Genomic DNA, 111067 nt, shown 5'->3' on the forward strand with positions numbered 1-111067 from the left:
CGCCATGGCGTGTCCTTGTTTGTATTTGTCTTCTTGGTATTTCGGTATTCGGTTCCCGATTGCCCCGTCCTGGCTGGGCCGAGGAGCGCAGAGGCAAGCGGATCAGGGCTCGCGATTGTCTGAGCGAAGCGCAGCGTAGCGAGTTCGAGCGAGACCCCGCTTGACTCGAGCACCGCAGGTTGCCCGCAGCGAAGCGGAGGGACCCAGACTGCGGGTCGCCTTTCTTTTGGGTACTTTTGGTGTTTGCGTAACTTCGCTGCGCGAAGTGAGCAAACCCCGCGCGCGTAGCGCGCCTTTGGCGAACAAAGAAAACCCGCTTTGCGGGTTTCGATAAAAGTGCCTCGCCCGCCGGGGCGAGACCCGGCCAGCTGAACTAAGAAGAGGTAGGAGGAGGAAGAGCGCGCAAGGCCGGAGCAAGACCCGGCCAAATCAAACCGGCCAAACCACCCCTTTGTCATTGAGGATGGCGTCCAGCGGGATATCGTGCGGCTCCGGCTCCATGTCCGGCAGCCAGCCCTGCGCATAGCCCAGCCCCACGGTAAAGGGGCGCGGCTGCAGGGTGGCCAGGGTGCGGTCGTAAAAACCGCCGCCATAACCCAGCCGGTAGCCGCCGGGCCCGTAGCCCACGCAGGGCACGAACAGCAGGGTGGGAATAATCACCTCTGTATCTTTTGGTTTCGGGATGCCGTAGGCGTCTTCTTCCATCGGGCAGCCGGGGTACCAGGCGTGGAAAGTCAGGGTTTTGTGCAGCTTGTTGACCACCGGCAGGCCTATCTTGCGCGGCGACCGGGCCGCAATGCTTTCGGTGGCGAGCTGGGCGGTTTCCACTTCGGCGAGTGCCGGGTTTGACGAAGAATCCTGACTCAGGATTGCGTCTTCCTGCCAGCGGTACAGCGCGGGCAGCGGGTCAAACTCGCCTTTGATGGGCCAATAGGCCCCAATCACCTCATGGGTGGAACCGACCAGCCAGATGCGCATCACACGCTGCAGCAGGTCGGCACGCTCCAGGCGGTCCGGCATGTTCAAACGGGCTTCAACCAGCGCTTTGCGAGTGCTTAATTTGTCCATAATGTCCCAGATGCTATACAAATTTCTTACCAGTCCCCTGCGCACAGCGGCCCTGGCGCCGGTTTTAGGCGCGATGGCCTGCTTCGCGCTGCTTGCCCCGGCCGCGGCCCAGGCGCCCGCCAGCGCGGCCGACAACGTGATCATCGAGATGAACAAGGCCTTCAAGCGCGGCGACAGGGCCCGGCTGGCGCAGCTGCTGCCGCAGGCCAGGGGCCACGCGCTGGAGCCCTGGGCCGCCTACTGGGATCTCAAGCTGCGCCTGGGCGAAGCCGGCGCGCAGGAGGTGCAGGACTTTTTGAGCCGCTACGCCGGCACCTACCAGGAAGACCGGCTGCGCAACGACTGGCTGCTGCTGCTGGGCCAGCGCCGTGACTGGGCCGGCTTTGCCGCCGAGTATCCCAACTACCGCATGAACGACGACAAGGAAGTGCGCTGCTATGCGCTGCTGGTCGAGCACCTGAAGAACCCGGCGCCCGATGCGCGCCTGGCCGAGGAGGTCAAAAAGAACTGGTACGCGCAGCGCGAGGCCGACGACGGCTGCAACTCGGCCGCCGAGCGTCTGGTGGGCACCAAAAACCTCACGCCGCAGGACGCCTGGGTCAAGGCCCGGCTGGCCACCGAGGCGAATCGCCCGCGCTCGGCATTGGCCGCCGTGCAGATCGTCGCCCCCGACGCCGCGGGCATGGTCAACGACCTCAACGCCAGCCCCATCAAGTTCCTGGCCGGCAAACACATCGCGCTGAGCAAGGCGCGGCGCGAGATCATCACGCTGGCGCTGATCAAGATGGCGATCAGCGACATCGAGGGCGCGGCCTTCCAGCTTGAAAACAAATGGGGCATGCAGCTCAACACCGAAGAGCGCAACTGGGTCTGGGGCGTGATAGGCCGGCAGACCGCCACGCGGCTGGGCGCGGCCCCGGCCGGCGACGCGCTGGAGTATTTCGCGAAAGTCACCAAGGACAGCGACCTCAGCGACGACATGCTCGGCTGGAAAGTGCGGGCCGCGCTGCGCGCCGGCAACCAGCCCAACTGGCCGCTGGTGCTGGCGGCCGTCAACGCCATGAGCGAGGACGCGCGCAAGGACCCGACATGGAGTTACTGGAAGGCGCGCGCGCTGCTGGCCACCGCGCCGCCCGACGCGCCGCCCAAGCCCGCCGTCGTGGCCACCACGCCCGGCGTGGTCCAGACCATTCCCACCGGCATCACGATTTCGCCGCAGCGCGCCGAAGCCCTGGCCTTGCTGCAGTCCTTCGCGTCGGTGCGCGGTTTTTACGAGCAGCTCGCGCTCGAGGAGCTCGGCCAGAAAATCACCGTGCCGGCCAAACCCGCGCCACTGACGCCCGAGGAAAAAGAAGCCGCGCGGACCAACCCGGGCCTGAACCGGGCCGCCTACGCCATCGCCATAGGCCTGCGCCCCGAAGGCGCGCGCGAGTGGAACTACAGCACCAACCTGCACCAGCGCGGCGGCATGGCCGACCGCGAGCTGCTGGCGGCCGCCCAGTTCGCCTGCGACCGCCAGATCTGGGACCGCTGCATCAACACCAGCGACCGCACCAAGGGCGAAATCGATTTTGAGCAGCGTTATCCCATGCCTTTTCGCGAAACCGTGACCAAGCGCGCCCAGTCCATCAACCTGGACCCGGCCTATGTCTACGGCCTGATCCGCCAGGAAAGCCGTTTCATCATGGACGCGCGCTCCGGCGTGGGTGCCTCGGGCCTGATGCAGGTCATGCCCGCCACGGCGCGCTGGACCGCCAAAAAGATAGGCCTGGAAGGCTTCTCGCAGGACCAGCTCAACGACCGCGACACCAATATCGCGATCGGCACGGCCTACCTCAAGTTCGCGCTGGACGACTTCAACGGCTCCATGCCCATGGCCGCGGCCGCCTACAACGCCGGCCCCGGCCGGCCGCGCACCTGGCGCAACGGCCCGGTGCTGGACGCCGCGATCTGGGCCGAGAGCATTCCCTTCAGCGAGACGCGCGACTACGTGAAAAAAGTGCTGTCCAACACCACCAACTACGCGGCCCTCCTGACCGGGCGGCCGCAATCGCTGAAAGCCAGGCTGAGCACCGTGGGGCCGCGCGATGCGGCGCAACCCGAGCCTTACAAGGACTTGCCTTAGACCTCAGGCGGGGTAGACCGCGCCCAGCACCCTCAGGCCGCGCGCGCCCGTCACGCTGGGCAGGTTGCCCGGTTTGCCCAGCACCAGTTGCCGCGCCAGCCAGGCGAAAGCCGCGGCCTCCACCTGCAACGGCGGCAAGCCGTGCTGGTCGGAGGTGCTGACGCGCAGCGCCGGCAAACCGGCCTGCAGGCGCGCCAGCAGGTGGGTGTTGAAGGCGCCGCCGCCGCACACGATTAACGATTCGCTGCCCTGCCCATAGGCGCTCACGCCCAGGATGCAGGCCCTGGCGGTGAACTCGGTCAGGGTGTTCTGGATGTCCTGGGGCCGCTCGCCGGCAAAAGGCTGGAGTTTGCCGGCCAGCCAGGCTTCGCTGAACAGGTCGCGGCCCGTGCTTTTGGGAATCGGCTGCGAGAAATAAGGTTCATCGAGCAGGCTGTCCAGCAACGCGGGCAGCAGCGTGCCGCCGGCCGCCCAGGCGCCGCCGGCGTCGTACGCCTGGCCGGTATGCCGGCGGCACCAGGCATCCATCAGCGCATTGCCGGGCCCGCAGTCGAAACCCAGCACCGGCGAGGCGCCCGCCTTGGGCAGCACGCTGAGGTTGGAAATGCCGCCCAGGTTGAGCACACAGACCGTGGCATCCTCGCGGCCGAAGACACCCTGGTGAAAAGCCGGCACCAGCGGCGCGCCCTGCCCGCCCGCGGCCACGTCGCGGCTGCGAAAATCGGCCGCCACGCGGATGCCCGTGAGTTCGGCCAGCAAGGCCGGATTGTTGAGTTGCAGCGTGTAGCCCGCGCCCGCGGGTTCGCTTGATGTTCTTTGCGGCTGGTGCCGTACGGTCTGGCCGTGCGCGCCTATGGCCTGGATGTCCAGCGGCGAGATGTCTTGCGCCGCGGCCTGGGCCAGCAGCGCGGCCACGACCCTGGCATACACCGCGGCAATCTGGTTGCCGGCCAAGGCGGCGCGGTGCAGTTCGTTGTGAGACGGCGCGTTCAGCGCCAGCAGTTCGGCGTGGAAGGCCGCGCTGAAAGCTTCGGTCGCGGCGGCAAGGACCTTCGGCTTATCGCCCTCAAACGCCACCAGAACGCCGTCGGCACCGTCGAGCGAGGTGCCTGACATCAGGCCTATGTAGTAATCCAGCATGCGGCTATTCTGCCGCAAGCCGGTTATTCAGCGCGCGTTTGGGTGATGCTGGCTGCCGCGAGGAGCTGAGTCCTCACGCCCACCGCAAGCTGCTTGAACAGCGGCATGGAAGCCGCGGCGACCGGGATGGCCTCGCTTTGTTTGGCGATCATCATCGGGTCCTGGTGCACGCCGTTGACGCGGAATTCGAAATGCAGGTGCGGGCCGGTGGCCCAGCCGGTGCTGCCGACCAGGCCTATGGTCTGGCCCTGGCTCACGTTCTGGCCTTTTTGCACCATGAGCTTGCTCAGGTGGGCATAGACGGTTTCATGGCCGTTGCGGTGCCGGATGAAGACCACGTTGCCGTAGCCGTTCTGCACGCCCGAGAACTCGACCACGCCGTCGCCCACGGTACGCGCGGGCGTGCCGGTGGGTGACGCGAAGTCGGTGCCCAGGTGGGCGCGCCACTTTTGCAGGATGGGGTGAAAGCGCATCGAAAAGCCGCTGCTGATGCGCGAGAACTCGACCGGCGAGCTCAGGTAGGCGCGGCGCAGGCTCTGGCCGTCAAGCGTGTAATAGCCGCCTTTCTGGGCGGCGCCGTTGGCGTCCAGGCCCGGGGGCTGGAACCACATGGCCTGGTAGGGCTTGCCGGCATTGACGAATTCGGCCGACAGCACGCGGCCGGTGCGCAGCGGCTCGCCGTCGGCTTCCAGGGATTCATAGACCACGTTGAAGCGGTCGCCCTTGCGCAGGGCGCGGCGGAAATCGATGTCGCTGGAGAAAATTTCGGCGATCTGCACGGCCACGCCATCGGGGATGCGGGCATCGTCGGTGGCGGCGAACAGCGAGGTCTGGATGCTGCCGCTGGACAGGCGCGCGGTGGCGACGTACGGCGCGGTTTCAACGCGGGAAGTAAAGCCGGTGGCGCCCCGCTCGATGACCAGGCGCTTGAAGGTCGTTTCGTCGTCGGTAGGCCAGCGCATGCTGAGCTTGAGCAACTGCTGGCTGTCGCTGGCTTCGGCCGTCACGTTCTTGCCGGCGCGGCCCGACAGCAGCAGGCGCGCATTGGCGTCGCTGCGCAGGAAGGCGGCGGCCGCGCTGTCGTCGATGTTCAGGCGTTTGAGCAAGGAGTCGGCGGTGTCGCTGCTGCGCGTGCTTTCAGTGCGGAACAGCTTGAAGCGGAAATCGGTCAGGGAATCGGTCTGGGCCTGCGTGGGCAGGGACTCCACCGCTTCGAGCACCTGGCGCACCGGCAGGTCGGCGGCATCGGGCGCCATGGGCGCCACACCGAAGGCCGTGACACCGGTACCCAGCAGCAGGACTGCGAGGCTGGCGGCAACACGTTTGGGGTGGCGGCGAAGGCTGTGGGCGACGGGAAGCAGTATCTGGGAAGGGATTGGCAGTTTCAAGACAAAATTCCCAACAAAAATGCATCGGACGCTGCGAAGCGCCGGACTGCTGTATAAAACATGGAGAGCTTTGATGGCCAGCCCTGGATAAAGGGGTGGGGCCTGAGCCATCCAGACGATGTGGTTCCTGATCAGCAATTTGCAGGCCAACTAAAATGGCGCGCTGGATGCAGGAGAGCCGCCAGTATATCTGTCGGACAATCCCCCGACATGTGAAAAACCCTTATGAATCAAGCGCTTGTTACAAAATACCCCATCACCGACCGTGTAAAGATGGGCCTCGCGACCACCCTGAGAGGCTGCGAAGAACTGATCCCGGAAAACGATTGGATACAAAAACTGGCCAAATCCGAGGCCACCGGGGTTCCGCTGCGCATCAAGCTGGGCCTGGATCCGACCGCGCCTGACATTCATGTCGGCCACACCGTGGTGCTGAACAAAATGCGTCAGCTCCAGGATTTGGGCCATACAGTCATTTTTCTTATAGGCGATTTCACCAGCCTGATCGGCGACCCTTCGGGCCGCAACAGCACGCGCCCGCCGCTCACGCCCGAGCAGATCAAGGCCAATGCCGAGACTTACTACCGCCAGGCCAGCCTGGTGCTGGACCCGGCCAAAACCGAAATCCGCTACAACAGCGAATGGAGCGAGCCGCTGGGCGCCACCGGCATGATCCAGCTGGCCTCGCGCTACACCGTGGCCCGCATGATGGAGCGCAACGACTTCCACGACCGCTTCAAGGCCGGCACGCCCATCAGCGTGCACGAGTTTTTGTACCCGCTGATGCAGGGCTACGACTCGGTGGCGCTCAAGAGCGACCTCGAGCTCGGCGGCACCGACCAGAAGTTCAACCTCCTGATGGGCCGCCACCTGCAGCAGGAATATGGCCAGGAGCCGCAGTGCATCCTGACCATGCCGCTGCTCGAGGGCCTGGACGGCATTGAAAAAATGTCCAAGAGCAAGAACAACTACATCGGCATCAGCGAGGACGCCAACACCATGTTCGCCAAGGTGCTGTCAATCTCCGACGTGCTGATGTGGAAGTGGTACACGCTGCTGTCCTTCAGGAGCGAAGCCGACATCGCGGCCCTGAAGGCCGAAGTGGAAGGCGGGCGCAACCCCAAGGACGCCAAGGTGGCGCTGGCCAAGGAAATCACCGCGCGCTTTCACTCAGCCGCCGCGGCCGACGCCGCCGAGCAGGACTTCATCAACCGCAGCAAGGGCGGCGTGCCCGACGAGATTCCCGAGGTGTCGCTGACCGGCGCGCCGATGGGCATAGGCGCGCTGCTCAAGGCTGCCGGCCTGGCACCTTCGGGCAGCGAAGCCACGCGCCTGATCGACGGCGGCGGCGTGCGCGTGGACTCCAGCGTGGTCAGCGACAAGGCGCTCAAGCTGGCGGCCGGCACCTATGTGCTGCAGGTCGGCAAGCGCAAGTTCGCGCGCGTGACGCTGGGTTAAGCCGCGCTCCTGATTTCTTAACGAACCTCGATGGTGACGCGCCGGTTGCGCGGCTCGTCGACCTCATCGGCCGTCGGCACGGCAAGCTCGCGCTCGCCCCGGCCCGCGGCCTCGATGCGCGCGGCGGGGAACTGGCGTTCGGCCAGCATCTGGCGCACCTGCTGCGCGCGCTGGGCCGAGAGGGCGTCGTTGCTGGCGCCCGAGCCCACGGTGTCAGTGTGGCCGGTGATCACCATGTCGCCGCCGCTGCGGGCCAGCGCCGCGGCCAGCACCTGCTCCAGCACCGCTTGCGATTCGGCCGTGAGCACCGTGCCGCCGGCATCGAAATACAGCGTGTAGCGCTGCGGCTTGGGCGGCGCCATCTCGAACAACGAGCGGTGCTCGGCCTGCACCTTGGCCGGGTCGGCCTGGTCCAGCCGCGGCGCACCGGCGGCACCCGATGCCGCGGTGGCGCGCTGGTAGGGCTGGGACACGGTGGTCTCGGCGACGGCACCGGCCCTGGCGCGCACCACCACGGCGGACGGTGCACCGCCTTCCTGCGGCAGCAGCACCACACGGGTACTGGGGACCGAACAGGCCGCCAGCAGCCAGGCCAGCGTGACGGGGATCAAAAGGCATGGACGGCAGCTCATGGCTGCTCGTCCGCCTGCACGATGAAGTCCGTCCCGCGCACGCCGACAAAAGCAAATTGCGTTTCGATGCGCACCGCTTCCGGGTGCGACTTGCCGAGCAGGCCGGTGATCATGCGCAGCGAGCCCTTGAGCAGCGAGGCCAGCAAATTGCCTTCATGGGTGGTGGCGTCAAAGCTGAAGGCCTTGAGCTCCATTTGTGAGGACGGCCCGAGCACCAGCGTGCTGCCGTCGCGCAGCACCAGGCTGGCGGCGGAGTCGGGGCCTGTCGTGATGCGCCCGCCGGGCAGCAGCGCATCGCCGGCCTGCGCCGCTCGCGTCGCGGCGCCTGGTGCTTCCTGCAACTGAACGCCGCCTTTGAGGGTCTTGAGGAAGCCGGCTTGCCGGGTGGCGGCTTCAACAGGGGCGGCCGGCGCGGCCGCAATGCCTGGGGCTTCGGGGACGGGAGGTGGGGTGTTGGTCGACGGGGCCTGCGCATGCGCGCCGGCCGCAGCCAGCGCCAGCGCGGTGGCTGCGATCAGATGCGGATAGGACATTGTTGTTTTTACTCCGGCGGCTATTGTCGCATCGGCGACCGGAGCTTGCAGCGCGCAGGCGGTGCAGCCCGCCGCGCGGGTTCAGGGTGCCGGCGAGGCCAGCGGCTTGCCTTTTTCGACAACGTAAACGCCGACCAGTTTGATGGGCGCATTGGTGGTGTTGTGGGCATCGTGCACCACGCCGGCCGGAATGACGAAGGACTCGCCCGCCTTGACCTGGCGCGGCGGCTGGCCGTCGATCAGCAAGGTGGCCTCGCCTTCGAGCACATAGCTGATTTCATCGCCGGGATGGGTGTGGCGGCCGGCCTTGGCGCCGGGCGCCACGTCGACGCGGGCCACCACGGCCTCGCGCCCGGGCACGGACACGTCCGCCTTGCCGACAAGCGTGCGCGTCAGGCCCGAGGCCTGCGCGAACAGGGCGCCGGCCGACACGGCCAGCACGGTGCCCAGCACCAGGGCGACTTTGCGTTTCTGGAGTTTCATGGGTGTTTCCTCAGGAGCGGTTGATTGTGTTTGTGATCACGCGCAGCGATTGCGGCGCGCACCCATGCTAGCGGCCGCGCCGGGCGCCGGCCTTGGGAACAACCCTTGGCGCCATCACCGTCGTACACAATAGCGCCATGAACGCAACCACCTTCCAGGCCCTGACGCCGCAGCGCATGCTGCTGGCCTCGGTGGCCGTCGCGGTGCTCACCATCGCGCTGAAGACCACGGCCTGGTACATCACCGGCTCGGTGGGGCTGCTGTCGGATGCGATGGAGTCTTTCGTCAACCTGGCCAGCGCGCTGTTCGGCCTGGCCATGGTCACCATCGCGCAGCGGCCCGCCGACGACGACCACCCCTACGGCCACCACAAGGCCGAGTATTTTTCCTCCGGCTTTGAAGGCGCGCTGATCATAGGCGCGGCGGCGGCCATCATCTGGGCCGCGGCCCATCGCATCCTGAACCCGCAGCCGCTCGAAAAAATGGGCTGGGGCCTGGCGCTGGCGGTGGGCAGCTCGGCCCTCAACGGCCTGCTGGCCTGGGTCATGTTCCGCGTGGCCAGCGCGCACCGCTCGATCGCGCTGGAGGCCGACGCCAAACACCTGGTGACCGACGTCTGGACCTCGGCGGGCGTGGTGGTCGGCATAGGCGCGGTGATCGCGACGGGCTGGCTCTGGCTGGACGCCGTGGTGGCCATAGGGGTAGCCCTCAACATCCTGTGGGAAGGCTGCCAGCTGGTGTGGCGCTCCTCGCAAGGCCTGATGGACGAGGCCGTGGAGCCTGAGGTGATGGCCGAGATCCAGAAAGTGCTGCAAGACTTCGGCCATCCCACCATCCGCTTTGACCACCTCAGCACGCGCCGCGCCGGCCAGCGGCGCTTTGTCGACCTGCACATGCACATGCCGGCCAGCTGGTCGCTGGGGCGGGCCGCGGCGGTGCGCGCCAGCGTCGAGCAGGCCCTGATGAGCGCCGTGCCCGGCCTGCGCGCCACCATCCAGCTGCTGCCCAGCGATGTGGAAGCCCACTTTGACGACGAGGCCGACCTCATCTGAAGGCCGACCTCTTTTTTCGATACTCCCCCGATAATTTCCCAGCCCTTTTTCGCCCAGGAGCTTCCATGAAACGCATCTTGCTTCCCGTCCAGGCCCTTGCCTGCGCGCTGTTGGCCTTCACGGCGCATGCGGCGGACATCGCGGTCCTCAGCGCCGGCGCCATCGAGCCGGGCCTGAAGGCCGCGGCCGCCGCGTTTGAAAAACAGACCGGCCACGGCGTGAAAATCAGCTTCAACACCGCGCCCGAGCTGAAAAAGCGCATGGAGTCCAACCCGGCTTTCGACGTGGTGATCGCGCCGCCCGCCGTGATCGGCGAATTCGCGTCGGCCAGCAAGCTGGCCGAAACACGCGCCAACGTCGGCCGTGTCGGCATGGGCGTGGCCGTGCGTGAAGGCGCGGCCGCGCCTGACATCAGCAGCGCCGAGGCGCTCAAGCGCTCGGTGCTGGCCGCCGACTCGCTGGTGTTCAACCGCGCCTCCACCGGCCTGTACCTTGAAGGCCTGCTCAAGAAGATGGACGTCTATGCGCAGGTAGAGGGCAAAACCACGCGCTACCCCGACGGCGCCGCCGTGATGGAACACGTCATCAAGGGCAAGGGCCAGGAAATCGGCTTCGGCGCGATCACCGAAATCCTGCTCTACCGGGGCAAGGGCCTGAAATTCGTCGGTCCGGTGCCGGCCGAGGTGCAGAACTACACCGCTTACACCGCCGCGCCGCTGGCCTCCGGCAAGCAGCAGGAACTGGCCCAGCAGTTCGTGAGTTTTCTCGCGGGGCCGGTGGGCAAGCCGCTGTTCGTCGCCGCCGGCGTGGCCGACTGATGAAGGCGCTGCTGCAGCGTGTGGCCGAGGCCCGCGTGGTGATCGAGGGCGAGACCGCCGGGCAGATCGGGCCCGGGCTGCTGGTGCTGGTGTGCGCCGAGCGCGGCGATAGCGAAGCGCAGGCCGACAAGCTGCTGGCCAAGATACTCAAGCTGCGCATCTTTTCCGACGAGGCGGGCAAGATGAACCTGTCGGTGCAGGACGTCCAGGGCGGCCTGCTCGTCGTCAGCCAGTTCACGCTGGCCGCCGATACCTCGGGCGGCAACCGGCCCAGCTTCACCGGCGCGGCGGCGCCCGACGAAGGCCGCCGGCTCTACGACTATTTTGTGGCCCAGGCTCGAGCACTGCATCCGCAGGTGCAAACCGGGCGGTTTGCCGCCGACATGAAGGTGCATCTGGTCAATGACGGGCCGGTGACCATCCCGCTGCGGATTGACCCGGCAAGCTGATGAGCGCGGCTGAGGTATAAACCGGCAGGTGAGTCGGCGGCGGGCAATGTATCGCTGTCGGCTCGGCATTGCACACTCTTTAGGCTACCCATGATCCGTTTTGTCGTCGCCACGCGCTCCAGTTTTGACAATTTCTTCACCGAAACCGCGCTGGGCCGCTCACTGGCCCTCTATTACCCGCTGGGCGGCATCCAGGTGCGGGTGTTTGAAAGCAATACCGCCGGCCTGCCCTCCGTCTACAACCAGGCCATCGAGGAAGCGCGCACGCAGCCGGCCTTGCTGGTTTTTTGCCATGACGACTTGCACCTCTGCGACTTTTTCTGGGCCGACCGTTTGCGGGAAGGCATCCAGAAATACAACATCGTCGGCCTGGCCGGCAATTTGCGCCGCGTGCCGCGCCAGCCGGCTTGGGCCTTTATTGATGAAAACCTCACCTGGGATGCTCGCGAAAACCTGAGCGGTGTGGTGGGCCACGGTGATGGCTTCCCCTCCTCCAACCTCAGCGTCTTTGGCCCGTCAGGTGTGCCGGTCAAGCTGCTGGATGGTTTGTGGCTGGCCTGCGAGAGCCAGCTGCTGATCGACAAAGGCCTGCGCTTTGACGAGCGTTTCAACTTCCATTTTTACGACCTCGATTTTTGCCGTGAGGCCGAAAAGCTGGGGCTCAGCATGGGCACCTGGCCGATTTCCGTGGTGCACCAGAGCAGCGGCGTCTTCGGCACACCGTCCTGGCGCGCCGGCTACGCGGCCTACCTGGACAAGTGGAAGTCCTGAGGGGGCCCGGACATTCAGCGGTAGGGGTTTTTAAAACCCAGGCCCGCCAGGATGCGGATTTCCTCCGCCTCCATGGCTTCGGCGTCCTGCTCGCCGGTTTCATGGTCCCAGCCCTGGGCATGCAAGGTGCCATGCACCAGCATATGGGCGTAGTGGGCCTGCAGCGTCTTTTTGTTGTCTTTCGCTTCCTGGGCCACCACGGGCGCGCACAGCACCAGGTCGGCAGTGACCACAGGCTCCTGCGTGTAGTCGAAGGTCAGCACATTGGTGGCATAGTCGCGCCGGCGGTAGTCGCGGTTCAGCGCCCGGCCTTCCTCGGCATCGACGATGCGCACGGTGATCTCGCCGTCATGCGCGAGCGCGTGGCGTATCCAGCGGGCCACGCTGTGGCGCGGCAGGGCCGCGCGGTGGCGCGCGGCGTTCTGAAGGTCGCCAAACTGCAGCGACAGGCTGAGTTGCTTAAGAGCCATTGCGGCTCCTTGCGCTGGCGCGGCGGGCCGGCGCGGCGGCCGGTTCGGCGGCCTCCTCAACCGGTGCAACCAGGCTGGGGGATTTGTCATACGCGTCAACGATGCGCGCCACCAACGGGTGGCGTACCACGTCGGAACTGGTCAAGCGGGTAATGGCAATGCCCTTGATGCGCTTGAGCACGCGCTCGGCGTCCACCAGGCCGCTGAGCTGCGTGCGCGGCAAGTCCACCTGGCTCACGTCGCCCGTCACCACCGCCTTGCTGCCGAAGCCTATGCGTGTGAGGAACATCTTCATCTGCTCGGGCGTGGTGTTTTGCGCCTCGTCGAGAATGACAAAGGCGTGGTTCAGCGTGCGGCCGCGCATGAAGGCCAGCGGCGCGATCTCGATCTGCTGGCGCTCAAAAGCCTTTTGCACGCGCTCAAAACCCATCAGCTCGTGCAGCGCGTCGTACAGCGGGCGCAGGTAAGGGTCCACCTTCTGGCTCAGGTCGCCCGGCAAGAACCCCAGTCGCTCGCCGGCTTCAACCGCGGGACGCGTCAGCACGATGCGCTGCACGGTGCTGCGCTCCAGCGCATCGACCGCACAGGCCACGGCCAGGTAGGTCTTGCCGGTGCCGGCCGGTCCTATGCCGAAGGTGATGTCGTGCGTGGCGATGTTTTCCAGATAGGTGCCCTGGTTGTTGGTGCGGGCGCGCAGGTCGGCGCGCCGGGTCGACAGCGTGATGCCGCCGTCGGGCGCGGTGCTCAGGGCCGTGTCGCCCGCCAGCATCAGCTGCACGGTTTCGGGTTCTATGGGCCGCTGGGCGATTTCGTACAGGGCCTGCAGCACTTCCAGGGCCAAGGTCGCCTTGACCTTGGTGCCGTCGATCTTGAACTGCTCAAAGCGGTGCGCGATCGTGACGTCCAGCGCCGCCTCTATGGTGCGGATATGGCTGTCCATGGGCCCGCACAAATGGCCCATGCGGGTGTTGTTGGGCGGCGTGAAGGTGTGGCGAAGGATCAAGGGCGGGCTTTCCGGGAGGGTTGCACCTGGCCTGGCCGGCTGGATACAGGCAGATGGGTGATTGTCTCTCCAATATCAAGGCCGCGGGGCCCGCCGGGTTTGCCCCCCGGACGGGCGGCGCGGGGCTGCCTTTACGGCACCCACCAATAGCGCAGCGCGTGGAAGTAGATGGGCGCCGCGAACACCACCGAATCCAGCCTGTCCAGCATGCCGCCATGGCCTTCGATCATGGTGCCCCAGTCTTTCACGCCGCGGTCGCGTTTGATGGCCGACATCACCAGGCCGCCGAAAAATCCCATCATGCAGATGGTGAGCGCCATCAGCGCCGCCTGCCCGGGGTTAAAAGGCGTCGTCCAGTAAAGCGCCGCCCCCAGGGCGGTGGCGCTGGCAACACCTCCGACCAGGCCCTCCCAGGTTTTTGACGGCGACAGCTCGGGCGCCACCTTGCGCTTGCCGAAAAGTTTGCCCCAGACGTACTGCAGCACGTCGCTGCCCTGGACCACGATCACCAGAAAGGCGATCAGGAGCAGGTTGCGCCCTTCAAACCCCGGGATTTGCAGCGTGAGCAGCGCCGGCACATGGCTGATGCAGAACACGCAGACCATCAGGCCCCACTGCACTTTCGAGGTGCGTTCCAGAAAACGCTTGGTGTCGCCACCCACCGCGGCAAGAATGGGCAGCACCAGGAAGGCATAGACCGGGATGAAGATGGAGTACAGCCCGTACCAGTCGATCCAGATCAGGAAGTACTGCACGGGCAGCGCGATGAAGAACGCGACCGCGATCGCATGGTGGTCGCCGCGCCGCGTGTAGGCCAGGCTCATGAATTCGCGCAGCGCGTAGAAGGAGATCAGGTAGAACAGCACGATCACGCCGTTCCTGCCGCAGGCGAAAGACAGGCCGATGACACCTATCATCACCCACCAGGCGTTCACGCGCGAGTTGAGGTTGTCGATCACCGGGTGCGGCTGGCCGCGCGCGACGCGCCACTTGAGCAGCGCGCCTATGCCGGAAGCCAGCAGCAGCACGCCGAAGACACCGCCGAAAAGCATCAGCGTGGTTTGGGTAGAGGGGGAGATGTTCATGGCGCCGCGTCCTCCGCCCGGTCGTATTCCGGCCGCAGGTCCAGCATGGCCTTGCGCGCACGCGCGATAAAGGTATTTTTATCCTCACCCTCGGCGAGCGCTATGGGCGCGCCGTAGCGCACGGTGCAAGCCAGCGGAATGGGCACCAGGGTGCCCTTGGGCAGCACGCGCTTCAAGTTTTCTATCCAGACCGGCACCAGCCGCACCTGCGGGCAGGCGCGCGTCAGGTGGTAGAGCCCGCTTTTGAGCGGCAGCAGCACATCGTCACCGGTGTTGCGCGTGCCTTCGGGAAACATGATCAGCGAGTCCCCGGCGAGCAGCGCTTCGGTCATCTGCCCGACGGGGTCGGAGCCGGGCTGGCCGGCGGCGCCATCGCGCCGGATCATCAGCGCGTTGAACACGTCATTGCCGATAAAGCGCCGCAGCGACGAGGCCTCCCAGTAATCCTGGCCCGCCACCGGCCGCGTGATGGCGCGCAGGTCCGCCGGAAGCGTGGCCCACAGCAGCACGAAGTCGCCATGGCTGGTGTGGTTGGCAAAATAAAGCGTCTGTTCAGCCTTGGGCGTCGTGCCGCTCCAGATGCCGCGCACGCCGGTCAGCAGCCGGGCCGCCAGCACAATCAGCCAGGCGGATGCGGCCGCCGCCAGGCCCAGGCCGCTTTGAGGGGATCTACTCATGAAAACAAGTCCTTTCAAAGGAGATGCGCGTTCAGCGCAGGTCCTGCGTCAGCAACGCCAGCAGGAACAGGCCGCTCTGGCAGGCCACGGCGATGCCGTGGCTTCGCAGCAGCCGGCGCGCGCCCGCCACACGGCTCTCCAGCGCACGCGGCTGGCCGGTGGCCGGGCGCAAGCCCAGCCGTTGCAGCGCGCCGTCCAGATCGCCCAGCGAGGCAACGGCGCCGCCGGCCAGGTCTTTGAACAAACCCGCGTCGAAATGCAGGCGGAAAGCGAAATAACGTTCCAGCACGCCGGCCATGGCCACAGCGCCAAAGGCCAGCGCGGACAGCATGGGCAGGGAGCGCCCGGTGAGGGCCAGAACGGCGATCGCCACCACGCTCAGGGCCAGCCCCCATGCGGCCGGCACGCGGGCGGCCTGCAGCAGCCTGGCCGTGGCGGCGCAAAGGGCGCGGTCGATATCGTTCATGGCGCCCTCCGGCGGGTGGCGTGGTCGAGTGCCTGCTGCCATGCCGCGCCCAGCACGATTTGCGGCCGCGCCTGGCGCACCAGGCCTTCGGCCTGGACCAGGCTTGCGGCCGTGCCGTGCAGGCGCAGCCAGGTGATGACCGCGGCGGCGCTGCGCGAGAACCCGAGCGCGCAGCACACCCACACCGCCTTGCCGGTGCGGCGCTGGCCGTCTATCACGCCGGCCGCGCGTCGCAGGGCCGGCGGCGCCGGCACAGCCAGGTCCAGCAAGGGCACGCAGCGCGCGCCCTCCACGGGCGGCAGCTGCAATTCGGCGCTGAGGCTGACCAGCCGGGGCCGCCCCGCGGCCTCCCATTCGGCGAGGGTCGGAATGCGCCCCAAGCGCAAGCCCGGCGCGACCTCGACCGATGCCGGCAGCCGGCGCGTCCACAGCCGCGCATTGACCGCGGCGCCCAGCCGGTAGGGCGCCAGCAGCCAGCGCGCGGCCCAGCGCATGCGCCCGCGCCTGTCCATCTGGAAGCCGCGTGCGCCCAGGCCCGCATAGTTCAATGCCACCAGCGCCAGCGACGCGGCAGGCCAGGTGAGCCAAAGGCCCATGCCGCCAAGGGCAAGCGCCGCAGCCAGGAAAGCCAGCGCCCCCACGGCGTAAAGCCCCGCCAGCTTCCAGCGCCGCCCCTCGCGTGCCAGGCGCCAGCCCTGCGGCACCGACGCCACCCGTTCAAGCGGCCACAGCCACACGCAGACCAGCCCGAGCAGCGCGCCGGTCGGAATGTCGATGAAATGGTGCTGCCAGGTCGTGAGCACCGACGCGCAGATCGCAAAGGCCCACAGGTGCAGCACGGCGCGCGCCCAGGCAGCAGTTATCAGGCGGCGGTACCAGTCCCACAGGATGACGGCCAGCGCAATGTGCAGCGAAGGGGCCTGGTTAAAAGGCTGGTCGAAACTGCGCAGCGCATTGAACAGAAAGGCCGGCGCGCCGCTGACCTCCGGCTGGCCGAAGCTGAAACGCAGCGGCCACAACACAAAACAGGCCACCGCCAGGCAGGTCGCGGTCAGCAGCCGCGCGCCGTGCCGGTCCAGGGTGTGGCGATCGCGCGCCAGGAACGGCGACAGCGCGTAAAAGACGTTGATCGTCCAGTAGGGAAAAATGGTCCACGGCCAGAACGGCAGCGAGCGCTCCCAGTCGAAGGCCAGCGTCGGCACCACCGCGCGGGAGGCGGCCCACCAGTTGGCAAAACCGTAGGCGGCGTAAAACAGCGGCCCCAGCAGCGCCAGCCACGCGGCCGCGCGCTTCCAGGGCCGTCGCGCGAACCAGCTTGTCATGCGCCGCGACGTACCGCGAGGGAAACTGTGAAGATGCCCCATTCGTCGATGCGCTGGGCGATCTTGCGAAAACCCGCCTCTTCCACCAGCTGGTCCATCTCGGCCTGGGTGCGGCGGCGCATGACCCAGGCTTCGCCCTGGCGGTGGCTGGTGAGCGCGCGCGCGATCATTTCCAGCTGCGGATGCCAGGGCTGGCCCGTGTAGACCAGGTAACCCCCCTCTTGCACCGCGTCGCCGACACCGGCGAGCGAGCGGCGCACCATGGCGTTGTCGGGAAAGAGCTCATAAAGCCCGGAAACCACCGCCAGCGTCGGCCGCGGCACGACGCCCGCCAGGCTGTCGCGGTCGAAGGCGTCGGCCTGCACGAACTGCGCGACGCCGGCAAGTCCTTTTTCCGCGATCAGGGCGCGGCCGTCGCGCACGTTGATGTCGCTGTAATCGCGCAGCAGGATGGAAGCCGGCTTTACCGGGCTGGACAACACGGCATCCAGCACATAACGGCCGTGGCCTGCGGCGATGTCCATCAGCCGCACCTCGCGGTGCTGCGCGGCCAGGCGCTCCATGGCCTCGCGCAGCAACTCCTCGACATGAATCTTGCGCTGGCGGATGCCGCGCCAGCCTATTGAATTGAGGTAGGTCTTGTCGATGTTGCGGCCCAGCGGGCCCGCGCCTTCGGGCTGGTTGCGGTAGACATAGTCCAGCGTGCTGCCGGAATCAAAACCCGTGTCATGGCCCAGCTTGACGCCGCGCGAAAGCAGGCCGCCCAGACGCAGGCCGGCGCGGGTCAGTGCCCAGTAAGCGCCGCGCGGCGACAAGGGTGAGAGCGGCTCTGCCAGCGCGCGCGATTCGTCGGCCGTTTCACCGCGCAGGTGGGCTTCGCGCAGGTCGACAGCCGGTGTGGGGGCGCCAAAGCGCTCCAGGATGAAGCTGCGTATGCCCAGCACCGCCGGTGCGCGGTCCTTTTCGCCGAGCGTGTCGTGAAAAAACCCGGGCAACTCGGTCCTGGTCTTCACAGCGCTGCCCAGGCGCTCGAAGAAGCGGTGCTGGGGCTTGTGGTGCACGACCCAGTCGGCGCCGGAGATCAGCAGCTGCACCGGCTGCGTGATGGCGTTGGCGTCCGCCACGATGCGGTCCGAGGTGGCGTACAGGTCCAGCAGGATGTTGACCGCGATGGGGCGCGAAATCAGGGGGTCGCTTTCGTAGCTCGCGATGCGCGCGGGATCGTGCGTGAGGAACTTCGCCTTGACGTAGCTGTTGACAAAAAACAGGCCGCGCAGCTTGTGCATCAATGCCAGCCCGGCGCGCGCGAAAGGCACGTAGAGCTTGACCTTGAAAGCCGGCGAAGCCAGCGTCAGGCCGCGAACCTTGGGCGCGTAATCGTGCGCCCAGGTCGCGATCAGCACCGCCCCCACGCTTTGGGCGATGACGTGGATATCGCGCTCCGGCACGCCGTGCGCCTCGCCGATGTGGTCGATAAAGGTCTGCACGTCGCGCACCGAGGTCGCGAAGCTGGGGCTGTAGCCGCGCTGGCCCGGTGAGCGGCCGTGGCCGCGCGCGTCCCAGGCGAAAAAGTCGAAATCGGGAAGCTGGAGTTCATCCACCAGGTGCGCCATGCGCGCGCCGTGCTCGTGGCCGCGGTGGAACAGCACGACGGCGCCACGCCTCGGGCCCTGCGTGGCGGGCCAGTGCCGGTAAAACAGGGATTGCCCGTCGTGCGTGCTGAAGTGGCGTTCGTCGGGGGTGCGGGAAGTGCTCATTCAGTCCTTGGAGGTGTTGTGGGTGTGAATTGCAGGCGCCTTGGCCTCGGCCACGGCCAGGCGCGTCCGGTTGACGATGGTCCATGCGATGAGCGCGGCAAGCAGCGGCATCAGCCAGGCGGCCCATGCGGGCAAGGGCCAGCCCGCCGCGACATACAGCGCCAGCGCGCCGAAGACAAAAGCCCGGTCGCTTTTGCCAAGGGGACCGTCATAGCGGCGCGATGCGCCTATGGTGGGCCCGAGCGCACCCGCAAATTCGCTGAGGCCGGCCAGCACGATCACCGCGCCAAGCCAGAAAGGACTGAAGGGCGCCACCAGAGCAAAAGGCAGGTACAGCGCGGCATCCGACACAACGTCGGTCAATTCGTTGAGAAAAGCGCCCAGGGGGCTTTGCTGGCCGTGCTCGCGCGCCAGCATGCCGTCAATGGCATTGAAGCCCATGCGCACAAGCATCCACACGGCAATCAGGGCGAAAGCGGCTGCTGAAGGCTGCGCGAAGAACAGCCACAGGCCCAGGGCCATTGAGATCACGCAAGCGGCCAGCGTGACCTGGTTCGCCGTCACGCCCAAGGCGTGCAGCCGGCCCACCAGCGGCCTGAGCAGGGCCTGGAAACGCGGCTTCAATCGATAGATCGACATTTCTTTTGACTCCCCCTCTTTCGTCGGATTCTATAGAGGGCCGCGTTTTCACGGGAATCCTGAAATTCCGGCCCGATCCTGGGCCCTCTGCCCTCGCCTGCTCGCTGGTGAAGCGCCGCCTGGTACGGCGCCGGGCACGACTGATAAGATTTGCCCATGATTGGAAGACTCTCAGGCCAGCTGGCCGAAAAAAATCCCCCGGAAATCCTGGTGGACTGCAACGGCGTCGGCTATGAGGTGCTGGTGCCCATGAGCACCTTCTACAACCTGCCCGGCCTGGGCGAAAAAGTCAGCCTGCTGACGCACTTCGTGGTGCGCGAAGACGCGCAAATCCTCTACGGTTTCGGCAGCGCCACCGAGCGCGCGGCCTTTCGCCAGCTCATCAAGATTTCCGGCGTGGGCCCGCGCACCGCACTCAGCGTGCTCAGCGGCATGAGCGTCGAGGAACTCTCGCAGGCGGTGACCCAGCAGGAGGCCGGCCGCATCATCAAGGTGCCCGGCATCGGCAAAAAAACCGCCGAACGCCTGCTGCTCGAATTGAAAGGCAAGCTGGGCGCCGACATCGGCGTGCAGGTCAGCGTCGCCAACGACGCCCAGTCCGACATCCTGCAGGCCCTGGTGGCGCTGGGCTACAGCGACCGTGACGCGGCGCTGGCGCTCAAAGCCCTGCCTAAGGACATAGGCGTAAGCGACGGCATCAAGCTGGCGCTGAAGGCATTGGCGAAATGATGCGGTTCTTGTCGACTCTTGGTTCGACGTTGCTGGCAGCGAATTTGTTTTTATCGTCGACCGGGGTTTTTGCTCAATCGCCCGATGGCATCCTTCTTCGTGAAATTGCCCCCTGTCAGGTGCTTCTTGGTGGATACACCTCACCGCCTGAGGCAGAGCATGAACAACCTTGCAGACAGCCTGCAATCAACCAGTTGTTGATTCGAAGGTTTGGCGATCAAACCTATGGCGTATCTCTGGAATACACGGACTATTCGCGGTCTTGGGCGCGACTTCTGGAATGTGGCTTTACCGGCATGGGTGTTCGAAAAGGTTCGGCAATCGTTGTATCCCCGGTGGAAGGGGAAAGCGCAAAAGCGCCGCCGGGCAAGGCATGTCAAATATTGGTAAAGACAATGCCCCCACTTGACGCCAAAAATGAAGCCTATACGCTGGAAATTGGTCCTGATTGCAGTACTGTTTGCAGTCACCCCGAGGATATCAATTCAGTTTCGATAGAGTCGCGCAAAGGAAAACCGTTCTCGCCATCCTTCGATTGTCGAAAAACATCTACGCTCGTTGAAAAATCCATATGCCTGGATTGGAACTTGTCGGAGCTTGATTTCAAGGTGGCTGAACTTTGGTACGAGAAATATGGGGCGGGAGAAGACATTCCAGGCGAGGCCAGGTCGACCCATGCTAAATGGCTGTTGAGCAGAAACCAATGCCGGTCCGACGTCTCCTGCATTCGAGAGAAGTATCAGCAAAGAGTTAAAGCGTTATGCAATGCGTTAAGTCGAAAAATTGACAAGAGCGGCTCTTGCCCAATTTAAAACCATGAGCATTCAAACTGACGACTTCTCCCCCGGCGACTTCCCGCCCGCCAAGCGCGTGATGTCCGCCGCGCCGGCCTCGCCCGGCGAGGAGGCCATTGAACGCGCCCTGCGCCCCAAGCTGTTTGACGAGTACGTGGGCCAGACCAAGGTGCGCGACCAGCTCGAAATCTTCATAGGCGCGGCCAAGAAGCGCCAGGAGGCGCTGGACCACGTATTGCTGTTCGGCCCGCCCGGCCTGGGCAAGACCACGCTGTCCCACATCATCGCGCACGAGCTCGGCGTGAACCTGCGGCAGACCTCGGGCCCGGTGCTTGAAAAACCCAAGGACCTCGCGGCGCTGCTGACCAACCTCGAAAAAAACGACGTCCTGTTCATCGACGAAATCCACCGCCTGAGCCCGGTGGTGGAGGAAATCCTCTATCCCGCGCTCGAGGACTACCAGATCGACATCATGATCGGCGAAGGCCCGGCGGCGCGCAGCATCAAGCTGGACCTGCAGCCCTTCACCCTGGTGGGCGCCACCACGCGCGCCGGCATGCTGACCAACCCGCTGCGCGACCGCTTCGGCATCGTCGCGCGGCTGGAGTTTTACACGCCCGACGAACTGGCCCGCATCGTGCGGCGCAGCGCCAAGCTGCTCAACGCCCCCATCGACGAGGACGGCGGCTTTGAGATCGCCCGCCGCTCGCGCGGCACGCCGCGTATCGCCAACCGCCTGCTGCGCCGCGTGCGCGACTATGCCGACGTCAAGGGCAGCGGCCACATATCGCTGGACATCGCCAACAAGGCGCTGGCCATGCTGGACGTGGACCCGCAGGGTTTTGACGTGATGGACAGAAAACTGCTCGAAGCCGTGATCCACCGCTTCGACGGCGGGCCTGTGGGCCTGGACAACATCGCCGCCAGCATAGGCGAGGAGCGCGACACGATTGAAGACGTGATCGAGCCCTATTTGATCCAGCAGGGCTATCTGCAGCGCACACCGCGCGGGCGCATCGCCACGCTGGCCGCCTACCGCCACCTGGGCGTGGCGCCACCGGCCAGCGGCAACGACATGTTTAACGCCTGAACATGGGGCGGTGGGTGGCCTTGTCGGCGGCGGCGGACCCCAAGGCGGCCTGGACGAAGGCCAGCGTCCAGCAGCGCTTCTTCAATTCAACGGGGCTGGGCGTGACAGTGGCCGTCCTGCTGGCCTATGCCTTGAGCGGCGTGCTGTTCGGCTACCTGCCGGTGTTTGTGCTGGAGGGCTTCGCCATGCTGCGGGGAGCGGCCGCATGGCTGGGCGCGGTCGGGACCACTCTCCTGGCACTGGGATGGGCTACGCACCTGGTGCAGCGCCACTGGTCGAGCGCCTCGGCGGCCGCCTGCAAGACATTTCGCCATGTCTGCTACGTTGCCGTGGCCACCTGCTTGTGCCTCATTGTCCTGGCGGAGGTGTCCGGCGGCGCCCTCGCCAGGCTGCGATGGAGCGGGCTGGCGCCCACGTCCGAATGGCTGTTCGCGCCCCTGCCCTGGATATGGCAACAACTGCTGCCGCTGGGATCGCCCAAGGTGACGGGAAAGCTTTTTTTCGCGGGTGGCGTAAGTCTTGCGCTGGTATTTTTCTTCCTCAAAATCGAGTGGCGAAGGGCCTTTATATTTTTCCTTGGCGTGGTCGCCTGCATTGCGGGGTTTTACTTTCTGGGCGATGCCGCGCTTGACTACAGCGCGGCACGTGGCCTGCCCGGCGCGTCACCGGACTATGCCAAAGAGCTGAAAACCAATCCGGGCCACTACAACGCCTGGAATTTTTTGTCCTGGCTGGGGGCGCTTGCCTGCCTGGCCTATGGAGTACTCATGGTGTCTACATCCCTGGTCATCCACGAACATGACACTGAAGCAATGGCCGCGAGATCATGACGCAACGGTTTAACTTCAGGCTTTTTTCTGCATTTGCGGGCCGGATGTCTGCCGTCCTCCTGGGCCTGGCCTGCATGCTGGCGGCTTGCGCGGCCACCGGCAACCCGCCCACGCCGCGCACGCCCAACCTGGCCGTGCCGCTGGCGGCCAGTTCCAGCCTGCCGGAATTCCCCGAGCTGTTCAAGCAAATGAGCAAGCTCTACGCCGACCACCCGCAGGCACCGAAGATGCAGGACGGCGACGGCATGGGGCAGAAGATTTCCATCGCGCGCGTGCGCAAGCCCGGCGCGCTGGACGCGCTGCAGGCGTATCGCGCGCAGGGTATTCATGGCCGTGTCGTGGTGATTGCGCTGCTGGATGCCGAGGGCAAGCTGCTCGATGCGCGCGTGCTGTCGTCCACGCATGCCGAGCTCAATGAGGCGGTGCTGCAGTCGGCGCGCGAGGCCGAGTACCGCGGCGGGCGCATCAACGGCGCGGCTGCACCCATGTATGCCGTTTACGGCGTGAACTTCTAGCGCCCGGCGGGCGGCTCAGGTCAGCGCGCCGCGCGCGTCGACCCGGAAGATGCGCTGCACGGTGCCGCTGCGCAGGCCGCCCGTCACGCCAATCATGAAGTCGTGCAGGTTCACGGTCGGGTCGCAGTGCCCCGGGATCAGCCACAGCATTCGGCCCAGGCCGGGCAGGCGCTTGCTCTCGCCGGCGGGCCGCAGGATGCCGTGCTCGTCGCCGCCGTTGAAAAACTCAAGCTCGCTTTCGGTGTCGAAGGCATGCACCAGCGGCAGGCCGGAATCGATCGCGTGACTTTTGTGGCCGGCGTCGCACACCGCGTGGCCGCCGTGCGTGCTGATGACCTGGGTCTTGATGAAAAGCGCGTGCTCGAACTGCGGCTGGGCCGGGTCTCGCTCGTTTTTTGCGTAATCGGCATCCATGAACATGAAGGAGCCGGCCTGCAGCTCGCCATAGACGCCGCTGGCCGCTTCCAGCATCAGGCTGCCGGTGCCGGCGCCGGTCACCAGGTCCACCGTGATGCCCTGGGCCTCGACCAGTTTGCGCGTGAGCACCACGGCCTCGACGGCCTTGGCGATGGCGTCGCGCCTTTCATGGGCGCTGCGCATGTGCTGGGCCTTGCCATGGTAGGCCTGCAGGCCGGCAAAACGCAGGGCCGGGTGCTTGCGGATTTCCAGCACCAGCGTGACGGCGGCGGCGCCGGGCTCGACACCGCAGCGGCCCTGGCCGACGTCGATTTCGACAAACACGTCGATCACGGTGGCCACGCCGGTGGCGCTGCGCGCCTCGGTCATGGCCTGCGCCAGCCGGATCACGCCCTCGGTGCTGTCGACCGCGATGGCCAGGTGGCCTCCCTGGGCCGCGAGTTTTTGCGCGAGCGCGGCCACGCGCGCCAGCTTGGCCGGGGCGATGACTTCATTGCTGATGTAGATGTCGGTGACGCCGCCGGCCGCCATGATTTCGGCCTCGGAGGTCTTCTGCACGCAGACGCCGACCGCGCCGGCGCGCACCTGCATCTTGGCCAGCGAGGCGCTTTTGTGCAGCTTGGCATGCGGGCGCCAGCGGACGTTGTGTTTTTTCGCGAATTCGGCCATGCGCGCGAGATTGCGTTTCATCGCGTCCATGTCGATGACCAGGGCGGGAGTGTCGATATCGTTGACCGGCTTGCCTATCAGTTCGGCCAGGCGGGAAGGCATGGTACTCATGAGGTGCGTCTTATCTCTTCTGGTATTTGTGATGGCGCGCCCAGCGGGTCTGGCGAGCCGCCGGAAATTGCGCTGTCGTCCAGTGTGCCATCGTCCAGGTGCTGGGTGTCGGCCCAGCCGACGAGCGTAAAGCCTTCGGGCGTCCAAAGGAGGCGGTTGATGGCCGCATTGCCGAGTTCCCAGGTGCGCGGCGCCTGGATGTCCAGCCGCGTCGCGGCGCGGTAGAGCACGTCCATCACGCCGCCGTGGCCGACCAGCGCGATCAGCTCGCCCGGATGCGCGGCCGCAAGGCGTTCGGCCGTGGCGACCACGCGGCTGCGCAGGGCGATCAGCGATTCACCGCCGGCCGGCGCGAATTCGGGATCGCGCTTGCGCCAGCGCATGGACTGGTCGGGCAGCAAGGCCTCGATCTCCGCGAAAGTCTTGCCTTCGAAATCGCCAAAGCCGCGCTCGCGCAGGCCTTCCTCGCGTGTCACTTCCATGCCCTGGACGCGGGCCAGGTACTGCGCGGTTTCCCATGCGCGGGTCAGGTCGCTCGCGTAGATGGCGCTGATGGGCTCGTCGGCCAGCGCCCGCGCCATGCGCTCGGCCTGCCTGCGGCCGGTTTCATTGAGCGGGATGTCCAGGTGGCCCTGGATGCGGGTATCGACGTTCCAGGTGGTCTCGCCATGGCGAATGGCAATGATGCGCGTTGGTTCCATACTCACCTGGGTATTTCCACGTTGATGCGGCGTGTGCCGGCGGGCGGTTGCGGGAAACCGCGCAGGGCCGAGTCCAGCATGGCGGGCAGCACGGCCAGCGTGTCGCCCCAGACGCCGTCGTGCAGGGCACGTGTTTCAAAGCTGACCTGGTTGGTGCGCAAATCGCGCATCACGATGCTCAGCTCGCGCTTGAAATAAGGCGGCTCGGCAATCCCGCCGCCAATCGGAAACGACAGGCCGACCGAAGCGCCGCGGCTGCCGCCACCCACAAACACGCCGCTTCCGAAGCCAAAGCCGCCGTAGGGGCTGTAGCCATAAGGCCCACGGTCGACGATCTGGGTGTTGGCCGTGATCTGCACGCTGTAGCGCGCGGCGGGCGGGTTGAGCTCCATCCCCACCTTGGCCAGCGCGGTGCGCGCCAGGCCTTCCACATGGTCCTGCTGGCTGCCCGCGGCCTGCTGCGAGGGCAGGCGTTCAAAACGATAAGGCGTGGCCGGCGCGGGGGGCGGGCCGTTCCAGTTGTAGAAGGCGGTGACGTCGCTGTCGACCACGCGCACGGTGGAGCAGCCCGCCATCAGCATGGCCATGGCGGCGACGGAAAGAATCACTGCGAATGCGCGTTTCATAAGCTCCCCGGAGTCAGCTGTTGAAGAAAGGCTTCCTCAGCGCGAAGTGATGCCCACGACGGATAGCCCCGGCAGCGCCGGCTCGCGGAACTCCTCGGGGTCGAAGGCCTTGTCGCCGTCGGCATCGGCCACGCCGGTGGCCTTGATGGCCTTGAAGTCGTGGCGTTTGTTGTCCATCAGGTGCGAGGGCACGATGTTCTGCAGCGAGGCGAACATGTTCTCGAGCCGGCCGGGGAATTTTTTCTCCCATTCGCGCAGCATGTTGCCGACCTGCTTGCGCTGCAGGTTTTCCTGGCTGCCGCACAGCGTGCACGGGATGATCGGAAATTCGCGCACCTGGGCCCAGCGCGTGAGGTCTTTTTCAGTGACGTAGGCCATGGGGCGTATCACCACGTTCTTGCCGTCGTCGCTGACCAGCTTGGGCGGCATGCCCTTGAGCTTGGCCGCGAAGAACATGTTGAGGAAAAAAGTCTGCAGCATGTCGTCGCGGTGGTGGCCCAGCGCGACCTTGGTGCAACCGAGCTCGCCGGCCACGCGGTACAGGATGCCGCGGCGCAGGCGCGAGCACAGCGAACACAGCGTCTTGCCTTCGGGGATCACGCGCTTGACGATGCTGTAGGTGTCCTGGTTTTCGATGTGGAAGGGCACACCCAGCTTGCTCAGATACTCGGGCAGCACATGCTCGGGGAAACCGGGCTGCTTCTGGTCGAGGTTGACGGCCACCAGCTCGAAGTTGATGGGCGCGCGCTTTTGCAGCTTGAGCAGGATGTCGAGCATGGCATAGCTGTCCTTGCCGCCCGAGACGCAGACCATGACCTTGTCGCCCTCTTCAATCATGTTGAAGTCGACAATCGCGCGGCCGACTTCGCGGCACAGGCGTTTTTCGAGCTTGTGGTCTTCCCGCTCTATCTTCATGCTGTTTTGCACGCGCGTCGAGCTTTCCTGCTGCTCGTACTGCGCCACGGCTTCTTCCCAGACTGCGCTCATATCATTCGCTCCCATAGCTTCACCACTGCCCCGTCTCGATGCGAATGGCCACTTCGCAGTCGTCAAAAATTTCAAGTTTCGCGATCTTCACGCGCACGCCCAGCACGCCGGGCAGCTGCATCAACCGGTGCGCCAGCTTGCCGATCAGGCTTTCCAGCAGGTTCATGTGCTCGGCCGTGCATTCGCTGATGATGATCTGGCGCACCTTGCGGTAGTCCAGCACATGGTGGATGTCGTCGTCGTGCGGCAGCAGCGGCTGCGTGCCCAGGTTCAGCTCGGCATCGACCTGGATGGGCTGCGGCGCGGTTTTTTCATGGTCCAGAATGCCCAGGTTGGCGTCAAAACGCAAGCCGCTGAGGTTCAGGGTCTGGGTTCCGCGGGTGTTGTACATGGCGCCAGTCTGTGGTGTGTGGGTGGGGGCAAGAGGCGGTTGCGGCTTACATCAGCGAAAAATCGCGCTCGAACTTCATCAGGTGCTGGCCGCCGTCCACCAGCAGCGTGGTGCCGGTGATGGAGCGGTTTTCCAGCGCAAATTTGACCGTGGCCGCGACGTCGGCGGGCGTGGAGGAACGGCCCAGCGGCGACAGCTTGTGCCGGGCCTGGAACTGCTCGTCGCTCAGCAAATGGCTGGTCAGTGTCAGGCCTGGCGCCACGCCGATAACGCGCACCCGGGGCGCGAGCGCCAGCGCCAGCATGGTGCCGGCCGCTTCGAGCGCGGCTTTGGAGAGGGTGTAGCTGAAAAAATCGGGGTTCTGGTTCCACAGCTTCTGGTCCAGCAGGTTGACCACGGTGCCTTGGGCGCCCTGCTCACCTTCCGCGCCCTCGCCACGCGCCACGATGTGGGCGTGCAGCGCCTGCGCCAGCAGCACGGCGGCGCCGGTGTTGCTGTGCAGGTGCTTGTCCAGGGCCGCAAAACCGAAGCTGGCGGCGCTGTCCTCCTCAAAGGTGGAGGCGTTGTTGACCACCGCATCGACCCGGCCCATGCGCGCCACCACAGCCGGCAGCAGGCCGCGCACCGCGGCCTCGTCGCCCAGCTCGGCCTGGAAAGCCGCCGAGACGCCCGCCAGCCTGGCGCAGTCGGCAACGGTTGCCATGGCCTCGGCTTCGGAGGCGCGGTAATGCACCGCCACCTGCCAGCCGCCGGCCGCCAGCGCCAGCGCGATCTCGCGCCCCAGCCGCCGCGAGGCGCCGGTCACGAGGACCACGGGTGGGGAGGACGGAGTTGGGTTCATGGGCGGGCGTTGAGGCTCAAAAAGGGGGCAAAAAAGGTGGCGGGGCGCGGGCTGAAGAGGCCGTGGGGATCGCCGACAATGGCGGGTGGTGACCCCATGACCCCGACGACCGATACCCCCATTTTAACGACCGGCCTTGCTGCCCACATTGCCAAGGCCATTGAGGCCGCTGGCGGCTGGCTGGGTTTTGACGAATTCATGGCCCTGGCCCTCTACACCCCAGGCCTGGGTTATTACGCCAACGATTCACGCAAATTCGGCCTGATGCCGGGCGCCGGCAGCGATTTTGTCACCGCGCCCGAGCTCTCGCCGCGTTTTGGCCAGGCCCTGGCGCGCCAGGCGGCCCAGGCGCTTGAGGCCACCGGCACGGCCGAGGTCTGGGAATTCGGCGCGGGCTCGGGGGCGCTGGCGCAGCAGGTGCTGCAGGCGCTGGGGCCCAAGCTGGAGCGCTACACCATCGTAGATCTTTCGGGCAGCCTGCAGGCGCGCCAGCGCGAACGGCTGGCCGCCTATGGCGACAAGGTGCAGTGGGCGGCGGAACTGCCGCCCAGGATGCGCGGCGTGGTGCTGGGCAACGAGGTGCTGGACGCCATGCCGGTCAAGCTGCTGGCGCGCCTGCAGGGTGTCTGGCATGAACGCGGTGTGGTGCTGCACGGGGGCGGCTTTGCCTATGCCGACCAGCGCACGGACTTGCGGCCGCCTTTCGACGTGGAAGGTGCGCATGACTACCTCACCGAGATCCATCCCCAGGCAGAGGGTTTTGTCGCCACCCTGGCCGATCGGCTGGAGGCCGGCGCAGTTTTCCTGCTCGACTACGGCTTTCCGGAGCACGAGTACTACCATCCGCAGCGCAGCATGGGCACGGTGATGTGCCATCGCGGCCACCTGGCGGACGCCGATGCGCTGGCCGATGTGGGCGGCAAGGACATCACAGCGCATGTCAACTTCACCGGCATCGCGCTGGCCGGCCAGGAGGCCGGGCTGCAAGTGCTGGGCTACACCAGCCAGGGGCGCTTTTTGCTGAACTGCGGCCTGGTCGACGGCATGGAGGGCGCGCCGCTGGAGCAGCGCGCCATGGTGCAAAAACTGGTCGCCGAGCACGAGATGGGCGAGTTGTTCAAGGTGATCGCCTTTGGGGCCAAAGGCCGTCCGGTCTGGGAGCCTATGGGCTTTGCCGCCGGCGACCGCATGCATACGCTCTAAACTGGCCACCATGATCCGCTGGTTTATCGTCATCTTCCTGGCCCTGATGCTGATCAGCTGGTTCAGTCCGCTGCTGCAGAAGCTGGGTTTCGGCAAGCTGCCCGGGGATTTGCGTTTTCGCCTGTTCGGGCGCGAATGGTTCATCCCGCTGACCACCACCATCCTGCTGAGTTTTATCGCCAGCCTGCTTGCCAAAATTCTTTAAGGAAAACATCTCGCCATGAAAGCCTGCGTCGACCTGGGAGGTACCAAGATCGCGGTCAGCCTGATAGAAGCCGGGCAGGAGCTCAGCCTGGCCCAGGCCTCCCGGGTCCTGCAGTCCCGCCGCGTGGAGCCCACCGAAAAATCCGGCCCGACGGACGCCGTGGCACGCCAGGTGCTGCGCATGCTGGGCCAGGCCTGCGAGGCCGCCGGCATCGCCGAGCAGGACATCACGGCCGTCGGCGTGTCGTCCTGCGGCCCTTTTGTGATGGCGGGCGGCATGCTGGAGATCTCCAATCCCAATATCTGCGGCGGCATGGCCGGCCCGGCGCGCGGCCTGCCCAACGACTGGGTCAGCGTGCCGCTGGAAGCCCCGTTGCGGGCCCGTTTTGGCGAAAAGCTCCAACTGGAGAACGACGGTGTGGGCGCCCTGCAGGCCGAGCGCCGCTGGGGCGCGCTACAGGGTTACAGCCACTGCGCCTACGTGACCTGGAGCACCGGCATAGGCTTCGGCCTCTGCGTGGACGGCCGCATCCTGCGCGGCAAACACGGCAACGCCGGCCACGCGGGCCACACCTTTGTCAGCGACCACAGCGACGCGCTGTGCGGCTGCGGCAACAGGGGTGACCTCGAAGGCGTGATCGCCGGCAACGCGATCGCAAGGCGCTTCGCCGGCGCGGGCTATCCCGGCGCCTCCGCGCTTTTTAGCGCCGCACAGTCCGGCGACGCGGCCGCCCAGGCCATCGTCGACGAACTGTGCCGCGTCATGGGACGCGGCCTCTACAACATGGTCGCCACCCTGGACCTGGAACGCATCAGCCTGGGCGGCGGCGTATTCTGGAACCACCGCGAGTACCTGCTGCCCCGCCTGAGCGCAGAGATCCACGGCAAGCTGCCCGCGTTGACGGATGCGTTTGAGCTGGTGGAGGCGGGTTTGGGGGAGAGGGTTGGGGATTTTGGGGCTTTGGCGTTAGTTAGTTGAGTTGGCCGGGTCTTGCTCCGGCCTTGCGCGCTCTTCCTCCTCACCCTCCTCCTTCCTCTTCTTGGTTCAGCTGGCCGGGTCTCGCCCCGGCGGGCGAGGCACTTTTCTTTGCTTCGCCAAAGAAAAGTACCCAAAAGAAAGGCGACCCGCAGTCTGGGTCCCTCCGCTTCGCTACGGGCAACCTGCGGTGCTCGACCCAGCCAGGACGGGGCAATCGGGATCGGGAACCGAATACCGAAATACCAAGAAGACAAATACAAACAAGGACACGCCATGGCGTGTCCTTGTTGTTTTCGGTATTGGTATTTTTTCTCCCACCCCTTGTGGATGCGCCGAGGAGCGCAGGGCCAGACGGATCAGGGCAAAAACTTGTTTGAGCGAAGCGAGTTGTTTTTGACCCCGTCTGGACCGAGCACCGCAGGTTGCCCCGGAGCGAAGCGCAGGGGACGCAGGAACCAGGGTCGCCTTTTCTTTGCTTACTTTCTTTTGGCGAAGCAAAAGAAAGTGAGTTGCCGCCGGGCAACCCCGGCCAGCCGCCCTCAGCAAGAGAACCGAGGAGATAAGAATGCAGAGAGGCGCGCCCGCCGAAGCAAGACCCGGCAGAAAGCTACCCCTGACCCGAAGCCTCGGAAGCTTCAGCCTTCTTCACCACCCTCACCTCCGGCGAGAGCTGCCAGAAGATTCCCGCCGAGGCCAGCGTGATCAGCCCCATCGCGGCAAAGGTCGCCTGGAAGGCGTGCAGGGTTTGCTGCGCTTCGCCGGTGCCGAAAAAGCCCGTGAAAGCGGCCAGCACCGCGCCGGCGGCGGCCACGCCCATGCTCATGGCCAGCATCTGCACCATGGACAGCAGGCTGTTGCCGCTGCTGGCCATGGTGGTGTCGAGGTCGCGCAGGGTCACGGTGTTCATCGCGGTGAACTGCATGGAGTTGACCGCGCCGAAGCAGGCCAGCTGCATGATGTGCAGCCACAGCGGCTGGGCCGGCGTGACGAGCGCGAAACTCGCCATGGTGAAACCCACCAGCGCGGTGTTGGTCACCAGTACCCGGCGGTAGCCGTAGCGCGTGATCAGCGGCGTGGTGACGCGCTTGACCAGCATGCTGGCCACGGCGACGGGCACCATCATCATGCCGGCCTGCAGCGGCGAATAGTCGAGGCTGACCTGCAGCAGCAGCGGCACCAAAAAGGGCATGCATGAGCTGCCCAGGCGCGAGAACAGATTGCCCAGCAGGCCTATGCTGAGCGTGGGGACGGAAAACAGCTTGGGCGAAAACAGCGGGTCGGGGCGCCTGGCGGCGTGCAGCCAGTAGGCGGTGAGGCTGGCCAGGCCGAACACCAGCAGCACCAGCACACCGGCCTGCTTCAGACCCAGGCCCGACAGCCCGTCGACCGCGAGCGAGACGGCCACCATGCCGAAGGCCAGGAACAGATAACCCGGCAGGTCAAAGCGCGGCACCTGCGGCCGCGGGTTGTCCTGCATATAGAACACCGTCGCCACCGCGCCCAGCAGCCCCACCGGAATATTGATCAGGAACACCCAGTGCCAAGTGGCCACCTCGACCAGCCAGCCGCCCAGGGTGGGGCCTATCAGCGGGCCGACCAGGCCGGGTATCGCGATAAAGCTCATGGCCTGCAAAAAACGCTCGCGCGGAAAAGCGCGCAGCACGGCCAGCCGGCCCACCGGCAGCAGCAGCGCCCCGCCCATGCCCTGCACCACACGCGCCGCCACCAGCTGCACCAGGTTGCCTGACATTGCGCAGGCAATGGAGCCGATGACGAACAAGGAAATCGCGCCTACGTACACACGCCGCGTGCCGAAGCGGTCGGCGATCCAGCCCGAAGCGGGAATCAGCATGGCCATGGTGAGGGAATAAGCCACCACCACCGACTGCATGCGCAAGGGGCTTTCGCCAAAGCCGCGGGCCATGGCCGGCAGGGTGGTGTTGACGATGGTGGCGTCCAGCGTCTGCATGAAGAAGCCTATGGCCACCAGCCAGAGCAGCACACGCAATGATTTTTCTTCTGCTTGCATGGATGAGAGAGGGGAAATAGCGGACTTGGTTCACCGCCTTGAACAGAGGAAGGAAATCGCCGGGCAGCAAAAAGCCGCCTCAAGGGCGGCTTTGAAAGCGGGAGCGTTGGGGAGCGCCTCAGGCCGAGAAGCTGGAGCCGCAGCCGCAGGTGCTGGTGGCGTTGGGGTTCTTGATGACGAACTGGGCGCCTTCAAGGTCGTCCTTGTAGTCGATCTCTGCGCCCACCAGGTACTGGTAGCTCATGGCGTCGATCAGCAGGGACACACCGTTCTTGGTCATGGTGGTGTCGTCTTCGTTGGTGATTTCATCGAAGGTGAAACCATACTGGAAGCCGGAGCAGCCGCCGCCCTGCACAAACACACGCAGCTTCAGGTCGGGATTGCCTTCCTCGGCGATCAGCTCGGCCACCTTGGACGCAGCGCTGTCGGTGAAGACAAAGGGCGCGGGCATGTCGGTCTGGATATTTTCGGCTACGGCACTCATGGGGAACTCCAATTGATCATCAAGGCGAACAGCGTCCGCGATTCAGGGCTCAGGCTCTGGCGGCGCTGATGGGCAAATAGTACAGCAATTCAATCAACCATAACGCCCATGCGTGTTAGGCCGCGTCGCCCTACTTGTGAGCGCTTACTCGCCAAATTGAGCCCGTTAGCTCAGATATTGTTGGCCGCCAGCTTGAGCGTGGGTTTTTCTTCCAGCTCGGGGTGCGTGGTGGGGCGCAACTGTCCAAAGATGACGGCGCCCTGGTGCATTTCAAGCGCCTTGTAGGAAACGTCGCCCTCTATCTTGGCCTTGGGCTGCAGCTCCAGCAGCTCGGAAGCATGCACCGGCCCCATGACACGGCCGTTGATGATGACATGGTCGGCGTGGATGTAGCCGGTCACGGTGGCGGATTCGCTGATCACCAGGATGCTGGAGCCGCCTTCGGCAGCACGGATGTCGCCTATGACCTCGCCGTCTATGCGCAGGCCGTCGGTGAATTTGAGGTTGCCTTCAATACAGCTGCCCTGGGCAATCAGGCTTTTGATGGGCGGCTGTTTCTTTTTTCCAAACATACAAGATTCCTGTGCTGGGTCGGTGTGGCGGTGGGCGGGATGGCGGGGGGAATTCAAAGCTTAAAAGTCTGGGCGGATCTGACCGTTGTTCCTTCAATGACCTTAGCTGTAACAGTTTGTACCACGGCTTGGGGGGGCAAGTCGAGGACACCTTCCACACGCCGGTACTGTTTGAACTGTAAAGTTTGCGGACCTCCGGGCAAAGTCATGCTCCAGGGCTTGCCGGCCTGGGTCCCATGAACGGTCAGGTCCAGTTTCCCGTTGAAATTCGGGGCGGCTTTTTCGGCCTGGATGACCAGCACCTGCCACCTGAGCTGGGTGTCGGACAGTTTTTCGGCCTGCAGGCTGCGAATGGTGGCGACTTCGGCGCTGCCGGCCGGCAGCAGTTTTTCGAAAAAGCCGAGGTCGTCGCGCAAGCCGCGGTTGTCGGCCTCCAGTTGCCGGATCTGGCTCATCATTTTTTCCTGGGCGGCTTTTTCGGCGGTCAGCAGACTGCCCGAGGTGTTGGCAATGGACTGGGCCTTGTCGCGGTCCGCGCGCAAGTTGGCCACTTCCTGCCGCAGCAGGACCAGTTCCTCCTTGCTGCCGCTGTCCGTGCCGGTGATGCCCTTGCCGAATTCAAAGGCCCACAGCGCGATGGCGCCCGAAAATCCCAGCATCAGGGCGCCGGCGATCCAGCGCAGAGGCCAGGGGAGCGAGCTGCGCACCGACATGCGCGGGGAACTGATGGTCAGGCGGCGGCGGAACAGGCGAAATTTCAAGGAAGGCCCTGCGGTTTTCGGTTCGGGAATGCATTGTGCACGCAGACGGGGCCCGCATCGAGTATTAACCCGGCAAACCGAGGTAAGGGTTTGCATCCGGGTGTTTTGCCCGTCCACACCCTTAACGGCAAGCAGGCAGCCGAAACAGCCGAAAAAACGCATCGGCCATGAAAAAAGCCGCCTGGCGCAAACCAGGCGGCTTTTTTGGGAGCGAAGCGGATTAGCGCTTGCTGAACTGCTTGCGACGGCGGGCAGAACGGAAACCGACTTTTTTACGTTCGACTTCACGTGCATCGCGCGTCACAAAGCCGGCCTGGCTCAGGGCCGGCTTCAGCGTTGCGTCGTAATCGATCAGCGCACGGGTGATACCGTGGCGCACCGCGCCGGCCTGACCGGACTCGCCGCCGCCGTGGACGTTGACCATGATGTCAAACGTCTCGACGTGGTTCGTCAGAAACAGGGGCTGGCGGCAGATCATGATCGAGGTTTCACGACCGAAGAACACCTGGATGTCACGGTCATTGATCGTGATCTTGCCGGTGCCTTTTTTGATAAACACACGGGCGACGCTGGATTTGCGACGGCCGGTGCCATTGTTCCATTCACCAATCATCAATTGCTCCTTAGATGTCCAGCACTTTGGGCTGTTGGGCGGTATGCGGGTGCTCTGCACCACCGTACACCTTGAGTTTCTTGATCATGGCGTAGCCGAGCGGGCCCTTGGGCAGCATGCCCTTGACGGCTTTTTCCAAAGCGCGGCCGGGGTGCTTGGCTTGCATGTCGCGGAAGTTGGTGGCAGTGATGCCGCCTGGATATCCGGAATGGCGATAGTAGATCTTGTCGGTCGACTTGGCGCCGGTGACGCGCAGCTGGGCTGCGTTGATGATGACGATGAAATCACCGGTATCGACGTGAGGCGTGTAAATGGCCTTGTGTTTGCCGCGCAAACGGAGAGCAACTTCGCTGGCTACTCGTCCGAGGACCTTGTCGGTCGCGTCAATCACAAACCACTCGTGCGTCACGTCAGCGGGTTTTGCGCTGAACGTTTTCATGAGTTTTCTTTCGAAAAAATGGTTTGTCGGGTTCTTTTCTGCGGTCGGTGTTCTTCTGATGAGAACCTCTTAGGCAGTGATATCTAGCTCCGCCGCGGAACCACTAGGCGCTGCAGAGCCCTCGATTATATGAAAAATCAAGGACTTGCGTCAATATTCGGCCGTTTTTGAGGCATTTCCCCCCGGCAAGAAGGTAGGATAGGCCATGTTTTCCTATCGCCACGCCTTTCACGCAGGCAACCACGCCGACGTGCTCAAGCACACCACGCTGATCGCGTTGATGAAGTACCTGACCCAGAAGGACACGGCGCTGACCGTGATCGACACCCACGCGGGCGCGGGCCTGTACCGGCTGGACGGCGATTACACCGAAACCAGCGGCGAAGCCCAGGAAGGCATTTTCCGCCTGCTGTCCGAGCCCAAAGCGGCTCCGGCCCCCGCCAAAAAGGCACCAGCCGCTCCTAAAACCGTAGCGCCAGCGGCCTTGACGCCCCTGCTGCAGGACTATATCGACCTGCTGCGCGGCCTGAACCCGCAGTTCGCCGAAAGCGGCGACATCGCCCACCTCAAGATTTACCCGGGCTCGCCGTTTATCGAGCAGCAATTCCTCAGCGGGCGCGACAAGCTCAAGCTGTTCGAGCTGCACCCCACTGATTTCAAGTCGCTTTCCGGCAACATCGAGCAGCTGGGCGTGGGCCGCCAGGTCGCCGTGGCCCGCGAGGACGGCTTTGAAGCCCTGAAAACCTTTTTGCCGCCGCCGGCCCGCCGCGCCATGGTGCTGTGCGACCCCAGCTACGAAATGAAAAGCGACTACGGGCGCGTGGCGGCCTGCATGGCCGATGCCCTCAAGCGTTTTGCCACCGGCACCTATGTGGTCTGGTACCCCATCATTCCGCGGCCCGAAGCGCACGATTTGCCGCGCAAACTCAAAACCCTGGCCGTCAAAAGCAGCCGCAGCTGGCTGAATGCCACTTTAACGGTTAAATCGAGCAAATTAACGACAGATACAAGCGGCGAGGTCGTTCGCCCCGGGCTTCCCGCGAGCGGCATGTTTGTCATCAACCCGCCGCACACGCTCAAGGCCGGGCTGCAGGCGGCCCTGCCGCAAATGGTCGCCTTGCTGGGCCAGGACCGCAACGCGGGCTTCACGCTCGAGCACGGCGGCTGAAGCATCGCGGGAAAGCAGTCTGCGCGCGCCGCCTAGCCGGTTTGCGCCGCGCGGCGCGCATGTTTTCCTGTCTTTACCGCCGCAATGAGTTGTGGCAAGGTTGCCCGTACCCCCTGCCCCGCATTCCACCCATCTCTTTTCCCACCGGCGCTTCACGATCTTCCATGCCCGCCCAGGCCCATCCAAGCTCTTCCGCCACCACGGCCGCACCTGGCCGCGGGCGAGGCGCGGCCCAAGAAGATACCGTGGAAGCCGAAATCGAGCGCCGGGTCGCGCTGCGTACACGCGAGCTGAGCGCCTCGCTGGCGCGCTACCAGACCATGGTCGACCTGGCGACCGAAAACATCTGCGTCGGCCAGGACGGCCTGCTGCGCTTCGCCAATCCGCCCTGCCTGGCCCTGCTGGGCACGCAGGCCGAAACCATGGCCGACCGGCCCATGATCGAGTTCATCCATCCGCAAGACCGCGACTTTGTTTCCGGCAAACACAAGCTGCGCGCCGCCGGCAATGTCGTTCCGGCCTTTGAGGCGCGATTCCGGCGCGACGACGGCACCGTCTCCTGGGTGGAAATCAATGGCGTGCTGGTGGACTGGGAAGGCGCGCCGGCGGATCTTTTTTTCCTGAAGGATGTCACCGAACGCAAGAGGCTGGAAGCCCTGACCCGCTCGGCCGCCGAGCGCTACCGCGCCGTGGTGGAAAACGTCAACGACACCATCCTGGTGGTGCAAAAAGGCATAGTCCGCTTCGCCAACGCCAGCGCGCAGGCGCTGTTCGGCGGCGTGCTCATAGGCCTGCCCTCCATGCACCTGATCCATCCCGACGACCGCCTGATGGTGCAGCAGCGGCGCGAGCTCATGCAGTCGGGCACCATGGTCAATGCCTACGAGGCCCGTTTCATCACGCCGCCGCGCGAGGCCATGGCGCCCGCGCTGCGCACCGGCTGGGCCAGCATCTACGGCACGCGCATCGAATGGGACGGCGAGCCGGCCCTGCTGGTGCTGATGTCCGACATCAGCGAACGCCGCCGCCTCGACGAGGAGCTCAAAAGCGCGCTGGTGCAGCGCGAGGCCATCCTGGAGACCACCGCCGTCGGCGTCACCTTCCTAAAGGAGCGGCGCCACCAGTGGCTCAACCGCACGCTGGCCGCCATGCTGGGCTACAGCCCGGCCGAGCTGCTGGGCCAGGAAACCCGCGTGCACTACCCGAGCGACGAGGACTTTGAACGCCTGGGCGCGCTGGCCTACACGCAGATCACGCAGACCGGCCTGTTCTCGGCCGAAGCGCGCATGCGCCGCAAGAACGGCGAACTGATCTGGGTGCAGCTGGACGGCTCGGCGCTGGACCGCAGCCGGCCCGAGGACGGCTCGGTCTGGACCTATGTGGACATCACGCGCCGCAAGGAGGCCGACGAGGAAACGCGGCGCGCGCTGGTGCGCGAGCGCGAGCTGGGCGAGCTCAAGACCCGCTTCGTCTCCATGGCCTCGCACGAGTTCCGCACGCCCCTGGCCACGATTCTTTCCTCGGCCGAACTGATTGAGCACTACGGCGAAAAAATCACGCACCGCGAGCGCCAGGACATCATGGCCGACCTGGTGGTCGCAGTGAAGCGCATGCAGGGCATGCTCGAGGACATGCTGACCGTCGGCCAGGCCGATGCCGGCAAGCTCAGGCTCAACCTGCGGCCGCTGGACATCGCGGCGCTGTGCCGCAAGCTGGTGACCGAGGTGCACACCAGCGACGCCGGCCAGCACGCCATCGAATTCGAGGCGCCGGTGGGCCACGACGCGTTTTCGCAGCTGGTCATGCTCGACGAGCGGCTGGTGCGCCACATCTGCACCAACCTGCTGACCAACGCCTGCAAGTATTCGGCCCCCGGCAGCGTGGTGGTGCTGACGCTGGACCGCCGGCAAGGCCAGGAGGGTGACGAGCTGATCCTGCAGGTCGGCGACGAGGGGATAGGCATACCGGCGTCGGACCTGCCGCGCCTGTTCGAAAGCTTCCACCGGGGCTCCAACGTGGGCAACCGGCAGGGCTCCGGCCTGGGCCTGGCCATCGTGAAACATGCGGTCGACCTGCACCACGGCAAAATCGAGGTGGCGAGTACGCCAGGCGCGGGCACCCGGTTCACGGTCAGCCTGCCCATCTCCTGAGGATAGACATGACCCTGATCCTGATCGTTGAAGACGACGACGCCATCCGCAGCAACATCGTGCGCCTGCTCAAGCTCGAGGGCTTTGAGACCGCCGCCGCGCCCGACGGCCTGCAAGGCCTGGCGCTGGCCCGCGCCAGCCGGCCCGACCTGATCATCTCCGACGTCGGCATGCCCGGCATGAACGGCTTCGAGCTGCTGGCCACCGTGCGCGCCGACCGTGAACTGGCCAACACCCCCTTCATGCTGCTCACCGCGCTCGACGACCGCGACAGCATGCGCCGCGGCATGACGGCCGGCGCCGACGACTACCTGTCCAAGCCCTTCAGCCGTGCCGAGCTGCTGGACGCGGTGAACGCCCAGCTCAAGAAAAAAGCGCGGGTGCGCGAGGCCATAGATTCCGAGGTGGCTGCCGGCGAACAGCGGCTGCGCGCGGCCTTTTCACACCGCATCAGCGGCGATCAGCCCGACTCCATCCCCATGGACATCCCTGCCACGGCGCAGACCGAGGAGCTCTCCAGCGCCACCGTGCTGGTCGCCAGCATACGCAACTTCACCTCCATCGCCGAAAAGCTCAGCGCCGCCGAAGTCTCGCAGCTGCTCACCGAATACTTCGAGCGCGCCTCCGAGCCCGTGCTCAAGAACAGCGGCCGCCACATCAAGTTCATAGGCGACGGCCTGATGGCCGTGTTTTCCGACACCATGACCGGCTCGCCGCTGCCGGCCCCGCGGCGCGCGATTTCCGCCGCCCTGGCCATGGCGCTGGCCACGCATGAATTCCGCGACTGGCTCGACGAACGCTTCAGCGCGCGCGCCCTGCCGCCCTTTGCCATGGGCGTGGGCATCCACAGCGGCGCCGTCACGCTGTGCCAGCTCGGCACGCAGCAGAACAAGGAAGTCACGCCCGTGGGCGAAACCGTGACCCTGGCCGCGCGCCTGGAAAGCGCGTCCGAGGAAATGGGCTGGACCGTGATGGCCAGCGAGGAGGCCCTGGCCCTGGCCGGCACCGGCATACAGACGGGAACCCACACCTCGCTGGTGGTGCCGGGCAAAAACCTGGCCATCGACGTGGCCGAGGTCACCGGCCTGGTCACCACCATGGAAGACAAGATCCACGGCATGGCCAGCCTGACCGAGCGAGCGCGTGAGATCAGCGACGCGGTGCGCGCCAACTCCGACATCACCGCGCGCGCCGTCAAGGGCGCGCTGGACTCCAAGCTCTCGGCACTCAAGGACTTGCGTTTCGACGCCGGCAGCGAGCCGGTGCGGCTCAAGGGCTACCGCATCACGCGCAAGATAGGCGCGGGCGGCATGACCGAGGTCTACCTGAGCGAGCGCGAATCCGACGGCCTGCCCATCGTGCTCAAGGTGCTGGATTCGCGCGGCAAGGAGGCTTCCGAGCACCTGGTGCGCTTCATCCAGGAATACGCCCTGCTCTGCAAGATAGACCATCCGCACGTCATCAAGATCTACGACCAGGGTTTTACCGACGAACACGCCTACATCGCGATGGAATACTTCGAGCGCGGCGACCTGCGCAGCCTGTTCGGCCCCAGCCTGACGCGGCCGCAGGCGCTGACGGTCGCGCGCGAGGTCGCCCAGGCCCTGTCGGCCATCCATGCGCACGGCATCGTGCACCGCGACATCAAGCCCGAAAACGTCATGCTGCGCGCCGACGGCAGCGTGGCCCTGGCCGATTTCGGCATCGCCAAGTCCATCATGCAGTCGCAAAACATGGGCCTGACGCAAACCCACCACGGCGATGTGGTGGGCACACCCTATTACATGAGCCCCGAGCAGGCCACCGGCCGCAAGGTGACGGCCAAGTCAGACCTCTACAGCCTGGGCGTGATGCTGTTCGAAATGCTGGCCCACCGCAGGCCCTACATCGCCGAGTCGCTCGAGTTGCTGCTGGCCAAACACCTGAACGCCGAAACGCCCCCGCTGCCGGCCGCCCATATCGACCTGCAAGGCGTCGTCAACAAGCTGATGGCCAAAGACCCCGAGCAGCGCTACGAATCGGCCGAAGCCTTCCTGCTGGAACTCGAAGCGGTAGCCCCTGCGCCCGAAATCAGCTTGTAAACACGGAGACCGAGGGGCTCTCTCTGCACCAGCAGGGGCCGCGGAACCGGCTTTGCCGGGCCGCAGGCGCAGCGGCCCCCTCGGGGGGCAGCGACCCACACGCAGTGGGGGGGCGTGGGGGCTAATATTTCAGCGCAGTGCTCTTGCCCCAGAACACACGATAGGCGAACACCGTGTAGCCAATGATCATCGGCAGCACCACCGCCGCCCCGGCCAGGATCACGCCCATGGCTTCGGGCGCGGCGGCCGCTTTCCAGATGTCCAGGCTGTCTATCACCAGCCACGGGAACAGGCTGTAGGCCAGGCCGTAAAAGGCCAGCAAAAACACGCCCACCGTGGCACCGAAAGGCACCCAGGCGCCGTACTCATTGCCCTGCGCCAGGCGCACCGGCAGGCGCTGCAGGCTGCGGTAGATCACGCCGAATAGCACCAGCGTGGCGGCGGGAATGGGCAGCAGCAGCACGATGTTGGGGAAAGAGAACCACTTGTTAAAAATGCTGTGGCTGACCAGCGGCGTGGCGATGGAGATCGCCGCCACCCCGGCCATGGTGAACCACAGGCTGGCACGCGCCCAGCGCACGGCCTGCAGCTGCAGCGCCCCTTCAGACTTGATAATGAGCCAGCCCGAACCCAGCAGGCAATAGGCCGCCACCAGTGCGGCGCCGATAACGGCGTTGAACACAATCGTCCACCAGGTGGTGGCGAAGCCGGTGATCAGCGAGCCCAGCATATAGCCCTGCGACCAGCTCGCCAGCAGCGAGCCGGTGTAGAACATGCGGTTCCACAGCGGCTTGTGGCTGGCGCGCGCCTTCACGCGGAAGTCAAAGGCCACGCCGCGCAGCGTGAGGCCTATCAGCATGAAGGCCACCGGCAGGTAGAGCGCACCCAGGATCACGCCGTGCGCCAGCGGGAACACCGTGAGCAGAATGCCCACACCCAGCACCAGCCAGGTTTCGTTGGCATCCCAGAAGGGGCCTATGCTGGCGATCATGGTGTCCTTGTCGTCGTCGCTGGCGCGGTGCATCAGCACGCCCACGCCCAGGTCGTAACCGTCCAGGATCACATAGGCCAGCATCGCCAGCCCCATCACCACCAGGAAGACGATGGGCATCCAGCCGGCGGCTTGTGTCAGGTCGGGGGCCAGGTCAAGCATGGGGAGCTCCTTCCTTTTCGGGATAGTTCACGACATTGAGGTCCTTCTCGGTTTCGCCGGCGGTGTTGTCGTCGCCGAAAGGCTTGTCCGCATGCTTTTTGTGGCGCGCCAGGTAGAACACCACAGACACATAGGACGCCAGCAGCACCGCGTACAGCGCCAGGTACAGCGACAGCGTCAGCGCGATGCGCGGCGCCGGCACCTTGGAGGCCGCGTCGGCCGCCGTCAGCACGCCCGTCACCAGCCAGGGCTGGCGGCCGATTTCGGTCACATACCAGCCGGCGACCAGGGCAATCCAGCCCGCGAAGGTCATGGCCACCAGCACGCGCGCGTGCCAGACCGTCAGCGTGCGCGCCGGGTCTTTCTTCCAGGGTGCCAGCTGCAGCACGCTGGCCCAGCTGACCAGCAGCATCAGCACACCCACACCGACCATGATGCGGAAGGCCCAGAACACCGGCGCCACCGGCGGGTGTTTGCCCTCGAACTGGTCCAGGCCCTTGACCTCGCCGTCCAGCGAGTGCGTGAGGTAGAGCGAGGCCAGCTTGGGAATCGCGATCTCATAGCGATTTTCCCTGGCTTTTTCGTCCGGCAGCGCGAACAGGATCGCGGGCACGCCTTTTTCGGTTTTCCAGATGCCCTCCATCGCGGCCAGCTTGGCCGGCTGGTGCTCCAGGGTGTTCAGGCCGTGCTGGTCGCCCGCGACGATCTGCAGCGGGATCAGCATCGCGGCCATGTAGATGCCGGTCTTCAGCCCGGCCATCACCTCGGCACCGCGGTCCTCGCGCAGCCAGCGGTAGGCCGACACACCCGCAACCAAGAAGGCCACCGTGAGCCCCGAGGCCAGCAGCATGTGCACGAGGCGATAGGGGAAAGACGGGTTGAAGATGACTTGCAGCCAGCTCACGACATGCGCCTGGCCGTTGATCATTTCAAAGCCCGCGGGCGTCTGCATCCAGGAGTTGAGCGCCAGGATCCAGAAGGCCGACAGCGTGGTGCCGCCCGCCACCAGCAGGGTGGCCACGGTATGCATGGTTTCGCTGACGCGTTCACGCGCGAACAGCATCACGCCCAGCATGGTGGCCTCCAGGAAGAAGGCCGTCAGCACCTCGTAGGCCAGCAGCGGCCCGGCGATGTTGCCGACCTTCTGCATATAACCCGGCCAGTTGGTGCCGAACTGGAAGCTCATGGTGATGCCGCTGACCACGCCCAGGGCGAAGGTGAGCGCGAAGATCTTCACCCAGAACTGGTAGGCGTCCATCCAGAACTGGTCCTGGCTTTTGACGAAGCGCAGCTTGAAATACAGCAGTACCCAGCCCAGCGAGATGCTGATGGTCGGGAACAGGATGTGGAAAGTGATGTTGGCCGCGAACTGGATGCGGGCCAACAGGAATGCGTCAAGTCCGTCCATCGTCAACTCCTGGTGTCATCGGGAAGGTTGGCAGGCGCCGCCGCGGGTTCGGGCGCATCGGAAGGCGTGGCTGCCACTGTGGGGGATGCCGCCCGGCCTGTCAAACCTGCCTTCATGCTGCCGGCAACCTTGTTTTTCATCTCCAGCAGCTTCTGCACCTTGGCGCCCATCTTCATGAGGCTCACCAGCGTGGCCGAATCCATTTTCTGCACGTCGGCCAGCCAGCCCGTCATGAGCTCGATCAGGTCGTGCATCTGCTTCATGCGCGCCTGCGCGTGGATGTCGTCCGCGTGCGAAGGGTGCTCCATCAGCGCATCGCGCAACATGGACAGCGTCGGGTCTATCTCGCGCTTGCGGCGCTCCTCGGCCAGGGTACGGAAGATGGCCCAGACGTCTTCGGGCGCCTGGAAATACTCGCGCCTGTCGCCCGGCAGGTGCTGCAGGCGCACCAGGTTCCACGATTGCAACTCCTTGAGCCCCATGCTGACGTTGGAGCGCGAGAACGCCAGCGCCTCGCCGATTTCGTCGGCATTCAAGGCCCGAGGGGACACATAAAGCAGGGCATAAATCTGCCCCACGGTGCGATTGATGCCCCAGCGGCTGCCCATTTCACCGAAATGCAGGACAAAACGCTGGGTCAGGGGAGGAAGATTCATGGCGCCGGGCCTCTTTGACTTATTGAATTTTCAGGAATTACTGAAATTCTAATAAATTGAGGCAATTTCCGCCTATGGGTTTTATTGACCCTACGGGCCAGTGGGATGCGCCGGGCACAATGTGGACTGAAATCTTGCGGAGCGGGACCTGCGACGCACAGCCTCCCACAATGGTGGCTACACCTAACAGAGATCGGGGAAACATCTCATATGTACTGCCCAAACTGCGCCGCCCAGCTCACAGGCACCGACGACCTGGCCTGCTGGAACTGCGAGGCCACCTTCACCCATCCCGACGGCTGGAAGCCCACCGAAAAACCTGACGGAGAGTTCCGGCCGTTTGCGAAAACCAGGCAAAAGGAAGCCCCGGCGGAGGTGGTGCCACCCAAGGAGCCCTCGTCGCTGGGAGTCAAAATCCTGAAGGCCTGTGTCGCCATTCCCCTTTTTGTGGTCGGGGGAGCTTGCGTACTGCTGCTTCCCGTGACCGGGGGCTTTACCGCCCTTCCCGCCCTGCTGTTTCTGGGCATCGGCATTGGCGTGGTTGTTTCCAGCAACACGTCGGCAAAAATCATGTCTATCGGAATTGGTGGCGTGATGCTGTTCCTGGTTTTTCTCGTCCTGAAAGTCATCAGCGCCGCCGCCTTTTCCCGTTAAGCGGGCTATGCACCTTGCCGCAACGCCTGGCTAGCGCTGGGTGGTGGGAGGCCTGCGACGCGGCTTGCGCGCCGATTTTCGGGCCGGCGGCGGCGCCACGTCCACCTCGGGCGTGGACTCCGGCACCAGCAGCACCACTTCCTTGAAACCCATGCCCAGCATGCCCAGTTCTTCGGCCGCGGCGCGGCTCAGGTCGATGATGCGGTTGCCGGCGTAGGGGCCGCGGTCGGTGATGCGCACGTCCACGTCGCGGCCGTTGACCAGGCTGTGCACGCGCACCAGGGTGCCGAAGGGCAGCGTGCGGTGGGCGGCGGTGAACTCGCGCATGTCAAAACGCTCGCCGCTGGCGGTGCGCCTGCCGTTAAAGCGCGGGCCGTACCAGGAGGCGGTGCCGCGCTGGAACTCGCGCGGCACTTCGCCGCCCAGCAATTCGGGGCGGGGCCGCTCGGTCAGGGGGACAGGGGCCGACACTTCATCGACGGCCTGGCCGGGCGCGTCATGCTGCGGTGCCGGTGTGGGCCGGGATGTTGTCGTGCGGGGGCCGATGGGCGCGGTCGGCGCCGTCGTGCAGGCCGCCAGCCAGGCGATCAAGGCTGCCGCACCAGCGGCACGAAGACTGCGAACCACACCCTCGCGCATGGGTGGCCGGGCTCAGGCCCGCTGCAACCGCCCGATGATTTCGGTCGTCGCCGCGGCCTGGTTCATCGTGTAGAAGTGGATGCCGGGCACGCCCGCGGCGTAGAGCTGCTCGCACAGGCCGGTGACCACATCCAGGCCGAAGCTCTTGATGGAGGCGGTGTCGTCGCCAAAGCCCTGCAGGCGCAGGCGCACCCAGCGCGGAATCTCGGCGCCGCAGGCGTCGGAAAAGCGCATGAGCTGCGTGGAACTGATGATGGGCATGATGCCCGGCACGATGGGCAGGTCCACGCCCAGAGCCTGCGCATCGTCGACAAAGCGGAAATAAGCGTCGGCATTGAAAAAATACTGCGTGATCGCCGAATCGGCGCCAGCCTTGACCTTTTTGACAAAGGCCTGCAGGTCGGCGTCAGCCGACCGGGCCTGGGGGTGGACTTCGGGATAGGCCGCCACTTCGATGTGGAAAGCGTCGCCGGTTTCCTCGCGGATAAAGGCCACCAGGTCGCTCGCGTAATGGAACTCGCCGCCGGCGCCGTAGCCGCTGGGCAGGTCGCCGCGTAGCGCCACCAGGCGTTTGACGCCCATGGCCCGCAGCTCGGCCAGCTGTTTGCGCACCGTGGCCTTGGTCGCGCCCACGCAGGAGAAATGGCAGGCCGCGGCCACGCCTTCGTCCAGGATTTCCTTCACGGTGCCGAAGGTGCCCTCTTGCGTGGAGCCACCGGCGCCGAAGGTGACCGAGCAGAACTCGGGCTTGTGCGCATACAGCGCCTGGCGCGCCGCACGCAGCTTGGCCGCGCCTTCGGGCGTCTTGGGCGGGAAAAATTCAAAGCTCAAAGGCAGGTTCATCTCGGATCTCACTCGTCGTTATCGGTTTTTTTGTCACGCCGCTTGCCGCGCGCCGGCCCGGGCTGGCCGGCATGCGCGAGTTCGGAGTCTTCGTGCGGTGCGCGCGATGCACGCAGTTCAGCGCGCGGCACGCGCTTGGCGACCTTGCGCTGCGGCGCGGCCGGCAGCGGTTGGTCTTCGCCGGCCACGTCGCGGCCCTTGACGGCCTGGATAAAAAATTCGCGGTTGCCGTCGCCGCCTTCAATCGGCGAGTCCAGCCAGGCCTTGACCTCCAGCCCCAGGGCCGCGCAGGCATCGCGCAAACGCTTTTCCACAAACGCGAAGTGCGCGGGGTCGCGCACGATGCCACCCTTGCCAATCTGGCCGGGCTGCAGCTCGAACTGCGGCTTGACCAGCATCAGCAAATCGCCGCCGGGCTTGAGCAGGCGCACCACGGCGGGCAGCACCAGCGTGAGCGAGATAAAAGACAGGTCGCCGGTCAGGAAGTCGAAGTTGGCTTCCATCGCCGGGCCGGCCTCTTCATCGTCCTCGGCGTCGCCATCAAAGTCGTCCGCGAAATCCATGTCGCCGCTGTCGCCCGCATGGCCGGCCACCAGGTCGGCGGCCGTCATGGAGCGCGCATTGAGGCCTTCGATGCAGACCACACGCGGGTCGCCCCGCAGGCTGGCATGCAGCTGGCCGTGGCCCACGTCCACGCCCACCACCTGCGCGGCGCCGTGCTGCAGCAGGCAGTCGGTAAAACCGCCGGTGGACTGGCCTATGTCCAGGCAGCGCAGGCCGGCCACCTTCAGGCCCGTGGCCTTGAGCGCGCCTTCGAGCTTGAGCCCGCCGCGCGAGATGTACTTGGCTTCGGTAGTGTCCAGCAGCTGCAGCTCGGCGCCTTCAGGAATCTCGTCGCCGTTCTTGGCGACCTTTTTCCAGGGGGCGTCCGCTTCCGCGCGCCACTGCACGCCCGAGGCAATCAGGCGCTGGGCCTGGGAGCGGGTGGCGGCATGGCCGTGGTCAACGAGGAAGAGGTCAGCGCGCATGTGGTGGTTCTCGGTATTCCGTCGGCCTCAAGGGTGTAGCGAGCGGCCCGAGAGCAAGGCGCGGGTGTCAGGCAACCGGAATGCACTTGAGGTGCATGAGGATTGCCTGATCGGGACCCGCAACGCCGCTATCGGGTCGCGCAGTAGCCACGAAAAATCAATAGCGGTAGGTATTGGCTTTGTACGGGCCGGCCTTCGACACCCCGATGTAAGCAGCCTGCTCATCGCTCAACTCGGTCAGCACAGCACCGACCTTCTTGAGGTGCAGGCGAGCGACCTTTTCGTCGAGGTGCTTGGGCAGCACATAGACCTTGCCGACTTCGTAAGCGTCCTTCTTGGTGAAGAGCTCGATCTGGGCGATGGTCTGGTTGGCGAAGCTGGACGACATCACAAAGCTCGGGTGGCCGGTGCCGCAGCCCAGGTTCACGAGGCGGCCCTTGGCCAGCAGGATGATGCGCTTGCCGTCCGGGAAGATCACGTGGTCGACTTGCGGCTTGATCTCTTCCCAGCTGCATTGCTCGAGCGAGGCGACGTCGATTTCGTTGTCGAAGTGGCCGATGTTGCAGACAATGGCCTGGTCTTTCATCGCGGCCATGTGTGCGTAGGTGATGACGTTCTTGTTGCCGGTGGCGGACACAAAGATGTCGGCCTTGTCGGCGGCGTATTCCATGGTCACGACCTTGTAGCCTTCCATCGCGGCCTGCAGGGCGTTGATCGGGTCGATCTCGGTCACCCACACCTGGGCGCTCAGTGCGCGCAGGGCCTGGGCCGAGCCCTTGCCCACGTCGCCGTAGCCGGCCACCACGGCGACCTTGCCGGCCACCATCACGTCGGTGGCGCGCTTGATCGCGTCGACCAGGGATTCGCGGCAGCCGTAGAGGTTGTCGAACTTGGACTTGGTGACGGAATCGTTGACGTTGATGGCGCGCAGGGCCAGCGTGCCCTTGGCCGACATTTCATTGAGGCGCAGCACGCCGGTGGTGGTTTCCTCGGTCACGCCGATGATGTTCTTCAGGCGGCGGCTGTACCAGGTCGGGTCTTGCGCGAGCTTGGCCTTGATCGAGTTGAACAGGCAGGTTTCTTCTTCGCTGGTGGGCTTGGAGATCAGGCTGGCGTCTTTCTCGGCCTTGGTGCCCAGGTGCATCAGCAGCGTTGCGTCGCCGCCGTCGTCCAGGATCATGTTGGGGCCTTCTTCAGGCGTGCCCTTGGCGCCGTTGAATTCGAAGATGCGGTGGGTGTAGTCCCAGTAGTCGGCCAGGGTTTCGCCCTTGATGGCGAACACCGGCGTGCCGGCGGCGGCGATCGCGGCGGCGGCGTGGTCCTGCGTGGAAAAGATGTTGCACGAAGCCCAGCGCACGTCGGCGCCCAGGGCCTGCAGGGTCTCGATCAGCACGCCGGTCTGGATGGTCATGTGCAGCGAGCCGGTGATGCGCGCGCCCTTGAGCGGCTGCGCCTTCGCGAACTCTTCGCGGATGGCCATCAGGCCGGGCATCTCGGTCTGGGCGATGTTCAGTTCCTTACGGCCCCAGGCGGCAAGCGAAATGTCGGCAATGATGTGGTCGGTGGAAGGCTTCAAGACGGCGCTCATACGGTTCTCCAAAAATCAAACGTAACTGGGCAAAATCGCCACGGGCATGCGGCATTCAAGGAAGGGGGAATTCAGTCATTCACCCGGCTTGAGAGACAGCGCATGCGGGTGAGCGTGGTTGCAATGAAGTCCTGAGCCTGGTCCACGTGGTGTGGCTTGCAACGCTCCTCAGGAAGCCATGATTATACCGAACTCCCCCGTTCAGGCTCACTTCGTGTAGCCTGCTCCCCCCTCAAGGGGGCGGCGCCTGGGGCCGGCAAAGCCGAAAAATTGGCACACCCCTATCGGGCTCACTTCGTGTAGCCCTTTTCCCCTTGCAGGGGACGGTGCCTGCGGCCCGGCAAAGCCGGTTCCGCGGCACCCACTGATGACGTACATCCCCGTGAGAAAATTTCACCATGCAAGAACTCCCCCTTTGGCCCGCCGCGCAACGCCGGGCCGTCACCGGCCTCTTTACCGACATCGACGACACGCTGACCACCGAGGGGGAAATCACCACCGATGCGCTGCAGGCTTTGGGTGCCTTGAAGGCCGCAGGACTCAGGGTGGTGGCCATCACCGGCCGGCCCGTGGGCTGGAGTGAGCCTTTCGCGGCGCGTTGGCCCGTCGATGCCATCGTGGCCGAGAACGGCGCCGTGGCGCTGCTGCCGGATGCCACAAGCGCCGCGCCACGACCGCTGTCCAAGATCTACCAGCAAGATGCGGCGACGCGCAGCAGCAACTTCGCCCGCATGCAGTCCGTGCTGGCGCGGATAGAGCGCGAGCTGCCCGGCGTGACCCGCGCCACCGACTCACCGGGCCGCGAGACCGACATCGCCATAGACCACAGCGAGTTCACCCGGCTCACGGATGCGCAGATCGCCGCCGTCGTGGCGCTGATGAAAAGCGAGGGCATGCACGCCACCGTGAGCAGCATCCACATCAACGGCTGGTACGGCGAGCACAACAAGCTTGAGGGCGCGCGCTGGATAGTGCGCGAACGCTGGCAGCGCGACCTGGACGCCGAGATGGACCAATGGGCCTACATCGGCGATTCAACCAACGACCAGCTGATGTTCAAGACTTTTGCCAACAGCGTGGGCGTGGCGAATATTGCGCGCTTTGTGCCGCAGCTCGCACACCTGCCGCGTTATGTGACGCGTGGCGAGCGCGGCGCGGGCTTTACCGAAGTAGCCCGCGCCCTTCTGGGTTAGGGTTAAGCCGCGCGGCGCACCGAAGTCCACCGCAGCCAGGCGCCCAGCGCGGCCACCGCCAGCACCAGCGTGGCATAACCCTCCACCGTGGCCGGCAGGCCCAGCGGCGCGATCAGCCGGCCGGCCAGCATGGCCGGCACACTGAAAGCCAGGTAGCTCGTGGCATACAGCGCGGCGAACAGTTCGGCGCGCTGATGGGGCTGAGCCAGGGGGGCCAGGGTCTGCACCTGGGCCGAGAAAGCCGAGCCGCCGCCGAAACCGGCCAGCGCCGTGCCGGCAAAAAACAAGGCCACGGAATGGGCGGCCAACGAGACCGCCACCAGCCCCACGCCGGCCGCGAGCAAGCTCATGCCCAGGGCGCTCATGCGCACAGGTGAGAGGCTCCTGAGCAAGGTCGGCGAGGCGGCCCCCAGGCCGAAGAAGATGGAGATTGCCAGCCCATTCACGATGCCGTCGTGGATGCCGAAGATTTGCTGCAGCATGGAGGGCACCAGCGAAAGGTACAGGCCCGCCAGCGACCAGACCGCCAGCATGGTCGGCACACCGCGCACAAACTCGCCGCGCGCCTGCACCGGCACCGAAATGCGCGGCACCAGTGAGGCCAGCGCACCGGGCCGCGGCGTCACACTTTCAGGCAGGAACAGGGTGGCCAGCGCACCCGCCACGCAAATGGCGGCCAGCACGCCAAACACCAACGGCACCGGGTGCAACGCAAACTTGACCGCAACGCCCGTCAGCAGCGCGCCCACGGCCAGGCCCGCCAGCGGCGAAACGCTGCCTATCATTGCGCCCAGGCGTTTTTGCGCGGCCGGGGCCGCTTCCACCACCGCCGCCGTCAGCGCGCCGCTGACCATGCCGGTCGCGATGCCCTGAACAATGCGCGCGGCGATGATGCCGTTGATGCCCTCGGCCAGCAGAAAAGTCAGCATCGCACCGGCCTGCAGCAGCAAGGCGGTAAACACCACGGGCCGCCGGCCGATGTGGTCAGACAGCGAACCCGCTACCAGCAGCGAGGCCAGCAGCGCAATCGCGTAGATCGCAAACGCCACCGTCAGCAGCGCCGGCGAAAAGCCCCACTGCTGCTGGAACACCACAAACAGGGGCGAGGGCGCGCTGCCCGCCACAAAAAAAGCGAACAACAGGACGGCCAGCAGCGGGAAGGCGGCCGCGGGCGGCAATTGCCAGCGGGATGCCTTGGTCACGGAAGAAGCTTGCAAAGAGGGGGCGGCGGGTGTGCTCATGGGAAACGCTCGACTTTCTTAAAGCGAATTTATTTGCGTTTGTGAATTCTATACCGGTTTGAAAATTAACGCAAAGATCATTGCTTTTAGGCTAAAATCGGCCCTGATGAGCATTCCACAAACACCCCAGAACAAGCGCCCAGGCGGCCGCAGCGCCCAGGTGCAGGCCGTGGTGCGCAAGGCGCTCGAAGAACTGATTGCCCAGGAAGGCCGCGACAAGGTGACCGTGCCGGCCGTGGCCGAGCGCGCCGGCGTCAGCGCCTCCAGCATTTACCGGCGCTGGGGCGACGTGAACGGCCTGCTCGGCGAAACCGCGACCCAGCGGCTGGACCCGAACCGCCCCCTGCCCGAGACCGGCGACCTGAAGGCCGAACTCGCGGCCTGGGCCCGGGAGTTGATCACCCACCTCAACAAGCCCGGATGCACCTCCATGCTGAAGGCGGCGGCCGCGCTGGCCGGCCCGGAAGACACCAACTGCCTGAAAAACCGCCGCGCCGAAGCCACGCTGCTGGTGAGCCGGGCCCAGGCGCGCGGCGACGCCACACCCACGGTGCAGCAGGTGCTGGACCACATGATGGCCCCCATTGTTTACCGGCTGATTTTTGGCTCGGGCGTGGAAGCAGCTCTTGCCGACCAGTTGGCCGACGAGCTGTTCGTACTGGCCGGCATCGAGCCCGCTAGTTTGGTTTAGCCAAGCCGAGCTTGTCGATCAAGACTTTTTCGCGGACTACCGTGTCCTGCGCAAACTTCGTGTAGTCGGCCGAACTCAGGTAGTTGGGCAGCATGTCATAGCGGCCCAGCGCCGCCACGTAGCTGGGCTCTTCCATGGCCTTCTTGAAGGCATCGTGCAAACGCTTGACCACCTCGGGCGGCGTGCCCTTGGGCGCGCCTATGCCGAAGGGCGAGTTCTGCACGATGTCGTAGCCCAGCTCTTTCAGCGTGGGCGCGTTCGGGAATTTGTCGAGGCGCTTCTCGCCCCAGGTATTGAGCACACGCAGCTTGCCGGCCTCCACCTGCGGCGCAAAGCCGGTGCTGTCGGCGCCGGCCATCAGCTGGCCGCTGACAAGTGCCAGCATCAAATCGGCGCTGCCTTTGTAGGGCACGTGCTGCAGTTCAATGCCGGCTTTCTGCGCAACGAGTTCCGTCGTCAGGTGCGGGCTGGTCAGCGTGCCGGTGGAGCCGTAGGTCAGCTTGCCCGGGTTGGCCTTGGCATAGGCGACAAAGTCGGCCCAGGTCTTGAACGGGCTGTCGGCCGGCACCACGATGCCGAAGGCATAGCCGGTCACATTGATCACATAGCTGATGTCCTTGACCGGGTCCCAGTTGATCCTGGTCGTGTAGCCCAGGCGGAACACACCCAGCGGAATCTGCGCCAGCGTGTAGCCGTCGGCCGCCGCGCTTTGCATCTGCTGCGCCGGCAAGGTGCCGCCCGCGCCGGGCTTGTTCTCCACAATCACCGGCTGGCCCAGGATCTTGCCGGCGTTGTCGGCCAGTGAGCGCATGGTGATGTCCGTCGGCCCACCGGCCGGAAACGCGATCACCAGCTTGATCGGCTTGGCCGGAAAGGTCTGCGCCTGGGCCGGCATGGCGCCCGCGGCGATCAGGGCCAGGGCGGCGGCGGTGTGCAGAAAGGGGCGGCGTTGCATGGGGTGTCTCCTGGTCGGTTGGCGGGCAGCCCACATCATGCGTGCCGCCCGCCATCGCCGCATCAGGGCAACACCTGAAGGGCTGTCACCTTGGTTGCAGAACCCACAGCAAGCCAACAGGGGCCGCGGAACTGGCTTAGCCAGGCCGCAGGCGCCGCCCCCTCGAGGGGGGAACAGCTACACGCAGTGAGCCTGGACGGGGGGTGTTCAAGCTCGCGCCAGAACGCCTTCCAAGGCCTTCCCGGTATGCGTCCCCAGCTTGACCACCGCCTCGGGCGGCGCGGAGGCCACCACACGCCCGCCGGCGTTGCCGCCGTCCGGGCCCAGGTCAATCACCCAGTCGGCTTCGGCGATCACGTCCAGGTCGTGTTCAATGACCACCACGCTGTGGCCGGCGTTGACCAGGCGGTGCAGCACATGGATCAGCTTTTCGACGTCGGCCATGTGCAGGCCCACCGTGGGCTCGTCCAACACATAAAGCGTGTGCGGCGCCTTCTGGCCGCGGCGCGTGATGTCGTCGCGCACCTTGCTCAGCTCGGTCACCAGCTTGATGCGCTGCGCCTCGCCGCCCGACAGCGTGGGCGAAGGCTGGCCCAGCGTGAGGTAGCCCAGGCCCACGTCTTTCAAGAGCTGCAGCGGGTGGCTGATGTTGGGCATGGACGCGAAGAAGTCCACCGCCTCGTCCACTTCCATTTTCAGCACGTCGCCGATGTTCTTGCCGCGCCAGGTCACGGCCTGGGTCTCGGGATTGAAGCGCGCGCCATGGCAGGTTTCGCAGAGCACCTTCACGTCGGGCAGAAAGCTCATGCCTATGGTGCGCACGCCCGCGCCTTCGCAGGTCGGGCAGCGGCCTTCGCCGGTGTTGAAGGAAAAGCGCCCGGCGCCGTAACCGCGCGCGCGCGCTTCCAGCGTGTCGGCAAATAGCTTGCGAATCGTGTCCCAGAAGCCTATGTAGGTGGCCGGGCAGGAGCGCGGCGTCTTGCCGATAGGCGTCTGGTCGACTTCCAGCACGCGGTCCACCGCCGCATAACCTTCGATGCGCTCGCAGCCGGTCCAGTCCGGCGTCTTGCCCTTGTCGTCGGCGTCGCGGCCGGACTTGGTGGAACGCTGCGTCACGCCCGCATGCACATTGGTCAGCAGCACGTCGCGCGCCAGCGTCGACTTGCCGGAGCCCGACACGCCCGTCACCGCCACCAGGCGGTACAGCGGCACGGTGACCGACACGTCCTTGAGGTTGTGCAGGTCGGCATTGACCACCGTGAGCCAGGACGTGAAAGGCCCGGCGGCCACCGGCGCCGCGTTGTGCAGCGCACTGGCGCTGGCCGCGGCGGCTTTGAGCGCCGCGGCCTTGAGCAGGGCCGCCTTCTGTTTGCTCACGGGCTTGGCGTCGGCAACCACGGTGGTCTCCTTCACCGCGGCCGCCGGCGCCGCGCCCTTGCGCGTTTCGCGCCGCGCATGCAGCGGATGTATCAGCGGGTTGGCCAGGTAGCGGCCGGTCAGCGACTCGGGCACGGCCGACAGCTGCGCCGCCGTGCCCTGCGCCACCAGCGTGCCGCCGCGCTTGCCCGCGCCCGGGCCTATGTCGATGATGTTGTCGGCGCGGCGTATGGTGTCCTCGTCATGCTCGACCACCACCAGGGTATTGCCGCGGTCGCTGAGCTTGCCCAGGGCGCCCAGCAAAATCTGGTTGTCGCGCGGGTGCAGGCCAATCGTCGGTTCGTCCAGTACATAACAAACGCCCTGCAGGTTGGAGCCCAGCTGCGCCGCCAGGCGTATGCGCTGCGCCTCGCCGCCCGAGAGCGTGGGCGCGCCGCGGTCCAGCGTGAGGTAGCCCAGGCCCACATCCTCGAGAAATTCGAGCCGGCTTTTGATTTCAGGAATCAGGTCGCGCGCAATGCCGGCCTCGCGGCCCAGCAGTGTGAGCTTCTCAACCCAGCGCCGCACGTCGGTCACCGACAGCGCCGCGATGTCGGCAATGCCGACGCCGGCGAACTTCACCGCGCGGGCCGTGGCATTCAGGCGCGTGCCTTCGCAGGTCGGGCAGGCGGTGCCGGCCACGTCTTCCACCTCGGGCTCGGCAAAACTCTGCTCACGGCCCTTGTTGTCGTCATCCATCACCGAGTCGTCAAACACCTTGCGCTGTTCCTTGGTGAGCTTGACGCCCGTGCCCACGCAGTCGGGGCACCAGCCGTGCTTGCTGTTGTAGCTGAAGAGGCGCGGGTCGAGTTCGGCATACGAGGTCGCGCAAACCGGGCAGGCACGCTTGGTTGAAAACGCAATCAGCTTGCCGATGTTTTTCGCGCTGGCGCCGGCCATCATCGCCCCGCGCAGGCCGTCCAGCGGCGCCAGCACATGGACCACGCCCTTGCCGTGTTCCAGCGCGGTCGCCAGCGCGGCGCGCAGGGCGGCCTCGTTCTCGGGCGACACATGGATGTCGGCCACCGGCAGCTCCACCGTGTGCTCCTTGAAGCGGTCTATGCGCGGGAAACCCGTGGTCGGCAGGAACTCGCCGTCTATGCGCAAATGTGTGTAGCCGCGCGGCCGCGCCCAGTCGGCCAGCTCGGTGTAGACGCCCTTGCGCGCGATCACCAGCGGCGCCAGCAGGCCTATGTGCTGGCCGCGGTAGGTCTTGAGCAGCTGGGCCGCGATGCTTTCAGGGCTTTGCGGCATCACGGCCGCGCCTTCCTTGGTGCAATGCTGTATGCCCAGCTTCACATACAAGAGGCGCAGGAAATGCCAGACCTCGGTGGTGGTGCCCACGGTGGACTTGCGCCCGCCGCGCGACAGGCGCTGCTCGATGGCCACGGTGGGCGGGATGCCGTAGACCGCGTCCACCTCGGGCCGGCCCGCCGGCTGCACGATGCTGCGCGCATAGGCGTTGAGCGACTCCAGGTAGCGGCGCTGGCCTTCGTTGAACAGGATGTCAAAGGCCAGCGTGGACTTGCCCGAACCCGAGACACCGGTCACCACATTGAACTTGCCGCGCGGAATGTCGACAGACAAACTCTTGAGGTTGTTCTCCTTGGCGTTGACGATCTGGATCAGGTTCGAGAACGCCGGCCGCGTGGCCCACACCTTGGGCCGCGACTCTTCCACGCCGTGCACCTTGCCCATGGCCTGCTCGTACTCGCGCAGCGCCAGCGCCGTGTGGGATGTCGGGTGCTTGCGCACCTCCTCGGGCGTACCCTGGGCCACCAGCAGGCCGCCGCCCTCGCCGCCTTCGGGGCCCAGGTCTATCAGCCAGTCGGCCGAGCGGATCACGTCGAGGTTGTGCTCGATCACGATCAGCGAATGGCCGGCCTCCAGCAGCTTGCGCAGCGCGCGCATCAGCTTGGCGATGTCGTCGAAATGCAGGCCGGTGGTCGGTTCGTCGAACAAAAACAGCGTGCCGCGGCCGGGCTGCCTGAGCGCCAGCGCCTGCTTGCTCGCGCTTACCGTCTTGCTGGCATTGGCCAAAAAGCCCGCCAGCTTCAGGCGCTGCGCCTCACCGCCCGACAGCGTGGGCACGGGCTGGCCCAGCTTCACGTATTCCAGGCCCACGTCCACGATGGGCTGCAGCGAGCGCACCACCTCGCGGTCCTGCGCAAACAGGGCAATCGCCTCGCTGACCGTGAGGTCCAGCACGTCAGACACATTGAGCAGCCGCGGCTTGAGGTCGCCTACGGCCTTGCGTTCAATCGTCACCTCGAGGATCTCGGCGCGGTAGCGCTTGCCGTCGCAGTCGGGGCAGCGCAGGTAGACGTCACTCAGGAACTGCATCTCGACGTGCTCGAAACCCGAGCCGCCGCAGGTCGGGCAGCGCCCGTCGCCGTTGTTGAAGCTGAACTTGGTGGCGGTGTAGCTGCGCTGCTTGGCCAGCGGCGCCAGCGCGAACAGGTCGCGCACCGCGTCCCAGGCGCCCACATAGCTGGCCGGGTTGGAGCGCGCCGTCTTGCCTATGGGCGACTGGTCGACAAACACCACGTCGGTCAGGTGGTCGGCACCCATCAGGCGGTCGTGCAGGCCCGGCGTCTCGGTCGCCTTGCCGAACTGGCGCAGCAGCGCCGGCGCCAGGATGTCCTGCATCAGCGTGGACTTGCCGGAGCCGCTGACGCCGGTCACGCAGACCAGGCGCTGCAGCGGGAAATCCACCGTGAGGTTTTTCAGGTTGTGGTCGCGCGCGCCTTCGAGGATGAGGCGCGGCGTGTTCTCGGTCACCGCGCGCTTGAAGCCCATGCCCACCTGCTTGCGCGAGCCCAGGTAGGCGCCGGTCAGCGTGTCGGCATGTTTGAGGTCCTCGGGCGTGCCGTCGAACACGATCTGGCCGCCCTTCTCTCCCGGGCCCGGGCCCATGTCTATCATGCGGTCGGCCGCCAGCATCACGGCCGGGTCGTGCTCCACCACCACCAGGGTGTTGCCGGCATCGCGCAGCCTGTGCATGGCCTGGGTGATGCGGTTCATGTCGCGCGGGTGCAGGCCTATGGAGGGCTCGTCCAGCACAAACAGCGTGTTGACCAGCGAGGTGCCCAGCGCCGTCGTGAGGTTGATGCGCTGCACCTCGCCGCCCGAAAGCGTGCGGCTTTGCCGGTCCAGCGTGAGGTAGCCAATGCCCACGTCGCACAGGTATTTGACGCGCGTCTGGATTTCCTCGAACAGCGACTTGAGCGCCTGTATCTCCGCGTCGTCGCCCATCACGTTGAGCGAGAGGCCGCTGAAAAACTCGCGCAGCCTGTCTATGGGCAGGCGCATCAGGTCGTGCAGCGCCAGGCCCGGCAGGGCTTCGAGCTGCTCGCGGCTCCACTGCACGCCCACCGGCATGAAACGCTGCACCGGCGGCAGCACCGCGTCGGCGGCCTCCTTGGAGCCCAGGCGCCACAGCAGCGACTCGAGCTTGAGGCGCGCGCCGCCGCAGGTTTCGCAGGGCGTGTAGCTGCGGTACTTGGACAGCAGCACGCGGATGTGCATCTTGTAGGCCTTGCTTTCGAGGTACTCGAAGAAACGCTTGATGCCGTACCACTGCTTGTTCCAGTTGCCGTCCTTGTAGCCCGGCATGCCGTTGATGACCCAGCCCTGCTGCGCCGGCGTGAGCTTGTACCAGGGCGTGTCGCGCGGAATGCCGGCCGCTTCCGCGTGGCGCATCAAATCGTCCTGGGCTTCCTTCCAGGCCGGCGTCTGTATGGTCTTGATGGCACCGGCGCGCAGGGTCAGCTTGTCGTTGGGAATCACCAGGCCGTAGTCGACGCCGATCACGCGGCCGAAACCGCGGCAGGTCTCGCAGGCGCCCATGGCGGAGTTAAAGGAGAACAGCGAGGGCGTGGGGTTGGTGTAGCGCAGGTCGCTGTCGGGGCAATGCAGGCCCGTCGAAAAGCGCCACATCACGTCGGGTTGTCCATCCTCGGCGTGTTGCACGTACACGTTGAGCCTGCCGCCGCGCTTGAGCGCGGTTTCAATCGCATCCATCACACGGGACTTCTCCACCGCGTGGGTGCGAAAGCGGTCGGCCACCACGTCCAGCAGCTTGTGCGGGCCGGCCGGCGTGGCCACATCGCGCTGCGCATGCACGCGCGTGAAGCCGCTCACCGACAGCCACTGCTCGACCTGCTCGGCGCTGGTGTTGCCGGGCAGCTCGACCGGGAAGGTCAGCACCACACGCGGGTCGCTTTCTTTGGTGCGTGCCATCAGTTCGGCGTAAATCGATTCGGGCGTGTCGTGGCGCACGTTCTGCGCGGTCTGTTTGTCGAAGAGCTGCGCGGCGCGCGCGTAGAGCAGCTTCAGGTGGTCGTTGAGCTCCGTCATGGTGCCCACGGTGGAGCGCGAGCTGCGCACCGGGTTGGTCTGGTCGATGGCGATGGCAGGCGGCACGCCCTCGACCTTGTCGACGGCCGGCTTGTCCATGCGGTCCAGGAACTGGCGCGCGTAGGCCGAGAAAGTTTCCACATAGCGGCGCTGGCCTTCGGCGAACAGGGTGTCGAACACCAGCGAGGATTTTCCCGAGCCGCTGGGGCCGGTGACCACCGTCATTTCACCGGTGCGTATGTCAAGGTCGAGGTTTTTGAGGTTGTGCTGGCGCGCGCCGCGGATGCGGATGGTTCCCTGGGACATGAGTGCGGTCTTTCCTGAAGAGGTCAAACATTCTAGGCAAAGCCTCTGGCCGTGCGGAGTATGCGGATTAATGCCCCTTTTGTGCACTTTTGCCGCCGCCAATTAGGGCGCATTCTGGTTTTCCTGCTGACTGTTTTCGCGCTTTCGTGTTTAACTTTGCCGACCTGGGATCGATTTAAGGAGACATACCATGTCAACAACAAAACGTTGGTGCGCGGCCCTTGTGCTGGCCGCCCTGGCCCAGCTGGGCCAGGCACAGATACTTGTCGGGCAGACCGCGGGCTTCACCGGCCCTGTGGGCGCCGGCGTCAAGGAAACCACCGAAGGCGCCAAGCTCTACATCGATGCCGTCAACGCCAAGGGCGGCGTGAACGGGCAGAAGGTGGAACTGGTGTCGGTCGACGACAAGTTCGATCCCAAGCTTGCGGCGGAAAACGCCCGCAAGCTGGTGGAAGAGCAAAACGTGGTGGCCCTGTTCCTCACGCGCGGCACGCCGCACACCGAGGCCATCATCCCCCTGCTCGACAAACACGGCGTGCCGCTGGTGGGCCCGTCCACCGGGGCCATGGTGCTGCACCAGCCTGTCAGGAAACATGTGTTCAATGTGCGCGCCACCTACCAGCGCGAAGCCGAAAAAGCCGTCACCCACCTCGCCTCCATGGGCATCACCCGGGTCGGCATCGTCTATGCCGACGACAGCTTCGGCGCCGACGGCGTCATGGGCGCGCAAAAAGGCCTGGCCACGGCCAAGCTGCAGCCGGCCATCCTTGAAAAATTCGACCGCAGCAAGCCCGACTTCGGGCCCATCGCGCCCAAGGTCTACCAGTCGAATGCGCAGGCCGTCATCATGGTCGCCTCGGGCCAGGCCGTGGTCGACGGCGTCAAGGCCTTCCGCGCGGCCGGCTCCACGGCGCAGCTCGTCACGCTGTCGAACAACGCCTCGGGCGGTTTTGTGAAAAGCCTGGGCGACAACGCCCGCGGCGTGATCGTGACCCAGGTCTTTCCGTATGAACGCTCCATCGCCTATCCCATGGTCAAGGAAGCCCAGGAGCTGGCCAAGGCCAAGGGCCAGGCCGACGTGAGCCCCGCCATGCTCGAAGGTTTTGCCGCGGCCAAGGTGCTGGTCGAAGGCCTGCGCCGCGCCGGCGCCAAGCCCACGCGCGAAAAACTGCAGGCGGCGCTGGAAGGCCTGCGCAAGTACGACATTGGCGGGCTGGAAGTGAGCTACAGCCCCGAAGACCACACCGGCCTGGACTTCGCCGACCTGTCCATCATTGGCACGGACGGCAAATTTAAAAGGTAGCCCCCTTAAAAGGTAGCCCCCCTGCCGACGCTCACTTCGTGTAGCGTCACCTCCCCCCGTGGGGGACAGGCGCCTTGCGCCCGGCAGAGCCGGTTCGCGGCCCCCGCTTGCGAAGTCGCAGACGCGCGGTGTCAGGTCGTCAGATTTGCTCAGAAGTAGAGGGCGTTCTCGAGTTCCTTGAACTTCTCGGGGCCCACGGCTTCCTTGATCTTGGGCGCGAGTTCCTTGAGCTTGTCGATGTCGGTCGCGGCTTCCACCGCGAGGTTGAGCCGGAAACCGCGCAAGCCCAGGCCGGCCGTGAGCCGCGTGGCGATCGGGTAGGCCCTGGAATAGTGTTCCTGCGCGCTCAGCGTGGGTGAGCCGTCGGCGTTGTGCGCGGACACGGCGGGCGCCGGGGCGGCGGGTGGGGCCGGCGGCTGCACCGCGGCGGGCGCCAGCAGGCCCAGCGACAGCAGGTGGGAAATATCTTCAGCCGTGACGCCCAGGCCCGCGGTGGCCTTGACCACCTCTTCCATGCTGCGCTTGCCGTCAAACATGATGAACGCCGAGCGTTGCCTCGGTGTCATCGGGATGGAACGGTCTTGCAATGCGGATTGGCCCAATTCCGTCTTGGTGTAAATCATCAGCGGGTCTCCAGTAAGTACGCCAGGGGGAACGCAGACTGCTGTGCGTAATGCAGAGACATTTGTGACACTTTTTTGTTGCCCCTGATTCAATTTACCCCATTTTTAGCACCAATGCACCTTTTTGGGCACGGGTCGCGGCCATGTCCTGCAACTGAAAACGCCTCTTGCGGCAATACCTCACGCCACGGCACGGGTAGCGGCGGCGGCCGGCGCTGCCGGCGCGGGCAAGGCGCCATGCTTTTCACCGCTGAGGTCGATGTCGCCGCCCTTGTTCAAGAGGAACAGGGCCAGGCCTGCGATCACGATAAATCCGAGCACGAGTTTCCACATTTTTCTCTTCTCCAAAAAAACAAAAACAAAAAAAGGCCAAAAAAAAGCCCCCGGCACATGGATGACGAGGGCCTGCAAATATCACAAGGCTCTTCAGCCTCAAGAACCGGCGCGGGCCGCTGGGCCCGCCCCGGCGATCACACCAATCAGTCGTTGGCGTAAATATCCACGTCCTTGGTTTCCTTGATGAACAAGGTGCCCACCACCAGCGTCATGCCGGCGACGATGATGGGGTACCAGAGGCCGTTGTACATATTGCCGGTCTGCGCCACGATGGCAAAGGCGGTCGTGGGCAGCAGGCCGCCGAACCAGCCGTTGCCGATGTGGTACGGCAGGCTCATCGAGGTGTAGCGGATGCGGGTCGGGAACAGCTCGACCAGCATGGCGGCGATCGGGCCGTAGACCATGGTCACCAGGACCACCAGGTAGAACAGGATCAGGGTGACCATCACCTTGTCGACCTTGGCCGGGTCGGCCTTGCTCGGGTAGCCGGCGGCCTTCAGGTCGTCCGCGATGAGTTTCTTGAACTCGGCGTCCTTCTTCTTGGCGTCGTCGGCGCTCAGGCCCTTGGCGGTGTAGCTGGGGATGGCGTTTTCGCCGATCTTGATGCTGGCCACCGTGCCGGCGGGTGCGGCGACGTTGTCATAGCTCACCGATGCGCCTGCCAGCACCTGCTTGGCGATGTCGCACGAACTGGTGAACTTGACGGTGCCGGTCGGGTTGAACTGGAACGAGCACTCGTTCGGGTCGGCGGTCACGATCACCTTGTTCTTGGCTTGCGCGGCGGCGAGGTCGGGGTTGGCGGCCTTGGTCAGCGCGGTGAACACCGGGAAGTAGGTGACCACGGCCAGCAGGCAGCCGGCCATGATGATGGGCTTGCGGCCGATCTTGTCGGACAGCGTGCCGAAGATCACGAAGAAAGGCGTGCCCAGGATCAGCGAGTAGGCCACCAGGATGTTGGCCGTGGGGCCGTCCACCTTGAGCGCCTGCGTCAGGAAGAACAGCGCGTAGAACTGGCCCGAGTACCAGACCACGGCCTGGCCGGCGGTCAGGCCGATCAGCGCCAGGATCACGATCTTCATCTTCAGGTTGCGCCACTGGCCGAAGGACTCGGACAGCGGGGCCTTGGAGGTCTTGCCCTCGGCCTTCATCTTCTGGAAGGCGGGAGACTCGTTCATCGACAAACGGATGTAGACCGACACGGCCAGCAGCAGGATGGAGACGATGAACGGAACGCGCCAGCCCCAGTCGGCGAAAGCGGCTTCGCCCATGGCGGTGCGCACACCCAGGATCACCAGCAGGCTCAGGAACAGGCCCAGCGTGGCCGTGGTCTGGATCCAGGATGTGTAGGCGCCGCGCTTGCCCTGGGGCGAGTGCTCGGCCACGTAGACGGCGGCGCCGCCGTACTCACCACCCAGCGCCAGGCCTTGCAGCATGCGCAGCGCGATCAGGATCACCGGCGCGGCAACGCCGATGGACGCGTAGTTGGGCAGCAGGCCCACGATGAAGGTCGACAAGCCCATGATCACGATGGTGACCAGGAAGGTGTACTTGCGGCCGATCATGTCGCCCAGCCGGCCGAACACCAGCGCGCCGAAGGGGCGCACGATGAAGCCGGCGGCGAACGCGAGCAGCGCGAAGATGAAGGCCGAGCCCGCGTCCAGTCCGCTGAAGAACTGCTTGGCGATGATGGCGGCCAATGAACCGTAGAGGTAGAAGTCGTACCACTCGAATACCGTGCCGAGCGAAGAGGCGAAGATCACCTTCTTCTGCTCGGCGGTCATGGGTCTGTTGTCGACGGCTGTTGCCATGATGTGTGTCTCCAAATAGTGAAGGCCTCCGGTATGGAAGCTGCACTGATTATTTTTGGAGTCCCTGACCTAGCTCTGACGTGAAAATAACAGGAGCTTGCGTGAAACTTATGCGTGGCTGACAACTCAAGGGGAAACCCTTGAGAAACTTTTCAGCATACGAAGCCGCTCCGGGAAAACGCCTAGAACCTTTTTACGCGCCGCGTAAAACTCGCTTACACGCCTGCACGCGTGCTTACGCGCTCAGGCCTTGCGCGAAATGCCCACGGCGACCTTGCTCACGCCATTCCAGCCTTCGCCTTCAAACCAGCTGTTGCCCAGCAGGTATTCGCGCAGCATGGGCAGTGCATCGAAGCCCCAGAAAATTTTGCCGTCGACTTCCATCGCGGGCACACCGAACACATCGTGCGCAATCGCCTCGTCGGTATTCTTTTTGAGTTGCGCCTTGGCCTCGTCATCACCCAGCGCGCGCTGCGCTGCAAGCTGCGCCGCGAGCGCCGCAAGCCGCTGCGCATCCGCGGCCTCGGCGCCGCCCTGCCAGACATGGCGAAACATGGTTTCGCAGACATAGCGGTTGGGGCTGGCCGGATCGTCGGGCGTGCCGCAGGCGCTGGCCAGCCGCAGCAGCGGCAAGGGGTTGAAGGGATGGCTGGCCGGCATCTGCATGGCGATGCCCTTGCTGTGCGCATGCCACAGCACCTGCCGGTAGGTCCAGTCGCGCTTGGGCGCGATCTCGGCCGGGCCCAGCTGGCCGTGGTGCTTGAGCATGGCGGCAAACAGCACGGGCCGGTAGCTGACGCTGTAGCTCAGGCCCTTGAGGGCTTCGGGCAGCTGCTCGAAAGCGAGGTAGGCATAGGGAGAGATGAAATCAAAATAAAAAGTGATGTGCTTCATGAAATCCTCTCCCTTGAATGTTCAGGCCCGTACCGCCGCCATGCGCTGGCCTATGGTGCGCCAGAGTTCGCGCTGCGCCTCGGGGCCGGAGCGCGCCCAGGCCGAGATCTCGCCCAGGGTGCGGAAGCAGCCTTCGCACAGCCCGCTGTCGGCGTTCACGCGGCACACCGAGATGCAGGGCGAGGGCACATCGTCGCCCGCGGCCTCCACCGTGCGGCCGCGCTCCGTCACCCGGGCCACGGCCTGCTCGCGCGCGATGGCCTCCTCGCCCATATCCACGGCCACGTCGACCACCGGCGCGCCGGTCAGCAGCTCCAGCTCCTGCGGCATCAGCTTGAACACCGCATGCGGATGGCCGGCCGCGGCCCAGACCTCGTCAAAACGCATCAGGCTCAGGTCCACCAGCACCACGGCCTGGCTGATATGCCCCACGGGCGACACGCCCCCTATGGAAAAACCGGTCTTGCTTTTCACAAAATCCGCATCGGCGCGGCCCACGCGCTTGCCGTCGCTGCAGACCAGGGCCTCGACCTTGCGTTCATCGACCCGCCTGTCGCCCGAGGTCACGACCAGCACGGCGGCATCGTCCGACTTGCGGCGAAAGATGATGCTCTTGGCGATCTGCCCCAGGCGCACGCCCAGCGCATCGGCCGCCTGCTGCGCGGTGCGCGCCGCATCGTCCAGCATCACGGGCATATGCGGATGGCCGCATTCGCGCAGCACCGCCGCCACACGTTGAACACCCTCAGGCAAGCTCTTCAGTTCAGCACCACACATATCAATTCGCTCGTTTGTTCAGAAGCGCCGTCGCGGCGCGGGAATTCGGTTTGCGGCCCAGGAAGTCGCTGATGAATTTTCCGGCATCGATCAGCTTGTCGAGGTCAATCCCGGTGCTGATGCCCATGCCGTGCAGCAAATAGACCACGTCTTCGGTCGCCACATTGCCGGTCGCGCCCTTGGCAAAAGGGCAGCCGCCCAGGCCGGCCGAGGAGGTGTCGAACTGCCAGACGCCCATCTGCAGCGAAGCCAGGGTGTTGCCCAGGGCCTGGCCGTAGGTGTCGTGGAAATGGCCCGACACATCGTTGATGTCGAAGTGCCTGAGCGTCGCGTCCAGCGCGCGCTGCACCTTGAGCGGCGTACCCACGCCTATCGTGTCGGCCACGCCCACATGCTGCACACCTATGCCCTTCATCAGGCCGGCCAGCATGTCCACACGTTCGGGCGCGATCTCGCCCTCGTAAGGGCAGCCCACGGTGCAGGACATGGCGCCGCGCACATAAATGCCTTTTTCACGCGCGGCCTCGACCACGGGACGGAAGCGCTCGATGCTTTCGGCAATCGAGCAGTTGATGTTCTTCTGGCTGAAGGCCTCGCTGGCCGCGCCGAAGACCACAATCTCGTCGGGCCACAGTTCACGGGGCGGCGCAACCGCGGCTTCAAAGCCTTTCATGTTGGGCGTCAGCACCGAATAGCGCACACCGGGCTTGCGCTGGATACCGGCCATCACCTCGGCGTTGTCGGCCATCTGCGGCACCCATTTGGGCGAGACGTAGCTGGTGACCTCAATCTCGGTCAGGCCCGCGTCCTGCAGCCGGTGCACCAGCTCTATCTTGACGGCGGCCGGCACCTGGGCTTTTTCATTCTGCAAACCGTCGCGGGGGCCGACATCGACGAGCTTGACTTTGGAAGGTAGTTTCATGGGGCTCTTTCAAGAGGTACGGGCGTCGGCTCTCTCCTGCAAGCAGGGGCCGCGGAACCGGCTTTGCCGGGCCGCAGGCGCAGCGGCCCCTCCGGTAATGAGAAGAGGGGCAGGGAGCTACGCGAAGCGAGCGACCGTGGGGGCCACATCTTCAGTATCCCTTTTTTGGGTCAACCACGCCGGCCAGGGTGCTTATGGGCGCACCGGCCGCCAGGCTGCGTATTTTCCCGGCGATCTGGGCAATGCTTTCCTCGCGCAGCGTGCGGGCCGAGGTGTGCGGCGTGATGGTGACCTTGGGGTGTTTCCAGAAGGCATGCTCCGACGGCAGCGGCTCGGTGCGGAATACATCCAGCGTCGCGCCGGCCAGCTGGCCGCTGTCTATCAGCGCCAGCAGGTCCTCCTCCACCAGGTGGGCGCCGCGCGCCACATTGATGACATAGCCGCCCGGCCGCAGCCTCGACAGCGTGTCGCGGTTCATGATGCCCTGGGTGTCCGGCGTCAGCGGCAGCAGACAGACCAGAAAACGGCTGGCCGCCAGGAAATCCTGGAAGCCCGCACTGCCGACCTCGCCTGAATAGCAGCGCACGCCCTCCACCACCTTGGGCGAACGGCTCCAGCCATTGACCGGAAAGTCAAACTGCGCGAGCGCACGGCTCACACGCTCACCGAGCACCCCCAGGCCCATCACGCCTATGGGATAGTCGGTGCGCAAACGCGGCTTGCGGTATGACCACTTGCCCCCGGCAATGTCGGCCTCGTAGCCGTCCAGCTCGCGGAAGTGGCGTATCACCGCATGGCAGACAAACTCGGCCATCTGCGCCGACATGCCGGCATCGTCCAGCCGCACCACCGGCACGCCGGCCGGCAGTTTCAGCTTCATGAGCGCATCCACGCCCGCGCCTATATTGAAGATGCCCTTGAGCCGCGTCTGCTCATCAAAGAACTGCTGGGGCGGTGCCCAGACCACCGCATAGTCGGCCGGCTCCGCGCCGGCGGACCACAAGCTCACATCGGCATCCGGAAAAGCGGCCTTGAGGCCGTCTACCCAGGGCTGGGGTTTGGTGTCGGAACAGCAAAAACTGATGCGCATGAAAAAAATCCCGTTTGAAGCAAAACAAATTCAAACGGCTATTTTCAACAATTCCGCACCCTCGTTGACCTGGTCGCCCGGCGCATAGAGCAATTCCTGCACCGTGCCGTCGGCGGGGGCCGCAATCGTGTGCTCCATTTTCATGGCCTCCATCACGGCCAGCGGTTGCCCCTTGCTGACCTTGTCGCCGGCTTTCACCGCAAAGGACACCACCTTGCCCGGCATGGGCGCGGTCAGGCGGCCGCCCTCGGCCTGGGCCTCGCCCGCATGGGCCAGCAGGTCTATGGAGAGGATTTGCGTCGCGCCCTTGGCGGTAAACACATGGTCCAGCTCGCCCTGCGCATACACGGCCGCCGTCATGCGCTGGCCCGCGAATTGAATCTCTATGCCCTGCGCGGTTTCAGCAAACAGCAATGGCCCCGCGGCATCGCCCAGCGCGAGATGCAGCGCACCGTCATGCCCGTAGGTCAACACCGCCTTGGCCGGCTCGCCATGGAATTCAAACTCAAAGCGCCGCTGCACCACGCCATGCGAGCGCCAGCCGTCGCGGCGGCTGAACGGGTCGTCGCCCGCCAGGGCGCGCTCGTCCAGCAGCTGCTTGGCCACCGCCGCGGCGGCCGCCATGGCCAGGCCCACGGGCTCCTGTTTAAAAAGCACGGCTTCCTCGCGCTGTATCAGCGCGGTGTCCAGGTTGGCTTTGGCAAACGAAGGGCTGCGCACCACATAGCGCAAAAACTGCACATTGGTGCTCAGGCCCACGATGCGGGTCTGCGCCAGCGCGTCGTCCAGCCGGGCCAGCGCCTCTTCACGCGTGGCGCCGTGCACGATGAGCTTGGCCACCATGGAGTCGTAATAGGGCGAAATCGCATCGCCTTCGCGCACGCCGTCATCCACACGCACCTGGCCGCGCTCAAACGCGGTGTGCACCGGCTTTTTATAGACATGCAGGCTGCCGGTGGCCGGCAGGAAATTGTTGTCGGGCGTTTCGGCACAGATACGCGCCTCGATGGCGTGGCCGGTGATGCGCAGTTGTTCTTGCGCCAGCGGCAGCTTTTCGCCCGAGGCCACACGCAACTGCCACTCGACCAGGTCCAGGCCGGTAATCGCTTCGGTCACCGGGTGTTCGACTTGCAAGCGCGTGTTCATCTCCATAAAGAAGAAGTTCATGCTGCCGTCTGTGCGCTGCTCGACAATGAACTCGACCGTGCCGGCGCCCACGTAGTTCACGGCGCGCGCGGCCGCGACCGCCGCCTCGCCCATCTGCTTGCGCATGGCTTCGGTCATGCCTGGGGCCGGCGCTTCTTCCAGCACTTTCTGGTGGCGGCGCTGCACCGAGCAGTCGCGCTCGAACAGGTAGACGTAGTTGCCGTGCGTGTCGCCAAACACCTGTATCTCGATATGGCGCGGGCGCTGCGCGTATTTTTCAACCAGCACCGCATCGTCGCCAAAGCTGTTGATGGCCTCACGCTTGCAGGATGCCAGCGCGGCTTCAAAGTCTTCGCTCTTGTCCGCCGCGCGCATGCCCTTGCCGCCGCCGCCCGCGCTGGCCTTGATCAGCACCGGGTAGCCGATGCGGTCGGCCTCGCGCTTGAGCAGCGCCGGATCCTGGTCGCTGCCGTGGTAACCCGGCACCAGCGGCACACCGGCTTTTTCCATCAGCTGTTTGGACTCGGCTTTCAAGCCCATGGCCTTGATGGCCGAGGCCGGCGGGCCTATAAAGACCAGGCCGGCGGTAGCGCAGGCCTGGGCAAACTCCTCGTTCTCGCTCAGAAAGCCATAGCCCGGGTGAATCGCCTCGGCGCCCGTGGCCTTGGCCGCTTCGATGATGCGCTCCCAGCGCAGATAGCTGTCCTTGGGCGCACTGCCGCCTATGTGCACCGCTTCGTCGCAAAAGCCCACATGTTTGGCGCCCGCATCGGCATCGGAATACACGGCGACGGACTGGATGGCCATGCGTCTGGCGGTCGCTGCAACACGGCATGCGATCTCTCCGCGGTTCGCGATCAGTATTTTTTTAAACATGGTGGTCGTTCTGTTTTGAGAAAGGAGACTTCAAGGTAAAAGCGGCGGTGGTTCCCGGGTCCGGCCTGCCACTGAAAATCCGCGCCACGCGGATAAAGAGCTGACGCAAGAATCGCCAGCACACCCGTATCAGCCAGACACTGAGCACCAGCACCAGGGCCAGCAGCACCACAAAAACCAGCGGATGCACAATCGCCAGCCACAGGCCCAGCGGCACCAGGCCGTCCTCGAGCAGCGAGGCGCCGATATTGCTAAAGGGCTCGGGCGAGGTGTTAATGGCCGCGCGCGTGGTGGCTTTGGCGGCAAAACTGGTGGCCGCCAGCGTGCCGCCCAGCAGGGCCGCCACCAGCGCGCCCAGGCCGTTGTCGCCGCCAAACACCGCGGCCGCCAGCGCCGCGCCGGCCGGGATGCGGATCACGCCATGCACCACATCCCACAAAGAATCCAGGCCCGGGATCTTGTCGGCAAAAAACTCGACAAACACCATAAAGCCGCTGATGCCCAGCACCACCGGGTGGGCCAGCAGCTGCAGGCCGGACGGCAACTGCACCCAGCCCATAAAACCGGCCAGCCCGGTCAGCAGCACCACCAGGTAGAGGCGCACGCCGCTGGCCCAGCCCAGCGCGCCAGCCAGGGCGATCAGTTGTGCGGTGTCCAGGGTGTTCATGATGGTTTGGTCGGCAACCAATCAGGCTTGCGCTTTTGCAAAAAGGACTGCACGCCCTCGCGGCCCTCGGGGCTCACACGCACATCGGCAATGGCCTGCACCGTCATCTGCGTGAGTTCGTGGGTGATGGCCTGCCCCGCCACGTCCTGCACCAGCTTTTTGCACAGCTTCACGGCCTCGGGGCCGGCATTGACCAGGGCTTTCACGAGCTCGGCCACCTTGGCATCCAGCGCCTCGGCCGCCACGACCTCGTGCACAAAACCGATGCGCAGCGCCTCGGCCGCATCAAAACGCTCGGCCGTCAAAAAGTAGCGATGCGCCGCGCGTGTGCCCATGGCCCGAATCACATAAGGGCTGATGGTGGCCGGGATCAGGCCCAGCTTGACTTCGCTGAGGCAATAGCCGGCCGTATCAACGGACACGGCCATGTCGCAAGCCGCGACCAGTCCCATGCCCCCCGCATACACATCGCCTTGTATGCGGGCAATGACGGGTTTGGGGCATTCATAAACAGCCTGAAGCATGGTCGCCAGGCGGCCCGCATCCTCCATGTTCTGCTTGTAGGTGTAGTCGGCCATGCTGCGCATCCAGTTCAGGTCCGCGCCTGCGCAAAAGGCTGGGCCCTGGGCCGCCAGCACCACACAGCGCACCTCGTCGCGCATGCCCAGCTCGACAAAGGCCTGGGTCATCTCGGCGATCACCTCCTCGTTAAAGGCATTGCGCACCTCGGGGCGGTTCAGGGTGACGGTGGCGACCAGCGCCTCGGTATGGATGCTCAGGTGGTTCATGGTGTGGTCCAGACAACGTCGTGATCGACGGCATAGAGCTTGCATTTTGCGGTGGTGGCGTGGCGGTTGCAGCTGTCCAGCGCGCGTTTGGCGGGATCGTCGCCGCCCTCGGCCCAGCCCCAGCCGCCGGCGGGGCCTATGGCAAAGGCGCGCGGCACATCCTTGCCCAGGAAGACCTTGTAGCCCGCCTTGCCGGCCGCCGACAGCGAGGGCACCTTGGGCTCCTCATCGATGGCCGCAAAATCGGTCTTGGGCGGCAGCTCGGTTTTGGGGCCCGAGGGCGCAAAGCGCGCATACGCCGGCAGGGGCTGGCTGGGCAGGCCAATTTTTTCAAGAAAACGCGTGACTTCAGGCTGCCAGATGCCCTGGCCTTTGCTGGAACCAAACATGCTGTGCGAATCGCTGCCGAAGGTGCCGAAGGCGACCACACGCGCCTTCTCGCCGCCGCTGTTGTAGCGCGCCGCCATGTCCTGCCAGGTGGACGGCGAAAAATAGCTGTCGTTGTCGCCATAGAACCATAGCGAGGGCAGCTGGGTCTCGGCCGCGTAGCTGCCCGCGGCCCTGGCCAGGTTGGCCTGCCAGCCCGCGCAGCTTTCCTGCCGCAGGCCGCCCGCAAAGTTGACCAGGCCTTTGACGCCGGGGTAATTCAGCGTGCCAAAGGCCAGCGTGGTCCAGCCGCCATGCGACTGGCCCATCACCAGGATGCGGTTTTTGTCGGCATCAGGCTGCGCCAGCGCGTAGTCGAGCACGGCCTTGACGTCCTCGGCCTGGACGCGGCCGTTGCTTTCCACATTGCAGCCGCCGCCTATATAACCGCCGCTGGATTTGGAAAAGCCCTGGCGCATGGGCACCAGCACCATATAACCGCGCTGCAAAAAATAGCGCGCCGCAATGGACGGCCGGTAGCGCGACTGGAAGCGCGGGTCCCCCAGCGACTTGCCGTGGTTGATCACCACCACCGGGAAAGGCCCGGGGCCGTCGGGCTTGTACACCGTGGTTTCAAGCTCGGTGCTGCCTATGAGCGCCTTTTTGGAGACCATGAGCACGGACTCATTGAGTGCCGCATTGAGCTCGGGCTCCTGCGCACGCACCTGGCCGGCCAGGCCGGTGCACAGCAGCGCCCCCAGCAACCATAAACGATGGATGTCAGTCATAACGTTTTGCCACCTCTTCAAGCATCACCTCGGTTGCACCACCGCCTATGCCCAGCACACGCGCATCGCGCCACAGGCGTTCAATCGCTGTCTCGCGGATAAACCCCATGCCGCCGTGAAACTGCTGGCAGGTCAACAACACTTCGTTGACCAGCTCGCCCGTCAGCGCCTTGAGCATGGAAACCTCCTGCACAATGTCGCGCCCCTGGGTGACCGACCACGCGCAGTGGTACATGAACTGGCGCGCCGCGCGGGTCTTGGCGTCCAGCATGGCGATGCGCTGGCGAATCGTTTGTTTGTCCCACAGCGTGGCGCCGAAAGCCTGGCGCTGGCGCACATAGTCCAGCGTCATTTTCAGCGCCTGGGTGCAGTGGCCCACCGCCATGGCCGCGAGGGCGATGCGTTCGGTCTGGAAGTTTTTCATGACTGAATAAAAGCCCTTGCCCTCCTCGCCCAGCAGGTTGCCGGCCGGGATGCGCACATGGTCAAACACCAGCTCAGCCGTGTCGGACGACAGCCAGCCGGTCTTCTTGAGCGCACGGCCCACCGTAAAACCCGGCGTGCCTTTTTCGACGATGAACATGGACACATCGTGGCGCGCCATGCCGGTTTTGGCCGCGATGAAATACAGGTTGGCATGTACGCCGTTGGTGATGAACATCTTGGTGCCGTTAAGCACCCATTCGTCGCCATCACGTTTGGCCGTCATGCGCATGCCGGCCACATCGGAACCCGCGCCGGGTTCGGTGATGCCGACCGCGGTAATCGTCTTGCCGGCAATCACGTCCGGCATGTATTGGGCCTTCTGCGCCGCATTGCCCGCATGGAACAAATGCGGGCTGGCCATGTCGGTGTGCACCAGCACCGTGATGATGAAGCCGCCAAAGGTGGACTGCGACAGTGCCTCGGCAAACACCAGGTTGGTCAAGGCATCGGCCTCGGCGCCGCCGTAGTCGGCCTCATACATCAGGCCCAGCAGGCCGGCTTCGCCCATTTTGCGCAGTACCTCGCGCGGCACACAGCCTTCTTCTTCCCAGGCAGCGGCATAAGGCTCAACCTCGCGCGCAATAAAGCGCGCGACCTGCTCGCGCAGCAGTTCGTGCTCGGGGGTGATGTAGATGTTGTCCATGTGCGCCGCTCAGGCCTACATGCGGAACACGCCGAATTTGGTCTCGGGAATCGGCTGGTTCAAAGTGGCCGAAAGCCCCAGCGCCAGCACACGCCGCGTATCCGCCGGGTCAATCACGCCGTCGTCCCACAACCGTGCGCTGGAGTAATAAGGGTGCGACTGGTGGCCGAACTGGTCCAGCACCGGCTGCTTGAAGGCGGCCTCTTCTTCGGCGCTCCAGCTGCCGCCCTTGGCTTCAATCGCGTCGCGCTTGACGGTGGCCAGCACGCCGGCGGCCTGCTCGCCACCCATCACGCAGATGCGCGCATTCGGCCACATCCACAAAAAGCGCGGCGAATAAGCCCGGCCGCACATGCCGTAATTGCCCGCGCCGTAGCTGCCGCCGATGATGATGGTGAACTTGGGCACCTGGGCCGTGGCCACGGCCATCACCATCTTGGCGCCGTGGCGCGCAATGCCCTCGGCCTCGTATTTCTTGCCAACCATAAAGCCCGTGATGTTCTGCAAAAACACCAGGGGTATCTTGCGCTGGCAGCACAGCTCGATGAAATGCGCGCCCTTTTGCGCCGATTCGCTGAACAAAATGCCGTTGTTCGCGATGATGCCCACCGGCATGCCCTCGACATGCGCAAAACCGCAGACCAGGGTGGCGCCGTAACGCGCCTTGAACTCGGCAAACTCGCTGCCGTCCACAATGCGCGCAATGATTTCGCGCACGTCATAAGGCTTGCGCGTGTCGGTGGGGATCACGCCATACAGTTCTTCGGCCGGGTACAGCGGCGGCACCGGCGTGCGCAGCACTTGCCCGGGCTGTTTTTGCCGGTTCAGGTTGGCCACGGCGCGGCGCGCCAGCGCCAGCGCATGCGGATCGTTCTGCGCCAGGTGGTCGGCCACGCCCGAGAGGCGTGTGTGCACATCGCCGCCGCCCAGGTCTTCGGCACTGACGATTTCGCCGATCGCGGCTTTCACCAGCGGCGGGCCGCCCAGAAAAATGGTGCCCTGGTTCTTGACGATGATGGTCTCGTCGCTCATGGCCGGCACATAAGCGCCGCCGGCCGTGCAGCTGCCCATCACGACGGCGATCTGCGCAATACCCTGGGCGCTCATATTCGCCTGGTTAAAAAAGATGCGGCCGAAATGGTCGCGGTCCGGAAACACCTCGTCCTGGTTGGGCAGGTTGGCGCCGCCCGAATCGACCAGGTAAACACAAGGCAGGTTGTTCTGCTGCGCGATCTCCTGCGCGCGCAAATGTTTTTTGACCGTCATCGGGTAATAGGTGCCGCCCTTCACGGTGGCGTCATTGCACACAATCATGCAGTCCACACCGCTGATGCGGCCTATGCCGGCGATCACGCCCGCGCAGGGCGCGCTGTCGGTCCCGTCGCGGTCGGGGTACATGGCAAACGCGGCCAGTGGCGACAGCTCGAGGAAAGGCGTGCCCGGGTCCAGCAGCATCTGCACCCGGTCGCGCGGCAGCAGCTTGCCGCGTGAGGTGTGGCGCGCACGGGCCACATCACCGCCGCCCTGGGCGGCCTTGGCGACTTTGGCCGTCAGGTCGTCAACCAGCGCGCGCATGGCGGCGGCATTGGCCTGGAAGTCGGCGGAACGGGCGTTGAGCTGGGTCTCAAGAGCGGACATGGATTTTTTCCTGATGGGGGCGCTGACAAGGCATGGGCGGGCGCAGAGGTCCTACCTTAGCGCCAAACAGCCAGCTTAGCGAAAACCCGCCCCCGGGAGGCCGCCAACAAGGTTGCAAATCCTGCCAACGACACGGAGAATCAGCTCATGCCCTCCCGCAGCCCCGCCAACCCGCCCATCGCCGCCACACCCATGGCCTTTGCCAGAAGCATAGTAGCCGCGTACAAACGCTACAGCAGCAGCCCGGACCAGGCCCTGAAACTGGCACAGATCACGCCAAACCAGCTGAAACAGCCGACCGCCCACATCACGGCCCGCCAGATGGAAGTCCTCTCCGGCGCCGCCATGCAGGAACTCGACGACGAAGGCCTGGGCGCCTTTGGCCGCAAACTGCCCTGGGGCAGCTACGGCATGCTGGCCCGTGCATCGATCAGCTCACCGAATCTGGGCATAGCCCTCAAACGCTGGTGCCGCCACCATGCGCTGATCACCGACGACATCATGCTTCGCCTGGCCACCAGCGGCGATACGGCCGCGATCACGGTGGAAGAAAAGGCGCCAGGCCAGGTCGGCGAATTTGGCCTGGTCCACGTACTGCGCAATATCCACGGCTTGGCCTGCTGGTATGTGGATTCGCGGATTCCGCTGCAGGGCGCGCGCTTCCCGTTTGAGGCGCCGGCCCATGTCGAGGCCTACGCCCTGATGTTCCCCGGCCCGGGCCTGCAGTTCAAGGCCGCGCAGGCCGAGATTAAATTTGATGCACGTTACCTGGCCTTGCCGCTGCGGCGTGATGAAAAAGCCCTGCAGCAGATGCTGCAGCGGGCCTTGCCTTTGACGGTGCTGCAGTACCGGCGCGATCGTTTGCTCGTGGAGCAGGTGCGGCAGGCACTGGCAAACCCGGCAGCAGGCGCATCCCATACCGCGGAAACCCTGGCGGTGGCCCTCAATATGTCGCCGCGCTCTTTGCATCGCCAGCTTCAGGAGGAAGGGGCTTCGCTGCAGCAGCTCAAGGATGAGGTGCGGTTTGAGAAAGCGAAAGACTTGTTGCTGCGGACTTCAAAGCCTATCAAGCAGGTGGCCGAGGCTTCGGGGTTTCGGAATGAGAAGAGTTTTACGAGGGCGTTTCGGGAGTGGAGCGGCCATTCGCCGGCAGAGTTTCGGCAAGGAAACCAGCCACCGCTGGCCTGATTTGCCCCTTTCATGGCAGGACTTGTGACGCATGGAGTCCTAGACTGTGCGCATGATCACCCTTCACCACTGCGTCAGCGCCCGCTCGTTCCGCCCCTTGTGGATGCTCGAAGAGCTGGGCGTGCCCTACACGCTGCGCATGCTGCCTTTTCCGCCACGTGCGCTGGCCCGCGAATTCCTGGCGGACAACCCCTTGGGCACCGTGCCGCTGCTGGTGGACGGTGACACCCGCATGACCGAATCCGCGGCGATATGCCAATACCTTGCGGCACGGCACAGCCCCGGCCAGCTGGACGTCCCGCTGGCAGACCCAGCCTATGGCGCTTACCTGAACTGGCTGTACATGGGCGAGGCCACACTGACCTTTCCGCAAACCCTGGTGCTGCGCTACACCCATTTCGAACCCGAGGCGCGCAAACAGCCCCAGGTCGCGGAAGACTACAGCCGCTGGTTCCTCGCCCGGCTGAAAGCCATGGACGCCGCCCTGCAGCAACAACAGGAGTTTCTCTGCGCCGGCCGCTTCACCGCAGCCGATGTGTCTGTCCACTACGCCCTCATGCTGGCCGGCCACCTTGGCCTGGCAACGCAATTCCCCGACGCCGTGCGCCGTTACCGCCAGCAGCTGGAGCAACGCCCGGCATTCCAGCGCGCCCTGCTGGCACAGCATCAGGCCGCGCTGGACCAGGGCATCTCCACCACGCCGGCACCGGACATGCGGCCGGCAATGTCTAAACCCTCACCCGCCCAAGCATGAACGGCAACACCACACGCTCCACCGCACGCAGCAGCCTCAACTCGCCCCCAAAAAACATCTTGGCCTCCGCCGGTCCGTCCGTGTTCTGAGCCTCGATCTCAGCCGTCACCGCCTGCATAGCCTCGGGCATAGCCTTGGCCAAACGATCAAGCTCACGCTCACCGATACGCCGATTCAAGCCCAGCGCTTCGCCCGCGGCCAGCACGGCCTCTCGGTTCACTTCGCCAAAGCGCACGGCGCCGGGCAGCGGGATCATGAGCTGGACGTCCGGCCACATCGCGCGCGCCTCGGCATACGCGGGCGTGTGGTACACCGCCGTGGAGAGCATGTCGTAAGGTGGTGAGACTTCTATCCCCTGGTCGCTGACCCGGAAGGAAATGTTCTTGAGGTGGTTGTCATCGTTGCCGATGAGCAGGTTGAACACCAGCCAGCGGTACAGGCGCAGCCTGGCTTCGGCGCGGTTGCGGCACAGCGTGATGCAGGCGGCGACGGCTTCGAGGCTGGCGGACGTGTTTTTGAACCCGCGCGATTTGTTTAGCAGCTGGCAGGCGTCGATGACGTGCAAGCGCTGGGTGATGCCTTGCGCGTCCGCGGCGCGGTCAAAGCGCTCTATCAGGTAGACGGGCTCGGGCACATAACGGCGGTGGACGGCGGGCGCGCCCAGGCCCAGCCGGGTGGCCAGGCGCTGCATGGCGTATTCGTTGATGACGGAGCTGGGGTAGTCGTCGCTCAGGTGGTTGGGTTTGAGGATGTGGGTGGAGGGCTCGCCGCCCATGGGCTCAAAAAGATCGCCGTTGCGGTAGACCACCAGCAGCTTGTGCTGGGCACCGGCGACGGACATCTGCTTGGGCGCACCGCTGCTGAGGGATTTGCGCGGCAGATCGCAGATGCGTTGGCTCAGTTCTTCATCGTGCAGGACTTTGAGGTTGCCGCGCGCGGGCGCTTGCGCATCAGGCGGCAGCAGCACCAGCGAGCCGGCGGATTCCGCTCCCAGGTATTGCAGCAGGGCAAAGGCGTCGTCACCCTGGATACCAGCATCCTTGAGCAGGGCCTGGCGCAAGGTTTCTTCGGGCAGCAGGTTGTCGAAGTACCACTGCACGGGCCGCTGGGTGGCGCCGTCCTGGTGCGACGGGTTTGCGCGGTCCAGGGCTGGGGAAAGGTCGAAGCTGCCGGGGGCCTGCGACCATGCGGGGTCATATTCGAAACTCCAAAGGTCGTTACCCTCACTGAGGGTGCCGACATGCTGGTCGTTGAGGTAAGCGTTGAGTGTGCGCACGGCTTAGCGCTTATTGTTATTAGTGGGGGTGGGCTTGCGCCCGGCTTTGCCCTGCAACAGCCTGAGTTCGGCACCCGAAGTGTCGGGGATGTCGACGCAAAGCTTGAGGCCCATCTCTTCCAAGACCTTGAAGACAAGGCCCATGCGGACGGTTTCCTTGCCGAGTTCCAGGTCGGAAGCGAACTGCTTGCTCACGCCGACCGTGGCGGCCATGTCGTCGAGGCGGACTCTGCTGCTGCGGCGCACCGCCCTAAGCGCAAGGCCAAGTTCGGCGACGGAGTGGATAGGTATTTGCATAAAAATCCTGTGATTGCAGGATTTTTATCGGAAAACCGATATTTGGTCAATAAAATCCTGGGATCACAGGATTTTTATCGGAAAACCGATATTTAACCAACAAAATCCTGGGATCACAGGATTTTTAACTCAAACCAGGGCCTCCGCAGCCTTGACCCCCACCCCAATCCCATCCAAAGCTCCGGCCAGATTCGCCACAGTCCGGTCCACGTTATGCCACTTCTCCAGCCCAAACAGCCCCACACGAAAGGTCTTGAAGTCAGGCCCTTCGTCGCATTGCAGCGGCACGCCGGCGGCGGTTTGCAAACCCTCGTTTAAAAACTTCTTGCCTGACTGGATGTCGGGATCGGTGGTGTAGCTGACCACCACGCCCGGGGCCTTGAAGCCTTCAGCGGCCACGCTGGGCAGGCCGCGGTTTTCGAACAGCTGGCGCACCTTGCGGCCCAGCTCCTCTTGTTCAGCCTTCACTTTGGCAAAGCCGTAGTCCTGCGTCTCTTTCATGGTGGCGCGCAGGCGTGTGAGGGCGTCTGTGGGCAGGGTCGCATGGTAGGCGTGGCCGCCGTTTTCGTAGGTTTCCATGATCTGCAGCCACTTCTTGAGGTCGCAGGCGAAGCTGGAGCTCTGGGTGGTTTCAATCGCGGTGCGGGCGCGTTCGCTGAGCATGACCATGGCGCAGCAGGGTGAGCTGCTCCAGCCTTTTTGCGGGGCGGAGATCAGGATGTCTACGCCGGTGGCTTTCATGTCGACCCACATGGCGCCGGAGGCGATGCAGTCGAGCACAAACAGGCCGCCCACGGCATGCACGGCGGCCGCGACGGACTGCAAATAGCCGTCGGGCAGGATCATGCCGGAGGCGGTTTCGACGTGGGGGGCAAAGACCAGGGCGGGCTTTTCCTTGGCGATGGCGGCGACGACGTCGGCCACCGGTGCGGGAATCCACGGCGCCTGGGCGCCTGCCGCCGTCTTGCGGGCCTTGAGCACGGTGTGTGAGGCGGGGATGTTGCCCATCTCGAAAATTTGCGTCCAGCGGTAGCTGAACCAGCCGTTGCGGACGACCATGACATGTTTGCCGGCAGCGAACTGGCGGGCCACGGCTTCCATGCCGTAGGTCCCGCTGCCGGGCACCAGGGCAACGGAATGGGCGTGGTAAACCTCTTTGAGGATGGCGGAGATGTCGCCCATCACGCCCTGGAAGCTGCGCGACATGTGGTTGAGCGCGCGGTCGGTGTAGACGACGGAGAATTCGAGCAAACCGTCGGGGTCGACATTGGGCAGAAGTCCGGGCATGGTCTCACCTTGATTTTTAAAAGTCGGGCTGGCAGCTTAGCACCGCGGGCCCATTCATGCACCCAGGGAAAGGCGGGATCCCCACTGCGCCCTCCCCCGCGCTCTCCGCAGGCCTGCTTGTGTGGACAATTGGGCAGGTCCGGGAGGGTCCTGGAAAGCATCCATGGCAACAGGCCAACAAGGGAGTCGGGCGTATGCACTCAGGGAGCAGGTTTTTTTTCAAGGCCTTTTTGAAGGCCTCCAGCGTGGTGATCGCGGCCGCGTTCGGCATCGCCTGCGTTGCGCTGATCAATCTTGCGCCGTTCGCCATGCTGGGAGAGGAGGCCCGGATCTTCTCGCTGTTTTTCACCGTGCTGCCCAGCCTGGCGGCAGGCAGTTTTGTGTTTGCCTGGTGCTACAAACACCACATGGAATGGCTGAATGCCGGTTTTACGGCCGCGCAGAGCCGGCCCGCCAAGCCGCAGCTGCTTGTTTCAGGCATCGCACTGGCGGCGGGGCTGGCGGCGCTGTACATCGCGGTGATCGGCCTGCATCCGAAATTTTTTGAGCTGGCCTGGCGCGAGGAAATACGCCTGGCCAACGGCGCCCGGATGGTCGTGGAAACGGGCAGGACTTATGAACGCCTGGACTTGATTCGTTTGCGCGAACTCGGCGAGGTTCGCCTGCGCAGCACCCGGCTGAGCTTTGAGCCCGCCGCGGGCCAGCCCCCGGTTTCCGTGAGCACCCGTCTGCAGCCCGTTTACCTGAACCAGATTGACGGCGTCTGGTACCTCGTGCTGGCCGGCCGGGACGACAGCCGGGAGCGGGCCCGGCCCGGGGACAACTGGGGAACCGACTACAACACCCTGCAGCAACGCCTGGCCATCTTGAAGGGCAACACCTTCGAAGCCGCCCCCTGGGAGAAAGCCCCGGCGGCGATTGTGTTTCACAACCTGCTGTCGACGGATATTTTTGACCTGGCCAAGGCCAAGGCGGCGGAGAAACACCTGATGACCCTGTACGAAAAACAGACCCTGGCTTACCGCTATGTGAACATGCCGGGCCCGGACCCACTGAGGATCACCCGAAGCAAGGCGATGAACACGCCGCTGCTCGAGGCGTACCAGGAGGCGATTGCGGGATTGATCAAACCGCCTTGAGACTGAACAGCTTCAGCCTTGGGGCGGAATCTCCTGGGCCAGCGCGCAGCCGCCGGCCTCAGGGGCTGGCCGTGCCGGCCTGCGTGCCGGCCGGCGGCAGGGACTGCAGCAACTCCTGGAAGGCGGGTGAAGCCTGCAGCACCTTGCGGCCGGCGTGGATGAGCCGGGTGACGTCTTCGGCCGGAATCGAAAACGCCGTGGGGATTTGCAGCAGGCGGCTGCGTTCCATGGCTTCGGGGGCGTCGCGCAGGTTGACGTTGATGACGTGGATTTCGGCGTCTTTGGCAAAGGCGCTTTGGCCGTCGGAGGCGGCGCGCAGCTCTGCGCGCCACTGCCGGGCCAGGTCGCCCAGCATGGCCAGGGTTTCCTGGGTGGCGCGGGCGCCGGTGCCGAAAAGCATGGCGTCCACCACCTGCAGCGTGGTGGGCACCTTGCCGCTTTCGTCGATGCGCTCGGAAGGATCGCGCTCGGCATTCACGGTGATCAGCACCAGCTTGCGCACCACGCCCTTGGGCAGGTCGCGCAGGGTGCGGCGTATGCCGCCTTCGCTGAGGGAGCGGTCCAGCAGGCTGCGCACGCCGAGGTTGTCGGCCACGCCGCCGTCGACCAGGTGGATGTAGGGGCGGGCCGCGGCGTCCTGGTAGCTGCTCAGTTGCGAGCGGAACATGCGGGTTCGGTAGTCACCGCGCGGCCCGCCCTGGGCGGCGTCCTCTTCCTCGGCCAGCGGGCGGCAGCTGCCGGCGTAGTTCTTCACCGTCATGGGGCTGAGCACCAGGGGCACGGCCGAGGAGGACGCGACCGCGAAGGACAGGGGCACGCTGGAGAGGTCTGAGCAGATGCGGGAGAACTGGTTCCACGAAAAATCAAAGCTGGAGCCCAGCGACAAATCGGTGGCCGAGACCAGCAGGCGCGGCCGGCCGGGGCGGGACCAGAGATCGCCGAAGTTGCGGCCGCGATACAGCTCATCCAGCCGCTGGGCCAGCAGCTGGCTGCGGCCGAACCAGGGGGAGCTCAGGTCATAGAGGTTGCCGGGCTTGAGCGCGAAGCTGATCAGCGAGTGCTGGAAGTCGCGGCGCAAAAACTCGGGCTCAAAACGCGTAAAGGTTTCATTGCCGAAAGCCGCGTAATAGGTGGCGATGATGCTGCCGCCGGAGACGCCGCTGACATAACGCACCTGGTCCAGCAGCCTGATGTCTCGGCCGTTCCAGCGGACCGGCGTTTCGTGCATGGCCTGCAGCACGCCGTAGCCAAAGGCCGCGGCCCGCGCACCGCCGCCCGAGAAGGTGACGGCCATGATCATGGACAGGTCCTCGGGCGCGTTGGCCTGCAGGGCCTGCACGCTGTCGGGGTCGGGCGGCAGTTCGCCGCCGGGCAGGGGGCTGTTGATCCAGGGCCGGGTGCTGGCGCAGCCCACCAGCAGCACGGCCAGCAGCACCGCCAGCAGGCGGCAGGCCCGGCGCGCCAGGCCGGGCAGCATGTGCGATGAATTCATGCGCGCCATTGTCCCCGAGACGGCGGATGGCGGCACGCCCTGGGGCGGCCCGTGTGCGGGTTTTCAGGCCTTGCCGGTGTACTGCTCAAAAAAGCCAATGGGGTGCATGTCTATGCGCCAGCCGACCTGTTCGCCCAGCGTGGCGGCCGGGTGGATGGAGGCCAGGCGCACGGCTTCGTCGCGGCTGTCGGCCTCGATGATGAAGAAGCCGCCCACCAGTTCCTTGATTTCGGTGAAGGGGCCGTCGGTGACTTTGGGCTTGCCGCCGCGCGGCTGGATGCGAATGGTCTGCTCGGGCTCGCCCAGCGAGGCGCTCAGGCGCAGCTGGCCGGTGGCCTTGAGTTCCTTGTCCTTGGGCGGGCACTGGCTGACCAGGGCCTGTACGTCGGCGGGCGCCATGGCGGCGAAGTCGGCGGGGTTGTAATAGGCGAGGCAGAGGTATTTCATGGTGTTTCCTTCAAAAAAGTGGTTGATGACACCTCTACGACGAACGAATTCGACCAAATCGACATCTTCGTAAAAATATCGGTCCCCAGCGCTTCGCTACCTGGTTTTGCGGGTGGCAACGCAGTCCGGATGATTAGTGGAATAGGACTTGACGATGGTCTTCAGCTCCGCCTCGCGTTTAAGCAAGCCGGCCCGGTCGTCGGACGCCATCCAGATGATGTCGGCCTCCTTACCTTGGGGCACATAGGAATAGAGGAGGTTCTGCGTGGCATGGTCCGGGTACCAATCGCCACCGGCCGGGCATTGACTGGCCAGATACAACGTCGCGCTGGCGCCGTCTTTGGTGGTGATCACCCCCCGGTTTTCGAAGGTGCATTTCCGGGACTGCGGTATGTACCAACCGCCCACCTCGGTGCTGCTCCAGAAGCGCACGCCATTCAGGAAGACGGCTGGTTTTGTTTTTGTCCCCTTGGGCACAAAGCCCTGCGTACCGGCCACTGTGTCAGACATCCAGTTACCCTGAACGATGTCGAACGTGAATTGGCAGCCCTGATTGCCTGAACTGACGAACGCGGTGTCGGTGATCCGGTGCGGCCAGATTTTTGACCATACGATCAAAAGCAAGGTTATTGCGCCTACTCCCACGACACCCCATTTGAGCAGGCTCCAAAGGTATTGATACCACGGCTTCATGCTTTTCCTCCTGTTGTCATATCGATTCTCACCGCACGAACGCCAGATCGCTCTTGCAGGTTTGGAGTTTCAGCGTCGCCATGACGGCCACCAGCTGCGACCGGTATTTTTCGAGAGCCTCTTTGTTGTCGGCGTAGAGGCCCGCGCCCAGGGAAATCCCGCGCCCTTCAAGGGTTCCGTACAAGCGGTATTGTCCCGGGGGCCCCGAAAACACCGTCTGCTTTTCAGGCCGGCACTGGACGGTTTCATAGTGAACCCGCAGGCCGTCGGCGGTTTGGCCATGGCCATCCCCATCGCCGGTGCGGGTGCATACGGCGGGGTCATACAGGTGGCCAAGAGACCAATTGGCGAGGAAATGCAGATAGGCCTCAGGCGTGCGGCCCGATTTCACCGGTGCATAGGTATTGGTGATGTAAGGCTTGACTTCCCACTCCCGCGGGCTCAGTTCAACGGAGTACTCGCAGGATTCTTGATTGAACTTCAGTGTTTGTGCCGCAGGTTTCTCCGATGGCCACCATTGCAGCGCCAACGCCACCATCACCACCACGCCGAAGAAAAACAAGGCCCAGGTCAGCAGGCTCTTTAGAAACCGGAACATGGCTTTGCTTTCAGCATTGAGGAACTCCGCTCAAGGCGTTTCACCAATTGGCAAACTCGATAACAAAGGCCCCAATATTGATTTGCCATGGTCGCCTCAACCCATCAACTTAGTAAGGCCTGCAGATCGGCCATGTCGGTAAAGACATGGGTAGCGCCGCTGGCCTTGAGCGCCGTGGGCGCGTCATGGCCCAGTTCGGACGGGCTGTAGCCGAAGACGGTGCAGCCGGCCGCCACGCCGGCGGTGACGCCGGTCACGGTGTCTTCGACCACGGCGCAGCGTTTCGGGTCCACACCCAGGGCCGCGGCGGCGGCCAGGTAGACGTCGGGGAAGGGTTTGGAGCGCGGCAGCTCGTGGCCGCTGAAGATGCGGCCCTTGAAGAAGGGCATCAAACCGCATTTCTCAAGCTGCAGCTCGACCTTGAAGCGGTCGGCGCCCGAGGCGCAGGCGATACGGCCGTCGTAAAGCGCATGGACTTTGGCGATGGCGTCGACGGCACCGCTGATGGCTTTGAGGTCGCGCATCAGGCCCTGGTTGCGGCGCTCGCGGAACTGGACCATCCACTCTTCGGTCAAGGGACTGCCGGTGTTGGCGGCGATCAGCGCGGCTTCGTCCTTGACGGCCTTGCCGACAAAGATGCGCATGCATTCGGCGGGGCTGAGCTTCCAGCCGCGCTCTTCAAGCATGTCGCGCAGCACGCCGTTGGTAATGGGTTCGCTGTCGACCAGCACGCCGTCACAGTCGAATAACACCGCGTCGAATTTCATGGTTCCGCTTTCATGTCCAGTTCAGGTTTTGCCGGGGCGGCGAGTGTGAACATCACCCATTCCGGCCGCATATTGAAGCGCACGGGCAGGATGCTGACGCCCAGGCCGCTGGTGATGTACATGCGATTGTCGCCGTGCTCTATCCAGCCGTAGGCCCAGTCGCGCGGGCCGGCGCCGGGCACGATGGGCGCGCCTATGAAAGGCAGGCTGACCTGGCCGCCGTGGGTATGGGCGGCCACGATGAGGCCGCGCACGGCCGGCAGCTCGAACAGGCTGGCCGGCTCGTGCATGAAGACCAGGGCTTGCGCGCCTTTTGGCACCGCGGTCATGGCGCGCACCGGGTCGGAATGGCCGGTATCGTCGTCGCCCACACCGACCACCCACAGGGCGGTGCCGGGCAGGGGCGCGGCCTGGTTCTCCAGCACCTGGATGCCGGCGCGCTGGAAGGCGGCGGTGAACTTCGCGCCGTCGTGCCACCAGTCATGGTTGCCCATGACGGCATAGACGCCCAGCCGCGCCTTGAGTCCGCCCAGCACCCGCGCGATCTCGTCTTCGGGCGTGGCGGCAATCTCGGGCTGATAGTCGCGGTCTGCAAGAAAGTCGCCGGGCAGCAGGATGACGTCGGGCTGGGCGGCGTTGATCTCGGCCACGATGGCGCGGGCGCGCTCCAGCGTCATGACGCGCCACAGCGGTCGTTTGGTGAAATGCCAGTCGGAGGCGACGGCCACCTTGAGGCCGGGCGGGCCTTTCCAGTTTGGGACGGTCTCGCTGATCTCGCGGTAGGCCACCCAGCGTGGCTCTATGAGCACGGCCCAGATAAAGAGCAGAACCGCCAGCAGCCGCAGGGCCCAGGCGGCGATTTTCCAGCTGCGGCTCAAACGGTTTCCTTGAACAACATGGACGCCCTCTCCCCTCTTGTCGTTTGCCTAGGCGATGTCGCCGTCCACATAGTACCAACGGCCATCTTCATGCACGAAGCGGCTGCGCTCATGCAGCCGCACGGCCGGGCTGCCCGGGCTTTTCTGGCGCGCGACAAATTCGACTTCGGCATGCGTGGCGTCAAGCTGGCGGTGGCTGCGCACCTCCAGGCCCAGCCATTTGGCGCCGGGATCGAAATCAATCGTTGTCGGCCTGTGGCTGGCATGCCAGGTGGCGAGCAGGTAATCGGCGCGCTCGCCGACAAAGGCGGTGTAGCGCGAGCGCATCAGCGACTCGGCGTCGGGTGCGGGGGCGGTGTCAAAGTGGTCGAGGTAGCGGCCGCAGCACTGGGCATAGGCCAGGGGCCGCTTGCTGGCCTGGCGGCCGCAGGGGCAGGCTTGGGAAGCTGCGGGCTGGGGCATCTGCGCCATCAGCCCTTTTTGGCCTTGCGTTCTTCCAGTGTCTCCGTGGGCGCGCCTTGTTTGACCCATTCGGCATAACCGCCGTCGATATGGGCGACATTGCGCATGCCCATGTCCTGCAGGGTTTTGGTGGCCAGGGCACTGCGCCAGCCCGCGCCGCAGAACAGGATGAACTCCTTGCCCTCGTCGGCGAACAGGGGCTTGTGATAAGGCGAGGCCGGGTCCACCCAGAACTCGAGCATGCCGCGCGGCGCGTGGTAGCTGCCGACGACGGTGCCGGCGCTGAGTTCACGCACGTCGCGGATGTCGACGATTTGCACCTTCGGGTCCTTGAGGCGCGCCTTGACCTCGTCCACGCTGTAGGTCTTGACCTGGGCCATGGCCTCGTCGACCAGGGCGCGGAATCCTTTGGTGATGGGCATTTGTTATCTCCTCAGGCCAGGGCGCGCTGGATGATGATTTTTTGCACGTCGGAGGTACCTTCATAGATCTGGCAGACGCGCACGTCGCGGTAAATGCGTTCAACGGGGAAGTCGTTCACATAGCCATAGCCACCCAGGGTCTGGATCGCCACGCTGCAGACCTGTTCGGCCATTTCGCTGGCAAAGAGCTTGGCCATGGCGGCCTCCTTGAGGCAGGGCAGGCCGGCATCGCGCAGGCTGGCGGCGTGCCAGATCAACTGACGCGCAGCTTCTATCTTCGTTGCGCATTCGGCCAGGCGAAAGCCCACGGCCTGGTGGTTGAAGATGGCGGTGCCGAAGCTTTGCCGCTCTTTCGCATAGTCGAGGGCGAATTCAAATGCGCTGCGCGCCATGCCCACGCTTTGCGCGGCAATGCCTATGCGCCCGCCTTCAAGCGCGCCCAGGGCGATCTTGTAGCCCTCGCCTTCGCTGCCGATCAGGTTCTCGGCCGGGATACGGCAGTTGTCGAAATTGATCTGTGCGGTGTCGCTGGAATGCTGGCCCAGCTTGTCTTCCAGCCGTGCGACCACATAACCGGGCGCGCTGGTGGGCACGATAAAGGCGCTCATGCCTTTTTTGCCGGCGCCCTTGTCGGTCACGGCAATGACGATGGCGGCGTGGCCGTTCTTTCCGCTGGTGATGAACTGCTTGACGCCGTTGATCACATACTCGTCGCCCTCTTTGACGGCCGTGGTGCGCAGCGACGATGCATCGCTGCCGACGTGCGGCTCGGTCAGGCAGAAGACGCCCAGCATCTCGCCTTGCGCCAGCTTTGTCAGCCACTGCTTTTTCTGCTGGGCATTGCCGTAGCGCATGAGGATGGCATTGACGGGGCAGTTGGTGACGCTGATGGCGGTGCTGGTGCCGCCGTCGCCGGCGGCGATTTCTTCCAGCACCAGGGCCAGCGTGAGGTAGTCCAGGTTGGCGCCGCCAAACTCTTCGGGCACACAGATGCCGTAGGCACCCAGCGCGGCCAGGCCTTTGTGCGCCTCAACGGGGAAGTGGTGCTCCTTGTCCCAGCGCGCGGCATGGGGCCAGAGTTCTTCTTTCGCGAACGCGCGGACCGCGTCGCGGATCATTTCCTGGTCCTGGTTGAGCAGCATGGTGTGCCTTGCGATGAATGTGAAAAAGAAAAGAAGCCGTGAAAGGCCTACCAGGCGCCGAAGGGGCGGCCGTCGTAGTCGAGGAAAGCGCCCTTGTGCTCGGGCCCCAGCCCGGCCAGCGCGGCGCGCATGGCCGTGACGCTTTGGACGGTGGTGAGCGGCGCGCCGCTGCCGCCCATGTCGGTCTGCACCCAGCCCGGCGACAGGGCCACCATGATGGCCTTGGGGTAGTCGTGCTGGGCCGAGGCGACCACCATGTTGAGCGCGGCCTTGCTGGCGCGGTAGACCCAGCCGCGGCTGCTGTCCACACCGTCTATCTTGGCCATGGCGCTGCTGATAAAGGCAAAACGCCCGCCGCCGCCGCGCACCGCCTCGACCAGGGGCGCGACCTGCGGGATGGCCTGCATGGCGCCCAGCACATTGGTGTGCATGGCGTTGTCAAAGGCCTCGCGTGTGGGCGGGCTCAGCGCGTCGCCGTGCGGGAAGACGCCGGCCACATAGAGGGCGATGTCGATTTCCTCGCCGTCCAGCAGCCAGGCCAGGCCGCTGATGCTGGTGGGCTGGGCCACGTCCAGGCGCAAGGCCTTGGCGCCCAGGCCCTTGAGGCGCTGCAGGCCTTCGTCGTCGCGCGCGGTGGCAATGACCTGCGCGCCTTCGGCCAGGTACTGGCGGGTGAACTCAAGCCCTATGCCGCGCGATGCGCCTATGACGAGGACCTTCACGACAAATCAGATCAGTTCAACGGCGAGTGCCGTGCCTTCACCGCCGCCTATGCACAGCGTGGCGATGCCTTTTTTCAGGCCACGCGCCTTGAGCGCATGGATCAGCGTGACGATGATGCGGGCGCCGGACGCGCCAATCGGGTGGCCCAGCGCGCAGGCGCCGCCGTTGACGTTGACGATGTCGTGGCTGATGCCGAGTTCCTTCATCGCGGCCATGGGCACGACGGCGAAGGCTTCGTTGACCTCCCAGAGGTCCACGTCCTTGACGCTCCAGCCTATCTTCTTGAGCAGCTTGTTGACGGCGCCCACCGGTGCGGTGGTGAACCATTCTGGCTCTTGCGCGAAGGTGGCGTGGCCGACGATGCGGGCGATGGGCTTGGCGCCCAGTTCCTTGGCAGTGGATTCGCGGGCCAGCACCAGGGCGGCTGCGCCATCGTTGATGGAAGAGCTGGAGGCGGCGGTGATGGTGCCGTCCTTCTTGAAAGCGGGCTTGAGCGTGGGGATTTTGTCGAGTTTGACCTTGCCCGGGCCTTCGTCGATGGAGATCACGGTATCGCCGCTGCGGCCCTTGACGGTGACGGGGGTGATCTCGGCCTTGAAGGCGCCGGACTCGGTGGCGGCCTTGGCGCGGTTGACGCTGGCGGTGGCGAAGGCGTCCTGCGCCTCGCGGGTGAATTTGTATTTGTCGGCGCACTGTTCGCCGAAGGTGCCCATGGCGCGGCCGGGCTCGTAGGCGTCTTCGAGGCCGTCGAGCATCATGTGGTCAAAGATGCGGTCGTGGCCGATACGGATGCCACTGCGGCCCTTGAGCAGCAGGTGCGGCGCGTTGGTCATGCTTTCCATGCCGCCGGAGACCATGACGTCGCGGCTGCCGGCCACCAGCTGGTCGTGGGCCAGCATGGTGGCTTCCATGCCGGAGCCGCACATTTTGGACAGGGTGACCGCGCCCACGCTGGCGGGCAGGCCGCCCTTGAAGCCGGCCTGGCGCGCCGGGGCCTGGCCCTGGCCGGCCATCAGGCAGTTGCCGAACAGCACTTCGTCGACTTTTTCAGGGGCGATGCCGGCGCGCTCAATCGCGGCTTTGATGGCGGCGCCGCCCAGGTCGTGGGCCGAGAGGCTGGTGAAGTCGCCCTGGAAACCGCCCATGGGGGTGCGGGCTGCGCCGAGGATGACGATGGAATCTTGGTTGGGGTTGGACATGGTCGTGTTTCCTTTCAGTTGATTCAGCTTAGTTGGCGGGCCGGGGCATTTTTGCCTCCAGCGCCTTGACGAAATTCGGGTCGATATGGGCTCGTTGCGGTGTGGCCTCGGCGAGTTTCAGATGCGTCCAGGCCATACGGTAATTGCCGCTGGTGTAGTCGGCGATGGCCCAGTTTTGCAGGTTGAGCGTGTGGCCCGGTGCTTTTTTGTAGATGGCCTCATAACGCCTGAGAGCCTCGGCCATCATGGTGGGGTTGCTCACCACGCCTGCCGCAATACCGATGGTTTTGGCGTAGTCAACGGCAAGATCGATGTCGTCGGGCGCCAGCTTTTCGGCTTCCGCAAACAGGCTCAATGAAGCGAGAAGGCCCTGGTCACTGTAAGAAGACACTGCGGCCATTCCCCATAGCGAGGGCACGCTCTTCGGGTCAATCAACCAGGCCTGGTTGAAGCGGCGCATGGCATCTGCCAGATTGCCCTGGCGCAGCAACTGCCAGCCCCGATCCGAGACCTCTTTCGCCGCCTTTGGCCTGTCACCCGGGTAGCGGGCGTCAACCTGGCTCAGGAATTCGGCGTCTGCCGCTTTTTGCTGTTCGCTCTTTTGTCCATTGCCGTATTTGGGTAACAGCGAGATGTCCTGGGAGAAAGCGAAACCGCAGAAAAAGGCCAGCGCCGCAAAAAGCGCCCAAGCCCTGATGAGTGGAGTTGATATCGTCATGTCTTTCTTGCCTCGCTGTTTGTTCCGGTCACTGTTGGGCTGGTTCAGGGCGTCAGGCCGCTGAGGCCTGTTAAAGCCGGTTCGGGCGGCAGCTGGGTCAGCACTTCGTCGTGGGCCTCGCCGGGGCTGTGCAGCGCGATAAAGCGCTTTTCGCGCTCGTAGGGGAAAACATCGTGCACATGGCCGGCCTGGATGCGGGCCTGGTGTTTTTGCCAGAAGTCGGCATCCAGCAGGTTGGCGTGGTGTTTCATGAAGACCTCGCGCACCGCGTCGTTGCCGAGCAAAAAGGGCTCGAAGGTTTCGGGGAACACGTCCTTGGGGCCGACGGAATACCAGACCTCGCCGCTCATTTCGTCTTCCTCGTTGCGGGCGGCGGGCACCTTGCGGAAGTTGCAGTCGGTGATGTATTCGATCTCGTCGTAATCGTAGAACACGACCTTGCCGTGGCGCGTGATGCCGAAGTTCTTCCAGAGCATGTCGCCGGGGAAGATGTTGGCGGCCACAAGGTCCTTGATGGCATTGCCGTACTCGACGACGGCGCGCTCTATCTGGTCCTTGGCGGCGGGCTCGGTGACGCCGGCGTCGAAGGCCTCCTGCAGGTAGATGTTGAGCGGGATCATGCGGCGCTCGATGTAGACGTGCTTGATGATGACCTCGGTCTGCCCGTCGCCGTCGCGGTCGCTGATCTCGAGCTGGCTGGGCGCGAATTTTTCGATCTCGGCGATCAGTTCGTCGTCGAAGCGGTCGCGCGGGAAGGCAACCTCGCTGTATTCCTGGGTGTCGGCCATGCGGCCCACGCGGTCGTGCTGCTTGACCAGCAGGTACTTGCCCTTGATCTGCTCGCGTGTGGTGTCTTTCTGCGGCGGGTAGTAGTCCTTGATGACCTTGAAGACGTAGGGAAAAGACGGCAGGTCGAACACCAGCATGACCATGCCCTTGATGCCGGGCGCGATGCGGAACTTGTCGGTGGAGTGCCGCAGGTGGTACAAAAAGTCGCGGTAAAAAAGCGTCTTGCCCTGCTTGGCCAGGCCCAGCGCGTTGTAGATTTCGGCGCGCGGCATGTGCGGCATCATGCTGCGTAAAAACTGCACATAGGCCGAGGGAATGCCCATGTCGACCATGAAGTAGGCGCGCGCGAAGCTGAAAAGAATCAGCAGATCGTCTTCGCCGAACAGCGCGGCATCTATGACCAATTTACCGGCCCTGTTGTGCAGCACGGGCAGGGCAAAAGGCACTTCGTTGAAGCCGTTGATGATCTTGCCGACGACGTAAGCGCCCTTGTTGCGAAAGAACAGGCTGGTGAGGACCTGGATCTGGAAGTTGGCGCGCAGCTTGACGTCGGCGAAGCGCTCGCTGATGGCCTCGAGCACATAACCGGCGTCGCGCTCCAGGTCTTCAAAGGGCAGGCGCAGGTCGAAGTCGCGCACCAGCTGCAGCAGCACGTCGCGCATGTTGTCGCGCGTGGGGTAGTAGGCGCGGTAGGTGGGCTGGGCGGTGGGCTCTTCGTTTTCGATGTACTCGGTGCTGACGGCCGGGCGCACGAAGATGAAATCGTTCTGGAAATAGCTGCGGTGCAGTATCTTGGTGGTGACCGAGTTGAAAAAGGTCTCGGCAAGCTCGGGCTGGTGGTGGTTGACCAGCAGGCCGATGTAGTGCAGCTTGACCTGCTGCCAGACGTCCATGGGCTGCTCGCCGGCCTTGAACTCGCGCTCCAGCCGGGTGGAGGCCTCGCGCACGCGAAGGTCGTAGAACTCGATGCGCTCGCGCTGGGCGCGCTGCTGGCCGTGCCAGTCGGCCGTTTCAAAGCGGTGCTTGGCGCGCGCGGACTCGGTGCGGAACAGCTGGTAGTGGCGGTTGAAGCCGTCCATCATCGCCTTTGCGATGTCGTAGGCGATGCTCGAGTCCAGGCGCTGCGGGAACATGCGGGCTATACCAGTTTCTGCTGCTGCGTGCCGCCGTTGGCACGGGCACGCGCCATCCACATGTCCCAGACGCGGTCTATGGCCTTGCTGTAGAGCTGGTCGAGCTGGTCGGGGCCGGCAACACTCATCTGCAGGTCCTGCAACAAGCCGTCGTGCACGCCGAAGGCCCAGCCATGCACGGTGACTTCCTGGCCGCGCGCCCAGGCGTCGACCATGACGGTGCTGACCGAGACGTTGACGACCTGCTCGACGACATTGATGTCGCACAGGGCCTGCGCGCGCACTTCTTCAGGCAGGCTGTCGAGCAGCTGGCGGTGGCGATGCCGCACGTCCTGGATATGGCGCAGCCAGTTGTCGGCGAGACCAATGCGCGCGCCTTCGAGCGCGGCCTGCACGCCGGAGCAGCCGTAGTGGCCGACGACCATGATGTCTTTGACCTTGAGGCGCTCGACCGCGAACTGGATGGCCGAGAGGGCGTTGAGGTCGGAGTGCACGACGATGTTGGCGACGTTGCGGTGCACAAACACCTCGCCGGGCTCCAGGCCGGTGATCTGGTTGGCGGGCACGCGGCTGTCGGAGCAGCCTATCCACATGTACCTGGGCGTCTGCTGCTTCACCAGGCCGGTGAAGAAGCCGGGCCGTTCGGCCTCCATTTGCGCGGCCCAGGCACGGTTATGGGCAAAAAGGTCTTGGAGAGAGGTGGTCATGGGCGTATTTTCACCTGCCGGCGGGAATGCCGTCCGGGAGGCGGCTGAAATCATTTTTCATCGACGGCCTTCGGCTTCAAAAGCGATTTTTCGGCCAGGCATTTTTCCCTGAAATCGGTGGCGAGCTGGTCGCTGTCGGCCCCCGGCGGGCTGCGGTCCGGCCCGGCTGCTTTCATGATCGATGCGTCGACCAGCAAGGGGCCTTCGCCGGAGAAATCACAGACAAACCGGTACTCGCTGCCGGCAACCGAGGCATCCAGCATCTTGCGGGTGAGGTGCAGCTTGCCGTCCTGGTAACACCATCGCTGCACTTCACCGTCGCCTTTGACCAGTCCGGCCAGGCAGCGCTCGCCCTGGCTTTCAAAAAAGCCGGGGCTATCTTTGCCGAGAAGTGCGTGCAGGTCCTTGAAGTTCGGGGTGGCGCCGCGCGAATACATCAGCTGCTGGGCGGGATAGGGGTTTCCCCCTCCGTGGGTATATTCAAACAGGGTGAGGTTGCCCAGGCTTTTCCATTTGAACTGCTCGCACGCCGTGTGATGCGCCAGGCCCTTGGCACTGAAATTCATGGTGTCCTCAAGCTGGATGCTGGCGCTGGAGCCATCCTGCAAGGTGAGGCCCACGGTGTAGGCCACAAAACTGCCCTCCAGGGCGAGTTCGTTCCCGCTCGGCTCCCCGATTCTTGAGCCTTCCACAAAAATATTGCTCACCTTTCCCCGCAGACTTTCGGGAACAGGGCATTCGAAGCTGGCGTCCGCTTCGACGGACGCAGCGTTGTTGGGCAGGGGCTCATCTTTCTCGCACGCGCCGAGAAGCGCGGCAAGCGCGAGCACAAGAACCCATTTCGCGCTCTGATGTATCACCGGCATGGGCACCGGCCTCACATGGTCTCGGCGAACAGCTCGCGCCCTATGAGCATGCGGCGTATTTCGCTGGTGCCGGCGCCGATTTCATAGAGCTTGGCGTCGCGCCAGAGCCGGCCCAGCGGGTATTCGTTGATGTAGCCGTTGCCGCCGTGGATCTGCAGGCCCTCGCCGGCCATCCAGGTGGCTTTTTCGGCGCACCAGAGGATGACGGAGGCGCAGTCCTTGCGGACCTGGCGCACATGGTCGGTGCCCAGCATGTCGAGGTTTTTGGCGACGGTGTAGGCAAAGGCGCGGCCGGCCTGCAGCACGGTGTACATGTCGGCGACCTTGCCCTGGATGAGCTGGAACTCGCCGATGCTCTGGCCGAACTGCTTGCGGTCGTGGATGTAGGGCACGACGCTGTCCATGACGGACTGCATGATGCCCAGCGGGCCGCCGGTGAGCACGGCGCGCTCGTAATCGAGCCCGCTCATGAGCACCTTGGCGCCGCTGTTGAGGCCGCCCAGGATCTGGCTGGCGGGGACTTCCACATTGTTGAAGACCAGCTCGCCGGTGTGGCTGCCGCGCATGCCGAGCTTGTCGAGCTTTTGCGCGACGGAAAAGCCCTTCATGCCTTTTTCGATCAGGAAGGCGGTGACGCCGCGCGCACCGAGCTCGGGCTCGGTCTTGGCGTAGACCACCAGGGTGTCGGCGTCGGGGCCGTTGGTGATCCACATCTTGCTGCCGTTGAGCAGGTAGTAGCCGCCCTTGTCCTCAGCTTTGAGCTTCATGCTGATGACGTCGCTGCCGGCGCCGGGCTCGCTCATGGCGAGCGCGCCCACATGTTCGCCGCTGATGAGTTTGGGCAGGTATTTTTTGCGCTGCTCGTCGCTGCCGTTGCGCTTGATCTGGTTGACGCAGAGGTTGCTGTGCGCGCCGTAGGACAGGCCCACGGAGGCGCTGGCGCGGCTGATCTCTTCCATGGCGATCATGTGGGCCAGGTAGCCCATGTTGGCGCCGCCGTATTCCTCGCCCACGGTGATGCCCAGCACGCCGAGCGCGCCCATCTTGGGCCAGAGGTCCATGGGGAACTGGTCGCTGCGGTCGATCTCGGCCGCGCGCGGGGCGATCTCGGCCTGGGCGAATTCGCGCACCGCGTCGCGCAGGGCGTCTATGTCTTCACCGAGCATGAAGTTGAGTCCGGGCATGTTGGTCATGGTGGGCGTCCTTTTGAAGGCTGGATTGTGGGGATGGGTGGATCAGTAGGTCTTGGGCACCGGCACCAGGGTCTGCTGCATCAGGGCGCAGGCGCTTTGTTTGCCGTCCGGGGCGAAGTGCGTGACCTCGGCGGTGGTGACGATGATGCGCTTGCCGGCCCTGGCGACGCGGCCCAGGGCGCGCAGCTCGCCGTCCCGGAAGGCGGCCATGAAATTGATCTTGTATTCGACCGTGGTGACCTCGGAATCTTCCGCGGCCACGGTGAGGGCCGCATAACCACCGGCGATGTCGGCCAGCGCGCCCATGGCGCCACCGTGGAAACTGCCCTGCTGCTGGGTCACGTTGTCCGACCAGGGCAGCGCCACTTCGCACAGGCCCGACTCCACGCGCAGCAGGCGCGCGCCCAGGTGCTGCATAAGGCCCTGGCGCAAAAAGCTGGCTTCGATGCGGCGGAACAGCGCGGAGGGGGCGGCGGGTGCGTCCATGAAAAAGCCCTTTGAACGTGCGGAAGATGATTTCCGTTGAGTTGACGTTTACGTAAACGTCAATTATGCCTGCTGGTGGAGGAACTGTCCAAGGGCTGCGAAAGCTTCGTGCGCGACCTGAGCGTCCGTGCAATCGCGTCCCGAAGAGGAAAGAGATGCGCGTCGCCGGCAAATTGCGCTTCCCGCGAATTACCCGTATGGACGATCACCATGCGAGCGACGGGATCGACAAAGATATTCTGGCCGCCGACGCCCCAGAAAAAAGACCGGCCGCCGGCCGCCTGCGGTATCCAGACGTGCAACCCATAAAACGGGGCCCCTTTGGGCTGCGGCTTGTCCGGCCGCAGCACAACCATCTCGTCGACCCACGCGGCGGGCACGACCTGCCCGCCTGCCGCCTGCCCCCGGTTCAGCACCAGCGCCCCCAGCCGGCCGTAGTCGCGCAGGCGCGCGGCGAACTGGCCTTGAACGCCCTCCTCGCCGTGAAAATTCTTGATCCAGAAGCCGCTGCCCTCGGCCCCGAGGCGCGACCATATCCTGTCCTCGAGATACGCGGTGTTGCTCATGCCGGTACGCTCGCTCAGCATGAGGCCGAGCAACGCGGTCACCGCGCCGTTGTAGCTGAAGGCCTTGCCGGCGGGCGATCGGTCCGTCTTCTCCTGCAGGTAGCGCCGCATGCTCTGGCGCGGCGAGACGGTGGGGTCGGTCGCGCGGTTGTCCGATATCGCGCCCGCCCCGTAGGCGGCATGAAGTTTGGCCGAGGTGGCCATCCGCAGCAGATCCTCCACCGTGTCGTCGGCAAACGCGCTGGCTTCGAAGCCGGGCAAGACCTGCCTGACGGTGGTGCCCAGCGTCAGCTTGCCTTCCGCGACCGCCACGCCGACCAGCAGCGACAGGATCGTCTTCGACATGGACGCCGATAGCAACGCATCCTGGGCGCCGGTTCCCTGCAGGTATCGCTCATAGACGATCCGGTCCTCATGCAAGACGAGAAGTCCCGTCGTGCAGAAACGGGCCAGGTACTCCTCGAGCGAATGGGCTTCCGGATCCCCGGCCACGCGATACGTCACATTCTCCAATGGCAGGCCCTGGCCGAACACCGCCGGCGCACCGGCCGCCCGCGCTTCGTTGAACGGAAATCGCTGCTGGGGGTTGAGGAATGAACCGGTGCAGCCTTGTTGGGCCGCCGCGAGAGCGGGCAGGCCCACCGCGAACAGGACCAGGGCCGCGCGGCGCAGGGAATCCATCGTCATGGGGCTAGTCGCAAAGCAGGCCACCGCTACGCCGCCTGCCTCGCCTTCTCAAGTTTCGCCAGCAGCGCCTTGGCCTCGCGCTCGTGCGTTTTCACCTCCTCGAGGTTGCCCTGCAGCTCGGTCATCTGCTCCTCCAGCTGTGCGCGGTGCTGCGCCAGGATGGCGAGGAACTTGCGCAGCTGCGGCCCGGTGTCGCGCGGGCTGTCGTACATGTCGATGATTTCCTTGGCCTCTGTCAGCGACAGGCCCAGGCGCTTGGCGCGCAGCGTGAGCTTGAGCCGGGTGCGGTCGCGCGCGGTGTAGACGCGGTTGCGGCCGCCCGCCCCTTCGCGCAGCGGCTGCAGCAGACCCATGTCTTCGTAGAACCGCATGGCGCGCGTGGTCAGGTCGAACTCTTTTGCCAGGTCGCTGATGGTGTAAGTGGTGGCCATGGTGGTGGGTGAAGTCCTGTGCAAACGGGGGCGACAGCGCGAAACAGGCGCGGTCCCTACAATGGCTGAATATGACGTTTACGTAAACGTCAAATATACCGTGAATATTGCCATGAACCTCCTTGAACAGCAACTGCACTACCCCTTCGGCGACACCCTGCCCGCCTCGGGCGGGGCGCTGGAAGTGGCACCCGGCGTGAAGTGGATACGCATGGCCTTGCCCTTCGCGCTGGACCACATCAACCTGTGGCTGCTGCGCGACGAGATGGACGACCCGAACCGGGCGGGCGCCAAGATCCAGGGCTGGACCATTGTCGACTGCTGCATCAGCCGGGAGGAGTCCAAGGCCCAGTGGGAGGAGATTTTCGCGACCCAGCTCGAAGGCCTGCCGGTGCTGCGCGTCATCGTGACCCATATGCACCCCGACCACATCGGCCTGGCGTACTGGCTGTGCGAGCGCTGGGCTTGCCGGCTGTGGGTCAGCGCCACCGACTACCACTCGGCGCGCATAGGCTCGCAAAGCACCACGGGTTTCGGCGGCGAAAGCGCGGCGCGCTTTTTTGCCTCGCACGGCCTGGTCGACCCGGAGGCCATCGAAAAAATCCGCGGACGCGCCAGCTACTACCCGGGCATGGTGCCCGCGGTGCCGGCCAGCTATGTGCGCATCATGGACGGGATGACGCTGCGCATAGGCGGGCGCGACTGGCGCTGCATCAGCGGCTACGGCCACGCGCCTGAACACATCGCCCTGCACTGCAAGGAACTGGACACGCTGATCAGCGGCGACATGGTGCTGCCGCGCATTTCCACCAATGTGAGCGTCTACGACCTGGAGCCCGAAGCCAACTCGCTCACGCTGTTCCTGGACTCGATCGACAAGTTCCTGCCGCTGGACAAGGACACGCTGGTGCTGCCCTCGCACGGCAAACCGTTTCGCGGCCTGCACACCCGCGTAGGCCAGCTGCACGACCACCACCGCGACCGCCTGGCCGAAGTCATGCAGGCCTGCGAAGCAGCCCCCTGCAGCGCCGCCGACATCCTGCCCATCATGTTCCCCCGCAAGCTGGACCTGCACCAGACGACGTTTGCCATGGGCGAAGCGGTGGCGCATCTGCATGCGCTGTGGTTCCAGAAAAAGCTTGCGCGCCGGCTGGATGCCGACGGCATCTACCGGTTCAGCGTAACAGCCGAAGCGATTTAGCGGCTCCCCACACCAGCATGAGCCGTGGAACCGGCTTTGCCGGGCCACAGGCGGGCGGCCCCCTCGGGGGGGCAGCGCATTACACGCAGCCGAAGGCGAAGTGAAAAGCGTGGGGGCTCACAGTCAGTGTCTCCACTTGCGATTAGCCGTGACCAAGGCCGTGACATAACCATGCAGCCAGTCAAAGTTGATCGGCTTTTGCAGCAAATGGGCTTCAGGCGGCAGGCCGCCGCGGGCCTGGACGGCCTCGGGTGCCAGGCCGCTGATGACCACAATCTGCATGTCGGCGAGCTGCAGGTTGCGCTTGCAGGCCTTGAGCATTTCGATGCCATCGACACCGGGCATGGACAGGTCGGTGATCAGCAGGTCGGGCCGCATGCTCGCGATGTCCATCATGGCTTCGAGCGCCGACGGCATCCAGGTGCAGTCGACCGGCAAGTCCCAGTCCTCGAACTGGCAGCGATACAACTCGCGGGTGTTTTCGTCGTCTTCCACCATCAGCACGCGCAGGCGGTGCTTGGGGTCGGTGTCGGCCCGCGAGAGTTGCGGGCTGTTCTTGGCCAGGTAGGCATTGATGGATTGCAGCGCGATGCGGCGATGGCCGCCCAGCGTTTTCCAGGCTTCGATCTCGCCCTTTTCCACCAGCGATTGCACGGTGGCGACAGACAGGCCCAGCAGCTTGGCCGCGTAGCTGGTGCCGCAGTAATCCTCGCTCGAGAAATCCGAAGCGGTGATGGCGGCCTCGAAAGACTTGGGTTCACGCATGATCAGTCTCGTAAAGGATTGTTTTTGGCATTTTTCGCATTTTAATCAATTCGATGTATTAAACCCTAGTAAAAACAGCAGAAAAGACGTTAAAACAGACTTCAACCACGGTAATTAATCCCGCCGAAGACACATTGCGTCACATCAGGACACATCAAGAGGTGTGCGGGGTTTTGGGCAGGGTGAAGAAGAAGGTCGCGCCATGGCCCGGCGAGGACTCCGCCCACAGCCTGCCGCCGTGGCGTTTGATGACCCGGCTGGAAGTGGCCAGGCCTATGCCGGTGCCGGGAAACTCCGACGCGGCGTGCAGGCGCTGGAAGGGGTTGAAGAGCTTGTCGGCGTAGGCCATGTCAAAACCGGCGCCATTGTCGCGCACAAAGTACACCGGAAGCCCCGCGGCGTCCTGCGTGTGGCCGACGGTGATCTCGGTCACCCCCTCGTGGGAGCTGAACTTCCAGGCGTTGCCGAGCAGGTTTTCCATGACCACGCGGACCAGGCGCGCGTCGCCGTGCGCCCTCAGGCCTTTTTCGATGGTGATCACCGCCTTGCGGTCCGGGTCGCGCGCCTGCCAGTCGTCCATGATGCTGTGCGCCAGCGCGGACAGGTCCACCGACTTGTTGCTCAGCGGCGCGCGCGAGACCTGCGCCAGCGACAGCAGGTCTTCGATGAGCTGCCCCATCTGCGCCACCCCGGCCTGGATGCGCGCCAGGTAGTGCGAGACCTTGTCGCCGGCGTTGGTGCCCAGCTGCTTGGCCAGCAGGCGGCTGAAGCCGTCCACGGTGTTGAGCGGCGAGCGCAGGTCGTGCGACACGGAATAGGAAAACGCCTCGAGTTCGTGGTTGGACAGCCGCAGCGCGGCTTCGATGGCCTTGATCTCGGTAATGTCGGCGTCTATGCCGACCCAGAAAGCCACCCGGCCCTGCTCGTCGATGACGGGCGAGGCGCGGTAGGACATGGTGTGGCAGCTGCCGTCGCGGGCCAGCACGCGGCGTATGCCCATGAACTGGGTCTGCGTGGCCCTGGCGGTCTCCCAGGTGGCCTTGACCTCGGGAAGGTCCTCGGGATGGATGACGGAGAACCACTGCGTGCCGGTCCAGTCCTCGAGCTTGCCGCCCACCAGTTCGAACCAGGCGCGGTTGAAGTAAGTGGCCGCGCCGTCGGGATTGATGGTCCACACCACCTGGGGCGCCTGCTCGGCCAGCCCGCGGAACAAGGCCTGCTGGCGCTCCAGTTCCAGCGTGCGCTCGGCAACCTTGCGCTCCAGCCCGGTGTTGAGCTGGCTGACTTCCTCCAGCAGGCGGGCGTTCTCGATGGCGATGGACGCCAGCTGGGCCAGCTCGAGCGCGACGTATTCGTCCTGCTGCGTGAACTCGCCTTCGTACTTGTCGGACAGCTGCAGCAGGCCGATGTTGCGGCCGTCGCGCCCGGTCAGCGGCACGGCCAGCCAGCCGCGCATGGCCGGGTGTTTGTCGGCATAGCTGCCGAAGCCGCGCCAGCGCGGATGGGCTTCGAGTTCGGCCTGGGTCATGCGCATGGAGCGGTTGGTCTGGCAGACCATGGCGTAAATGCCGGTGCCGTCGGGCGGCTCGATGAGGTCGCGGTACTTCGCGTATTTGTCGGACAGGGACAGGGCGTTGATGGCCTGCTTCCAGTCGCTGTTCACGGTCAGGCTGACGATGGACTGGTGGGCGCCCACCACGCCCCGGGCCTGTTCGGCCACCTCATGCATGGTGCCTTCCAGCGTCTGGTGCCAGGTGATGGCCTGGGCGGCGTCGGCCGCGCGCTGCAGGGTAAAGAGGTGCTCCTGCACGTCGCGCTCGGCCTTGAGCTGGGCCGTGACGTCCATTGCCAGTACAAAGCGCGCGGGCACGCCGGCGTACTGGATGGGCCGCGACACCGCATGGGCGGAAAAGATGGAGCCGTCCTTGCGGCGGTGCTGCCAGGAGCCTTTTCTCTCGACCGAGTTGTCGCTCAGCGCGCGCTCCAGGCGCGCGTGCTCGGCCTCGGGCCGGATGTCGAACAGGGTCATCCCCAGGAATTCCTCCACCGAGTAGCCGTAGCTGTCGACCGCAGCCTTGTTGACGTTGAGGAAACGCGAGGTGGCGACGTCGAACACCCACATGGGCACAGGCGCCATCTCAAAGAGGGCGGCGTAGCGCTGCTCGCTGTCCATCAGCGCCTGCTCGGCCCGCTTGCGCTGTGTGACGTCGCGCTCGACCGCCACCCAGTGCGTGTACCGGCCCTTGGCGTCGGCGATGGGCACGATGTCCAGATCCAGCCAGAACTCCTGGCCGTCCTTGGTGTAGTTGATCAGTTCGGCGCGCACCGGCTGCCATGCCTGCAGCGCGCCGCGTATGCGGTCCAGTTCGGCCCGCTGCGTCTTGGGGCCCTGCAGCAGGCGCGGCGTGCGGCCCAGCACCTCCTCGCGGGTGTAGCCGGTGCGGCGCTCGAACGCATCGTTGACAAAAACGATGCGCGGGCCCGGCTCGTCAATCGGCCCGGCCTCGGTGATCAGCACGATGTCGTTGAGGCGGGCGACGCAGGACTCCAGCAGCCGCAGGTGCTCCTGGGCCTGGTGCTGCTCGGTGATGTCCTGCAGCACGCCGACCAGGCTCACGACCTTGCCGTCCCGCTGCAACGCGCGGCCGCGCGTGCGCACCCAGATGCGCCGGCCTTTCTCGGTGATGAGCGGCAGCTCCAGGTCCCATGGCGTGCCGTGACGAAAGGCGGCTTCGGCCGCGGCCCTGACGATGGGCTGCGCTTCCGGCGCATAGGACCGGATCGCCTGCCCTATGCTGAGCCTGGCCCCGGGCTCCATGTCATGGATGCGGTAGATCTCCTGGGACCAGTAGGGCGCCATGGTGTCGACTTGGACTTCCCAGCCGCCGATTTTCGCGAGCTCGCCGGTGCGGTTGAGCAACTCGGTGCCGCGGGCGATTTCAAGTTCCGCCTGCTTGCGGTCGGTGATCTCCTGGAGCACGCCGGAGCGGCGCGGCCCCTGGCCCGGCTGGCCGTCCTGCGGCCCATGGGCGCGGCCTACCAGGTGGATCCAGCGCAGCTCGCCGGCGGCCGTGATGATGCGGAACTCGACGTCCAGCGGCAGGCCGGCCGCCACGGCGGCGTCGCGCCTGGCCTTGAAGTCCTGGCGGTCGGCGGGATGGATCAGCTGCAAAAACGAATCGCGATTTGTGGCAAAGGTCGCCTTGTCCACCCCCAGCACGTCATAGACCTCATCGGACCACCAGGTCTCTTCGCTGCGCACGTCAAGCTGCCAATAGCCTATGCGCCCCAGGCGCTGGGCGTCCTGCAGCCTGTGCTGGATGGCTTCGCTGTTCGCCAGTTCCGCCTCCAGGGCCCCGCGGTGCTTCTGCAGGGATTCGGCCATGCGGTTGAAGCCTTCGGCGATCCGGGAGAATTCCCCGCCGTCGTCGGACGATGTGACCGGGATGCGCACGTCCAGCCGCCCGTCCTGGATGCGCCGGGTCGCCTCCAGGATGTTGCGCGTGGGGACCACGATGGCGCGCCCGCCCATCATCCAGGCCAGCAAGCCGCTCAGGAAGGCCAACAGGGACAGCACGCCCAGCTCCAGCCAGAGCTGCCGCTGGGTGGCGCCCACCACGAGGTTGTGGTCCAGGCTGACCGCCACAAAAAACGCCTCACCCACATTACTGCTGCTGGGCATGAAGGCCCAGAGCCGGCGCTTGCCTGCACCGTCCGGGCCGTCGGCGGTGCCCGTCCTCAGGGTTTTGACCGCCTCACGCAATACCGGGCTGGCCGCTTTTTGGCCCACGCGTATGGGCAGGGCCGGTTTCCCGGCCAGCAGCACGCCGTTGCGGTCGTGGATGCCGAGCGCGGCGCCGGGCGGCAGCTGGATGCTCAGCGCCGTCTTCGCCATTTCACCGAGGTCGACCGAGGCATAGGCCACGACCACGACCCGCCCCTCGCGGTCCAGCAGAGGCAGCGCGAAGGTGATGGAGGGTATGCCCGTGGCGCGGCCCACGATGTATTCGCCGGTCACGAATTCGCGGCGGGCCACGGCCTCGCGGAAATAGGCCCGGTCGCCCAGGTAGTTCAGCGTCGAATTGGGAATCCCGTTGCACAGGGCCCGGCCGTCCATGCCCACAACGCCCAGGTTGGCATACAGCGGAAACAGCCGGTTCAGCTGCACCAGGTAGGCGTCGCAGCGGCCGCCCCTGCCGCCCTTGACGGTCTTGCCGTCCTCGCCGCTCAGCAGCTCGGGCGCATGGACGACGGCGGTGAGCACCTGGCGCGCCGTCTCGGCCAGCTGCTGCTGGTTGGAGGCCGCCAGCGAGGCCGCGAACTGCAGGTCGGTCATGGCCCGCTCGACGGCGACGTCGGCGTTGTAGACGGCCTTGAAGATGGACAGGCCGAACAGCGGAACAATCGCGGCCAGCACCAATATGACGAGGCGGGTCCGCAGCGTGATCTGAACCTTCATCGCGGCCATCGCTCAGGAGCCCGCCCGGGCCGCACAGGCGGCCCGCCCCGCGGGCGTATCAACCGGCCGCGATCGATTCATTGACATCCAGCCAATAGGCCTGGAGCCGCTGGAGTTTTTCCGTAAGGTCTCCGAAATCGACAGGCTTGCGCACAAAGCCATTGGCGCCGGCCTGGTAGCAGGCCACGATGTCGGAGCGCTCGCTGGAGGACGTCAGCATGACCACCGGCACCAGGGCCGTGAGCGGGTTGCCGCGCACGCCGCGCAGCACATCCAGCCCCGAGAGCTTGGGCAGCTTCATGTCCAGCAGGATGAACGAGGGCTGTCGCTGCGTGTCGCGCCCCGCGTGGGCCCCCTGCCCGAACAGGTAGTCCAGCGCCTGCACACCGTCGCGGGCGACCGCGATCTCGGCCGTCACGCCCTGCTCCTCCAGAGTCAAGACAGTCAGCTCCAGGTGGTCGGGGTTGTCTTCAACTACGAGTATGAGCTTGTCGTTCATGGAAGTGCTTTGGAGGTACGACATCAAGTCCCTGGTGTTTTTGGCATTTTTGATATTTTTGTCATATTAACAAGTAACGCCAAGCTGTACTACTTTGTTATCGCCGATTCAGCCCCGGCAAAGGGTTTGCCCTGCGCCGCCTTGGCGCCCTCCCCCAGCTACCAGCGCGGAATCGCTTCGTCCTTGAGCTGGCCGCGCAATTCGGCGTAATCGGGCACGATGGTGCGCACGGTGTCCCAGAAACGCGGGCTGTGGTCCATGACACGCAAATGGCTCAGTTCATGGACCACCACATAGTCGATCACCGATTGCCGGAAATGAACCAGCCGCCAGTTCAGCCGGATGGAGCCGTCGGCGCTGGCGCTGCCCCAGCGCGTGCCGGCGCTGGAAAGGCTGAGTTTGTGCCACTGCACGCCGAGCTGCGGCGCGAAATGGTTGAGCCGCTCGATGAAAATCCGCTTGGCCTGGCGCATCAGCCAGGCCTGCACGGCATCGCGGATCTGCTCGGCCGAGGCGTTGTGGGGCAGGCCCACGTGCAGCGTCATCTGCGCCACGCCGGGCAGCATGTCGCCGGCCGCGCCCTCATTGCCCTGCAGCAGCACCTCGGTGGCGCGGGTCTTGAGTTCGGCGCCCACGCCGCCGAAGGCGTGCCGCGGGTCTATCACCACAATCACCTGCTCGCCCAGGAAAGGCAGGGTGGTGCCGTCCTTCCAGTCGATGCGCGCGGACTCCATGCGCTGGTGGCGCTCGCGGGTCTCCTGCAGCTTGGCGAGTATCCAGCCGGATTTTTCCAGCACGGCCTTGTCGATTTCATACAGCGGCACCCATTTGGGCGCGCTCACCGTGAGGCCCTCGGCGCCGGCTGAAAAGCCTATGGTCTTGCGTTTTCCGCGGCGGAATTCGTAGGCCACCAGGATGCCGTCCAGCACCGCCTCGCGCGTGGCGCGCGGATGGCGGAAAGTGGCCGGGGCCAGGGCCTGCTGCAGGGTCTGGGCGGGCAGCTGCGGGCCGATGAACTCGGGTTCGGGAGCCGCCGGCGGCCGCGGGGTGGAAGTGGGCGGTTTTTGAGCCCGCGGCCTTGCCGGCGGTTTTGCGCTTTTCGGGTTTGCAGCGCGGGCCGGCGGCGCGGGATGGGCGTCAAACAGGTCGAGCGTGAACTGGAGAAGCCGTTGCATCATGGCAGTTTAGCGCGGCGTGATGATAGGCGCAGGCACTGCTCAGGTATTGGCGGCGGCGCCGGCATAGGCCTCGGGGTCCAACCGGCGCATTTCGGACTCTATCCAGGTTTCCACCTCGCGCATCAGCTCGTCCGGCTGCCGGCCCGCGCTGGGGATGGGCTTGCCGATGGAGATGTCGACAATGCCCGGCGTCTTGATAAAGGCCTTGCGCGGCCAGCATTTGGCCGAGGTGACGGCAATCGGGATCACCGGCGCGCCAGTTTCGATCGCCAGGCGCGTGCCGCCGGATTTGTAAACGCCCTTCTGGCCGCGCGGGATGCGCGTGCCTTCGGGAAACATGATGACCCAGGTGCCCTGCGCCATCAGGCGCTTGCCCTGCACCACGACCTTGTTGAAGGCCTGGGCGCGCTGGCTGCGGTCGATGTGGATCATGTCCATGCGCGCCATGGCCCAGCCGAAGAAAGGCACATACAGCAGCTCTTTCTTGAACACATAGGCCAGCGGGTGCGGCATCAGGGTGGGCATGCACAGGGTCTCCCAGGTGCTCTGGTGCTTGAGCAGCAGCACGGCGGCGCTGGTCTCGCCCGTGGGCAGGTTTTCCATGCCGCTCACCCGGTTCTTGATGCCCAGGATGAAGGTGCCGCCGCTGACCGCCACGCGCAGCCAGCCCGCGCACATCCAGTACATGGTGGTGCCGCTCACGAAGACCGAGGCGATGATGACGAAGATGGCCCAGGGGACGACCGTGACGGCCATCCACAGAAGGTGCAGGACGGAGCGGATGAAAGGCATGGCGGGGTTCCGGCTATCAGGTCAGGGCGAAGAGGCGAAAAAGTGTTCCGCGGGCTTGGGGTTCAGATGGCCACCGGCAGCGGCCGGGCGCTGCGTTCCAGCAGGAAATCGGCGAAAGCCGCCAGGTCCGCATGCAGCGTGGTGCCGGCCGGCAGGCCTTCCGGCTGGCCGCCGGCCCGGTACCTGGCCGACTTGCCGGTGAGCACCAGGTGCGGCTCGCAGCCCGCCGCGGCGCCGGCCTGCAGGTCGCGCAGCGAATCCCCGACCGTGGGCACGCCCGCCAGCTGCACGCCGAAGCGCGCGCCTATCTGCTCGAACAGGCCGGGCAAGGGCTTGCGGCAGGTGCAGCTTTCCTCGGGGCTGTGCGGACAGTAGAACACCGCGTCGATACGGCCGCCAACGGCGGCCAGCATCTTGTGCATCTTGGCATGCATGGCGTTGAGCGAGGCCACGTCGAACAGGCCGCGCCCCAGGCCCGACTGGTTGGACGCGATCACCACATGCCAGCCCGCGTGGTTGAGCCGCGCGATCGCCTCCAGCGAACCAGGCAGCGGCAGCCATTCGTCCGGCGTCTTGACGAAGTCGTCACTGTCGCTGTTGATGGTGCCGTCGCGGTCGAGGATGACGAGTTTCATGGTGTTTGCCTTTGCCTGGAAGCTTACGCTGCCAACTTGGAAAGGTCAGCCACGCGATTCATCGCCTGGTGCAGGGTGGCCAGCAAGCCGAGTCGGTTGGCGCGCAGCGCCGGATCTTCGGCATTGACCATCACGCCGTCAAAGAAGGCATCGACGGGCGCCTTCAGCGCGGCCAGCGCCTGCAGCGAAGCCGCGTAGTCGCCGGACGCAAAAGCCGCCTCGGCCTTGGGCGCGACGGTTTTCAGGGCCTCGGCCAGGGATTTTTCGGCGGCTTCCTGCAGCAGTTCGGGCTTGATGGCGGCGGCTACCGTGCCTTCGGCCTTCTTGAGGATGTTGCCGACGCGCTTGTTGGCGGCCGCCAGGGCCGGCGCTTCGGGCAGCGCGGCAAAAGCGCGCACGGCGGCCAGGCGCTTGGCGACGTCGCCCAGGCGCTGGGGGCGCAGCGCCAGCACGGCATCAACCTCTTGCGCGCTGTAGCCCTGCTCGCGCAGGGAGCCGGCCAGGCGGTCGTAGATGAAATCAACCAGGGCGACGGAGGCGTCCTGTATCTTGTCGCCGAACACCGGCTGCACGCTTTCGACCAGTTCGGCCAAGCCCAGCGGCAGGTCTTTCTCGACCAGCATGCGGATCACGCCCAGCGCATGGCGACGCAGCGCGAACGGGTCCTTGTCGCCGGTCGGCAGGTTTCCGATGCCGAACATGCCGACCAGGGTTTCCAGCTTGTCGGCCAGCGCGACGATGACACCAACGGTGTTGCGCGGCAGTTCGTCGCCGGCAAAGCGCGGTTTGTAATGATCCTCGATCGCGTCGGCCACGTCGGCGCTGAGGCCGTCGTTGAGTGCGTAATAGCGGCCCATGGTGCCCTGCAGCTCGGGGAACTCGCCGACCATGTCGGTCACCAGGTCGGTCTTGGCCAGTTCGGCGGCGCGCTGCACGCCGGCCACATCGGCATTCAGGCGTTTGGCGATGGCCTCGGCAATCGCGCGCACGCGCTGCGTGCGCTCGCCCTGGGTGCCCAGCTTGTTGTGATAAACCACCTTGCCCAGGCCTTCGACGCGCGAAGCCAGGGTTTTTTTGCGGTCCTGGTCAAAGAAGAATTTGGCGTCGGCCAGGCGCGGGCGCACCACGCGCTCGTTGCCGCCTGTCACCGCGCTCGCGTCGCTGGGGCTGATGTTGCTGACGACCAGGAACTTGTTGGTGAGCTTGCCCGCGGCGTCGAGCAGCGGGAAGTATTTCTGGTTGGCCTTCATCGTGAGGATCAGGCATTCCTGCGGCACGCCGAGGAATTCTTTCTCGAACTCGCAGACCAGCACATTGGGGCGCTCGACCAGCGCTGTCACTTCCTCGAGCAGCGCGTCGTCCTCAATCGCCTTGACGCCGCCACCGACCTTGGCCGCGGCCGCCGCCAGTTGCCTGGCGATCTCGGCCTTGCGCGCGGCAAAGCTGGCGATCACCGCGCCGTCTTTTTGCAAGGTCGCGGTGTAGCTGTCGGCGTCTTTCAAGACGACCGGATCCACGGCGGCCTCAAAGCGGTGGCCGTGCGTGCTGTTGCCGGCCTTCAGGCCCAGCGCCTCGATGGCCACCACGGCGCTTCCGTGCAGCGCGACCAGGCCGTGCGCCGGGCGCACAAACTTCACGTCGCTCCAGCCGTCGGCCAGCTGGTAGGTCATGACCTTGGGGATCGGCAGTTTGGCAATCGCTTCGAGCACGGCTTTTTGCAAGCCCTCGGCCAAGGTCGCGCCCTTGACGGTGCTGTCGTAGAACAGCGCCTCGGCCTTGCCGTCGGGCGCGCGCTTGAGGCCGGCGACCGCCGACGCGTCGGCGCCCAGGGCCTGCAGCTTTTTGAGCAGCGCGGGCGTGGCATTGCCGGAGGCATCCAGCCCCACGGCCACGGGCATGAGTTTTTGCGAAACGGCCTTGTCGGCGGCCTGCGCGGCCACCGCCGTGACATGCGCGGCCAGGCGGCGCGGCGAGGCAAAGGCGGTGAGCGCCGAAGCATCGGCCGTCAGGCCCTGGGCCTTGAGCTGCTCGAACAGCACGCCGGCAAAGGCATCACCGAGTTTTTTGAGCGCCTTGGGCGGCAGTTCTTCGACAAACAGTTCTACGAGAAGGTTTTGGGAAGCGTTCATTGGTTTTTTCGGGAATGTCGGAGCGCAAAAATAGCCAGGGCCGCGGCCATCAGCGGCAGCCAGATGGTTTGGACTTCATTGAGCAACACGTCGGCGCCGCGTTGCGTGAAAAATCGGGAAAAAGAGACCGGAGAAACCTCTACGGGCCGCCAGGGGCTGAAAAACCGCTGTTCAGAGAGGGGCCAGTAGAGCGGGATGGCCACGCCGCCATTGGTGAGGGTATCCAACAACGGGTGCGAAAACATGCAGAGTGCTATCCAGGCATAACCTTGCCACGGCGCCAGTTTCCAATGCCGCGCCAGCCACGCGCCAATCAGGCCAGCGAGGAGCGCAAAGCCCAGGGTGTGGGTAAAGCCGCGGTGGCCCCAGATACCACCGTAATGGATGCCGAGCTTGAAAGCAATGCCGTCAAAGTCGGGAAGAATGGCCGCGACCATGCCCGCCGCCAACATGGAGGGCGGTATCCGCTTGCTGCCCAGGGCCACGGCGGCGGCGATGGGAACGGCAATATGGGAAAAGATGGTGGGCATCGGGTGCGGCGGAGTAAGGCGCGAAGTCCTCAGGCGGCTTTCTTGGGCAACTGCTGCACCCACTCGCGCGGTGCCATCGGAAAACCCAGGCGCTCGCGGCTTTCGTAATAACTTTGTGCCACGGCGCGCGCCAGGTTGCGGATGCGGCCTATGTAGGCGGCGCGTTCGGTCACGCTGATGGCGCCGCGCGCATCGAGCAAATTGAAGCTGTGCGCGGCCTTGAGCACCTGCTCATAGGCCGGCAGGGCCAGTTGCACCTCAATAAGGTGCTTGGCCTGCTTTTCATGCGCGCTGAAGGCGGTGAACAGGAAATCGGCGTCGCTGTGCTCGAAGTTGTAGGTGGACTGCTCGACCTCGTTTTGTTTGTAGACGTCGCCGTAGCTCAGCTTGGCGCCGTCGGGCCCTTCGGTCCAGACCAGGTTGTAGACGTTGTCCACGCCCTGCAAATACATGGCCAGGCGTTCCAGGCCGTAGGTGATCTCACCGGTGGCGGGCTTGCAGTCTATGCCGCCGACCTGCTGGAAGTAGGTGAACTGCGTGACTTCCATGCCGTTGAGCCAGACTTCCCAGCCCAGGCCCCAGGCGCCCAGCGTGGGGTTCTCCCAGTCGTCCTCGACGAAGCGGATGTCGTTTTTCTTGAGGTCAAAGCCCAGGGCCTCGAGCGAGCCGAGGTAGAGCTCCAGGATGTTGGCGGGCGCCGGCTTGAGCACGACCTGGTACTGGTAGTAGTGCTGCAGGCGGTTGGGGTTCTCGCCGTAGCGGCCGTCCTTGGGGCGGCGGCTGGGCTGCACATAAGCGGCTTTCCAGGGCTCGGGGCCCAGCGCGCGCAGAAAGGTCGCGGTGTGCGAGGTGCCGGCGCCGACCTCCATGTCATAGGGCTGCAGCAGCGCGCAGCCCTGGGCGTCCCAGTAGGACTGCAGCTTCAAGATGATTTGCTGGAAAGTGAGCATAGGAATGGGTTCAGGACAAAAGCGCGGCGCCTGTGCAGGCGCCGGAAAGGCAAGGCCGCGTCGGCGGCAGTGCTAAACCGGTCATTTTACGCGGCGACGGCGCGCGGGGGCCGCGTCGGGCGGTACGTACCAGGCAGGCCCGTCCTTGAAGGCCTGCGCCAGGAAATCCACCATCACGCGGACCTTGGCGCTCAAGTGGCGGCGGCTGGGGTAGACGGCCAGCACGTCGATGTCGGGCATGCGGTAACCCGGCAGCAAGGGCAGCAGGCGCCCTTCGCGCAGGTCGTCGCCGACCAGAAAGGCCGGCTGCCAGATGATGCCCTGCCCGGCCAGGGCCGCTTCACGGGCCGTGTCGCCGTTGTTGGCATGCATGACGTACTGGACCTTGACCTTGTGCGGGCGCGCCTGCTCGTCGACGAAATGCCATTCATTGGCGGTGGCCGCATAGGTGTAGCCCAGGCAGCGGTGCGCCGCCAGGTCGGCCGGCACCCGGGGGCTGCCGTGCTGCTTGAGGTAGGCGGGCGCGGCGCAGACGATGTTGCAGGAGGTGGCCAGCTTGCGCGCCGCGTGGGTGGCGGGGCCGGCGCGCGAGATGCGGATGGCGAGGTCGTAGCCCTCTTCGACGATGTCGACCACGCGGTCGCTGAGCGCGATGTCGAGCTCCACGCCGGGATAACTTTGCATGAAGCGCGGCCACAGCGGCGCCAGCTGGCGTATGCCGAAGCTCACGGGCGCGTTGATGCGCAGGCGCCCGCGCGGCTGCAAGGTGGCCGACGAGGCCAGCGCTTCAGCGTCGGCGACCTCCTCGAGGATGGACTTGCTGCGCTCATACAGCGCCTCGCCGCTTTCGGTGAGCGAGAGCCTGCGCGAACTGCGGTTGAGCAGGCGGGTGCCCAGGTGGGCTTCCAGCTCGTTGATGTAACGCGTGACGTTGGCCGGCGAAGTGTCCAGCGCATCGGCCGCGCGCGTGAAACTGCCGCGACCCACCACGGCGGCAAACACCTCAAAAGCTCGCAAACGGTCCATGGCGGCGTCTCCAGTGCTTGATATTCATAAAACCTGAATGATTAAAACACTTTTCAGGCCTTCTTCTTAGAGAACATGAATCGTACATTGGACCCATCGGCAAGCCAGAAGGCTCGCCGAACCAGAAACCCCTTCAACAAACGACTCAAGGAAACTGATATGACCACCGCACAAACCGCCTCCTTCACACCCCGTTTTGCCAACAAGACCGTGCTCGTCACGGGCGGCAACAGCGGCATCGGCCTGGCCACGGCGCTGCAATTCGCCGCACAAGGCGCCCGCGTCATCATCACCGGCCGCGACGAGGCCACGCTGAACCAAGCCAAAGCCCAACTGGGCGAAGGCGCCATTGCGCTGCGCAACGACGCAGGCGAAAGCGGCGCCGCCCAAGCGCTGGCCGGCGCGCTGCGCGCCCAGGGCATCACGCTGGACGCGGTCTTCATCAACGCGGGCGTCGCAAAATTCGCCCCGCTCGAAAGCGTGGACGAAGCGCTGTGGGACCAAACCTTCAACGTCAACGTGAAGGGCGCCTTCTTCGCGATCCAGGCGCTGTCGCCGCTGC

The 111067-nt window shown here is 65.0% G+C and carries 107 protein-coding genes, 1 pseudogene and 1 riboswitch (1 of these 109 cut by a window edge); of the genes and pseudogenes, 27 read left to right on the forward strand and 81 right to left on the reverse strand.

Annotation, left to right across the window (positions count from 1 at the left end; translation table 11 throughout):
• Nucleotides 1–429: 429 nt before the first annotated feature.
• Nucleotides 430–1068: a 5-formyltetrahydrofolate cyclo-ligase gene (locus tag AC1D09_RS21675; protein WP_477701224.1), complete on the reverse strand. Its 639-nt coding sequence runs from the start codon at nt 1066–1068 to the stop codon at nt 430–432.
• A 10-nt stretch (nt 1069–1078) separates the two neighbouring features.
• On the opposite strand from AC1D09_RS21675, the gene AC1D09_RS21680 reads away from it, so the two are divergent.
• Nucleotides 1079–3193 carry a lytic transglycosylase domain-containing protein gene (locus AC1D09_RS21680; protein WP_477662381.1) on the forward strand — a complete coding sequence of 705 codons (2115 nt, stop codon included), beginning with the start codon at nt 1079–1081 and terminating at the stop codon, nt 3191–3193.
• 3 nt (nt 3194–3196) lie between these two features.
• Here the strand turns inward: AC1D09_RS21680 and AC1D09_RS21685 are convergent, their stop codons facing one another.
• Together AC1D09_RS21685 and AC1D09_RS21690 are read right to left on the reverse strand one after the other, a co-directional pair.
• Nucleotides 3197–4333 carry an anhydro-N-acetylmuramic acid kinase gene (locus AC1D09_RS21685; RefSeq protein ID WP_477662382.1) on the reverse strand — a complete coding sequence of 379 codons (1137 nt, stop codon included), beginning with the start codon at nt 4331–4333 and terminating at the stop codon, nt 3197–3199.
• A 23-nt stretch (nt 4334–4356) separates the two neighbouring features.
• The gene (locus tag AC1D09_RS21690) at nt 4357–5721 is read right to left on the reverse strand and encodes a peptidoglycan DD-metalloendopeptidase family protein (RefSeq protein WP_477662383.1); all 1365 of its coding nucleotides are present in this window, start codon (nt 5719–5721) and stop codon (nt 4357–4359) included.
• Nucleotides 5722–5946: 225 nt separating this feature from the next.
• Between AC1D09_RS21690 and tyrS the strand changes: the two genes are divergently transcribed.
• Nucleotides 5947–7179 carry a tyrosine--tRNA ligase gene (tyrS, locus tag AC1D09_RS21695; RefSeq protein WP_477662384.1) on the forward strand — a complete coding sequence of 411 codons (1233 nt, stop codon included), beginning with the start codon at nt 5947–5949 and terminating at the stop codon, nt 7177–7179.
• Nucleotides 7180–7196: 17 nt separating this feature from the next.
• On the opposite strand, the gene AC1D09_RS21700 is transcribed toward tyrS, so the two are convergent.
• The 3 genes from AC1D09_RS21700 to AC1D09_RS21710 form a co-directional block, all read right to left on the reverse strand.
• Nucleotides 7197–7811 carry an OmpA family protein gene (locus tag AC1D09_RS21700; protein WP_477662385.1) on the reverse strand — a complete coding sequence of 205 codons (615 nt, stop codon included), beginning with the start codon at nt 7809–7811 and terminating at the stop codon, nt 7197–7199.
• On the reverse strand, nt 7808–8344 hold the full coding sequence (locus AC1D09_RS21705; protein WP_477662386.1) for a FecR family protein: 537 nt from the start codon (nt 8342–8344) through the stop codon (nt 7808–7810). The genes AC1D09_RS21700 and AC1D09_RS21705 overlap by 4 nt, the downstream gene beginning before the upstream one ends.
• Before the next feature lie 81 nt (nt 8345–8425).
• On the reverse strand, nt 8426–8827 hold the full coding sequence (locus AC1D09_RS21710; protein WP_477662387.1) for a cupin domain-containing protein: 402 nt from the start codon (nt 8825–8827) through the stop codon (nt 8426–8428).
• 137 nt (nt 8828–8964) lie between these two features.
• Here AC1D09_RS21710 and AC1D09_RS21715 point away from each other — a divergent pair, with 137 nt between their 5' ends.
• The 4 genes from AC1D09_RS21715 (at nt 8965) to AC1D09_RS21730 (ending at nt 11917) form a co-directional block, all read left to right on the forward strand.
• Nucleotides 8965–9879 (forward strand): cation diffusion facilitator family transporter, encoded by a 915-nt coding sequence (locus tag AC1D09_RS21715; RefSeq protein ID WP_477662388.1) that lies wholly within the window; start codon nt 8965–8967, stop codon nt 9877–9879.
• A 65-nt stretch (nt 9880–9944) separates the two neighbouring features.
• Nucleotides 9945–10697, forward strand: coding sequence for a molybdate ABC transporter substrate-binding protein (locus AC1D09_RS21720; protein ID WP_477662389.1), 753 nt, complete (start codon nt 9945–9947; stop codon nt 10695–10697).
• Nucleotides 10697–11146, forward strand: coding sequence for a D-aminoacyl-tRNA deacylase (gene dtd / locus AC1D09_RS21725; protein WP_477662390.1), 450 nt, complete (start codon nt 10697–10699; stop codon nt 11144–11146). The genes AC1D09_RS21720 and dtd overlap by 1 nt, the downstream gene beginning before the upstream one ends.
• Nucleotides 11147–11236: 90 nt before the next feature.
• Nucleotides 11237–11917 (forward strand): hypothetical protein, encoded by a 681-nt coding sequence (locus AC1D09_RS21730; protein WP_477662391.1) that lies wholly within the window; start codon nt 11237–11239, stop codon nt 11915–11917.
• 14 nt (nt 11918–11931) lie between these two features.
• Here AC1D09_RS21730 and ybeY read toward each other — a convergent pair whose 3' ends face one another.
• From ybeY to AC1D09_RS21770, 8 genes are all read right to left on the reverse strand, one after another.
• The gene (gene ybeY / locus AC1D09_RS21735) at nt 11932–12387 is read right to left on the reverse strand and encodes an rRNA maturation RNase YbeY (protein WP_074579527.1); all 456 of its coding nucleotides are present in this window, start codon (nt 12385–12387) and stop codon (nt 11932–11934) included.
• Nucleotides 12377–13390 carry a PhoH family protein gene (locus tag AC1D09_RS21740; protein ID WP_477701225.1) on the reverse strand — a complete coding sequence of 338 codons (1014 nt, stop codon included), beginning with the start codon at nt 13388–13390 and terminating at the stop codon, nt 12377–12379. Before AC1D09_RS21740 ends, ybeY begins: the two co-directional genes overlap by 11 nt.
• 131 nt (nt 13391–13521) lie before the next feature.
• Entirely contained in the window at nt 13522–14475 is a 954-nt protein-coding gene (locus AC1D09_RS21745; RefSeq protein ID WP_477662393.1) for a phosphatidate cytidylyltransferase, read from the reverse strand.
• Entirely contained in the window at nt 14472–15152 is a 681-nt protein-coding gene (locus tag AC1D09_RS21750) for a lysophospholipid acyltransferase family protein (protein WP_477662394.1), read from the reverse strand. Before AC1D09_RS21750 ends, AC1D09_RS21745 begins: the two co-directional genes overlap by 4 nt.
• Nucleotides 15153–15183: 31 nt before the next feature.
• Nucleotides 15184–15618 (reverse strand): hypothetical protein, encoded by a 435-nt coding sequence (locus AC1D09_RS21755; protein ID WP_477662395.1) that lies wholly within the window; start codon nt 15616–15618, stop codon nt 15184–15186.
• Nucleotides 15615–16940, reverse strand: coding sequence for a phosphatase PAP2/dual specificity phosphatase family protein (locus tag AC1D09_RS21760; RefSeq protein ID WP_477662396.1), 1326 nt, complete (start codon nt 16938–16940; stop codon nt 15615–15617). Before AC1D09_RS21760 ends, AC1D09_RS21755 begins: the two co-directional genes overlap by 4 nt.
• A complete protein-coding gene (locus AC1D09_RS21765; protein ID WP_477662397.1) occupies nt 16937–18697 on the reverse strand; it encodes a bifunctional alpha/beta hydrolase/class I SAM-dependent methyltransferase in 1761 nt (586 codons plus the stop codon). The genes AC1D09_RS21760 and AC1D09_RS21765 overlap by 4 nt, the downstream gene beginning before the upstream one ends.
• On the reverse strand, nt 18698–19336 hold the full coding sequence (locus tag AC1D09_RS21770; RefSeq protein WP_477662398.1) for a CDP-alcohol phosphatidyltransferase family protein: 639 nt from the start codon (nt 19334–19336) through the stop codon (nt 18698–18700).
• Between the two features lie 156 nt (nt 19337–19492).
• Between AC1D09_RS21770 and ruvA the strand changes: the two genes are divergently transcribed.
• The 5 genes from ruvA to AC1D09_RS21795 are packed head-to-tail and all read left to right on the forward strand — an operon-like array spanning nt 19493 to nt 23294.
• Entirely contained in the window at nt 19493–20065 is a 573-nt protein-coding gene (gene ruvA, locus AC1D09_RS21775; protein ID WP_007867616.1) for a Holliday junction branch migration protein RuvA, read from the forward strand.
• Nucleotides 20062–20877 carry a lysozyme inhibitor LprI family protein gene (locus AC1D09_RS21780; RefSeq protein WP_477662399.1) on the forward strand — a complete coding sequence of 272 codons (816 nt, stop codon included), beginning with the start codon at nt 20062–20064 and terminating at the stop codon, nt 20875–20877. Before ruvA ends, AC1D09_RS21780 begins: the two co-directional genes overlap by 4 nt.
• Nucleotides 20878–20881: 4 nt before the next feature.
• Nucleotides 20882–21949 carry a Holliday junction branch migration DNA helicase RuvB gene (gene ruvB / locus AC1D09_RS21785; protein ID WP_477662400.1) on the forward strand — a complete coding sequence of 356 codons (1068 nt, stop codon included), beginning with the start codon at nt 20882–20884 and terminating at the stop codon, nt 21947–21949.
• Nucleotides 21950–21951: 2 nt separating this feature from the next.
• Entirely contained in the window at nt 21952–22779 is an 828-nt protein-coding gene (locus AC1D09_RS21790; RefSeq protein ID WP_477662401.1) for a hypothetical protein, read from the forward strand.
• A 44-nt stretch (nt 22780–22823) separates the two neighbouring features.
• A complete protein-coding gene (locus tag AC1D09_RS21795; RefSeq protein ID WP_477662402.1) occupies nt 22824–23294 on the forward strand; it encodes an energy transducer TonB family protein in 471 nt (156 codons plus the stop codon).
• A gap of 15 nt (nt 23295–23309) precedes the next feature.
• Here AC1D09_RS21795 and AC1D09_RS21800 read toward each other — a convergent pair whose 3' ends face one another.
• From AC1D09_RS21800 to AC1D09_RS21825, 6 genes are read right to left on the reverse strand one after another with little or no spacing between them, the layout of a single operon-like run.
• The gene (locus AC1D09_RS21800) at nt 23310–24491 is read right to left on the reverse strand and encodes a DSD1 family PLP-dependent enzyme (protein WP_477662403.1); all 1182 of its coding nucleotides are present in this window, start codon (nt 24489–24491) and stop codon (nt 23310–23312) included.
• Nucleotides 24488–25192, reverse strand: coding sequence for a histidine phosphatase family protein (locus AC1D09_RS21805; protein WP_477662478.1), 705 nt, complete (start codon nt 25190–25192; stop codon nt 24488–24490). The genes AC1D09_RS21800 and AC1D09_RS21805 overlap by 4 nt, the downstream gene beginning before the upstream one ends.
• A 2-nt stretch (nt 25193–25194) precedes the next feature.
• Entirely contained in the window at nt 25195–25818 is a 624-nt protein-coding gene (locus AC1D09_RS21810) for a DUF4136 domain-containing protein (protein ID WP_477662404.1), read from the reverse strand.
• A gap of 36 nt (nt 25819–25854) precedes the next feature.
• Nucleotides 25855–26805, reverse strand: coding sequence for a tRNA 2-thiocytidine(32) synthetase TtcA (ttcA, locus tag AC1D09_RS21815; protein ID WP_477662405.1), 951 nt, complete (start codon nt 26803–26805; stop codon nt 25855–25857).
• Between the two features lie 19 nt (nt 26806–26824).
• On the reverse strand, nt 26825–27196 hold the full coding sequence (locus AC1D09_RS21820; RefSeq protein ID WP_007867594.1) for a dihydroneopterin aldolase: 372 nt from the start codon (nt 27194–27196) through the stop codon (nt 26825–26827).
• Between the two features lie 46 nt (nt 27197–27242).
• A complete protein-coding gene (locus AC1D09_RS21825) occupies nt 27243–28037 on the reverse strand; it encodes an SDR family oxidoreductase (protein WP_477701226.1) in 795 nt (264 codons plus the stop codon).
• Nucleotides 28038–28133: 96 nt separating this feature from the next.
• On the opposite strand from AC1D09_RS21825, the gene AC1D09_RS21830 reads away from it, so the two are divergent.
• The 3 genes from AC1D09_RS21830 to AC1D09_RS21840 are packed head-to-tail and all read left to right on the forward strand — an operon-like array spanning nt 28134 to nt 30423.
• Nucleotides 28134–29240, forward strand: a complete 1107-nt coding sequence (locus tag AC1D09_RS21830; protein ID WP_477662407.1) for a class I SAM-dependent methyltransferase — start codon at nt 28134–28136, stop codon at nt 29238–29240.
• 10 nt (nt 29241–29250) lie between these two features.
• Nucleotides 29251–29445: a DUF2905 domain-containing protein gene (locus AC1D09_RS21835; protein ID WP_477662408.1), complete on the forward strand. Its 195-nt coding sequence runs from the start codon at nt 29251–29253 to the stop codon at nt 29443–29445.
• A 15-nt stretch (nt 29446–29460) separates the two neighbouring features.
• Nucleotides 29461–30423 (forward strand): ROK family protein, encoded by a 963-nt coding sequence (locus AC1D09_RS21840; RefSeq protein ID WP_477662409.1) that lies wholly within the window; start codon nt 29461–29463, stop codon nt 30421–30423.
• Nucleotides 30424–31030: 607 nt separating this feature from the next.
• Here the strand turns inward: AC1D09_RS21840 and mdtD are convergent.
• The 6 genes from mdtD to rplM form a co-directional block, all read right to left on the reverse strand.
• Nucleotides 31031–32452: a multidrug transporter subunit MdtD gene (gene mdtD / locus AC1D09_RS21845; protein ID WP_477662410.1), complete on the reverse strand. Its 1422-nt coding sequence runs from the start codon at nt 32450–32452 to the stop codon at nt 31031–31033.
• Nucleotides 32453–32570: 118 nt separating this feature from the next.
• On the reverse strand, nt 32571–32936 hold the full coding sequence (erpA, locus tag AC1D09_RS21850) for an iron-sulfur cluster insertion protein ErpA (RefSeq protein WP_007867577.1): 366 nt from the start codon (nt 32934–32936) through the stop codon (nt 32571–32573).
• Nucleotides 32937–33106: 170 nt separating this feature from the next.
• Nucleotides 33107–33508, reverse strand: a complete 402-nt coding sequence (locus tag AC1D09_RS21855; RefSeq protein ID WP_074579766.1) for a bactofilin family protein — start codon at nt 33506–33508, stop codon at nt 33107–33109.
• A 53-nt stretch (nt 33509–33561) separates the two neighbouring features.
• Nucleotides 33562–34269, reverse strand: coding sequence for a DUF6776 family protein (locus AC1D09_RS21860; protein WP_074579768.1), 708 nt, complete (start codon nt 34267–34269; stop codon nt 33562–33564).
• A gap of 220 nt (nt 34270–34489) precedes the next feature.
• Nucleotides 34490–34882, reverse strand: a complete 393-nt coding sequence (gene rpsI, locus AC1D09_RS21865) for a 30S ribosomal protein S9 (protein ID WP_007867568.1) — start codon at nt 34880–34882, stop codon at nt 34490–34492.
• Nucleotides 34883–34892: 10 nt separating this feature from the next.
• Nucleotides 34893–35321, reverse strand: coding sequence for a 50S ribosomal protein L13 (rplM, locus tag AC1D09_RS21870; protein ID WP_007867557.1), 429 nt, complete (start codon nt 35319–35321; stop codon nt 34893–34895).
• Nucleotides 35322–35526: 205 nt separating this feature from the next.
• On the opposite strand from rplM, the gene AC1D09_RS21875 reads away from it, so the two are divergent.
• The 3 genes from AC1D09_RS21875 to AC1D09_RS21885 all read left to right on the forward strand — a co-directional run bounded on the left by AC1D09_RS21875 (nt 35527) and on the right by AC1D09_RS21885 (nt 40720).
• Nucleotides 35527–36489 (forward strand): 23S rRNA (adenine(2030)-N(6))-methyltransferase RlmJ, encoded by a 963-nt coding sequence (locus AC1D09_RS21875; protein ID WP_477662411.1) that lies wholly within the window; start codon nt 35527–35529, stop codon nt 36487–36489.
• Between the two features lie 245 nt (nt 36490–36734).
• Nucleotides 36735–38639, forward strand: coding sequence for a sensor histidine kinase (locus tag AC1D09_RS21880; RefSeq protein WP_477662412.1), 1905 nt, complete (start codon nt 36735–36737; stop codon nt 38637–38639).
• Between the two features lie 8 nt (nt 38640–38647).
• Nucleotides 38648–40720 (forward strand): protein kinase domain-containing protein, encoded by a 2073-nt coding sequence (locus AC1D09_RS21885; protein WP_477662413.1) that lies wholly within the window; start codon nt 38648–38650, stop codon nt 40718–40720.
• Between the two features lie 121 nt (nt 40721–40841).
• Here AC1D09_RS21885 and AC1D09_RS21890 read toward each other — a convergent pair whose 3' ends face one another.
• Genes AC1D09_RS21890 through AC1D09_RS21900 form a run of 3 tightly spaced genes read right to left on the reverse strand, consistent with a single transcriptional unit; the run spans nt 40842 to nt 43937 of the window.
• Nucleotides 40842–41873: a cytochrome d ubiquinol oxidase subunit II gene (locus AC1D09_RS21890; RefSeq protein WP_477662414.1), complete on the reverse strand. Its 1032-nt coding sequence runs from the start codon at nt 41871–41873 to the stop codon at nt 40842–40844.
• Nucleotides 41866–43281: a cytochrome ubiquinol oxidase subunit I gene (locus AC1D09_RS21895; RefSeq protein WP_477662415.1), complete on the reverse strand. Its 1416-nt coding sequence runs from the start codon at nt 43279–43281 to the stop codon at nt 41866–41868. Before AC1D09_RS21895 ends, AC1D09_RS21890 begins: the two co-directional genes overlap by 8 nt.
• 2 nt (nt 43282–43283) lie before the next feature.
• On the reverse strand, nt 43284–43937 hold the full coding sequence (locus tag AC1D09_RS21900) for a GbsR/MarR family transcriptional regulator (protein WP_477662416.1): 654 nt from the start codon (nt 43935–43937) through the stop codon (nt 43284–43286).
• A gap of 105 nt (nt 43938–44042) precedes the next feature.
• Between AC1D09_RS21900 and AC1D09_RS21905 the strand changes: the two genes are divergently transcribed.
• A complete protein-coding gene (locus AC1D09_RS21905) occupies nt 44043–44591 on the forward strand; it encodes a hypothetical protein (RefSeq protein WP_477701227.1) in 549 nt (182 codons plus the stop codon).
• Nucleotides 44592–44621: 30 nt separating this feature from the next.
• Here AC1D09_RS21905 and AC1D09_RS21910 read toward each other — a convergent pair whose 3' ends face one another.
• From AC1D09_RS21910 to ahcY, 4 genes are all read right to left on the reverse strand, one after another.
• A complete protein-coding gene (locus tag AC1D09_RS21910) occupies nt 44622–45218 on the reverse strand; it encodes a septal ring lytic transglycosylase RlpA family protein (protein ID WP_477662418.1) in 597 nt (198 codons plus the stop codon).
• A gap of 24 nt (nt 45219–45242) precedes the next feature.
• Nucleotides 45243–46073 (reverse strand): methylenetetrahydrofolate reductase [NAD(P)H], encoded by an 831-nt coding sequence (metF, locus tag AC1D09_RS21915; protein ID WP_477662419.1) that lies wholly within the window; start codon nt 46071–46073, stop codon nt 45243–45245.
• Between the two features lie 8 nt (nt 46074–46081).
• Nucleotides 46082–47101: a TlyA family RNA methyltransferase gene (locus AC1D09_RS21920; protein ID WP_477662420.1), complete on the reverse strand. Its 1020-nt coding sequence runs from the start codon at nt 47099–47101 to the stop codon at nt 46082–46084.
• A gap of 157 nt (nt 47102–47258) precedes the next feature.
• Nucleotides 47259–48689 (reverse strand): adenosylhomocysteinase, encoded by a 1431-nt coding sequence (gene ahcY, locus AC1D09_RS21925; protein ID WP_477701228.1) that lies wholly within the window; start codon nt 48687–48689, stop codon nt 47259–47261.
• A 103-nt stretch (nt 48690–48792) separates the two neighbouring features.
• A riboswitch (S-adenosyl-L-homocysteine riboswitch) is annotated at nt 48793–48865 on the reverse strand.
• A gap of 222 nt (nt 48866–49087) precedes the next feature.
• On the opposite strand from ahcY, the gene AC1D09_RS21930 reads away from it, so the two are divergent.
• The gene (locus AC1D09_RS21930; RefSeq protein WP_477662422.1) at nt 49088–49882 is read left to right on the forward strand and encodes an HAD-IIB family hydrolase; all 795 of its coding nucleotides are present in this window, start codon (nt 49088–49090) and stop codon (nt 49880–49882) included.
• A gap of 2 nt (nt 49883–49884) precedes the next feature.
• On the opposite strand, the gene AC1D09_RS21935 is transcribed toward AC1D09_RS21930, so the two are convergent.
• Nucleotides 49885–51123, reverse strand: coding sequence for an MFS transporter (locus AC1D09_RS21935; RefSeq protein WP_477662423.1), 1239 nt, complete (start codon nt 51121–51123; stop codon nt 49885–49887).
• Between the two features lie 106 nt (nt 51124–51229).
• On the opposite strand from AC1D09_RS21935, the gene AC1D09_RS21940 reads away from it, so the two are divergent.
• Nucleotides 51230–51814 (forward strand): TetR/AcrR family transcriptional regulator, encoded by a 585-nt coding sequence (locus AC1D09_RS21940; RefSeq protein ID WP_477662424.1) that lies wholly within the window; start codon nt 51230–51232, stop codon nt 51812–51814.
• Here AC1D09_RS21940 and AC1D09_RS21945 read toward each other — a convergent pair.
• Both AC1D09_RS21945 and uvrA read right to left on the reverse strand, forming a co-directional pair.
• Complete coding sequence (locus AC1D09_RS21945; RefSeq protein WP_477662425.1) at nt 51801–52769, reverse strand: tripartite tricarboxylate transporter substrate binding protein; 969 nt, start codon at nt 52767–52769, stop codon at nt 51801–51803. The two genes, AC1D09_RS21940 and AC1D09_RS21945, sit on opposite strands and share 14 nt — an antisense overlap.
• Nucleotides 52770–52976: 207 nt before the next feature.
• Nucleotides 52977–58850, reverse strand: a complete 5874-nt coding sequence (gene uvrA / locus AC1D09_RS21950; protein WP_477701229.1) for an excinuclease ABC subunit UvrA — start codon at nt 58848–58850, stop codon at nt 52977–52979.
• A 190-nt stretch (nt 58851–59040) separates the two neighbouring features.
• Between uvrA and AC1D09_RS21955 the strand changes: the two genes are divergently transcribed.
• Nucleotides 59041–60153 carry an ABC transporter substrate-binding protein gene (locus AC1D09_RS21955; protein ID WP_477662427.1) on the forward strand — a complete coding sequence of 371 codons (1113 nt, stop codon included), beginning with the start codon at nt 59041–59043 and terminating at the stop codon, nt 60151–60153.
• Nucleotides 60154–60302: 149 nt separating this feature from the next.
• Here AC1D09_RS21955 and AC1D09_RS21960 read toward each other — a convergent pair whose 3' ends face one another.
• The 14 genes and pseudogenes from AC1D09_RS21960 to AC1D09_RS22025 form a co-directional block, all read right to left on the reverse strand.
• Nucleotides 60303–60776, reverse strand: coding sequence for a hypothetical protein (locus AC1D09_RS21960; protein ID WP_074579792.1), 474 nt, complete (start codon nt 60774–60776; stop codon nt 60303–60305).
• A 180-nt stretch (nt 60777–60956) separates the two neighbouring features.
• Nucleotides 60957–61109, reverse strand: a complete 153-nt coding sequence (locus AC1D09_RS21965; RefSeq protein WP_477662428.1) for a hypothetical protein — start codon at nt 61107–61109, stop codon at nt 60957–60959.
• Between the two features lie 146 nt (nt 61110–61255).
• Nucleotides 61256–62920: an MFS transporter gene (locus tag AC1D09_RS21970; protein WP_477701230.1), complete on the reverse strand. Its 1665-nt coding sequence runs from the start codon at nt 62918–62920 to the stop codon at nt 61256–61258.
• Between the two features lie 243 nt (nt 62921–63163).
• On the reverse strand, nt 63164–63814 hold the full coding sequence (locus AC1D09_RS21975) for a 2-hydroxychromene-2-carboxylate isomerase (RefSeq protein WP_477662430.1): 651 nt from the start codon (nt 63812–63814) through the stop codon (nt 63164–63166).
• Nucleotides 63815–63835: 21 nt separating this feature from the next.
• Nucleotides 63836–64087, reverse strand: a complete 252-nt coding sequence (locus AC1D09_RS21980; protein ID WP_477662479.1) for a DUF1289 domain-containing protein — start codon at nt 64085–64087, stop codon at nt 63836–63838.
• A 9-nt stretch (nt 64088–64096) separates the two neighbouring features.
• Nucleotides 64097–64591 (reverse strand): annotated as a pseudogene (locus AC1D09_RS21985) (YbaK/EbsC family protein); the annotation flags it as partial.
• Between the two features lies 1 nt (nt 64592).
• On the reverse strand, nt 64593–65513 hold the full coding sequence (locus AC1D09_RS21990; protein ID WP_477662431.1) for a hydroxymethylglutaryl-CoA lyase: 921 nt from the start codon (nt 65511–65513) through the stop codon (nt 64593–64595).
• A gap of 151 nt (nt 65514–65664) precedes the next feature.
• Complete coding sequence (locus AC1D09_RS21995) at nt 65665–66603, reverse strand: 2-hydroxyacid dehydrogenase (RefSeq protein ID WP_477701231.1); 939 nt, start codon at nt 66601–66603, stop codon at nt 65665–65667.
• A 30-nt stretch (nt 66604–66633) separates the two neighbouring features.
• Nucleotides 66634–68625 carry an ATP-binding protein gene (locus tag AC1D09_RS22000; protein WP_477662433.1) on the reverse strand — a complete coding sequence of 664 codons (1992 nt, stop codon included), beginning with the start codon at nt 68623–68625 and terminating at the stop codon, nt 66634–66636.
• A complete protein-coding gene (locus AC1D09_RS22005) occupies nt 68618–69292 on the reverse strand; it encodes a DUF4126 domain-containing protein (protein WP_477662434.1) in 675 nt (224 codons plus the stop codon). The genes AC1D09_RS22000 and AC1D09_RS22005 overlap by 8 nt, the downstream gene beginning before the upstream one ends.
• Entirely contained in the window at nt 69289–70080 is a 792-nt protein-coding gene (locus AC1D09_RS22010) for an enoyl-CoA hydratase/isomerase family protein (RefSeq protein ID WP_477662435.1), read from the reverse strand. Before AC1D09_RS22010 ends, AC1D09_RS22005 begins: the two co-directional genes overlap by 4 nt.
• A complete protein-coding gene (locus tag AC1D09_RS22015) occupies nt 70077–71234 on the reverse strand; it encodes a dienelactone hydrolase family protein (protein WP_477662436.1) in 1158 nt (385 codons plus the stop codon). Before AC1D09_RS22015 ends, AC1D09_RS22010 begins: the two co-directional genes overlap by 4 nt.
• Nucleotides 71227–72363 carry an acyl-CoA dehydrogenase family protein gene (locus AC1D09_RS22020; protein ID WP_477662437.1) on the reverse strand — a complete coding sequence of 379 codons (1137 nt, stop codon included), beginning with the start codon at nt 72361–72363 and terminating at the stop codon, nt 71227–71229. Before AC1D09_RS22020 ends, AC1D09_RS22015 begins: the two co-directional genes overlap by 8 nt.
• Nucleotides 72364–72378: 15 nt before the next feature.
• Nucleotides 72379–74001: a carboxyl transferase domain-containing protein gene (locus tag AC1D09_RS22025; protein ID WP_477662438.1), complete on the reverse strand. Its 1623-nt coding sequence runs from the start codon at nt 73999–74001 to the stop codon at nt 72379–72381.
• A 147-nt stretch (nt 74002–74148) separates the two neighbouring features.
• On the opposite strand from AC1D09_RS22025, the gene AC1D09_RS22030 reads away from it, so the two are divergent.
• Both AC1D09_RS22030 and AC1D09_RS22035 read left to right on the forward strand, forming a co-directional pair.
• A complete protein-coding gene (locus AC1D09_RS22030; RefSeq protein WP_477662439.1) occupies nt 74149–75189 on the forward strand; it encodes an AraC family transcriptional regulator in 1041 nt (346 codons plus the stop codon).
• A gap of 52 nt (nt 75190–75241) precedes the next feature.
• On the forward strand, nt 75242–75943 hold the full coding sequence (locus AC1D09_RS22035) for a glutathione S-transferase family protein (protein ID WP_477701232.1): 702 nt from the start codon (nt 75242–75244) through the stop codon (nt 75941–75943).
• Here AC1D09_RS22035 and AC1D09_RS22040 read toward each other — a convergent pair.
• Complete coding sequence (locus tag AC1D09_RS22040) at nt 75918–77219, reverse strand: HipA domain-containing protein (protein WP_477662441.1); 1302 nt, start codon at nt 77217–77219, stop codon at nt 75918–75920. The two genes, AC1D09_RS22035 and AC1D09_RS22040, sit on opposite strands and share 26 nt — an antisense overlap.
• On the opposite strand from AC1D09_RS22040, the gene AC1D09_RS22045 reads away from it, so the two are divergent.
• Nucleotides 77184–77612: a hypothetical protein gene (locus tag AC1D09_RS22045; protein ID WP_477662442.1), complete on the forward strand. Its 429-nt coding sequence runs from the start codon at nt 77184–77186 to the stop codon at nt 77610–77612. The two genes, AC1D09_RS22040 and AC1D09_RS22045, sit on opposite strands and share 36 nt — an antisense overlap.
• Before the next feature lie 33 nt (nt 77613–77645).
• On the opposite strand, the gene AC1D09_RS22050 is transcribed toward AC1D09_RS22045, so the two are convergent.
• Nucleotides 77646–78803 (reverse strand): aminotransferase class V-fold PLP-dependent enzyme, encoded by a 1158-nt coding sequence (locus tag AC1D09_RS22050; RefSeq protein WP_477662443.1) that lies wholly within the window; start codon nt 78801–78803, stop codon nt 77646–77648.
• 230 nt (nt 78804–79033) lie between these two features.
• Here AC1D09_RS22050 and AC1D09_RS22055 point away from each other — a divergent pair, with 230 nt between their 5' ends.
• Complete coding sequence (locus AC1D09_RS22055; protein ID WP_477662444.1) at nt 79034–79942, forward strand: hypothetical protein; 909 nt, start codon at nt 79034–79036, stop codon at nt 79940–79942.
• Between the two features lie 58 nt (nt 79943–80000).
• Here the strand turns inward: AC1D09_RS22055 and AC1D09_RS22060 are convergent, their stop codons facing one another.
• The 19 genes from AC1D09_RS22060 to AC1D09_RS22150 form a co-directional block, all read right to left on the reverse strand.
• Nucleotides 80001–81434 (reverse strand): patatin-like phospholipase family protein, encoded by a 1434-nt coding sequence (locus AC1D09_RS22060; protein WP_477701233.1) that lies wholly within the window; start codon nt 81432–81434, stop codon nt 80001–80003.
• Nucleotides 81435–81497: 63 nt separating this feature from the next.
• The gene (locus tag AC1D09_RS22065; RefSeq protein WP_477662446.1) at nt 81498–81881 is read right to left on the reverse strand and encodes a YciI family protein; all 384 of its coding nucleotides are present in this window, start codon (nt 81879–81881) and stop codon (nt 81498–81500) included.
• 96 nt (nt 81882–81977) lie between these two features.
• Nucleotides 81978–82574, reverse strand: coding sequence for a hypothetical protein (locus AC1D09_RS22070; protein ID WP_477662447.1), 597 nt, complete (start codon nt 82572–82574; stop codon nt 81978–81980).
• Between the two features lie 28 nt (nt 82575–82602).
• On the reverse strand, nt 82603–83172 hold the full coding sequence (locus tag AC1D09_RS22075) for a hypothetical protein (RefSeq protein WP_477662448.1): 570 nt from the start codon (nt 83170–83172) through the stop codon (nt 82603–82605).
• Nucleotides 83173–83276: 104 nt separating this feature from the next.
• Nucleotides 83277–83939 carry an HAD family hydrolase gene (locus AC1D09_RS22080; RefSeq protein ID WP_477662449.1) on the reverse strand — a complete coding sequence of 221 codons (663 nt, stop codon included), beginning with the start codon at nt 83937–83939 and terminating at the stop codon, nt 83277–83279.
• A complete protein-coding gene (locus AC1D09_RS22085; protein WP_477662450.1) occupies nt 83936–84817 on the reverse strand; it encodes a metallophosphoesterase in 882 nt (293 codons plus the stop codon). The genes AC1D09_RS22080 and AC1D09_RS22085 overlap by 4 nt, the downstream gene beginning before the upstream one ends.
• 48 nt (nt 84818–84865) lie before the next feature.
• The gene (locus AC1D09_RS22090) at nt 84866–85288 is read right to left on the reverse strand and encodes a YchJ family protein (RefSeq protein WP_477662451.1); all 423 of its coding nucleotides are present in this window, start codon (nt 85286–85288) and stop codon (nt 84866–84868) included.
• The gene (locus tag AC1D09_RS22095; protein WP_477662452.1) at nt 85288–85701 is read right to left on the reverse strand and encodes a rhodanese-like domain-containing protein; all 414 of its coding nucleotides are present in this window, start codon (nt 85699–85701) and stop codon (nt 85288–85290) included. Before AC1D09_RS22095 ends, AC1D09_RS22090 begins: the two co-directional genes overlap by 1 nt.
• An 11-nt stretch (nt 85702–85712) precedes the next feature.
• Nucleotides 85713–86843, reverse strand: coding sequence for an acyl-CoA dehydrogenase family protein (locus AC1D09_RS22100; protein ID WP_477662453.1), 1131 nt, complete (start codon nt 86841–86843; stop codon nt 85713–85715).
• A gap of 47 nt (nt 86844–86890) precedes the next feature.
• A complete protein-coding gene (locus AC1D09_RS22105; RefSeq protein ID WP_477662454.1) occupies nt 86891–87565 on the reverse strand; it encodes an SDR family oxidoreductase in 675 nt (224 codons plus the stop codon).
• 6 nt (nt 87566–87571) lie between these two features.
• Nucleotides 87572–88765, reverse strand: a complete 1194-nt coding sequence (locus tag AC1D09_RS22110; RefSeq protein ID WP_477662455.1) for an acetyl-CoA C-acyltransferase — start codon at nt 88763–88765, stop codon at nt 87572–87574.
• Between the two features lie 28 nt (nt 88766–88793).
• Nucleotides 88794–89483, reverse strand: coding sequence for a hypothetical protein (locus AC1D09_RS22115; protein ID WP_477662456.1), 690 nt, complete (start codon nt 89481–89483; stop codon nt 88794–88796).
• Between the two features lie 44 nt (nt 89484–89527).
• Complete coding sequence (aceK, locus tag AC1D09_RS22120) at nt 89528–91405, reverse strand: bifunctional isocitrate dehydrogenase kinase/phosphatase (protein WP_477662457.1); 1878 nt, start codon at nt 91403–91405, stop codon at nt 89528–89530.
• 5 nt (nt 91406–91410) lie between these two features.
• Nucleotides 91411–92112, reverse strand: coding sequence for a carbonate dehydratase (gene can, locus AC1D09_RS22125; protein ID WP_477662458.1), 702 nt, complete (start codon nt 92110–92112; stop codon nt 91411–91413).
• 50 nt (nt 92113–92162) lie between these two features.
• On the reverse strand, nt 92163–92984 hold the full coding sequence (locus AC1D09_RS22130; RefSeq protein WP_477662459.1) for a hypothetical protein: 822 nt from the start codon (nt 92982–92984) through the stop codon (nt 92163–92165).
• Nucleotides 92985–92989: 5 nt separating this feature from the next.
• Nucleotides 92990–94171, reverse strand: a complete 1182-nt coding sequence (locus AC1D09_RS22135) for an isovaleryl-CoA dehydrogenase (protein WP_477701234.1) — start codon at nt 94169–94171, stop codon at nt 92990–92992.
• Nucleotides 94172–94213: 42 nt separating this feature from the next.
• The gene (locus tag AC1D09_RS22140; RefSeq protein WP_477662461.1) at nt 94214–94657 is read right to left on the reverse strand and encodes a PaaI family thioesterase; all 444 of its coding nucleotides are present in this window, start codon (nt 94655–94657) and stop codon (nt 94214–94216) included.
• A 59-nt stretch (nt 94658–94716) separates the two neighbouring features.
• On the reverse strand, nt 94717–95910 hold the full coding sequence (locus AC1D09_RS22145; RefSeq protein WP_477662462.1) for a serine hydrolase domain-containing protein: 1194 nt from the start codon (nt 95908–95910) through the stop codon (nt 94717–94719).
• A gap of 26 nt (nt 95911–95936) precedes the next feature.
• Complete coding sequence (locus tag AC1D09_RS22150; RefSeq protein ID WP_477662463.1) at nt 95937–96341, reverse strand: MerR family transcriptional regulator; 405 nt, start codon at nt 96339–96341, stop codon at nt 95937–95939.
• A gap of 112 nt (nt 96342–96453) precedes the next feature.
• Here AC1D09_RS22150 and AC1D09_RS22155 point away from each other — a divergent pair, with 112 nt between their 5' ends.
• Nucleotides 96454–97542, forward strand: a complete 1089-nt coding sequence (locus tag AC1D09_RS22155; protein WP_477662464.1) for an MBL fold metallo-hydrolase — start codon at nt 96454–96456, stop codon at nt 97540–97542.
• A gap of 123 nt (nt 97543–97665) precedes the next feature.
• Here AC1D09_RS22155 and AC1D09_RS22160 read toward each other — a convergent pair whose 3' ends face one another.
• The 10 genes from AC1D09_RS22160 to AC1D09_RS22205 all read right to left on the reverse strand — a co-directional run bounded on the left by AC1D09_RS22160 (nt 97666) and on the right by AC1D09_RS22205 (nt 110505).
• Nucleotides 97666–98307, reverse strand: coding sequence for a response regulator (locus AC1D09_RS22160; protein ID WP_477662465.1), 642 nt, complete (start codon nt 98305–98307; stop codon nt 97666–97668).
• 154 nt (nt 98308–98461) lie between these two features.
• Entirely contained in the window at nt 98462–102766 is a 4305-nt protein-coding gene (locus tag AC1D09_RS22165; RefSeq protein WP_477662466.1) for a PAS domain S-box protein, read from the reverse strand.
• Nucleotides 102767–102824: 58 nt separating this feature from the next.
• The gene (locus tag AC1D09_RS22170; RefSeq protein ID WP_074579839.1) at nt 102825–103265 is read right to left on the reverse strand and encodes a response regulator; all 441 of its coding nucleotides are present in this window, start codon (nt 103263–103265) and stop codon (nt 102825–102827) included.
• 158 nt (nt 103266–103423) lie between these two features.
• Nucleotides 103424–104443, reverse strand: a complete 1020-nt coding sequence (locus tag AC1D09_RS22175) for a M48 family metallopeptidase (RefSeq protein WP_477662467.1) — start codon at nt 104441–104443, stop codon at nt 103424–103426.
• A gap of 39 nt (nt 104444–104482) precedes the next feature.
• Nucleotides 104483–105235: a lysophospholipid acyltransferase family protein gene (locus tag AC1D09_RS22180; RefSeq protein ID WP_477662468.1), complete on the reverse strand. Its 753-nt coding sequence runs from the start codon at nt 105233–105235 to the stop codon at nt 104483–104485.
• A 62-nt stretch (nt 105236–105297) separates the two neighbouring features.
• Nucleotides 105298–105870 (reverse strand): D-glycero-beta-D-manno-heptose 1,7-bisphosphate 7-phosphatase, encoded by a 573-nt coding sequence (gmhB, locus tag AC1D09_RS22185; RefSeq protein WP_007874956.1) that lies wholly within the window; start codon nt 105868–105870, stop codon nt 105298–105300.
• Between the two features lie 23 nt (nt 105871–105893).
• Nucleotides 105894–107999 (reverse strand): glycine--tRNA ligase subunit beta, encoded by a 2106-nt coding sequence (gene glyS, locus AC1D09_RS22190; RefSeq protein WP_477662469.1) that lies wholly within the window; start codon nt 107997–107999, stop codon nt 105894–105896.
• A complete protein-coding gene (locus AC1D09_RS22195) occupies nt 107996–108529 on the reverse strand; it encodes a metal-dependent hydrolase (RefSeq protein ID WP_477662470.1) in 534 nt (177 codons plus the stop codon). Before AC1D09_RS22195 ends, glyS begins: the two co-directional genes overlap by 4 nt.
• A gap of 29 nt (nt 108530–108558) precedes the next feature.
• Nucleotides 108559–109479 (reverse strand): glycine--tRNA ligase subunit alpha, encoded by a 921-nt coding sequence (gene glyQ / locus AC1D09_RS22200; protein ID WP_477662471.1) that lies wholly within the window; start codon nt 109477–109479, stop codon nt 108559–108561.
• Between the two features lie 81 nt (nt 109480–109560).
• Nucleotides 109561–110505 (reverse strand): LysR family transcriptional regulator, encoded by a 945-nt coding sequence (locus AC1D09_RS22205; protein ID WP_477662472.1) that lies wholly within the window; start codon nt 110503–110505, stop codon nt 109561–109563.
• A gap of 159 nt (nt 110506–110664) precedes the next feature.
• On the opposite strand from AC1D09_RS22205, the gene AC1D09_RS22210 reads away from it, so the two are divergent.
• Nucleotides 110665–111067 carry the 5' portion of an SDR family oxidoreductase gene (locus AC1D09_RS22210; protein WP_477662473.1) on the forward strand. The gene runs 374 nt beyond the window's last position, so 403 of the gene's 777 nt are visible here — the first part of the coding sequence; it begins with the start codon at nt 110665–110667; the stop codon falls past the right edge of the window.

This window comes from Polaromonas sp. P1_A2, assembly GCF_056406895.1.

Bases quoted from the DNA above. Each gene is read 5' to 3' on its own strand.
- AC1D09_RS22100 (WP_477662453.1), bottom strand. From the start codon at position 86,843: ATGCTGCTCAACCAGGACCAGGAAATGATCCGCGACGCGGTCCGCGCG.
- AC1D09_RS21895 (WP_477662415.1), bottom strand. From the start codon at position 43,281: ATGGACGGACTTGACGCATTCCTGTTGGCCCGCATCCAGTTCGCGGCC.
- aceK (WP_477662457.1), bottom strand. From the start codon at position 91,405: ATGTTCCCGCAGCGCCTGGACTCGAGCATCGCCTACGACATCGCAAAG.
- AC1D09_RS21810 (WP_477662404.1), bottom strand. From the start codon at position 25,818: ATGAAACGCGCATTCGCAGTGATTCTTTCCGTCGCCGCCATGGCCATG.
- AC1D09_RS21945 (WP_477662425.1), bottom strand. From the start codon at position 52,769: ATGCAACGCCGCCCCTTTCTGCACACCGCCGCCGCCCTGGCCCTGATC.
- AC1D09_RS21685 (WP_477662382.1), bottom strand. From the start codon at position 4,333: ATGCTGGATTACTACATAGGCCTGATGTCAGGCACCTCGCTCGACGGT.
- uvrA (WP_477701229.1), bottom strand. From the start codon at position 58,850: ATGTCCCAGGGAACCATCCGCATCCGCGGCGCGCGCCAGCACAACCTC.
- AC1D09_RS22195 (WP_477662470.1), bottom strand. From the start codon at position 108,529: ATGCCCACCATCTTTTCCCATATTGCCGTTCCCATCGCCGCCGCCGTG.
- dtd (WP_477662390.1), top strand. From the start codon at position 10,697: ATGAAGGCGCTGCTGCAGCGTGTGGCCGAGGCCCGCGTGGTGATCGAG.
- ruvA (WP_007867616.1), top strand. From the start codon at position 19,493: ATGATTGGAAGACTCTCAGGCCAGCTGGCCGAAAAAAATCCCCCGGAA.
- AC1D09_RS22045 (WP_477662442.1), top strand. From the start codon at position 77,184: ATGCTGGTCGTTGAGGTAAGCGTTGAGTGTGCGCACGGCTTAGCGCTT.
- AC1D09_RS22095 (WP_477662452.1), bottom strand. From the start codon at position 85,701: ATGCCCATCACCAAAGGATTCCGCGCCCTGGTCGACGAGGCCATGGCC.
- ahcY (WP_477701228.1), bottom strand. From the start codon at position 48,689: ATGAGCGCCGTCTTGAAGCCTTCCACCGACCACATCATTGCCGACATT.
- tyrS (WP_477662384.1), top strand. From the start codon at position 5,947: ATGAATCAAGCGCTTGTTACAAAATACCCCATCACCGACCGTGTAAAG.
- glyS (WP_477662469.1), bottom strand. From the start codon at position 107,999: ATGAACGCTTCCCAAAACCTTCTCGTAGAACTGTTTGTCGAAGAACTG.
- AC1D09_RS22010 (WP_477662435.1), bottom strand. From the start codon at position 70,080: ATGAACCACCTGAGCATCCATACCGAGGCGCTGGTCGCCACCGTCACC.
- rpsI (WP_007867568.1), bottom strand. From the start codon at position 34,882: ATGATTGGTGAATGGAACAATGGCACCGGCCGTCGCAAATCCAGCGTC.
- AC1D09_RS22175 (WP_477662467.1), bottom strand. From the start codon at position 104,443: ATGATGCAACGGCTTCTCCAGTTCACGCTCGACCTGTTTGACGCCCAT.
- AC1D09_RS21890 (WP_477662414.1), bottom strand. From the start codon at position 41,873: ATGCTTGACCTGGCCCCCGACCTGACACAAGCCGCCGGCTGGATGCCC.
- AC1D09_RS21955 (WP_477662427.1), top strand. From the start codon at position 59,041: ATGTCAACAACAAAACGTTGGTGCGCGGCCCTTGTGCTGGCCGCCCTG.
- AC1D09_RS21930 (WP_477662422.1), top strand. From the start codon at position 49,088: ATGCAAGAACTCCCCCTTTGGCCCGCCGCGCAACGCCGGGCCGTCACC.
- AC1D09_RS21800 (WP_477662403.1), bottom strand. From the start codon at position 24,491: ATGAGTACCATGCCTTCCCGCCTGGCCGAACTGATAGGCAAGCCGGTC.
- AC1D09_RS21790 (WP_477662401.1), top strand. From the start codon at position 21,952: ATGGGGCGGTGGGTGGCCTTGTCGGCGGCGGCGGACCCCAAGGCGGCC.
- AC1D09_RS22135 (WP_477701234.1), bottom strand. From the start codon at position 94,171: ATGACCAACATGCCCGGACTCAACTTCATGCTCGGTGAAGACATAGAC.
- AC1D09_RS21885 (WP_477662413.1), top strand. From the start codon at position 38,648: ATGACCCTGATCCTGATCGTTGAAGACGACGACGCCATCCGCAGCAAC.
- AC1D09_RS22080 (WP_477662449.1), bottom strand. From the start codon at position 83,939: ATGAAATTCGACGCGGTGTTATTCGACTGTGACGGCGTGCTGGTCGAC.
- AC1D09_RS21765 (WP_477662397.1), bottom strand. From the start codon at position 18,697: ATGAGCACTTCCCGCACCCCCGACGAACGCCACTTCAGCACGCACGAC.
- AC1D09_RS21720 (WP_477662389.1), top strand. From the start codon at position 9,945: ATGAAACGCATCTTGCTTCCCGTCCAGGCCCTTGCCTGCGCGCTGTTG.
- AC1D09_RS22140 (WP_477662461.1), bottom strand. From the start codon at position 94,657: ATGGACGCACCCGCCGCCCCCTCCGCGCTGTTCCGCCGCATCGAAGCC.
- AC1D09_RS22075 (WP_477662448.1), bottom strand. From the start codon at position 83,172: ATGTTCCGGTTTCTAAAGAGCCTGCTGACCTGGGCCTTGTTTTTCTTC.
- AC1D09_RS21780 (WP_477662399.1), top strand. From the start codon at position 20,062: ATGATGCGGTTCTTGTCGACTCTTGGTTCGACGTTGCTGGCAGCGAAT.
- AC1D09_RS21875 (WP_477662411.1), top strand. From the start codon at position 35,527: ATGTTTTCCTATCGCCACGCCTTTCACGCAGGCAACCACGCCGACGTG.
- erpA (WP_007867577.1), bottom strand. From the start codon at position 32,936: ATGAGTGCCGTAGCCGAAAATATCCAGACCGACATGCCCGCGCCCTTT.
- AC1D09_RS21855 (WP_074579766.1), bottom strand. From the start codon at position 33,508: ATGTTTGGAAAAAAGAAACAGCCGCCCATCAAAAGCCTGATTGCCCAG.
- AC1D09_RS22005 (WP_477662434.1), bottom strand. From the start codon at position 69,292: ATGAACACCCTGGACACCGCACAACTGATCGCCCTGGCTGGCGCGCTG.
- AC1D09_RS21995 (WP_477701231.1), bottom strand. From the start codon at position 66,603: ATGCGCATCAGTTTTTGCTGTTCCGACACCAAACCCCAGCCCTGGGTA.
- AC1D09_RS21730 (WP_477662391.1), top strand. From the start codon at position 11,237: ATGATCCGTTTTGTCGTCGCCACGCGCTCCAGTTTTGACAATTTCTTC.
- metF (WP_477662419.1), bottom strand. From the start codon at position 46,073: ATGAACCTGCCTTTGAGCTTTGAATTTTTCCCGCCCAAGACGCCCGAA.
- AC1D09_RS21980 (WP_477662479.1), bottom strand. From the start codon at position 64,087: ATGGGCGAGGAGGCCATCGCGCGCGAGCAGGCCGTGGCCCGGGTGACG.
- AC1D09_RS21825 (WP_477701226.1), bottom strand. From the start codon at position 28,037: ATGAACCCAACTCCGTCCTCCCCACCCGTGGTCCTCGTGACCGGCGCC.
- ybeY (WP_074579527.1), bottom strand. From the start codon at position 12,387: ATGGCTCTTAAGCAACTCAGCCTGTCGCTGCAGTTTGGCGACCTTCAG.
- AC1D09_RS22000 (WP_477662433.1), bottom strand. From the start codon at position 68,625: ATGTTTAAAAAAATACTGATCGCGAACCGCGGAGAGATCGCATGCCGT.
- AC1D09_RS22015 (WP_477662436.1), bottom strand. From the start codon at position 71,234: ATGACTGACATCCATCGTTTATGGTTGCTGGGGGCGCTGCTGTGCACC.
- AC1D09_RS21900 (WP_477662416.1), bottom strand. From the start codon at position 43,937: ATGAATCTTCCTCCCCTGACCCAGCGTTTTGTCCTGCATTTCGGTGAA.
- AC1D09_RS21715 (WP_477662388.1), top strand. From the start codon at position 8,965: ATGAACGCAACCACCTTCCAGGCCCTGACGCCGCAGCGCATGCTGCTG.
- AC1D09_RS21960 (WP_074579792.1), bottom strand. From the start codon at position 60,776: ATGATTTACACCAAGACGGAATTGGGCCAATCCGCATTGCAAGACCGT.
- AC1D09_RS21710 (WP_477662387.1), bottom strand. From the start codon at position 8,827: ATGAAACTCCAGAAACGCAAAGTCGCCCTGGTGCTGGGCACCGTGCTG.
- ruvB (WP_477662400.1), top strand. From the start codon at position 20,882: ATGAGCATTCAAACTGACGACTTCTCCCCCGGCGACTTCCCGCCCGCC.
- AC1D09_RS21700 (WP_477662385.1), bottom strand. From the start codon at position 7,811: ATGAGCTGCCGTCCATGCCTTTTGATCCCCGTCACGCTGGCCTGGCTG.
- AC1D09_RS22020 (WP_477662437.1), bottom strand. From the start codon at position 72,363: ATGGACAACATCTACATCACCCCCGAGCACGAACTGCTGCGCGAGCAG.
- AC1D09_RS22170 (WP_074579839.1), bottom strand. From the start codon at position 103,265: ATGAACGACAAGCTCATACTCGTAGTTGAAGACAACCCCGACCACCTG.
- AC1D09_RS22065 (WP_477662446.1), bottom strand. From the start codon at position 81,881: ATGAAATACCTCTGCCTCGCCTATTACAACCCCGCCGACTTCGCCGCC.
- AC1D09_RS21675 (WP_477701224.1), bottom strand. From the start codon at position 1,068: ATGGACAAATTAAGCACTCGCAAAGCGCTGGTTGAAGCCCGTTTGAAC.
- can (WP_477662458.1), bottom strand. From the start codon at position 92,112: ATGACCACCTCTCTCCAAGACCTTTTTGCCCATAACCGTGCCTGGGCC.
- glyQ (WP_477662471.1), bottom strand. From the start codon at position 109,479: ATGCTCACTTTCCAGCAAATCATCTTGAAGCTGCAGTCCTACTGGGAC.
- AC1D09_RS21805 (WP_477662478.1), bottom strand. From the start codon at position 25,192: ATGGAACCAACGCGCATCATTGCCATTCGCCATGGCGAGACCACCTGG.
- ttcA (WP_477662405.1), bottom strand. From the start codon at position 26,805: ATGAGCGCAGTCTGGGAAGAAGCCGTGGCGCAGTACGAGCAGCAGGAA.
- AC1D09_RS21830 (WP_477662407.1), top strand. From the start codon at position 28,134: ATGACCCCGACGACCGATACCCCCATTTTAACGACCGGCCTTGCTGCC.
- AC1D09_RS21835 (WP_477662408.1), top strand. From the start codon at position 29,251: ATGATCCGCTGGTTTATCGTCATCTTCCTGGCCCTGATGCTGATCAGC.
- AC1D09_RS21940 (WP_477662424.1), top strand. From the start codon at position 51,230: ATGAGCATTCCACAAACACCCCAGAACAAGCGCCCAGGCGGCCGCAGC.
- AC1D09_RS22165 (WP_477662466.1), bottom strand. From the start codon at position 102,766: ATGAAGGTTCAGATCACGCTGCGGACCCGCCTCGTCATATTGGTGCTG.
- rplM (WP_007867557.1), bottom strand. From the start codon at position 35,321: ATGAAAACGTTCAGCGCAAAACCCGCTGACGTGACGCACGAGTGGTTT.
- AC1D09_RS22145 (WP_477662462.1), bottom strand. From the start codon at position 95,910: ATGACGATGGATTCCCTGCGCCGCGCGGCCCTGGTCCTGTTCGCGGTG.
- AC1D09_RS21755 (WP_477662395.1), bottom strand. From the start codon at position 15,618: ATGAACGATATCGACCGCGCCCTTTGCGCCGCCACGGCCAGGCTGCTG.
- AC1D09_RS22180 (WP_477662468.1), bottom strand. From the start codon at position 105,235: ATGCCTTTCATCCGCTCCGTCCTGCACCTTCTGTGGATGGCCGTCACG.
- AC1D09_RS21770 (WP_477662398.1), bottom strand. From the start codon at position 19,336: ATGTCGATCTATCGATTGAAGCCGCGTTTCCAGGCCCTGCTCAGGCCG.
- AC1D09_RS22155 (WP_477662464.1), top strand. From the start codon at position 96,454: ATGAACCTCCTTGAACAGCAACTGCACTACCCCTTCGGCGACACCCTG.
- AC1D09_RS21970 (WP_477701230.1), bottom strand. From the start codon at position 62,920: ATGGCAACAGCCGTCGACAACAGACCCATGACCGCCGAGCAGAAGAAG.
- AC1D09_RS21705 (WP_477662386.1), bottom strand. From the start codon at position 8,344: ATGTCCTATCCGCATCTGATCGCAGCCACCGCGCTGGCGCTGGCTGCG.
- AC1D09_RS22150 (WP_477662463.1), bottom strand. From the start codon at position 96,341: ATGGCCACCACTTACACCATCAGCGACCTGGCAAAAGAGTTCGACCTG.
- AC1D09_RS21965 (WP_477662428.1), bottom strand. From the start codon at position 61,109: ATGTGGAAACTCGTGCTCGGATTTATCGTGATCGCAGGCCTGGCCCTG.
- AC1D09_RS22050 (WP_477662443.1), bottom strand. From the start codon at position 78,803: ATGCCCGGACTTCTGCCCAATGTCGACCCCGACGGTTTGCTCGAATTC.
- AC1D09_RS21795 (WP_477662402.1), top strand. From the start codon at position 22,824: ATGTCTGCCGTCCTCCTGGGCCTGGCCTGCATGCTGGCGGCTTGCGCG.
- AC1D09_RS22025 (WP_477662438.1), bottom strand. From the start codon at position 74,001: ATGTCCGCTCTTGAGACCCAGCTCAACGCCCGTTCCGCCGACTTCCAG.
- AC1D09_RS21840 (WP_477662409.1), top strand. From the start codon at position 29,461: ATGAAAGCCTGCGTCGACCTGGGAGGTACCAAGATCGCGGTCAGCCTG.
- AC1D09_RS22090 (WP_477662451.1), bottom strand. From the start codon at position 85,288: ATGGCGCAGATGCCCCAGCCCGCAGCTTCCCAAGCCTGCCCCTGCGGC.
- AC1D09_RS21905 (WP_477701227.1), top strand. From the start codon at position 44,043: ATGCGCCGGGCACAATGTGGACTGAAATCTTGCGGAGCGGGACCTGCG.
- AC1D09_RS21750 (WP_477662394.1), bottom strand. From the start codon at position 15,152: ATGAGTAGATCCCCTCAAAGCGGCCTGGGCCTGGCGGCGGCCGCATCC.
- AC1D09_RS22160 (WP_477662465.1), bottom strand. From the start codon at position 98,307: ATGCGTGAACCCAAGTCTTTCGAGGCCGCCATCACCGCTTCGGATTTC.
- AC1D09_RS21745 (WP_477662393.1), bottom strand. From the start codon at position 14,475: ATGAACATCTCCCCCTCTACCCAAACCACGCTGATGCTTTTCGGCGGT.
- AC1D09_RS21760 (WP_477662396.1), bottom strand. From the start codon at position 16,940: ATGACAAGCTGGTTCGCGCGACGGCCCTGGAAGCGCGCGGCCGCGTGG.
- AC1D09_RS21920 (WP_477662420.1), bottom strand. From the start codon at position 47,101: ATGCGCGCTGACCTCTTCCTCGTTGACCACGGCCATGCCGCCACCCGC.
- AC1D09_RS21975 (WP_477662430.1), bottom strand. From the start codon at position 63,814: ATGAAGCACATCACTTTTTATTTTGATTTCATCTCTCCCTATGCCTAC.
- AC1D09_RS22030 (WP_477662439.1), top strand. From the start codon at position 74,149: ATGCCCTCCCGCAGCCCCGCCAACCCGCCCATCGCCGCCACACCCATG.
- mdtD (WP_477662410.1), bottom strand. From the start codon at position 32,452: ATGCAAGCAGAAGAAAAATCATTGCGTGTGCTGCTCTGGCTGGTGGCC.
- AC1D09_RS22205 (WP_477662472.1), bottom strand. From the start codon at position 110,505: ATGGACCGTTTGCGAGCTTTTGAGGTGTTTGCCGCCGTGGTGGGTCGC.
- AC1D09_RS21820 (WP_007867594.1), bottom strand. From the start codon at position 27,196: ATGTACAACACCCGCGGAACCCAGACCCTGAACCTCAGCGGCTTGCGT.
- gmhB (WP_007874956.1), bottom strand. From the start codon at position 105,870: ATGAAACTCGTCATCCTCGACCGCGACGGCACCATCAACAGCGACAGT.
- AC1D09_RS22060 (WP_477701233.1), bottom strand. From the start codon at position 81,434: ATGAATTCATCGCACATGCTGCCCGGCCTGGCGCGCCGGGCCTGCCGC.
- AC1D09_RS22115 (WP_477662456.1), bottom strand. From the start codon at position 89,483: ATGACGATATCAACTCCACTCATCAGGGCTTGGGCGCTTTTTGCGGCG.
- AC1D09_RS21935 (WP_477662423.1), bottom strand. From the start codon at position 51,123: ATGAGCACACCCGCCGCCCCCTCTTTGCAAGCTTCTTCCGTGACCAAG.
- AC1D09_RS22035 (WP_477701232.1), top strand. From the start codon at position 75,242: ATGATCACCCTTCACCACTGCGTCAGCGCCCGCTCGTTCCGCCCCTTG.
- AC1D09_RS21990 (WP_477662431.1), bottom strand. From the start codon at position 65,513: ATGAAACTACCTTCCAAAGTCAAGCTCGTCGATGTCGGCCCCCGCGAC.
- AC1D09_RS21680 (WP_477662381.1), top strand. From the start codon at position 1,079: ATGCTATACAAATTTCTTACCAGTCCCCTGCGCACAGCGGCCCTGGCG.
- AC1D09_RS22110 (WP_477662455.1), bottom strand. From the start codon at position 88,765: ATGTCCAACCCCAACCAAGATTCCATCGTCATCCTCGGCGCAGCCCGC.
- AC1D09_RS22070 (WP_477662447.1), bottom strand. From the start codon at position 82,574: ATGAAGCCGTGGTATCAATACCTTTGGAGCCTGCTCAAATGGGGTGTC.